Source organism: Flavobacterium sp. UBA2787, from assembly GCA_002352205.1.
Classification (GTDB): Bacteria; Bacteroidota; Bacteroidia; order Flavobacteriales; family Flavobacteriaceae; genus Flavobacterium.
Map to the genome: position 1 here is coordinate 1 of DEHZ01000008.1, position 115,343 is coordinate 115,343.

Below are 115,343 nucleotides of genomic sequence, written 5' to 3' on the forward strand. Positions count from 1 at the left end.
TTACAAACCGGTCCGTATGATAAATACGTTCCATCTGTATTTCTAACCGCCACTTCAACATTGTAAGTAGTGTTGTATTGAATGTTTGACAAATACGTCATTCTGAATTCTCTAATCGGACGATCAGTAGTTTGAACATCGATAGGATTCAACGTATTGGTTACTCTAAAGCGGTAACCTGTTGCAAACGGAACATTCACTGCAAAAACTGAATTGTTGATATTGGTCACCGTTGAATTACACTGAGAAGCCTGAATTTGTGTGGTTGTATCAGGAGTAAATACATTACATGGTGTTCCGTAGAACGGTTGCCATACGTTGTTAATTCTCACGGATACTTCAACCGAATATTCTGTGTTAAACGCATAGTTTGACAATTGAGTAATTCTGAATTGACGCAAAAATCTATCAATCGATTGTACTTCGTTCGTAGCCACATTGGTTACTCTAAAACGATAACCCTGAGCTCCCGGAACTATATTTGCAAAAACATAACTGTCGATAGCAGCTAACGTTTGTCCACATTGAGATGGTTGAACTACGGTTACAATTGGTGTACAGCCATTGTCTATTGTTCCATCACAATCGTTGTCTAAACCGTCGTAGCAGATTTCTGCAGCTCCGGGATAAACGGTGTTGTTGTTATCGTTGCAGTCGCCACCAACTAATACGTAGGTTCCTACAGGCTGAGTAACAGACTCGATCATCATAGTAGAATCACCATAAGTATCATTATCTGAATCAAGATACCATTTAAGGCTAACTACTAAAGTATAATCTTCAGATTGTCCAAAACCACCACCTGAACAGGCATTATCAATATCAGTGGTTTGAAATAACTTTTTAATTCTCATACGAGTAGTTCCGGCTAAAGCATTTGCTGGTACTTCAATGGTTGAAATTGCTTGAATAGCATCAAGACCTGTAGAGTTATTAATTGAACCGGCATTATATGTTTCTCCATCATCATTAAAATCTCCATCTTGATTCCAATCCACAAATACTCTAAAATTATTAGTAAATGAACCATCAGTATTTCCTTTTAAAGTCATTGAATAGGAATTACCTGCGGTCACATTTCCAGAAATGGAGATGAAATTTTCTAGAGAGTTGATATCCAAAGTACTTGATGAAGGATTGTTTATTCCAGCAAAATTAACTAAAGTAATAGGTTCAACTCCACCATTGTTAGTACCATAATTAACATTAGAGCAATAAGGAGCAAATGGATCAGCTTGAGTGGTAAAACTCCACTCAGCACAGCCAATTGCTTCACCACCTTGTATTGATTTAGGTACAATTCTCCAATAATATGTGGTAGAGAAAGCCGGAGCTGATGCATTATAAGTTAAGGATGTTGTATTTGTAACTAAAGCTAAACTTCCTGAAGTAGTTCCAAAATAAACGTCATAAGAAGTTGGTGCCGGTCCAGATACAGGAGCAGTCCATGACAGAGCAACAGTTCCAACGGTAACATCACTTGAAGCATTAGCCAGTGCACCTAAACCTGCACATTGAGATGGGTTTGGATTAACTGTAAGAACGCCACTAATACTTGAAGTTCCATTCCATTCATTAAATTCATAACCACCATAAACAAATGGACCTCCTGATAGTCTAAAACGAGATGCATAGTAATATGTACCGGGTGCTAAAGTTGATCCAATATTAGCTTGGTATTCATCATTATTAGAAACTTGTCCGGCATTATGAGTTGCAGGAATCCAAGTTGTCCATGTGTTTGGGTTTGTATTTTGACCCTGCGGACTTATACCTATCCAAGCTTCAATACCTGAAGCTTGACCGGAAATACCAGGTTCAACATCAGTTAATCCACCTTCATATACCTGTGCATAAACCGTTACAGAATTACCTGCTTGAATAGTAGCATTACCAGGGAACTGTAGATTAACATAATCCGGTTTTGCAGGCTCAGAAACACATAAAGTAAAAGTTCCTTGTGTCGCAATTGAATTAGACCAAACAACGATGTAATAATCTGTATTAGGAGTTAATCCTGAAACTGAATTTGAATAAGGTGAACTAGAAGAACAAATTTCTAAGTAACCTGTTCCACATCCGCTGTATAAACCAAACTCACAAGTACCTGTTAAACTGGTAAATGCAATGTTTACTGCTGAATTGTTTCCTGTATTGAATTTATAGAAAACATCTAAGTAGGTTCCAAATGCATCACAAGTTGTTTTTACCACACCTGGTGTAGCTGTTGCATCAATAGTAGTTCCTGTTGTAGCATTTGCTGGACAGTTACCAAATGCTTGAAGAGTTAAGGTCTCAACACCTCCACACTCATCATTAGCAGGTGGTTCTGGACAAGCAGTTTCTTCATAAATTCTCAAATTGAAGTTTCCTGTTGCCGTTGAACTCCATGGCCACACCTGTACATAATAGGTTTCTCCGGGAGTATATTGATTCTGACATAATGAAAGTTCAGGCATGAGTCCGTTCACATCATCACTACAACCTAAAGCACCTCCAGTAGCAGGACAAGATGACCATAATTGCATTACGGCATCTGTAATTGAACCTGAAGAAGTTGAAATAACAATTCTATTTCCGTTACTTGGAGCAACAAATTTTATCCAACGGTCCTTTTTGTTAGGATTACCGGTAGCATCACTACACGTTCCGGCGGGTCCGTCAGCAGTTGCTCCTGTTGTTAGTAATGTATTTACTGCAGAACCTACGTTAGGAGCAACTGCAATCGTAGCAGCAGTTGAACATGACTCACCTGCTACCGGCGTCGAAAAGGCGAATGGTCCAGCCCAAGTAGAAGATCCGTCTCCACCTGTACAATTTGTTCTTACGTATAAATTATAAGAAGTTCCAGCAGATAATCCGCTAGCATTGTCAACCGTCACTGTTGGTGCAGTTACGTTACCGGAATTCACAAGGCCAGTAGCTCCAGAACCACCAGCACCTGATGTTCTAATTTCCCAATCATATGAAGCGGCAGTACCAACAATCGGTGCAACCCAAGACAAATCAGCAGTTGAAAGTGTTATATCAGATACACCTAAGGATGTTGGAACACCGCAAGTGGGTGGCAAACTAATACTTAAACTATAAGAAGTAATGAATGCAGGAGCAGGGAAATTATCTACAACTAAATAATAAGTCAATCCCGCTGTTAATGTTGGTGTTAACGTTCTTGTTAAACCTGATGTGGATTGTGCATTTGCTACACATACACTTCCTGTCGTAAAAGGACAGCCTTGATATAGCATTATACCCGAATCATCATCAGTCGCAGTAGTTAGTAATATTGTGTATACTCCTGAAACAGTTGGTGTAAAAATATACGTTTTATCTTCAGCACCATAATAACTTGCACTTCCTGCCACACATGAAACATTAGTTGCTGTAACGTTGTTACCAGCTCCAGAATTTGTTAATCCAGTTGCAGAATATGGTAAAGTCGTAATAGTGATTGAACCGCCTCCTAAACCAGTTGGACATGACTTTCTTGTTGTAAAGGCGATTGGACCCGCCCACGTAGAAGAGCCATCGCCACCAGTACAGTTTGTTCTTACGTAAAAATTATAGGCTGTTCCTTCAGTTAAACCTGAAGTGTCATTTACTGAGACTGTAGGAGCTGTAACATTACCGGATGTTGTTAAGCCGGTTGAACCACTACCACCTGCACCCGAAGTTCTGATTTCCCAATCATATGAAGCAGGTGTACCTGTACTTGGAGCCACCCATGATAAATCAGCTGTTGTTGTTTGAATATCTGTAACGGCTAAAGTAGTAGGAGCACCACAAGAAGGTGGTGCAGGTGGTGTCCAAGTCAAAGTCAAACCACTTGAAGGCAAGACTGTTGTTGTTAATGCACAACTAGCACTGTTTGTTCCCCCAGTAGTAGTACTAGCCCAATTCGTCGTTGTGGTTCTATTATTAAAATCAGATGTCGAACTTCCTCTTAAACCAACTTGAAGAGGACGTGTCGATAAAGTCGTATTAGTTGTTGTACATGATCCATATACAATTTCAATTTTATTAGAACCTTCATAAAGTCTAATTTGAGTATTTAATACATCTCCTCCTCCTGCTGAATATCGAAAAGCACTAGACCACTGGCATACATATATTCTATTAGGTGCTGTTCCTAAAACCTCAGACCTAATGGTGGAATTTAAATCATTTGCCAATGCGGCAATTGCAAAATTTGTTGATCCTGAAGATAACGGAGTATAATTAGTTGTTGATGGTGCATTTGCTCCTAAAACTAAAAATCCATTTGATGTTGGTCTAGCTGTCGTATAACCGGTTCCATTGTAGGTAAATGTAAAAGGTATTACAAAAGAATAATTCGAATCATCAACGCCTGTACCATGTAAGGTCCCTCCAGTGATTGGCGTGTAAGTTCCAGATGTAGTAGCAAAAGTATAATTCGCCACTTGAGCAAAAGTCTCTTGACCAATTAATAAAAACATCGTCAATATAAATGACGATAGCCATGTTAACGAAAGAGAATTGGAAGAAAATGAGCTCTTGCGTTCACTTTGCTCCAATTTCTTACGATCGAACAGCGACCCCAATCCCGTGTTCAAAAAATTGTAGTTTGAATTCATAAATAGTTAATAAAATTAAATTAATACATAAAGTTAAGACGATTCTTAAAATAACCGTTAACAAAATATTACAAATCGATTAAAATCTTAAATCATCGACGAAATGCATTCAAAAAACAACATCCTCAAAAAACAACTATAGAAAATAATAAAAAAATAAAAAACTCCTCAAAAAATTGAGGAGTTCTTATTTTTTTGGTAATTTAAAAATATTTAAAACACTAATTTTTTTGAAATTAAATTATTGTTTTGGTCTTTAATTTTTAGAATCAAAACTTGGTTATTTTTTTCCATTGTATCAATAGTAAATTCAGAAGTATTCACTTGATCTTGGGTGAACAATATTCGTCCTTGAACATCATATACACTCAATGATTGCATTTCGACATTACCTGTATTTATTAGGATAGAATTATCTCTAACAAAAACTGCTACACCATTTGCATTTAATGATTCATCAATACTCATAGTTTCGTTTGTAAAACGCAAAACAAAACGGTTTTTGAAATCACCTGCCTCAGCAGAGAAAGTATAATCCGAAATACTCAGATTATGTATTGTTGATTCAAAAGTATCTTCTAAATAAACTAACTGACCTTCTTCAAATAGGCCATCTATTTTATTTAAAGAAATAGTATATTCTCCGGCTGAAACAATTTTAAAACCAAGCGGAATTGTATCTTCAATAGTAAATGGTAATGCTTTTGCTTGTATTGCATATTCTTCATTGTTAATTAACGAAGTTAACGCCACTTCAGAATCATCAATATAACGACCGTCAAAACGATCATTATCATTTGATGCTTCTTCTGCATATCCAACCAAAATTCTACTGAATACTCCACTATCATTTGTTAAATTTAACCATAAACGGTGCTTTTCAATTTGAGTAGGATTGGAAAATCTAAAAAATTGATTATTAAACTCATTAGACACTTTCATATCGCTGTTAAAAAACAACTCAGTAGATAATGCTTTTACTAAAAAGCCTTGTCCTACTTGAATAAAACCATTTGGATCATCACTAGTTTGTGAACCTGTACCTCCAAATTCTGTATATGTTGCATAAAAAGATCCTAATGGCCCTTCACCTGAAGAATCATTTAATCTTCTCCAAAAATAAAGCGTACCTTCAATATTGTCAATATTCTCACCCATAAAAATTTCGGCACTAACAACTGTTGGATAAGGATTTCCGACCAAGTTAAACCCTTGACCACTAGTATTTAGATCAACATTTACTACACCATTGGTGGGAACCCCTACAAAACTACCTTGCCAAAGTTGTGGTAAATTCGTTCCATTATTAACCACATGATTATTGCGTGATCGAATAAAATAACCTTTTCCAGGTTCAAAAGTTGTTGTTAAAGGGTCAATTGGTGAGTAAATATCGGATGAAGTATTATATTCATAAAAGCGACTGTCCACCGTTTGGGGAGAAAACTGTTTTAACGTTTGAGATCCAGTAAGGGGTGAAGACCACATAGTATAATCCAATCGAAAAATTTCAGAACTGTTACGTTTTACAGTTATTTCACCTTCATTAGGAAGTGCATCATCATTTAATTGGAATAAATTCGCATTATTTTGCACTACAAATGAACCTGAAGTACTATTATTAATTATGTTTTCGTAAACAATAAGATTATAACCTGAAGCCAAAGTATAGGTATATCCTTCATTTAAGGTGATACTTTTAACTTCAAACATGTATTCATTATTTTCGTCAGAAATAAAATGATCATCTAAAATTACATCATGATCTGCAGATGGGAAAATATCATTAAGCCATGCACCCTCTGACCAAATAGCCACGAAAGTTGGTTCAGCGAAAGTAGTAACCATAATTACATTTGAATTGCTACTAGTAACCGGTCCACTCCCACTATTTCCTTCTGCCCTTACTCTATAATAATATTCGGTAGAAGGATTTAATCCGGAAACAACTCTACTTGTTAAACCTCCTGAAACGAATAGATTATCATAACCCGCTAACATCACTGAAAAATCACTATACTCACTTACATCTAGGCGATATCCTGTAGCTCCAGGAACAGCAATCCATCTTGCTGAAAAAAAAGTGTCTGAAAGACCAGCGGGTGCTCCAGCAACTGGTGCAGATAAAACGCTAGTTGAAAAAGTAATTTCAGTTGTCCAATCACTGAATAAAGGAGCAGCCGTACACTGAAAACGCATATAAACTGAATAGTTTGTGTCTGATAGTAATCCGGAAACCGGTGAAGTAAAAAGTCCATCACTCACGGAACCACTATCTACTAAACCAGTAACTCCACTTCCCGGTAAACCTGAAGTTCTTACTTCAAAATTATAGGCTACACCCGGAGCAGAACTTGATTCAGTCCAGTTTAGAACTGCAGATATAGCAGTGATATCATCAACCACTATTCCAGTTGGTTGATTACATTGAGCATAATTGAACATTGTTACGAGTAAACTCAATATCAAAAAAGGTATTTTAGAATTAAATGGAAATTTCATAATAGTTATAATTTAGGAATATATTAGTAGGTTTTTTTTATTTTTTAATAAATTATTTTTTTTGCAATTTTTTGTCCGTTGGACAAAGTCACTTTTATAATGAATAACTGATTTGACGGATGAAATTCTGAAATTGTTAATTCCGTTTCGTTCTGCACTTTTTTATTCATAATTAATCGACCGCTCAAATCGAATATATCAATCTGTTGCATAGCTTCTTCTGTAACTTTGAAATGTATACCAGCTGTATTATTTGCAATTATTAGGATACTATCTAAAGTTGTAACTTCACCAATACTTAAATTTTCTGTTACAATCACAGTATAATCTTCTGCTTCCCCATTCTCAATAGAATCGCAAGGTGTAGGATAATCTGATGTATCAGATTGCTTTGTTCTTACTCTCATTATGGTAGAACCTAATAATGCATCGGCAGGCACTTGAAAACTTGCAACAACACCTGAACTAACATTACTCCCACCTGTTACCGAACCTAAAACAAATGATTCGTTCATTTCAAACTCACCATTTTGATTCCAATCAATCCAAGCCATAGTATAGTTAGTTCCTCCTTCTGTATTTACATTTGCAGAAAGGTTGACTGTGCTTTCTCTTTCTAATTCTGTTTGTACGGCTGTAAAATTTGTGTAGGCAGTAGTACTAGGAGATGAATTATTAATGCTTCCAATTGTCACATTCGTTATTCCAATTGCATTTTCATTTACTACTAAAGAAGTACAATAACAACCTTCGCCTCCAACAAGTAATGGAAAATCAAATACTGTTGAAGAAGCGATATCACACGTTGTTGCTCTACGGTAGTAGGTTGATATAGATTGTGAAGTTACATAAAACGCATCTGTAGCACCAGGAATATCAGACCATGGTCCATTATCGTTTGGTGATGATTGCCATTGGTATGACAAACCAGATTCTATAGAACCATTTTGAACTGAAAGTGTAAACGATTCACCTGAGCAATAAGGGCCAGGTGTAACTATTGTTTGTCCTCCTGATGGAGTAGTTTCACAAGGATTTGTCATTGTAAACTGCATATTAGGTCTTCTTCGTGTAAATAATTCAGGTAATAGATTCTCGTTTGGTAAGCTACACCCATTTAATTCAGAATCGTTAGTATAGTTTGCAGCAGTAACAATCTCTCCCATTGGAAAATTCTTTCCTTGTATAGAAAAACTTGTACCAAAATCTTCATTACTTCTACAAATCTCAACAATGATATTTCTGAAGCCATCCCATGCAAACGGTGTGTCTAGCTCAAATGTATACCAACCTAATTCAGTTATATTTTCAACTGAAGACTCATAATACACTGGTAAATTGTTAACTAGATTTGGTCCCATTTCAAAAGAGGTAGTCATCCCCATTTTTATTTTAATATTTTCAGGCTTCAAACTAGTAGGCAAACCAAGCTCAGTTATATTAATTGCCAATGAAACTACATTTCCGGAAATATTAAACCCGGCATTATATAATTCTTCCGCGTAATACATATATTGAGACCTGTTATTACGGTTTATCGTAGCAAAAGGCGAAACACCTAATGTATTGTAAGACTCCTCTCCATCTCCTAATGTATAAGTCTCTTGAGCTTTTAGGTCATTAAACATAAGCACAAAAAGAACAACAATGTATTTTATTGTATTAAGTTTTTTTATGGATAATAAAACATCTATTTTAGATGATTGATTCAGGATATTGTACTTTTTTATCATAGCAAATTTTTAAAGCATTAATTTTTTTTAATTTAGAATATAATTTTTTGTGTTGATTTTATGCCATCTTCTGTTTCAACTTGAACTAATAGCAATTGGTTATTTTTAGTAACATCAGAAATAATTATTTCAGAAATACCCAATTTATTTTTATCAAATAATAATCGTCCGGAACCGTCAAAAATCATTATAGATTGTATATGAATATCTTTTGATTTAATAACAATATCTGAATCATTGGCATAACAAAGAATACTGTTTTTTGTATTGAAAATTGGATTCAGGCTAAGCGTTTCATTAGTAAATCGCAGTTCAAAACGATCGTCAAAGGTTCCTGATAAACTTGTAAAAGCATACATACCATTTTTAATATCATGAAAAGTATTGGTGTATTTATCCATCAAATAAACTTCTTGATTTACAAAGAAGCTATCAAACTGATATAAGTTCAATAAAAATTCACCTGACAAGTTAGTGGTCAATCCTAATAGGATACTATCGTTAGAATTAAATGGTAAAGCTTTTCCTTGAATCGCTAATTTGTTTTCTCCAACTAAAGTATAAATCTTTACATCTCCAGAAGGTCTAATTTTTGAATCATATCCCCAATCTACATCATTGGTTGCACCTTGAATATAACCCACCATAGCTTGATTAAATTTTCCGCTTTGATGAATTATTTCTAACCATAAGCGATTTTTTTCAACTTCTTCCTGGCTGAGGCTACTTTCACTATTTCTAAAAAATTGAGAATTATCATATCCCGATTCTTTTTTTCTCATTTCATTGTTAAATGTCACGTTGCCTGACGATGCCCCACCTTCAATCATGAAACTTTGACCAGCACCAATAAATCTTCCTGGTTCAGTATTATTTGCACCTATATTATCAGCTGGAAAACCAATCGAGCCTGATAAATTGTAAGTAGCATAATCATCAGAACTATAATTTAATGCTTGTGGTGAGAATCCAGGATATGATGGAATTGCACTTGGAAGTGTGTTATGTGTCCAAAAACGAATAGTTCCATCTAAAATACTACTATTTTCTATCAAAAACTTGTCTGCGTCAATAGCTGCAGGATATGGATTCCCAATTAAATTCCAATTACCTGAACCACCTTGGGCAGGAACAGTTATTAAACCATTATTTGGCACTCCTTCAAAGGTTCCTGAAAATACAGTTCCGGTTCCTGATGCTGGATAACCGTTAGGTGCACGAATTATATATCCTTTTCCTGCCACCATTGGGGTATTTGCTATACCACCAACCCATGATTGCGGATTTGAACCAGTGGTTAAATGATTCCAATGATATATTCTATTTACTGGCGTTCCTGATGAAAACTCACTTGGTGTCATCCCTGATACCGGTGATGACCAATAGGTATAATCCAATAACCGAACAGGTTGTGAGTCTCTTTTGTAAGATATTTTTCCTTCATTTACAGCAGCATCATTTTCTTGGATTAAACTTGCATTATTTTCAAAAATCACAGAGGCATCTTCATGAACAAATAACTTTTCTTTTATAGAAATAACATCACCACTTCTTACGGTAAATGTTCCTGATAAAATTTGTAGACTGCAAGCTTCTAAAACATCGCTTCCGTTTACGGCTGTATCAAAATCTCCATGAATCCGAACAGGACTTGTTGGCAAAGGCTCACTTCCGAAACTCCAGAATGTACCATCCCACGTATTAATTCCTTTAACTTTTACAGGAAAAGATGATCTTGTTCCAACAATAGCATCAAAATCACAACCTACGTCTCTTTTATACCAAATATCAACTTCTGCTCTTTCTACAACTAAGTTGGCATTGGTTTCTCCTGGTATTGGTAAAAAATTATCATCATCAGCATATGAATACAACCATTGATAATTTAACCCAGTTGATTTCTCATCATTAATTACTTGTAAATTGACATTACCACCCAAACAATAATTCTCTGAGAAAATAATTGCTTGACCACTTGCCGGTGCTCCGGCACATTGAAAAGTAAAACGAATGTTAGGTCTGTATTTTCTAATTGACGCAGAAAGAGCACTTGATGTGTTATATGTAGTAGCAGGTCCAGAAACCGTCATTTCACAACCTGAAGTATAGCTAGAACCAGTTCCATTATTATTAACACTATACAAACTTCTAGTTAAAGTATAATCATTACTTCCTAATGGAGTTGTATGTTTAATTCCAGCAAATTGATATCTACCTCCGTTAAAAGCGGGACTTGCTCCAATTTTCGGATCCGCTTTACACAATTCTACAACGATACTATTAATACCATCCCAAACAAATGGTATATCTAGAACTAATTCCACCCAGCCTGTTTCACTAATCACTAAGTTAAATGAATTTTTCACCAACTGAAGAGGCTCTGCGAAAGGATCAGAAGATCCTGCCCATGTACAATAACCCTCTGGTGGCATTTTTATCCCCCATATCTCAGTTCCTCCATAGCCATCATAAGTAGCAATAGTGTGTCCCATGCTAATCTTAATATTTTCCATTTGATAACTTTGCAATGATGAAAGTCCAGAAAAACCAGTAACTTGAAAAGCAAGTGAAGTAATAACATTGTAACCAGAATCGTTCGCTAAGAAAAGTCCAGTTTCAGCAGCTTCATATAAAAATTGCACTCTTGTATCCTTTTTATTAGCTAAAAAAGGTGCCGTATACATGTCAAGTGTATTGGTTCCGATTGTTTGAGGAGCCCCCCCAATACCTTCTAAAACAAACTGACCATCTTGACCGCTTGTAGTATTCGCTGAAAAAAGCACGAGTAGTAGAAGAAAAAGTGCTTTGAAAGTAATGCACTGATTTTGAATCGAATTAAATTTATTTATCATTTTCATATTATAGGGCTTGTATTAAAATTTCATATTTCTTTATTTAAAATTATAACAATCTTGTTAAGCTAAGTTTTTACTTAGCAGTAATACTAAAAAACAATATAACTTTTGTGGTATTTGTTTGGTTAGCTCACATTATTTATTGTATAAATGTAAAATGTAGGTTTATTTAACATTTTTTAATAAATTATTGTTACTAAATTCTTAATAAAAACAAGAATAACACATTTTAGAAGCATTCTAAACTAATGTTAATTAATTGTAAATTAATATTTTACAACTACACCTGTCCTGATTTATTGGAAATCTTAATTTATTTGTCAAAATTACGCCACTTGTATGCACTAATAAATATTTGACGATGATATGTTAAAAAAATCGATGAAATGCACTCTTGTAGTATTAAATCGATATAATTTGCTCTTTAAAGATTTGGGGGAGATAAATCTATTTTGAAAGCAAAATTATACTTTTAAACAGTGCTAAAAAATACCTACAAATAGGTATTTTTTAAAAAGATTTATAAAATCATCTCAACCAAGAGGTATTATTTTGGATAAACCTCAGAGATTAAGAGCAAAAAAAACCTCCGATTTCTCGGAGGTTTAAGTAACTTTTAAAAATTATTATGCTTGACCTGTAGGACCAAAGCTCAAAGGAACTTGTGGTTGGTCGGAGTCTTTTATTTCGCCATGAGCTACTTCAAATCGGTGAATGTTTTCTCCAATTGCCTTCAACAAGCGTTTTGCATGCTGAGGCGTTAAGATAATTCTCGATTTCACTTTTGCTTTGGGAACACCCGGCATTAGTGTTACAAAATCCAATACAAATTCTGATGCAGAATGATTAATGATAGCTAAGTTGGAATAAATTCCTTCTGCTACTTTTTCATCCAATTCAATATTGATTTGCCCTGGTTGTTGATTGTTATCGCTCATGTTTTTAATAATTATATTCTTCTTTTGCAGCCATTAATTCGTTATAATCTTCCTTTGATCCAACGATGTTGTTGTCATATTCTCTCATACCAGTTCCGGCAGGGATTCTGTGTCCAACAATAACGTTCTCTTTCAAGCCTTCTAACGTATCTACTTTTCCTGCTACAGCTGCTTCGTTTAACACTTTTGTTGTTTCCTGGAACGATGCCGCAGAAATAAACGATTTTGTTTGAAGAGAAGCTCTTGTAATACCTTGAAGAACCGGCGTTGCAGTAGCTGTAATAACATCACGAGCTACAACAAGGTTTTTGTCTTCACGTTTTAACAATGAGTTTTCATCACGCAATTCTCTTGGCGTAATCATTTGACCTGGTTTCAAATTCTGAGAATCTCCGGCATCTTCAACAACTTTCATACCGAACAATTTATCATTCTCGATAATAAAATCTTTTGTATGAGCTAATTGTTCTTCTAAGAATAAAGTATCTCCCGGATCTTCAACTCTTACTTTACGCATCATTTGACGGATAACTACCTCAAAGTGTTTATCATTGATTTTTACACCTTGTAAACGATACACCTCTTGAATTTCGTTTACCAAATACTGTTGAACAGCAGATGGACCTTGAATTCTTAAGATATCTTCCGGCGTAATTGCACCATCTGATAACGACATACCCGCTTTTACGAAGTCATTTTCCTGAACCAAAATTTGGTTAGATAATTTTACTAAGTATTTTTTAATCTCACCAAATTTAGATTCGATGATGATTTCACGGTTACCTCTTTTAATTTTACCAAACGAAACAACACCATCAATTTCTGATACTACTGCCGGGTTTGATGGATTACGAGCTTCTAAAAGTTCGGTAATTCTAGGAAGACCTCCGGTGATATCGCCCGCTTTTGACGAACGTCTTGGGATTTTTACTAAAATTTTACCTGCTTTAATTTTCTCTCCATCATCAACCATTAAGTGAGCTCCAACTGGTAAATTGTATGAACGAATTAATTCGCCGTCTTTACCATAAATTAATAAAGTTGGAATTAATTTTTTGTTTCTACCCTCAGAGATTACTTTTTCTTGGAAACCGGTTTGCTCATCAATTTCAACTTGAAACGATTGTCCTTGTTCTAAATCTTCGTAAGCAATTTTTCCAGTGAATTCAGAAATAATAACTCCGTTATATGGATCCCATTTACAGATTGTTGTTCCTTTATCTACAGTTTGACCATCTTTTACAAAAATGGTAGAACCATAAGGAATGTTATGTGTATTTAAAACGATTCCGGTATTTTCGTCAACTAATTTCAATTCTGTTGAACGAGAGATAACGATGTCAATTGCTTTTCCATCAGCATCTTCTCCTTTTACCGTTTTTAAATCGTCTAATTCTAATCTACCTTTGAAACGTGTTACAATGCTTGATTCTTCAGACATACCACCAGCAACCCCTCCAACGTGGAACGTTCTAAGTGTTAACTGTGTACCTGGTTCACCAATTGATTGAGCTGCAATTACACCAACTGCTTCACCTTTTTGGGTCATTCGACCGGTTGCTAAGTTTCTTCCGTAACATTTTGCACAGATTCCTTTAGCGGCTTCACACGTTAATGGTGATCTTACTTCTACTCTTTCTAAAGGAGAAGCTTCGATAGCTTTCATGATTGCTTCGGTGATTTCTTGACCACCTTCAATCAACACTTCTAAATTCAATGGGTTGATCACATCTTGAAGAGCTACACGACCTAAAATTCTTTCGCCTAATGTTTCAACGATTTCTTCATTCTTTTTCAAAGCTGATACTTCAATTCCTCTTAACGTACCACAATCTTCTGTGTTTACGATAACATCTTGAGAAACGTCATGTAATCTTCTTGTCAAGTATCCGGCATCGGCCGTTTTCAAAGCCGTATCGGCAAGACCTTTACGAGCACCGTGAGTAGAAATAAAGTATTCTAAAATTGAAAGACCTTCTTTAAAGTTAGAAAGAATCGGGTTTTCGATAATTTCACCACCACCAGCAGTCGATTTTTTAGGCTTAGCCATCAAACCACGCATACCGGTTAACTGACGAATTTGTTCTTTAGAACCCCTTGCTCCAGAGTCAAGCATCATATAAACCGAGTTGAAACCTTGTTGGTCTTCACGGATATTTTTCATTGCTAATTCTGTTAATAAAGCATTTTTAGAAGTCCAAACGTCAATAACTTGATTGTATCTTTCGTTGTTAGTAATCAATCCCATGTTATAGTTCATGGTAATTGCATCTACTTCTTCTCTTGCATCCGCAATCAATTCTTGTTTTTGGTGAGGAATAATAATATCACCTAAACTGAATGATAACCCTCCACGGAATGCAAATTTGTACCCCATATCTTTCATGTTATCCAAGAAAGCAGCGGTTGTTGGCACATTCGTTACCGATAAAATTCTACCAATAATATCTCTTAAAGATTTTTTGGTTAAAACTTCGTTGATATATCCTGCAGCTTCGGGTACTACTTCGTTAAATAGTACTCTACCGGCAGTTGTTTGAATTAATTTGAATACTAATTCGCCATTTTCATTGAAATCTTTTGCTCTAATTTTTACACGAGCATTCAACTCTAATCTTCCTTCGTTTAAAGCAATATTTACTTCTTCGGCAGAATAAAAAGTTAAACCTTCACCTAAAATTTTATGTTCCGGTGTAGACAAACGTTCTTTGGTCATATAATATAGACCCAAAACCATATCCTGAGAAGGAACAGTAATTGGAGCTCCGTTTGCAGGGTTCAAGATATTGTGAGAAGCCAACATTAATAGTTGGGATTCCAAAATAGCTTCCGGTCCAAGAGGCAAGTGAACTGCCATCTGGTCACCATCAAAATCCGCGTTAAAAGCCGTACACACTAATGGGTGTAATTGAATTGCTTTTCCTTCGATTAATTTTGGTTGGAATGCTTGAATACCTAAACGGTGCAAAGTAGGAGCACGGTTTAATAATACCGGATGACCTTTGATTACATTTTCAAGGATATCCCATACTACAGGCTCTTTTTTGTCGATAATTTTCTTAGCCGACTTAACTGTTTTAACAATTCCTCTTTCGATTAATTTTCGAATAACGAATGGTTTATACAATTCTGCAGCCATATCTTTTGGCAAACCACATTCGAACAATTTCAATTCCGGTCCAACGACAATTACTGAACGAGCAGAATAATCCACACGTTTTCCTAATAAGTTTTGACGGAAACGACCTTGCTTACCTTTCAATGAATCTGAAAGTGATTTTAATGGTCTGTTTGATTCAGTTTTAACAGCAGATGCTTTACGCGTATTATCAAATAATGAATCTACTGCTTCTTGCAACATACGTTTTTCGTTACGTAAGATAACTTCAGGAGCTTTGATCTCCATTAATCTTTTTAAACGATTATTACGAATAATTACACGACGGTATAAATCATTTAAATCTGATGTTGCAAAACGACCACCATCTAGTGGCACCAACGGACGTAATTCTGGTGGAATAACCGGAATTACTTTTAAAATCATCCATTCCGGACGATTTTCTCTGTTTAGATTTGCTTCACGGAAAGATTCAACAACTTGAAGACGTTTTAACGCCTCAGTTTTTCTTTGCTTAGATGTTTCATTATTCGCAGCGTGACGTAAATCATACGACAATTCGTCAAGATTTGTACGAGCTAATAAATCCATAATACATTCAGCACCCATTTTGGCGATGAATTTATTTGGATCATTATCATCTAAATATTGGTTTTCCATCGGAAGTGTATCTAAAATATTCAAATACTCTTCTTCAGTTAAAAAGTCTAATCTTGATAATGATTCTCCTTCTGCATTTTGGGCAATACCTGCTTGAATTACTACGTATCTTTCGTAGTAGATAATCATATCTAATTTCTTAGATGGTAAACCTAAAATGTATCCAATTTTGTTTGGAAGCGAACGGAAATACCAAATGTGAGCGATTGGCACCACTAAATTGATGTGTCCTACTCTATCACGACGTACTTTCTTCTCAGTAACTTCCACACCACAACGGTCACATACGATTCCTTTGTAGCGAATTCTTTTATATTTTCCACAAGCACATTCATAATCTTTTACCGGACCGAAAATTCGTTCGCAGAAAAGACCATCACGTTCTGGTTTGTGGGTTCTATAATTGATTGTTTCAGGTTTAAGAACTTCTCCTCTTGATTCAGCCAAAATAGATTCCGGTGAAGCCAATCCGATTGTAATTTTATTAAACCTTTTAACGGGATTTTTATCTTTATTATTTCTATTATTCATCATAGTCAATAAAATTTTGTTGTTTTTGTTTCAAGTTTTAAGTTTCAGGTTACAATATTTGAAACCTGAAACTTGAAACAATACTATTATTCCTCTAATCGGATGTCTAAACCAAGACCTTTCAATTCGTGCATTAAAACGTTGAATGATTCTGGTAATCCCGGCTCCGGCATTGGCTCACCCTTCACGATTGCTTCGTAAGTTTTTGCTCTACCGATTACGTCATCTGATTTTACCGTCAATATTTCTCTTAAAGTGCTGGAAGCTCCGTATGCTTCAAGAGCCCAAACCTCCATCTCTCCAAAACGCTGACCTCCAAATTGAGCTTTACCACCCAATGGTTGTTGCGTAATAAGCGAGTATGGTCCGATAGAACGTGCGTGCATCTTATCATCAATCATGTGACCTAATTTCAACATATAGATTACTCCAACTGTTGCAGCTTGGTGGAAACGTTCTCCGGTTCCTCCATCATATAAATAGGTATGACCAAATCTTGGAATTCCTGCTTCGTCTGTCAATTCATTAATTTGATCGATTGTAGCACCATCAAAAATTGGCGTTGCATACTTTCTTCCCAAATTCTTTCCAGCCCATCCTAACACAGTTTCATAAATCTGACCGATGTTCATACGAGATGGTACACCTAGAGGATTTAATACGATGTCAACCGGCGTTCCGTCTTCTAAGAATGGCATGTCTTCGTCTCTCACGATACGAGCAACAATACCTTTATTTCCGTGACGACCTGCCATTTTATCACCTACTTTCAACTTACGTTTCTTAGCGATGTAAACTTTAGCTAGTTTTAATATTCCGGCTGGTAATTCATCTCCAACAGTAATTGTAAACTTCTCTCTTCTTAACGCACCTTGTAAATCGTTTAATTTGATTTTGTAATTGTGAATCAAATCGTTAACTAATACATTAGTTTCGTCATCGGCTACCCATTGACCTTTTGTTAAGTGAGCAAAATCTTCAACCGCATTCAACATTTTTTGAGTATATTTTTTACCTTTTGGTAAAACTTCTTCTCCTAAATCGTTCATTACACCTTGCGATGTTTTTCCATTTACGATGTTGAATAATTTATCAACTAATTTATCTTTTAATTCGTTGAATTTCACTTCGAACTCCATTTCTAATGAAGCCAAATCATCTTTATCTTTTGTACGCTTACGCTTATCTTTAACGGCTCTTGCAAATAATTTTTTGTCAAGAACAACACCGTGTAATGATGGAGAAGCTTTTAACGAAGCATCTTTTACATCACCCGCTTTGTCACCAAAGATGGCACGTAATAATTTTTCTTCCGGTGTTGGATCTGATTCTCCTTTTGGAGTAATCTTTCCGATAAGAATGTCGCCAGGTTTAACTTCGGCACCAATTCTAATCATACCGTTTTCATCCAAATCTTTTGTCGCTTCTTCTGAAACGTTTGGAATATCATTGGTTAATTCTTCGTTACCTAATTTGGTATCACGAACTTCCAATGAATAATCATCGATGTGGATAGAAGTAAAAATATCATCACGTACAACTTTTTCAGAGATTACAATTGCATCCTCGAAGTTATATCCTTTCCACGGCATAAATGCTACTTTAAGGTTTCTTCCGATTGCTAATTCTCCGTTTTGCGTTGCATATCCTTCACAAAGTACTTGACCTTTAGTAACTCTATCTCCTTTTCTTACGATTGGTTTTAGGTTAATACACGTACTTTGATTCGTTTTTTGAAACTTAATTAATTGATATGTTTTATCATCAGTATCAAAACTTACCATTCGTTCTGCATCAGTACGATCATATTTAATGGTAATTTTCTCAGAATCAACATATTCTACTACTCCACTTCCTTCAGCATTAATTAATACTCTGGAATCAGAAGCAACTTGTCTTTCTAAACCGGTTCCAACAATTGGAGCTTCAGGGCGTAATAATGGTACGGCCTGACGCATCATATTTGATCCCATCAATGCACGGTTCGCATCATCGTGTTCCAAGAAAGGAATTAACGAAGCTGAAATCGATGCAATTTGGTTTGGAGCAACGTCTGTGTAATGAACAACATTTGGTTCAACTACCGGGAAATCACCTTCTTCACGAGCAATAACTTTATCGGCAGTAATTTTTCCATTAGCATCCATTTCAATGTTTGCCTGAGCAATCATTTTGCCTTCTTCTTCTTCTGCACTTAAGTAAATTGGTTCAGATTTTAAATCAACCACACCATTCGTCACTTTACGATAAGGTGTTTCGATGAATCCCATTCCGTTTACTTTAGCATAAACACCAAGCGATGAAATCAAACCAATGTTTGGTCCCTCAGGTGTTTCAATCGGACATAATCTTCCGTAGTGTGTATAGTGAACGTCACGCACCTCGAATCCGGCTCTCTCTCTCGAAAGACCACCTGGTCCTAGGGCAGACAATCTTCTTTTGTGTGTAATCTCAGCCAATGGATTTGTTTGATCCATAAATTGAGATAACTGGTTTGTTCCGAAGAAAGAGTTGATTACCGATGATAATGTTTTAGCATTAATCAAATCGATAGGTGTAAACACCTCGTTATCTCTAACGTTCATTCTTTCGCGGATAGTTCTCGCCATACGAGCAAGACCTACACCAAATTGTGCAGAAAGTTGTTCTCCAACTGTTCTAACACGACGGTTTGATAAGTGATCAATATCATCAATCTCTGCTTTAGAGTTGATTAATTCAATCAAATATTTCACGATAGTGATGATATCCTCTTTGGTCAACACTTGTTTTTCCATTGGGATATCCAAACCTAACTTTTTGTTCATTCTGTAACGACCAACTTCACCTAAGTTATAACGTTGATCAGAGAAGAATAATTTATCGATAATACCACGAGCGGTTTCTTCATCAGGCGGTTCTGCATTACGCAACTGACGGTAGATGTGCTCAACGGCTTCTTTTTCTGAGTTGGTTGGATCTTTTTGTAACGTGTTATGGATAATTGCATAATCTGCTTGATTATTATCCTCTTTATGTAACAAAATAGATTTCACATTAGAGTCGATGATTTCTTCCACATTATCTTTATCGATAATGGTATCACGATCTAAGATGATTTCGTTTCTTTCGATAGAAACTACTTCTCCAGTATCTTCATCAACGAAATCTTCGTGCCAAGTGTTTAACACACGTGCGGCTAATTTACGTCCGATGTATTTTTTTAGTCCTGTTTTTGATACTTTAATTTCTTCTGCAAGGTCAAAGATTTCAAGAATATCTTTATCTCTTTCAAAACCGATTGCACGGAATAAAGTGGTTACAGGTAATTTTTTCTTTCTATCGATATACGCATACATGACGTTATTGATATCGGTAGCAAACTCTATCCATGAACCTTTGAAAGGAATTACACGGGCAGAATATAATTTGGTTCCATTGGCATGGAATGACTGTCCAAAGAAAACACCAGGTGAACGGTGTAACTGCGATACAACAACTCTTTCAGCACCATTGATTACAAAAGTACCGCTAGGCGTCATATAAGGAATAGTACCTAAATATACATCTTGTACTATAGTTTCAAAGTCTTCATGTTCAGGATCTGTACAATAAAGTTTTAGCCTGGCTTTTAATGGCACGCTGTAGGTTAAACCTCTTTCGATACATTCTGAAATAGAATAACGAGGAGGATCTACAAAATAATCTAAAAATTCAAGTACGAAATTGTTTCTTGTATCGGTGATTGGAAAATTTTCCATGAAGGTGTTGTATAGACCTTCGTTGCCTCTTTCGTCGGATTTCGTTTCCAATTGGAAGAAATCCTTAAAAGATTTTACCTGAATATCCAAAAAATCAGGATATTGTGGTATATTTTTAGTTGAGGCAAAATTCAATCTTTCAGTCTGATTTGTTATCATCAATGGACAAAATTTTGATTAAAAAAAAGTAATTTTTTGTGTAATTACACTGTTTAACTTATACTTTCTTTTTTAAAACCGATACATCTCTAAAAATAAATGGTATAATTCATTTACATTTTTTTCTTCGTATCGATCAAAAATTTTTTCGTATATTAAACTAATATGATAATAAAACTTGTTTTAATTTTATTATACGAAAAAGGGTTTAGGCCGTTGGAGGTTAATCCAAGACCTAAACCTAGTTCTTAAAACCTAAGTTAGCTTATTTAAGCTCTACTACAGCTCCAGCTTCTTCTAAAGATTTTTTAAGACCTTCAGCCTCATCTTTAGTTACACCTTCTTTTACATTTGAAGGAGCAGCATCAACTAAATCTTTAGCTTCTTTAAGACCTAAACCTGTTAATTCTTTAACAGCTTTAACTACAGCTAATTTAGAAGCTCCAGCATCTTTTAATACTACTGTAAATTCAGTTTGCTCTTCAGCAGCAGCAGTTTCACCACCACCAGCAGCAGGACCAGCAACTACAGCAGCAGCTGCAGGCTCGATTCCATACTCATCTTTTAAAATTGTTGCTAATTCGTTAACCTCTTTAACTGTTAAGTTAACTAATTGTTCTGCGAATTGTTTCAAATCTGCCATTTTTTCTATCGATTTAAATAGTTTGTAAAATATAATTTATTAAGTGCGTTCTCGCGGGGTTCTTATCTTTCCGATAAGGTTTTAACAATTCCTGCAATTTTGCCACCACCTGATTTAAGAGCGGATACAACATTTTTAGCAGGAGATTGAAGAAGACCGATAATTTCTCCGATAACTTCTTCTTTTGATTTAAGAGCTACAAGTGCATCTAATTGGTTATCACCAATAAATACTGCTTGATAAATATAAGCTCCTTTTAAAAGAGGTTTATCAGATTTCTTACGGAATTCTTTAATGATTTTTGCAGGAGCGTTTCCGTTCTCAGCAATCATTATTGAAGTATTTCCTTTTAATATTGAAGGTAAATCTCCATAATCATTAGCAGAAGCTTCCATTGCTTTTTCCAACAAAGTGTTTTTTACAACATTTAATTGAATACCGGCTTTGAAACATGCTCTTCTTAGATTTGAAGTAGTTTCAGCATTAAGGTTAGAAATATCTGCAATGTAGACAACATTACTATCAGCCAACTGTGCAGTTAAATCTTCAATAACTCTTGATTTTTCTTCTCTAGTCATAATATAATTGTTTAACTACCAATTAAACTGCTTTAGGATCTAAAGCAATTGCAGGACTCATAGTACTTGACAAGTGAATAGACTTGATATAAGTACCTTTAGCTGCAGTTGGTTTCATTTTGATTAATGTTTGAATAATTTCGTGAGCATTATCTACAATCATGTCTGCATTGAAAGAAATTCTTCCAATTCCGGCATGAACGATTCCGGTTTTGTCAACTTTAAAGTCGATTTTACCAGCTTTCACTTCTTGAACAGCTTTTGCAACATCCATAGTTACTGTACCTGTTTTAGGGTTTGGCATTAAACCTCTAGGTCCTAATATACGACCTAATGGACCTAATTTACCCATAACAGCAGGCATTGTGATGATTACATCAACATCTGTCCAACCGTCTTTGATTTTTTGTAGATATTCATCTAAACCTACATGGTCTGCACCAGCAGCTTTAGCTTCCGCTTCTTTATCTGGGGTAACAAGTGCTAAAACTCTAACATCTTTACCAGTTCCGTGTGGTAATGCAACCACACCTCTTACCATTTGATTCGCTTTTCTAGGATCAACTCCTAATTTTACTGCGATATCAACAGACTCATCAAATTTTGCAGAAGCAACTTCTTTTAATAATGCAGAAGCATCTTTTAAAGAATACAATTTGCTTTTTTCAATTTTTGCTGCAGCCTCTTTTTGCTTTTTTGTCAATTTTGCCATGTCTTTCTTTTAATTAAAAAGGAGCTACTCCTGATACTGTTATACCCATAGAACGAGCTGTTCCTGCTATCATACTCATAGCAGCCTCGATAGTAAATGCATTTAAATCTACCATTTTGTCTTCGGCAATTGTTCTAATTTGATCCCAAGTAACGCTTGCTACTTTTTTACGATTTGGTTGACCTGAACCTGACTTTAGCTTTGTTGCATCCAATAACTGGATAGCAGCGGGTGGAGTTTTTACAACAAAATCAAACGATTTGTCTTTGTACACTGTAATCTGTACTGGTAAAACTTTGCCGGGTTTATCTTGAGTTCTCGCATTAAATTGCTTACAGAACTCCATGATGTTAACTCCAGCAGCTCCCAAAGCAGGTCCGACCGGTGGCGAAGGATTCGCGGCACCTCCCTTTACTTGTAGTTTAACTACTTTACTAACTTCTTTAGCCATTGTGTTTTAAAAAATTTAGCACATCTCAGTTGGAAGCAAGATGCGGTTTATAATAATGTAACAAATTATACTTTTTCTACTTGCATAAAACCTAATTCTAAAGGTGTTTTTCTTCCGAAAATTTTCACCATTACTTCAAGTTTACGCTTGTCTTCATTTATTTTTTCAACTGTTCCGTTGAAACCGTTGAAAGGACCGTCAATAACTTTTATTGTTTCACCAATATTGAACGGTATATTTTGAGTATCGGCAGTAACAGCCAATTCATCTACTTTTCCTAACATTCTGTTTACTTCAGATAAACGCAAAGGCACAGGGTCTCCACCTTTAACTTCACCTAAAAAACCAATTACTCCTGTAATAGATTTAATAATGTGTGGAATTTCACCAATCAAATTAGCTTCAATCATCACATAGCCAGGAAAATAAACTTTATCCTTTGCTATCTTTTTGCCATCTCTTACTTGCACTACTTTTTCGGTAGGAACTAAAACCTGAGCAATATGATCTGCTAATTGAAGACGATTAATTTCGTTTTCGATGTAAGTTTTAACCTTATTCTCTTGGCCACTTACAGCTCTAACTACATACCACTTTTTTAAACTACTATCAGCCATAACAGATATTATCCTTTTATCAAATTAAAAAATCCTGATATTGCTTTTCTGAAAACTTCATCAACACCCCATGTAGCAAGTGAAAATACAATTGTAAATACTGCTACAATAATTGTTAGACGTTGTACTTCAGCCCAAGGTAACCACGTTACATTAGTTTTAAGTTCTTGAAATGCTTCTGTTATATAGTTAACAACTTTTGTCATTATAATTGATTTTTGCACGGATGGAGAGATTCGAACTCCCATCAACGGTTTTGGAGACCGCTATTCTACCCTTGAACTACACCCGTTTGTTAAAAGCCAGTCATACTCCGAAGAACATGAACTGGCTTTATATAATATATGAATTAGTCAACGATTTCAGTAACCTGACCAGCACCAACAGTTCTACCACCTTCACGGATAGCAAAACGTAATCCTAGGTTAAGAGCGATTGGGCTCAACAAAGTTACGTCGATAGTTAAGTTATCACCTGGCATTACCATTTCAACTCCAGCTGGTAAAGAAATAGTACCAGTTACGTCAGTTGTTCTTACGTAGAACTGTGGACGGTAGTTATTGTGGAATGGTGTGTGACGACCACCTTCTTCTTTTTTCAAAATATAAACCTCAGCTTTGAATTTAGCGTGTGGTTTTACTGAACCTGGCTTACAAATTACCATACCTCTACGGATATCAGCTTTGTCAATACCTCTCAATAAAAGACCTACGTTATCTCCAGCTTCTCCTCTATCAAGGATTTTACGGAACATTTCAACTCCAGTTACTGTAGAAGTCAATTTATCTGCACCCATACCGATGATTTCAACTGGATCTCCAGTGTTCGCAACTCCTGTTTCGATACGACCTGTAGCAACAGTTCCACGACCAGTAATTGTAAATACATCTTCAACAGGCATCAAGAATGGTTTTGCATTGTCACGCACTGGCTCTTCGATCCAAGCATCAACTGCATCCATTAATTCCATGATTTTGTCAACCCATGCAGCATCTCCATTTAATCCACCTAAAGCAGATCCTTGGATAACTGGACCATTATCTCCATCATAATCATAGAAAGATAATAAGTCTCTGATTTCCATTTCAACTAGCTCTAAAAGCTCAGCATCATCAACCATATCCACTTTATTCATGAATACTACGATTCTTGGAATACCTACCTGACGACCTAAAAGGATGTGCTCACGTGTTTGTGGCATTGGACCATCAGTAGCAGCAACTACTAAGATAGCACCGTCCATTTGAGCAGCACCAGTAACCATGTTCTTAACGTAATCCGCGTGACCTGGACAGTCAACGTGTGCGTAGTGACGGTTAGCAGTTTCATACTCTACGTGTGAAGTATTAATAGTAATACCTCTTTCTTTTTCTTCAGGAGCGTTGTCAATTTGATCAAACGATTTTGCTTGACAGTAACCTTTATCAGACAATACTTTCGTAATTGCTGCAGTTAAAGTAGTTTTTCCGTGATCCACGTGCCCAATAGTTCCAATATTAAGGTGTGGCTTGTTACGATTAAAATTTTCTTTTGCCATTTTAATTAATTTAAATCTTAGTTATATAATAGTGTTTAATTCTTACAATTTTGAGCCAATGACGGGAATTGAACCCGTGACCTCTTCCTTACCAAGGAAGCACTCTACCCCTGAGCTACACCGGCAAGAAATTAATCTTTTCAATTTAAAATTTGTGGGGAGAGCAGGATTCGAACCTGCGAAGATGTAATCAGCGGATTTACAGTCCGCCCTCGTTGGCCGCTTGAGTATCTCCCCTCAAAATTTTTAAACTTTTAAATGAACGTAAATGCTTTAGAATCTTATTCTTACAAAACATTTTCTTATCAATCTTTCAATTGAGCCGATAGAGGGACTCGAACCCACGACCTGCTGATTACAAATCAGCTGCTCTAGCCAGCTGAGCTACACCGGCGTTACTCAATAAAAAAAGTCCGCTATTTCTAACGGACTGCAAATGTATAGAATTTATTTGTCAATCAAAACATTTTTTAAAAAAAATTATACTATATATGTGTTCTGATTTTTTCTTTCCTTTTTAAAAGCAAACGTTCTAATGCTTCGGTAGAAGAATCAACTGCTTCTTCAAACGTTTTGCATTGTTTTTTTACCATAAAATCGTCTCCCGGAACATGAATTTTAATCTCAACAATTTTATTTTCTTTCTCACTGGTAGATTCTACCTTTAAAAAAACATCGGCTACAACTACTTTGTCATAATATTTTTCCAATTTATCCATTCTTTCTTGAATGAAATCTACTAACTTTCCGTCAATATTAAAGTTTACAGCATTAACATTTACCTTCATAATCTAATTTTTAAGGTTAAACAAACTTAAAGAATTATTTTTGGTTTCGAGGATGAGCATTTCCATATACTTTTTTTAACTCTGCTAAACTACTATGCGTATAAACCTGAGTTGAGGCCAAACTCGAATGTCCTAATAATTCTTTAACCGAATTCAAATCTGCTCCGTTATTTAATAAGTGCGTTGCAAACGTGTGCCGCAAAATATGAGGGCTTTTTTTTACCTTCTCGGAGACATTACTAAAGTACATATTTATTAATCGATACACAAGTGTATCATTCAATTTAACACCTTTTTGTGTTAAAAATAATTTGTCCGAATCTTTAATTTCCTGAAGCTGATTGCGTTGAACAATATAACGCTGCAATTGGTTGGTAATGATCGGCAACAAAGGAATAATTCGTTCTTTATTTCTCTTACCTAACACTTTTAACGTTGCATTTGAAAAATCTATTCCGCTTAAATTCAGATTAATTAATTCGGTTCTTCTTATTCCTGTTGTATAAAACAAATCGATAATGAGTTTGTCGCGAACGCCTTCAAATCCATCCGGATAAACAATTTGATTCAAAACCAAATCTACTTCTTTTTCCGAAAAGGGAATTTGAATTTTTTTTGGTGTTTTTAAAGCTTTGTGTTTTAATAACGGACTTTGTTCAATTTGCTTGATTCGCAACAAAAATTTATAATAACTTTTTAAGGAAGAAATTTTTCGGTTTACAGATGAAGCGGAAATGTTAGCATCGACTAAAGAAACGATCCAACTTCTGATTTGTGGATAAACGACTTTGTCTATAGAATCTTGTTCAAAATGAATTTTATTGAATGATTCAAATTCTGCTATATCATTTAAATAAGCCTTTACAGTATGCAAAGAATAATTCTTTTGCATTTGAAGATAATCGCGAAAAGCTTGTTGATTGGATTGCATAAAAAAACCGTTAGCCTCAAAGTTACAAAACTTCTCAAACTAACGGTTTGTTTTTATAAAAAATGCTATTACATTTCTACACTGTCACGCAATGTTTGAATGTACTGAGCTTTTTGAACTTGTGCTCTTTTGACAATAGATGGTTTAATAAAAGCCTGACGTGCTCTTAACTGACGAACAGTTCCTGTTTTATCAAATTTTCTTTTGTAGCGTTTTAACGCTCTGTCGATATTTTCTCCGTCTTTAATTGGTATAATTAACATAATCTAGACACCTCCTCTCATTTAGGGTGCAAAAGTAACAATTTATTTGAAATAGAAATAAAGTTAATTGATTTATTTTTTTAGAGGTACATAAAATGAATTGCTTACCTATTAATAGACGGGCCATATATAATTCCCAAACAAAAATTACTTCGATTAGAGTTAACCGGACTTTTTTTAGTATTTTTCAGTTTTAAAATTAAAAAAATATGTGGTTTTGTATTTTGTCTTCTATTTTAATTGTTTCCAGTTATCTTCCATTAATTCAAAATCCGCACTGGTTCTTCAGGTTTTTTGAATTTGGAAAATTGCAATTATTATTCTTGTTGACTTTAACTTTAATTGGCGGATTACTTTTTGTCGAAAAATATACAAGCACAACTATACTTTTTATTTGTCTTACGTCATTGACCATAATATACCATATCAAAGATTTATATCCTTATTCTACTTTTCATTCGATACCAAAAAACAGAAAGACGAAATCAAGTTCTAACACAATTAGCATTGTTTCGGCTAATGTTTATCAAGAAAATAATGATTATTCTCAATTTATTAAAATGATTGAAAAACACAATCCCGATTTATTTTTGACGATGGAATCGAATAAAGATTGGGAAAATGCACTTTCACATTTTGACACATCCTATCCTTTTCACGTAAAAGTTGCTTTGGAAAATACGTATGGAATTCATTTGTTTTCACAATTTGAAATTCTTTCGCACAAAGTTCATTATTTTGTAGCTGATGATATTCCGTGTATTGAAGCTCGCATGAAATCTAAAGATGGATACGTTTTTAATTTTTACGGAGTTCATCCTCCACCGCCAAGTCCAACCGAAGAAGACACTGCCAAAGAACGTGATGGAGAACTTTTAAGTTTGGCAAAAGTTGTCAAGACAAAGAAAGAACCTTGTGTGGTTGTTGGTGATTTTAATAATGTTGCTTGGGCAAAATCTTCCTTACTATTTAGAAAAACCAGTGAATTAATTGATGCTCGTGTGGGAAGAGGATTGTTTTCTACTTTTCACGCGAAATATTGGTTTTTCCGCTTTCCGATTGATTTGTTTTTTCATTCTACCGATGTTTTTGTAGATGAATTAAAAACGTTGGACTATTTCGGTTCTGATCATTTTCCGATATTTAGTTCGTTTTACATCAACAAAAAAAATCACGACCAAGAAGAAATGGTTGAAAAACTTGAAAATGGAGAACACAAAGAAATCAATGAAATTATACAAAATGGCAAAAATGAAAAAAGCGATAACCGTGATTGATTTTCGCTTTCCTGAACCAAATAATTTTTAGTTATTCAAAAAAGTAAGTAGTGGTTTCAGTATTTTGACCGGTAAATTCTTCTGTACTAATTTGTGTAGTTTTTACTTTGCTTTGAATGAAGTTTTGATTATTCACAGTTATAGTTCCTTCTAACGACTGACCTACCGACAAATTGAAATTATTGTTTGAACGACCATAACTCTCCGCATTAAAATAAGAAGAATTGTAATTTGGGGTCGAAAATTGTTCGGCACACATTACTAAATAATTTAATTTCCCAAAAGATGAAAGATGCAAAAAACTGCCTGTGTTGATAATTGGTGAATATTCATAAGTAGTGGTCACATCCGGAAATTGTGCCGATATTAAATTATTATTTTGATAAACAAAATTATTTTCATTATCCATCACACCATCAAAATTATTATCTCTTCCTGCTTTTATGATATTTTGATTTTGATCGAAATGAACTATATGCCTAAAAAGTGCTTGGGCGGAAGGATTTAGATGCGATTCGGTTAACTTCTCAAAATAAACAACATTTTGGGATGGATTAACAACTCTATAATTTAAAACTCCTCCTAAGAAATGTTTATCCATAGCTACCACTAAATTATTTTCATAAAAAAAATCATATTTTACATCGATTTCTGGACCACCGTAAATAATATAACTCTTTATTCTACCTGAATTATCATAAATGTATTCGTAAGCCAAATGAACTCCATTACTAGTTCCATTAACAAACGTTTCAGAAGTCACTGTTGTTATTTTGTTATTTACAATAATTCCTGTATTAATCTTTTTGTAGCTTTGGATATCCGGATGATCTTCATAAATTGATTCTGTCACAAATGTGTAACCTGTAATCGTCTGATCAGTAGATTGATTTAAAGTATTTCCATTCTCTTCTGAACAAGAGAAAATCAAAAATACTGAAACAAAAAGATAAATAAAATGTTTAGTCTTCATATAAGTTAAATTTTATAACACAACGACTAAACTTACTAATTTATTACAAAAGCCTTACAAAAAATAGTGTAAGGCTTTAAATTTGCTGTAAACTATTTGAAATTATTCCACTGCGGGTTTATAATTTTGTTTATCAATAATCATTTTTGATAAAATCTCTTTCAAGATTTCAGAAGTTCCACCGCCAATTGGTCCCAAACGACTATCTCTCAATAATCTAGCTAAAGGATATTCTTCCATGTAACCATAACCACCTAACATTTGAAGACAACTATAAATGGTTTCATCAGCTACTTTAGTTGATTTTAATTTAGCCATGGTGGCTTCTTTCACCACATATTCGCCTTTATTCAATCGAGCAACTGCAGCATAATTAAAAATCTTACAGTGTTCAACATCTGTAGCATGTTCAACAATGGTGTGTCGTAAGGCTTGAAACTTATCGATTGTGCGTCCAAAAGCTTCGCGTTGCGACATATATTCTATAGTATATTCGATGGCATATTCAGCTCGTGCATGAGCATTGATCGCCATGATTAATCGTTCTAACGCAAAATGTTGCATGATGTATGGAAAACCTTTTCCTTCTTCTCCCATTAAATTTTCCAAAGGAATTTCAACATTATCAAAAGAGATTTCTGCAGTATCGGATGCTCTCCACCCTAATTTATCTAATTTAGTTGCAGAAATACCTGGTGTTTTGGTATCTACTAAAAAAACACTAATTCCTTTGTTGCCAAGATTTGGATTTGTTTTAGCACATACCACATAATAATCAGCATAAATTCCATTGGTAATGAATGTTTTAGATCCATTAATTACATATTTATCTCCTTTTTTGATAGCTGTTGTTCTCATTCCTGCTACATCACTACCTCCAAAAGGTTCAGAAATACATAAGGCTCCAATTTTATCACCGGAAATACTTGGTGCTAAATAATCTTGTTTAATTTGTTCATCGCCTTCTGCATTCAAATGCGTCATTGCTAAATAGGAATGTGCCCACATGGCAGCAGCAAAACCGGATGACTTAATTTTTTGTAGTTCTTCTAAAAAAATAACTGTGTAAAATAGGTCTAAATTCATTCCACCATACGCTTCAGGATAAGTTAATCCGAAAAAACCCATGTCGCCAAATTTTTTCCAAATAAATCGCTCAATAGTTCCTGTTTTTTCCCATTTTTCAATATGAGGAACAACCTCTTTTTGTAAAAAATCGCGTAAAGTTGCTCTAAATAATTGATGCTCTTCCGTAAAGTATTCTGAATTCATAAAATAAAATTATTTGCTTAAAATGTCTAATTTTTTTAGAATTCCAAATATAAGGCTATAATTTTGATTTTTTCGCTAGGCAAACCTTTAATTTTTGTTAAATCCTCAATATTTTTAATTTCACCATTCATACTTCGATGCGTTACAATCTCTTTTGCAATGGAATAATTAAAGTAGGGGAATTTAGCAAGTTCTTTAACCGAAGCATTGTTAATATCAACCTTACTAATTTTAGGTTCAGCTGTTACTATGAAGTGTTTATTGAGGTTTTCTACAACTTCCGGACTTAATCCCCAAATAAATTGCATTTGTTCCATCGAGACAAAACCACCAAGACTTTCTTTTTGTTTTAAAATTCTTTCAGACAAAGCCGGACCAATTCCATAAACCTTAATTAGATCTTCTTGCGTTGCCAGATTAATATCAACTTTTACAATTGGCTTTTTGTTCTCGAACTTATTATTTGAATAAGAAGTATATTGCTTTTTGGGTTGATTTACCCAATCTGGAAATTTAAAATAAGGCGAAATTGCATTTAGCAAACTATCTGAAACACCGGTTACAGTTTGAAATTCTTTAGCTGAATTAACATATTTATTTTCTTTTCGAAAGGCAAAAAGTTTGTCTAATTCTTCTACTGACATTCCTAATTTATATCCTTTATAATCGGTAATAAAGTTTGGATTGAATGGATAAATAACTGGTTTCGTACTATTGTCTGAATTCTTTAAGCTGTCAATAACGGGTTGCATTGCCAACCATTCTTGATTAACGTCATTCGTTTTTGGATTTGGTTTTGAAATCCAAAAAAAATAACTTAACTGAACTATAATTATGAGGAGAAACAACGAAAAAATCCCATTTCGCTGTTGTTTTGACAAACGGAAATAGGATTTAAGTTTCATAAGATGAAATTAATATTATTCATATTTTTTGATTTCTCCGGACTTTAGCCTTTTGAAATAATCTTTCAAATCATCTTTCACTTCACTGGAAAGGAAATATAAACCTAATATATTTGGAAACGCCATTCCTAAAATCATCATATCTGAAAAATCTATCACAGCTCCTAAACTCGCGGAAGCTCCTAAAACGACAAAAACTAAGAAAAGAGCTTTATATAGATTTTCCATTTTCTTAGTATTTCCGAACAAAAATGTCCATGATTTCATTCCGTAATAAGACCATGAAATCATCGTTGAGAAAGCAAAAAGTACAATTGCAACTAATAAAACATATTTAAACCAAGGCAAAACACTACTAAATGCCGCTGATGTTAATGCAGATCCTGTCATTCCTTGTGTATCTTCAGCATAACCGGTAAAAATTAGCACTAAAGCTGTCATAGTACATACAATTATAGTATCTACAAAAGGCTCTAATAAAGCAACAATACCTTCACTTACAGGTTCATCTGTTTTTACAGCAGAGTGAGCGATGGCGGCTGATCCCACACCAGCTTCATTTGAAAAAGCTGCACGCTGAAATCCTACGACTAAAACACCAACAACACCTCCTGTAATACCATCAGCAGTAAATGCTCCTGAAATTATATCACCAAAAGCATCACCTATATGAGCAAAATTTACGAATATAATTATTAATGAGGTGATGACATATATTCCCACCATGAAGGGAACAATTTTATCGGTAACTTTTGCAATTTTCTTGATACCTCCAATAATTACTATCCCCACAAAAAAGGCCACAACCAAACCATACCAAAATCCTTTTCCTTCAAAAACAGGAAAAACATTGGACAATTGTGCAAAAGATTGATTCGCTTGAAACATGTTTCCTCCTCCAAATGAACCACCTATAGCTAGAATTGCAAAAGCTACTGCTAAAACTTTTCCTAAACCGGCATATCCTTTTCTTCGTAGACCTTCTGAAAGATAGTACATTGGTCCTCCTGAGACTTCGCCTAAATCATTTAACTTTCTGTATTTAACCCCTAAAGTACATTCTACAAATTTGGAAGACATTCCTAAAAATCCAGCCAAAATCATCCAAAATGTTGCACCTGCTCCACCTAATGAAATCGCAACAGCTACTCCGGCAATATTACCAAGACCAACTGTCCCGGAAAGTGCAGTAACTAAAGCTTGAAAGTGCGAAACTTCTCCTTCATCACCCGGTTTATCATAATCGCCTCTAATTAATTGGTATGCATGTTTAATACCTTTCAGGTTAATAAAACCCATATAAATAGTAAAAAAAGTAGCTCCAACAACAAGCCATAAAACTACCAAGGGCATGTCAAATCCAAATGCTTCCATCGGTTTGTAGAAGAAAATTCCTGACATAAAATCTACAACAGGTTTTATAACGTCATTTATCTTTTCATCTAATCCTTTTTCTTGACTAAAAGCAATAATTGGTAATAATAAAGTGAAAATTGAGAGTAACTTTTTCATAAAGTTAATTTTGGTTAAAATTTTAGTTAAGCAAGATGCAAAAAAAATTGCGTTTAAAAAAAGCATCGCACATTTTTTTTTGAAATTTGCTATAAATCAAATACTGAACTTCGCTTTGTATATATCATATCTTTCAATTTTAACCAAAAAGCAAATGTTAAGTAAACTCCAAACCAAAGTCCGACAGTAACAAAGGAAATGTAAATAAAAAACAATCTCACACTTGTTGCTCTCATTCCTAATCTATCGGCTAATCTTGAAGATACATGAAAACCGTGTTTTTCAAAAAAAAGTCTGATGGAAGTGATCCAATTCATCAAAAAAATTATTTTGGATTAACAAAAGGTGATTGTTCTTCTTCAACTGCAGTAACAAAATATCGCGTGTCTCCCCACCATGAAAACGTTTTATATCGTTCAACATAAGTGAGTTTAACATATCTACCTTGCAGATTTTCCATTTTTGTGATTACTTCTTTTTCTTTGGATGGAACAGTAAACTGAAAGATTTGTGCACCGGAAATTCCTTGACTCATTTCTCCTTCCCATGTTTTGAAAGTGACTCCTTTTTTACTGAATTTGATTAATTCGCCAGAACGAACACCTTCTGAATAAGGGACATAATAGATAAATGCAAAGTATCCGAAGAAAGCGACTACGAATAAAACAATAAAGCGAATAAAATATTTTTTCATTTTTTGTCCAAAGGATTTTTTAACAGTATTATTTTCCATAAAGCTATTTTTTTTTTAAGAAGTAAAGTTAATCAACTTTTGTCCAATTGCACAATTCAGACATCTATTTGTGTTGCAATATTCTTTTTTTAGTTGAAGAACTGCTTGTGAATGATAACTATTTGTTGAAACTAAACCAAAATGAGCAAATTTTTCAATGATTGTATTTTTTTCTGATGCAATTTCAGATGCTAAAGCGATGAGTTCTTCCGGATTGATATTTCCGTTTGAGTGACCATACGCGAATTTAATAGGAAGAATGCAATTCAATATAAGTAGGTCTATAAAATTTTTAGACAATTTTTTGTTCTTTTTTAGATGTGGTTTATCAAAAACATAATGTGATTTCCAATATTCAGAAATAGTAGAATTGAAAAAAGGATAAATTTCTTGTGTAGAATTAGCTTTGACAATTAATTGAAAAAAGTGCTGGTGCTGCACTATTAAATGAGCCAACTGAGCTAATCGGATGGATGGAAAATTATCCGGTCGATGTTTAAAAAATTGAACCGGTTGAAAAAAATTACTATCTAATTGATGTTTATGTTTGAGATAATCCCATCTCTTTTTCAAATCATTATAATATGAATCTTCATTATCCTCTTCAAGAAGTCCGGTTGAACCGAAAAAAAGTGCTTCAATATTTTCTACTTTAACTCTTTCCTTTTTAATAACAGAATAAGGCAGAGATTCAGCCATTTTTAAAAAAGCTTCCCCATTGGTATTGAGTCCAAAACTTTTTGCCAACAATTGAAAGAAGGTCGCTTCCCAATCAAATGTATTTTTTTGAAGAAGAATTTCAACTTCATTGGCTTTTTTTTCCAAACGTTCAAAAAACAAACGTTCAATCCAATTGGAAATCGTAAAACCATCAATAGTTGATAATTGATTTTCACAATTTATCCACGCTTTTTGAGTGAACAATTGGCTATATTGCTGTAAAACTTCATTCGAAACATGTTGCTTAAGTTCTAGCACCGGAATAACCGTATTATTTTTTCGAAATACATCGGTGTCATGTTCCCAAACTACATGAAGAATTACGTTATCATAATTTCCATCGGTTTCATGGTGATGCACATACCAATCGGAAGATTTTAAGTGAATTTCAATATTTCCAGCCCATTTCTGATTATCGATGATAATCTGAGCATTAAAAAAATCGGGGCCGGCTTGTTGAATATAATAACCTGAGTGAATAATTGTGAGTTCTTGACCGGAAACGGTTTTGAGATTGGTAAAGGCAAACTTTTTGTATTGCCAAACATAATGGAGAAAATCTTCTTTCATGGCGTGTATTTAAAAATTATGGCGTAAATGGTAATGCTAAAGTAATAAAAAAATCCAACCTGAAAAAGATTGGATTTTGAAATTTATGATTTTAAATAATCTATTTTATAGAACTAATGATATCGTGCTTGGTAATAATATGGTATTTCCCGTTTTCCAATTGAACCAAAACGGCTTGATTGTCTTTGTTGATAAGCTTGGAAACTTCTTCTACCGGTGTGTTTTCTTGCACAATCGGATACGGTTTCCCCATGATTTCGCGAATTGGTTTTTCGGCAATATTCTTATCTGAAAAGTAGCTTTTGAACAAATCTGATTCGTCAATGGAACCCACAAAACCAGTAGTATCAATAACAGGAATTTGCGAAATATTGAATTTTTTTAATCGATCGATTGCATGCGAAACTAATTCTTCTGTGCGAACAATAACTAATGATTTATCTTTGTGTCCTTTGATTAAATCGATGGCTGTTGTAATTTCTTCATCTAAAAATCCGCGTTCACGCATCCAATCGTCGTTGAACATTTTGCCTACGTAACGGCTTCCTGAATCGTGGAACAAAACCACGACAACATCTTCAGGTTTAAAATGTTCTTTTAATTGCAAAACACCTTTTATTGCAGATCCAGCTGAGTTTCCAACAAAAATTCCTTCTTCTAAAGCTAATCTTCTGGTGAAAACAGCGGCATCTTTATCGGTTACTTTGGTGAAACCATCGATGAGCGAAAAGTCAACGTTTTTTGGTAAAATATCTTCTCCGATTCCTTCAGTGATATAGGAATAGATTTCGTTTTCGTCGAAAATTCCTGTTTCATGGTATTTTTTAAAGACTGATCCATACGTATCAACTCCCCAAATTTTCACGTTTGGATTATGTTCCTTTAAGTATTTTGCTACTCCGGAAATGGTTCCGCCTGTTCCTACTCCAACTACAAAGTGTGTTACTTTACCTTCGGTTTGTTCCCAAATTTCGGGACCGGTTTGTTCGTAATGTGCAATTGCATTGGATGGATTGTCGTATTGATTCACGTACCATGAATTTGGAATTTCTGTTCCTAATCGTTTGGAAACGGAATAATACGAACGTGGATCAGTTGGTTCTACATCGGTTGGGCAAACGATTACTTTGGCTCCAACAGCACGAAGAATATCCATTTTTTCTTTGGATTGTTTGTCGGTAATTACACAGATTAGTTTATAGCCTTTAACGATTGCTCCTAATGCCAAGCCCATTCCGGTGTTTCCTGAAGTTCCTTCGATGATGGTTCCGCCCGGTTTTAAACGACCGTCTGCTTCTGCATCTTCGATCATTTTGACTGCCATGCGATCCTTTACGGAGTTTCCGGGGTTGAATGTTTCTACTTTGGCAAGCACTAAACAATCTAATTCTTGGGTAATTTTGTTGATTCTAACAAGCGGTGTGTTTCCGATTGTTTCTAATATATTTTTTGCGAATTTCATTCTATTTGTTTTTCGGGTGTAAAGATAAGGATTTTTGGATTATTCGATTGTTGGATTTTTCGATTGTTGGATGGTTGGACTTTTGAAATGGTATTTTTTGATGGTTGGCTGCTAGCCCCGACAGGAGCGGCATCCTTTTGCAAAGCAAAAGATAGAGCGGATGGCGGGAATATGGAGGGTTGAAAAAGCCCGAGCCTTTCCGCTTCTTATAAAAAGAAATTCCATTCCATTCCGAACCGAACAATAAAGTCGCGGTAGGGATTATTTGGTGCGGAATAGTAGTTGAACCCAGTCATTGCGGCATTGAAATGTTCTGCTTTGAGATAGATTCGAGCAGTTTTTATTTTGGCGTTGATGAAGAAATCGACCATTGGAAAATTGCCAATTTCTTGTGTGTTTTGAACATAAAAATCGGCTATCACCGGATTATAATCATTTGCTTTGTATTTGCTGAAATAGTTGACCGTTACGCCGGTTTGCAGAAATAATGCTTTTTTGAAGAAATGTCCGGTGAAGTATAAAGTACTTCGAAGTGTGAGTTCGGGTACGTTTAAAATATCATTTTGTTGATCAACTTTTTGGTAAAGAACGGTGTTATCGAAACCTAATTTCCAGAATTTCAAGTCTTTTCCTGCTTTAATACTAAGGTAATTTATGGTTTGATCGTATTGTTTTGGAGTAACTAAAAGTTGATCTTGTGGTGCTTCGTCTTGACTAAAATAGAGATAATCGTTGAGTGTCGTGAGTTGAAGTGCAGCATCTATCCATTGGGTTTTTGCGGTTACTTCGATGTTATTAATTTTTTCGTTTTTGAAATTATTTACCCAATTATAATTGACATAACTACTTTGAAACAGCGAAAATGTATGGTTTGGCAATCGGTTTAGGTTTTGATAACGTAAATCGATGCTGTTTTTTTCGTTGTAATTAAAAATTAATTTTCCATCAAGATTTGACAAACTTTGATCTGTGATGGAAGTTGAATAACTGAATTTTCCATTCCATTTGTTTTTTTGATAAGTATATTGGCCGCCAACGGATTGAATTTCGTCGTTCAAATTGCTTGGAATCAATTGATCTCCTTGCACAATTGCTCTGTTGTAATAATAATTGAATCTGAAATCTTCTATAAAAAACTGAAATTCTCCGAGTAATTTGTTCTCATACAACGCTCCAATTTTATTGTACATTCGGTTATAACGTGTTTCATCATTGATGTTGCTCAATACATAAGAGTCGCCGAAACGGTTAAAAACCCTATTTCCTTCATCTGAAATAATAGTAGTTGCAACGGTTGCTTGTTTGTAATTGTAAAACTTATGTTCGTAATTGATTTGGTGGTGCAAGTACAAATTATTTTGCGAATCATTTTTATTTATCCGAAAATAATGATCGTAGAAATAGCGATTGCCCTTTAAAAATGTTTCTGCATTATTAAGATAAACTTGTAAACGAATGCGATCTTTAAAATCTTCTTCTCCACCTTCAAAATCTTCAATGTTAACAATTCCGCCATTTTCTCCATTCAGAATATCCTGAGCGGTGAAATGAGCTTTGAGTTGATACCGTTTATTTTCTGTTTGATAACTGGTAGTGAAACGAAAATTTCCGGTACTCGAAAGTTGGTTTGTATATTTTCCTAATGAACGAAGTCCTTTATAAGCAATTGAAAAATTGAGTCTTTCAGATGTATTTAATGTAATGAATGCATCTAGATTTTGCCCTTGTTCCATTACGGTTTTAAAATACAACTCTGTTAAAGGAGTTGGAACATGATAATAGTTTATTTCACTTGCTTTTAGAAAATTGAAATGTTTACCACTAAAACCGATTTCCGGATAGGGATTAAATTGATTGATTCCAAAATCTAATGTATTGTACGTCTGTCCTTCGTTGGCAAATTGTTGTAATCCGAAATTATCTTTACGAAGGTAGTTGTATTTGTATTCTTTTTGAATGGTTAAGGAAGTGTCATAATGAGTGGTGTCTCGCTCGATAGTTATGATTTTATATTCGGATATTTCAGCAACAGATTTATAAACTTTATCGTTTGGCGAAGTTGTATTGTTTTTTCTTAGCGTATCACTATTAATATTCAACATATTATCAGAAGATAATTTTCTCTTTTTTATAGTAGTGTCAACCTGTGCAAAAGCATGGCTGCATAGAAACATAAAAAGGAGATAATATACTATTTTCATTTTAATTAAATTATGCTCAAATAAACTAAAAAACACTTTCAAAAGAAAGTGCTTTTTAATTTTTATACTATTTTTAATATCAAACGTATTGAATTAGTTAACAATTACCTTTTTAGTTGATGTTTTGGCACCATCAATACATTTAACAAAATACAGTCCTTTAGAATGTGATGACAAATCGAGAATTGATTTAGATTCAACTGGGTTAGTTTGTAAAATTACTCTTCCTTGAATATCATAGACCTGAATTAATCTTTCTGAAGATTCAAAATTGTATTCTACATTGAAAATTCCGTTTGATGGGTTTGGGTAGATGAAAACTGAGTTTTGAGAAAAATCATTAAGCCCTAAACTTTGTTCAGCTCTACAGAAATTTAATGAAAAGCTATTAACCTGTCCTCCATTATTTATAATTCCGTCTCTAACAATTAACTTCCACTCTCCTGTTACAGATTTATTGTTAAGGTAAGATAATTGATCAACAGGACTAAATGTTCCAGAAATTGCAGGAGAGGCAGTACTACATGTAATATCACTACCACCATCATTTACGGTAGCATTAATATCAGGAAAATCGCCACAACTTTGATCGATTAAAAGAATAAGAGGACTTCCAATTGAAGCCGGTCCTTCTAAAAAAACTTTAAGTTCTTGCACGGAAGTGTGAGAAACATTGAAATTAACTGAGACATCACCAATAATAAAACTATCTGATATAGTAATTGGAATAATTGCTTCAGAAAAACTTGTTGCACTTAAAGAACTGTTCGAAAAATTTGTAGCAGTATAACTATTATCACAAATTAAATTAGCAGTTTTGAAGAAACCTGTGTTATTACTTTCTCCTTGTCCACATAAATTTATTGGTAAAACTCTCCAATAATAAGATTGATTAGGAGATAGACTTTCAACTAAATATGACGTTGATTCTACAACTTGATCTATTAATAGAGTTTGAAAATCTGCATTTTGAGAAACTTGTAGTCTATAAGATGTTGCATTTGAGTTTTCATTCCATGAAAATTCAGAATTTGGGGAAACATTATTGGAATTACTTAAAGGATACAACAAATCCATATTTTCAAAATCATCATTAAAAACTTTTAAAGTCAAATTTATAATTTTTTCTTCTTGACCTTTCGTGGCAACAACATTAATATAATATTCACCAGCTGGCACATTTGTAAGATTAGAGACAGTCATAACTACAATTGTTTCAACTACAACTGTTTGTTCACTAAAAGATACTGTCGCCCCCGAAGGTAAATTTGTTGCCTGCAAGCTTACATTAGAAAAATCTACATTTTTAAAATCTAAATTATAAACTGCATTTTCGTTAGAACAAACTTCTTCAACTGAATTCAAAGGCAAAAGTGAAAATGTGGCATCTATACCACTAACAATCAACGAAAAATTTTGCAAATTATTCTGTAATGTTCCTTTATGAGTAATTGTTATAGTATATTCCTCTTGAATAGGAGAATCGATTAAAACACTTTCTACATTATCAACATTATTATCACCATTTCTGACAGCTTGTAATGAAGGATTAGATTGTAATTTCCAAGGAAAAAAAGTCTGAGAATCATTAGTTATTCTTACATCCAAATCGTTAACTAAAGCAGGAATTGTACTATTAAGAACACCATTAATTGCATTTCCTGCAGGATCAGTCCAACAAACAGTAGCTTTAAATGGTTCATTCGCATTTGCTTTGAATGTATAGGTTATAGTTTGACCCTGATTAATATTTCCTTCTATTATTGAAGCACTTAATCCGTTATATAGAATTAACTCGGCAGCTTTCTTAGAGTTCATTAAACCCCATCCAAAAACCGCATCTGGCCCTGGATTACCTGCATCATCAGCTGTATGACAAACAAGCCCCTTTAAAGTAGCTGCTTTCATATATCTATTATTTTCTCTTTCAAAATACTCTTGTAAAAGTATTAAAGAGCCTGAAACATTTGGAGCAGACATTGAAGTTCCTGAAAGAGTTAAATAACTCGAATTTGTTGCGTCACCCGCTGATAAAAGTCCTGAACCTTGACCGGCAATATCTGGCTTAATTCTTCTATCATCTGCCGGACCTTGGCTACTTCCAGAATTAATTGCTACACTCACAAGGTTTCCACTTGCATCAATAGTAGCTTGTTGAGTGTTTGCAATGACTAAATTATTTTTTGAAACTTTATTACCTGTAAGTTTATCAAAACCAGCCGCAAGTGGTGATGGATTATTATCCGAACCATTATTTCCTGCAGATGCAACCATTAAATAATAGGGTAAATTAAAAGCTACTTCATCCCAATCTCTTGCGTCATTTGAATAAGCCCCCATATACCAAGAAGGTGAATTTTGGAGTGGTACCCCATAAGAATGATTTGATACAAGCATTCCTGATTGTGCTTGCGATATGACTTCCGAGATATCATTAAACCAATCAAAACCTTTGATAGTAGCCAAAGGTGCCATACCTTTAGCTGCCGGATTAACACCGGTAGCACCTATTGTTCCAGCAACGTGCGTAGCATGAAAACTATTACTATTTAAAGCAAATGTACCATCTCCTATTGAGGCACGGCTTCCAAATTCAACATGAGTTGTTCTCATTGGCCCGCCATCCCATACACCAACAGTAAGACCTGAACCTAACAAATTATATGTAGTATTTAAATAATTTGTTCTTGTGGTAGCTGCAGCTGTAGTATTATTGTCTATAGAATAATATTTCAATTGATTCTCACCAATTAAACCTACGAGTTGATCTTCAAATCCATTACTATTTAGAATATTCTTTGAAACACCCAAACTATCAGCAAGTCTAATAGCTTTTTGTATTTCGTTTAAATAACTTATTTCATACTGCTGCTTTAATTCATTTAATTTTTTAGTATCATAAGAACTTAAAACTTTAGAACGACTTGATTCCTGAGAAAAAATAGACACAGAAAAAAAGAGGAAAGATAAAAACACGTAAAACTTTTTCATATATTTTATTTTAAAAAACAAAAATAAAAAAAAAGCTGTCTAAAAGACAGCTTTTTAACTTTATTTTTATCTAATTAATTTGGAGTTAAAGTTACATCCACTTGAAAAGGATTTGTAAACAACCCTTGACTTAGTCTGTAAGTAATAACCTTTGTACAAGGATCATATGTCCCTGAACCGCCTGGATATCTGTTTGGAAAAGCTGGATCATTGATTCCAACAACTGTTACCGAGTTATCAGCATTGATGGTTAAAAACCCAGGATATAAAAAAGTATTCAAGGCAGGGTTTCCAGTTAACAAAGGTACCAATCCTGCTCCCCAAAGAGTGCTATATTGGAATGTATTTGTTGAACCCGGAACAGCAGTAATTGTTGGAGACCAATTTTCAAAAGCAGGAGCCCCATCAATTGTAGCTTGCGAAGACCCAGTATAGCTCGTAGAAAATTGATTTGAACAAATTTTGATTCTCTTAACTATAGGTTTTAAAGCAGTACCTTCTTCTGTTAACCCAACAGTAACATTAGATCTTGAAGTAGCTGTTAAAGTTACATCAAATTCAATAGTTTCTGCAAGTGAAGAACCTAGAAGATTCATTACAATATTAGATTCTACGTTACCATCAAATCTAACAACATTATCAGCAGATACAACACCTGTTGTAGAACCAACAATGTTTGTTATCGAATAAGTAACCTCTAAACCATCTGTGTTAACTGGTGCAGAAAGCTTTACAGGTACTGAAATAGTACCACCTTCACTAAACAAAACATTAACAGTACTAGCATTTCTAAATTGAACCCACCCACTTTGAGGATCATTAGCAAACCTTCCATTATCATCTTCAGAACAAGATGTGAATATTCCTGAGGTTAATAGAACAGCAAATATCAGTATTTTTTTCATAATCTCTATTGTTTAGTAAATTTATAAGTTGTTTGCACAGCAGGACCACAATCCCCAGTTACATCATTTGTAAATGTCATAAAAAAGACACTGTCATCTTCTGCATCAAAAGTTTCAGGGGTAGTTGCTGGACCGAAAAACAAACCAGCAGCAGTACATTGACAAGTACTTGGTTGGTTAGCTCTAACGATAACATTACCACACAATAAGTTGAAGAAAAAATTTCTATCAGGATTACAATAATTTGGATAATTCTTTGTACTGAAAACTCTTTCAGTTGTAGGTGAAGCTGGCACTACATGCTTTAACTCAATAACCGTGTTATGACTTAAAGTTGGACCATCTACAAAAGGAGTCATTTCTTCAATTAAATAATTACCAATGAACTTAGTTGGATCAACTGGACAACTTTGAAAAACACTCACTTCATGATTAGCTTCAGAAATAGAAACAGTATCGTCATTCACCGAAACTATTCTAAGAATAATTAATTCCGGTGTTGTTTCTGCTGTTTCATCAACACCATTAATTGTCAACGTCCCTGAATATTCATTTGCAGGAATAACAACAGTTGTTGGCATGGAATAATTTAAAGGATCTGCTGTTGAAGATTCTAAAATTTCAATTGTAACTGTTCTATCAACAGAAGATAAAGAACTACTGTTAATTGAGATGTTAACTTGACCTTCTCCATCCAAAACGATAGGTAAACTTGAACTAGATGTTCCAAAGTATACTAAACCTATTCCATTAGGATTATAGACCGCTGCTTCATTCTTACTACACGAGTAAAAAAGAAACGAAAAAAGCAATAACGCAATAATTTTTTTCATATGAACAATATTTTTTTATTAATAAACAGGATTTTGAATCATTGAAGTATTTGTATCAACCTCTTGTTGAGGTATAGGTAACACAAATCTATGATCAGTAATTCCAACTTCACATGGAACAGATCCGCCGCAATCTAGAGGATTTCTAACAATACCAGTATTAGTATCAAAACGAAGTCGTTTTAAATCAACGTAACGGTGACCTTCATAACCCAATTCAAGATTTCTTTCAGCCAAAATTGCTACAGCTGCTTGAGCCATATTTGCATATACATCTAAACCAGGTTCAGTACCAGCAACATAACGATTATCTCTCAATACTTTTATAGTTTGAGCTGCATCTCCAAAATTCCCAAGACGAGCTTGAGCTTCAGCTTTGATAAGATACATTTCTGATATTCTCATGTTTTTCTCTTGATTAAAAAACAAAAGACCACTACTTCCTGGATATTTATTAATCAAATGGAAATCATTGGCAGGATCACTATTTGCCTGATCAAATAAAACATTAGTTCTTACATCATTAGGATCTAAAGCATTGTACATCTTATTAGACATTTCCATAAAAGCTCCACCGGTTCCTGTAAAATACCAAGTTCCACCCATGAAAACCTCTGCATTAGTACGTAATCTTGAAAAAATGATTTCAGCAGTACTAGTATCATCAAAAATACTAGCATATTCTGAAGCTGTTGCTAGAGGAACTTCATCTATTAATAGTTGAGCACTTGCTAAAGCTTGTGAATAGCTACCAGTAAATAAATACAATTTTGCTCTAACAAACTCTAAGAAATTATCAGTGGCAAAGTTAAGACTTGTATTAGAAATTTTAGTACCTGCAACATCCAAATCAGCTAAAATTCCATCACGTACTTCTTGAACAGTATTTCTAGGTAAACCCTGATCAGTAACAATATCTACGTAAGGCACTGCTAAAGAAGTTAAATCAGTAGGATCAACTGTGTAATGATTTAATAAATCTAAATGACACAAAGCTCTGATCGCATAACACTGTCCAACAATGTTATTGTATCTAACCAACTCACTAGCATCAGGTGTAATACCTTCTGCTGCTGCAATAATTCTGTTTGCACGTGCAATAACTGCATAATGACCATTCCAAACGGCATTAGCATTAGCTTCTCCAGATTCTAAAACTTGGTTATACAAATTAACTTGCTGACCTCCGTTATCACGACCAATTTTAGATTCATCAGTAAAAATAGAACTAAATGTTATAATGTTTCTTTGTGTATAAAAAGAAAACACACCATTTAAACCAAGATTTAAATCATCAACCGTTCTATAAGCAGTATCAGATACCAATGAGTCATTAGGTAATCTATCAAGACTATCTTCACAAGAGTAAAAAGTAATTACTAAAGTGAGTAATAAGATTATTTTTTTCATTTTCATTTTTTTTTTATAAATTAATATCTACACCAAAAGTAAACTGACGAGGAGTAGGATAATCAAAGAAGTTTGTTGACTGATTTGATTCAGGATCGAAACCTCTGTATTTTGTCCAAGTAAACATATTCTGTGCTTGAACATATAAACGCACAGAACTAAAGTATTTAGAATCTTGGAATTTGTTTCCATCTAATATATACGCCAACGTTATATTTCTAAGTCTTAAATAAGAAGCATCTTCTAAGTATCTGTCTGTATTTTGAAGTCTTATACTTGGGAAATTAACACTTGGAATACTAGTGATATCGCCTGGTTGTTGCCATGCATCTAACATCGTAGTTGATTGATTAGCAAAACCTGCCAAACTAACGTCTTCAATAATTGCTAATGAACTATTTAAACGGTATTGTTCCGCAGCAAATGAGAATAATGTAGACAATTGGAATCCTTTGTAAGAAGCATTCAAACCAAATCCACCTGTATACTTAGGAATAAATGATTTTCCTGAACTTACTCTATCATCTAAACTATAAACATTGGTAACATTTCCATCAATATCTAGATACAATGGTTGACCATTTGACGGATCTGCTCCTAAATAACGTACAGTATTATAGGTTCCAAATGCCTCACCAACTTGTAAACGAGTTGCTCCAGTTCCTTGAAAATCAGAAAGACCATCCAACTGTAAAATTTCGTTTTTATTATAAGATCCATTAAAAAACACATCAACAGTTAAATCTGATTTTTTAATTAAACCATAATTAAGCTGCAACTCTATACCTTTGTTAGACATTTCACCAATGTTTTTATTCACGGCTCCAAATCCGGTAGAAGTTGGTAATTGTGTTAAGAAAAATAAATCTTCTGTTTGTTTGTCATACACATCCACAGAACCTGTTAAACGGTTAAACAAACCAAAATCTAAACCAATGTTAGCTTGCTTTGTAGTTTCCCACTTCAAGTTACTATCAGCAATACCAGGGAAATAAGCTTGGTTTGCACCATATCCGTCACCGCCGGCAATAGTTTCATAACCAACATAGAAACCTCCTACACCTTGATTACCTGTTGTACCATAACTAGCTCTCAATTTCAAATCTGAAAAAACTTTAGAATTCTCCATGAATTTTTCACTAGAAATGTTCCATCTCGCAGAAGCTGACCAAAATGTTCCCCATCTGTTTTCTTCTAAGAATCTAGATGAAGCATCTCTTCTTGCTGATAATTGAATTCCATATTTATCTGTATAATTATAGTTTAATACTCCGAAGTAACTAAAAATAGCTAACTCATTGTTTGAACTAAAAGCATTTGGTGCATATATTGCTTGACCACCTTCTAAAAGATTTCCTGCTGTAAAACCAGAACCAGAACCAACTAAGGCAGGATTTAAACCATAAGCTTGATAACCAGCAGTTCTTATGCTATTGTAATAATATTCTGAAAATATAGAAGCTTCTAAATTATGCTTCTCTTTAAACGTTTTTTGGTAAGTCAAGAATGTATTGATATTGAAACCTGCATCTCTAGCAAAACTTTCAAATTGTGTACCTTTATTTACTGAAGTTTGAGCAGGAGTCAAATCTCCTCTAATACTCAAAGGATGTGTAATAAAAAGTGACTCAATATTTGTATAATCAACCCCAAGAGATCCTCCAAACTTTACATCTGGTAAAATTTTATAATCAGCGTTAATTTGTCCAACTGCTTTTAATTCATTTTCATCATCTGTATTAAATCGTGCAGTATTCAAAGCTAGATAAGGCGTATTTTGAAATCCATTAGCATTAGAAATATTGTATGCACCTTGTGAGCCATCTGGATTTGTATTATAAGCTCCTGATAACTGAGTACCAATGATATTTATACTTCCGTCAGGATTGTAAGGAGACTGATAAGGCATACCTAAATAAGGAACAATAAATGGATTATCTAACTCTCCACCTGTATTACCCCCACCAACTCTGTTACGGTCAACAACAAAACTATTTTTACTGTAGTTAAACGTTAAGTTATAAGCAAAACGAAATTTATCATTCGGCTTTAACTCAAGGTTAGTTCTAAAAGTAAATCTTTTTAAATCACTATTCAAAGTAATACCTTCTTGTTCAAAATAACCAATAGACGTAAACGATCTCGAAACATCATTTCCAGATGAGATATTTAACTCATGCGAGGTAGTTGTTCCTTGTCTGAAGAAAATATCAGACCAGTTAGTATTAGTTTGTCTAGATATAGCAGCAATCTCAGTATCTGTTAATGGACCGGTACCTATAATTGAACCAGAACTACCCGTAGCACCATATCCCGCACCTAAAACATCTCTTTGCCAAGTTAAGTATTGTGAAGCATTCATCACCTCAAACTGAGGATCCGGCTCTAACGAAATACCAAACATAGATCTATATTGAACTTTAAGCCCAGAATTATATTTACCTTTCTTAGTAGTAATTACAATAACACCAGCAGCACCTCTACTTCCATAAAGAACGGTAGCGGAAGCATCTTTTAAAACACTCATTGTTTCGATGTCATTTGCATTAATACTTCTAAAGTTATTTGCATCAATAGGCACACCATCCAAAACATATAATGGATCTCTAGTTCCACTCAAAGAAGAAGTTCCACGAATCCTTACCGAAGCACTTTGACCTGGCTGACCTGAACCTGTAGATACTGTCATACCCGCAACATTACCTTGTAAGATTTGATCTAAAGATGCAATTGGCACCTGCTCAATCGATTTGGCACTTACAACAGAAACAGCAGATGCAAGTTCACTCTTTTTAGAAGAACCATAAGCAACCACTACTACTTCGTCAAGTGCTGTATCGTTCACTAAAGCAATATTAACTGTATTTGAAGTCGCAACAGTTACATTTTGAGTTTTCATACCTACATATGAAAATTCCAAAACCTCACCTGCTTTTGCTTGGATAGAATACTTTCCATCAAAATCAGTTGAAGTACCCCTTGAAGTTCCTTTCACAAGAACTGTTGCACCAGGAAGAGGTAAGCCACTTTCTGTTACTACACCTGTGATAGTTTTCTCTTGAGCATAAGAAAACTGAATAAAAAACGCCACTAAAAGCGTAAAAATCCATTTAAATTTCGATCTCATATTAAATTTATTTGAGTTAGTTATTCCGCAAACTTCTTAATAATTTCTTAAATAAACAAATATTACTTCGGAATAATATTTTTATTTTTGTTAAAAATTCTGCAGAAACTGTTAACCTACTCTGTAAGCTACACTTTAGATACTTAATAAATGAAATGGTTGCGTTCATTTCAATATTAAATTTAAATTATTTTTATGTTAAATTTTAGACTTTCTCAATTCGTCATAGAATCAGGCACAGATGAAGCCGGACGTGGATGCCTTGCCGGCCCAGTAACAGCAGCCGCAGTTATACTACCCGAAGGCTTTTCTCTTCCATTACTCAACGACTCTAAGCAACTTTCAGAAAAAATTAGAGAAAAACTCAGACCTATTATAGAAGAAAAGGCAATTTCTTTCAGTTACACTCACCTTGAACCAATCATAATTGACAAAATAAATATACTCAATGCATCTATTCAAGCTATGCAGGAAAGTATTATGAAGTTAAATCCTACACCACAGTATATAATTGTAGACGGAAATCGGTTTAAACCACTCAACGACATTCCATACACTTGCATTGTTAAAGGTGACAGCAAATTCATGAGTATTGCAGCTGCATCTATTTTAGCCAAAACCTACCGAGATGATTATATGAATAAAATTCATGAAGAATTTCCAATGTATAACTGGAAAAAAAATAAAGGCTACCCAACTAAAGAACATCGGGAAGCTATTGCAAAATACGGTACAACAAAATACCACCGACTGAGTTTTCGCTTATTACCCGAACAATTGAAATTGGATTTTTAGATTGTTGGATTTTTAGATTGTTAGATAGAAAATAAATTTCCTAAATTTTTTATATTATTTAAATCTGTGTTCAAAAAAAAATTAAAAAAGCTTCATCCGCTTTAATCCATTTTAAGCAAAGCGAATCCAAACTAAAGAATCCGCGAGAATCTATTACATCTATAAAATCCGTGTTCCATTCAAAGAACTACTCAAAACAGCAGATTTAAACTCACACTCAAAAAGCTCCTCAAAATGTTTCAAAATTTTCGCTTTCACTTCTTCCTCATCCACTTTTTCCAAACCTAATTCCACTTGCAAAGAAGTTACTGCTTTCCCCCGAATACCGCACGGAATAATATTATCAAAATAACCCAAATCTGCATTCACATTCAAAGCAAAACCGTGCATAGTTACCCAACGGGAAGCACGAACACCCATTGCACAAATTTTTCTGGCAAATGGTGTTCCCACATCCAACCAAACTCCGGTTTCACCCGGACTACGTTCTGTCTTCAAACCATATTCTGCCAAAGTCAAAATAATCGTTTCTTCCAATAAACGCAAATACTTATGAATATCTGTAAAAAAATTTTCTAAATCCAAAATCGGATAACCCACAATCTGTCCCGGCCCGTGATACGTAATATCACCGCCGCGATTTATTTTATAAAAAGTCGCTCCTTTATCCGCCAACTGTTTTTCGCTTAAAAGCAAATTACTAAAATCGCCACTCTTCCCCAATGTATAAACGTGCGGATGCTCCACAAACAAAAAATAATTTGGCGTTTCCAAATTTGCTTCCTCTCTCCTATTCCGAATTTTCAAATCAACCACATCCTTAAATAATTCCTCCTGAAAATCCCACGTTTCCTTATAATCTTTCGACCCCAAATCCTCCACCAAAACAACTTTATTCATAATCGTAAAATAAAATACAAAAATACAATTTATACCTTAATATATATACTTCATTTTTTCAGAAGCGAATGGCTCGGGCTTTTTCAGCCATCCTTGTTCCCGCTTTCGCCTTTAGTCCCGCTAAAAAAGCGGGAGCTACCGGCTCAATCGGGGCTAAAGAGTTATTCATATAAAAATCCCATTTCAAAAATCATTCATTCTAAAAATCGAAAAATCCAACAATCCAAAAATCCACCAATCAAACAATCCAAAAATTCCCTATATTTGCACGCTTAAAAAATCGATGCTATGCAACTTTCGGAACAAGAAATTATCAGAAGAGAAAAACTCAACGGACTTCGTCAGTTAGGAATAAATCCCTATCCTGCCGATTTATTTCCTGTAGACCACACTTCCAAACAAGTAAAAGAAAATTTTGAAGAAGGAAAAAAGGTTATCATTTCCGGAAGAATCATGAGCGTTCGCGACCAAGGAAAAGCGTGTTTCGCCGAATTGCAAGACAGTGACGGACGAATTCAACTTTATTTGAATCGTGACGTACTTTGTCCTGACGAAGACAAAACCCTATACAACCAAGTTTTCAAAAAACTAACCGATTTAGGCGATTTTGTTGGAATCGAAGGCGAATTATTCACCACAAAAGTTGGTGCACAATGTGTTCGCGTAGATAAATTTACTTTTCTAAGCAAAACATTACGACCATTACCCTTACCAAAAACAGACGAAGACGGAATCGTTCACGACGCATTTAACGATGCCGAACTTCGCTACCGTATGCGTTATGTTGATTTAGTCGTAAATCCGCACGTAAAAGAGGTTTTCGTAAAACGAACAAAACTTTTCAATGCGATGCGAACGTTTTTTAACGACAAAGGCTACTTTGAAGTGGAAACCCCAATTTTACAATCCATTCCCGGCGGAGCAGCTGCTCGTCCGTTTATGACGCACCACAATAGTTTAGACATTCCATTATATATGCGAATTGCCAACGAATTATACCTCAAAAGGCTTATCGTTGGTGGATTTGACGGTGTTTATGAATTCTCCAAAAACTTCCGAAACGAAGGAATGGACAGAACCCACAATCCGGAATTCACCGCCATGGAAATTTACGTAGCCTACAAAGACTACAATTGGATGATGGAATTCACCGAAAATCTATTAGAATATTGTGCTACTCACGTCAACGGAACAACTAATGCAACGTTTGGCGAACATACTATCAATTTCAAAGCTCCCTACGCACGAGTGACGATGACCGATGCCATCATTCAATTTACCGGATTTGATATTTCCGGAAAATCAGAAGAAGAAATCAGAACCGCTGCTTTACAAATGGGAATTCCTGTAGATGAAACAATGGGCAAAGGAAAACTAATTGATGAAATTTTCGGAGCAAAATGTGAAGGAAATTTTATTCAACCCACTTTCATCACCGATTATCCGAAAGAAATGAGTCCGCTTTGCAAAGAACACCGAACAAATCCCGAACTTACAGAGCGTTTTGAATTAATGGTTTGTGGTAAAGAAGTTGCCAATGCTTACTCTGAATTAAATGATCCAATTGATCAACGCGAACGCTTTGAGGCTCAATTAAAATTAGCCGATCGTGGCGATGATGAGGCGATGTTCATCGACAACGACTTCTTGAGAGCTTTAGAATACGGAATGCCCCCAACATCCGGTTTAGGAATCGGAATGGATCGATTAATTATGTTTTTAACCAATAATCAATCGATTCAAGAAGTACTTTTCTTCCCGCAAATGCGACCTGAGAAAAAACAAGTGGAACTAACCGACGATGAAAAAGTAATTATCGAAATATTAAAAGCATCTAATAATTTGCCGCTTTCAGAATTAAAAGACAAAACGGCCTTGAGTGGAAAAAAATGGGATGCTGCTATGAAAGGTTTAGCTAAACACAATTTAGTAAAAGTAAATGTTGACGGAGATTCTAAAACAGTTGAATTTAAAGGCTAAATCAATCTAAAATACAAAATTTAATCCCGACCAATGTGTCGGGATTTTTGTTATATTAAAGTTTTAATACGTTAAAAATATCCTATTCATTAAACCTTTTGAAAATGAGCATGTCTTACTACAATAATCATTAAAAAATAAATAAAATGAAAAATGTAATTGTAACGTTTGTAATGTTATTTGGATTGATAACATTCGCACAAGAAAAACAAGTTCAAAAAGCAGACAGAAAAGCTAAAATGGAGAACAGAGAAAGCCTTTCTCCCGACCAACAAGCTGAACTGCAAGTTAAAAAAATGACACTTAATTTGGATTTAAACGCAAATCAGCAAGCTGAAGTTAAAAAGATTCTTTTAAATCAAGCAAAAAAAAGAGAAGCAAAAAAAGCGGAATGGAAAGCAAACAAAGAAGCTGGAAAATCACTAAGTAAGGACGAAAAATTTGCTATGAAAAATCAAATGTTAGATGAGCAAATTGCCATGAAAGCTGAGATGAAAAAAATTCTTACAGCAGATCAATTTGCAAAATGGGAAGCTAAGCAAGCTGAAAGAAAAGATAAAATGCAAGATAGAAGAGAATCAAAAGGAAAAAAACTAAAAGAACGCAAATAAATTTCAAGATAATATTTTGTTAATTAGGCATTTTGATTTATATTCGCCTATTAACTAATCAAATAATTAACTTTATCATGAAAAAAATTGTTTCTATAGTAGTACTAATGGTTGCTTTTAGCTTTTCTGCAAATGCTCAATCAAATTTGAAAATGGAATCTGATTCGAATTCGAAAGATCAAAACGTTAAAGAAATGGCTTACGCTGAGTTGAGAGAACTTTCGTCCGTTGTTGAATTAACACCTGAATTAAAAAATGATTTTCTTACCTTGTTCATAATGAGAAATGAAGCCATAAATAATGCAAAATCTCATGAAGAAAAAGCAGCAGTTTATGAGCGATTTGGTCAAAAACTTCTAAGCGGTTTAAGCGAACAACAAGCAATGAAATTAAAAGAAAATAAAGAGTTATATAATAAGTTAACGAATATAAAATACGCTAAACAATAAAAAAATCCCGGTTTAAAAACCGGGATTTTTTTTATAATAACTTTTTGGAAACCTTATCAATGGTATTTATTGTAAAATCTAAGTCGTGATAAGATAACGCATCAGTGATAAACCAAGTTTCATAGGCTGACGGAGCAATATAAATTCCCTCATTTAAGAGTCCGTGAAAGAACTGCTTAAACAATTCATTATCTCCTCCCTTAGCAGTTTCAAAATCAATTACAGGAGTTTCATTAAAATGTACAGAAATCATTGAACCTACCCTATTTACTGTATAAACAACACTGTTTTGAGATAAAACCCTTCGAATTCCATTTTCCAAATAGGCCGTCTTTTGATCTAATCGTTGAAAAATTTCGACATCTGTATTGAGTTCTGTTAACATAGCTAAACCCGCAGCCATAGCCAAAGGATTTCCGGATAGAGTCCCAGCCTGATAAACCGGTCCTAATGGAGCCAAAAAATTCATTATTTCATTTCTTGCCGCAAATGCACCCACAGGTAATCCGCCGCCAATTACTTTTCCAAAACAAACAATATCGGCTCTAATTCCATATAGTTCTTGGGCTCCACCTCTTGCAAGTCTGAATCCGGTCATTACTTCATCAAAAATGAGTAATGTTCCGTTTTCATCACACAAGTTTCTCAAACCTTCTAAAAAGCCGCTTTGTGGTGGAATACAACCCATATTACCGGCAACGGGTTCAATAATTATAGCAGCAATCTCATTTTTATTGTTTTCAAATAATTCTCTAACATTCTCAAGATTATTATATTTCGCTAACAATGTATCTTTTGCAGTTCCTTGCGTAACACCAGGGCTGTTTGGAATACCGAATGTACTGGCTCCACTTCCTGCCTGAATTAGAAAAGAATCGGAATGACCATGGTAACAACCGGCAAATTTGATGATCTTATCTTTTTTGGTATATCCGCGTGCGAGACGAATAGCACTCATACATGCTTCTGTTCCTGAATTTACGAAACGGATTTTATCAATGTTAGGCACCATAGAAACGGCTAGTTCTGCTATTTGAGTTTCCAATTCGGTTGGCATTCCAAAGGAAGTTCCTAGTTTTGCTCTTTCCGTGATGGCTTTTATTACCGGTTCATGAGCGTGACCAAGAATCATTGGTCCCCAAGAATTTATGTAATCGATGAGCTTATTATTATCTTCATCAAATAAATAGGCTCCTTTGGCACTTTTTACAAAAATTGGTGTTCCTCCAACTCCTTTGAATGCTCTTACTGGAGAATTTACTCCACCGGGAATTACTTTTTCAGCCTCAGCAAACAACTTGCTGCTTCTTTGATATTGCATTGGTAAATTTTTTGAATTATTTTAGATAAATAACTTGACCAACAGAAAGTGAGTCTGATTTCATGTTATTATTTCGTTTTATCTCGTCGATAGAAATATTGAATTTTTTGGAAAGAGAATATAACGTATCACCTTTAGTTACTACATATTCTCTTTCTGTTTGTTTTCCTGAGTAAACAACTTGTTTTGAAGATTTTGGCGACTTTCCTAAAACTTCCGTATCATATTGATTTAATTGATAACGTTCTATCAAACTGATTAATTTATCAGGATACTTTGTATCTGTTGCATAGCCTGCTGCTCGAAGCCCTTTTGCCCAGGCTTTATAATCATCACTAGGTAAATCAAAAAGTGATGAATAACGGCTTCTTGTTGTGAGAAATAAAGAGTGGTCTCGGTAAGAATCTGCCGGGTCATCATATTTTCTGAAACATTCTTGAGCAGAATCATCATCATGGCGAACGCTTGGTCCTGTCCATTCTTTATGACATTTTATTCCGAAATGATTATTAGCTCGTTTGCTTAAAGAACCTTGGCCAACTCCAGATTCTAGTATCCCTTGAGCTAAGGTTATACTTGCCGGAATTCCATGCTGACGCATATTATCTTTAGCAATATCTTTAAAATCATCGATATATTTTAGCACCATTTCTGTGGTTACCTTTACATTGGACGTAGCTTCCAAAACCTCTGTACTGGGTTTAGCTGAATCTTGTGAAGATTTTTGATTCGATTTGTTGGTTGTAGTCGTTTTTGCAACCGGTTTCTTAGTCGTTCGGGTAACGGGAGTACTCTTTTTGGTGGTTCGCACAACCGGCTTTGAACTTGAACAAGAGACCAATAACAATAAACCGAAAATGAATAGCATTTTTTTAACCATCGAACTTTATTTTTTGTAATTTTCTATTTTCTAATTTGACATTCATTCCACTAATTCCTTGCAGTCCACCAGTATGAATAGCTAGGATTTTTGAGCCATTTGGAAAATAATTTTTTTTGATTAAATCATCAATTCCAAACATCATTTTACCTGTATAAACGGGATCCAGTGGTACTTTAGTGCTATCATAAAATGAATTCATAAAATCAATCAATTCATTTGTGGTTTTAGCATAACCTCCAAAGGTATAGTCCTCTATCAATTCCCAATTTATATTTTGGGTAAATTTACGAATATCATCGTTTAAAAAACCTCCTTCTAAAGCCGGAAAACCAATTACTTTTTGATGCTTCGAACTAGCATTTATCAAACCCGAAATTGTTCCGCCGGTTCCAACTGAGCAACAAATATAGTCAAATGCATTATCTTCTTCTGTTAAAATCTCTTTGCAACCTTGAATAGCTAGTGCATTTGTTCCTCCTTCCGGAATGAGGTAAAAGTTGTCAAACAAAGATTTTAAAGTATTTTTATAAGCATCTGAATCTTTATTTCTGTAATTTTCCCTTGTCTCAAAATAGAATTGCATTCCGTTTTGTTGTGCAAATAAAAGTGTTGGATTTTCATTTACTTTTAAAGAAAGTTCTTCACCTCGAATTACGCCAATTGTTTTAAAACCGTATTCTTTTCCTGCAAAAGCAACTGCGGCAATGTGATTTGAAAAAGCTCCTCCAAAGGTTAATAAAGCTGTTTGATCTTCTTCTTTTGCTCGAATCAAATTATACTTAAGTTTACGATATTTATTTCCTGAAATAAACGGATGAATCATATCTTCTCTTTTGATGAAAAGTGAAATCTCATTATCGAACTCTTTTATCTTCTGATTAAAAACCTCTAAAAACATAATGCTGCAAAGGTATTGAAAAGCAATTAAATAAAAAAAGACAGTCCAAACGAACTGCCTTTTGCTATGATTTAGAATTACTTTTAATTCACTCTATAAATAGAAACCTTTTTACTGATTTCCTGATTGTCTGCTGTAATTAATTTCACTATGTAAATGCTATCACTTAATCCAATTGTTGGGAAAGAATAGATTTCTTCGGCTCCTAACTTTTCTTTTGTGAAGATTAATTTACCTGTTATATCAAACAATGTAGCTGATTTTAAATCAACTAAATTTGGATTTTTGATTGAAAGCAATTCATTTTCATTGTTTTGAACAATCATAAACTGTTCGCTTTTGATGGTTTCATTTCCTAATGTTTCATCTAAGAAAGTAACTTCAAAGCGATCTGTTGTAGTTCCTCCCGCTGGTAAAGTTATATCTACAAAACTATTTTTGATATCATGATAGATATTCGTTTCACTATCAAAAAGGAAAATATTTTCTGCAGCATCAAAATTGATAATATCACCCACATAAACTCTAAACGTAGATTGATTATTAGCTTTTAATGCAAATGGTATTCTTTTATTAATATCAAATGGCAATGTTGAAATCACAAACTGATTATCTTCTGTTAGAGGAAAATAAACGTCTGTTGGCAAATTCACGCCTTGACTTGGTGCGTCATAAGCATTGTCAAGACCATCATTTGCATTTGGATTGAATGCCAAAACTACTTCTCTTGTAAATTGATTATTCAAAATGGTTTGAATTCTAATTTGAGGAACTTGCAATTTAGAAAATTGAGTATAATCTGTTCCTGTTAAGTTTGGAATTTCCGGCCAATTTGTATCTGAGTCAGAACTTGTTTCAAAATTTTCTGCATTTCTTTCAAATTGAGAATTGTTTGGAATACCTTCTTTCATAAAAACGCGGTAACGGTTTCTCATTACTGCAGTACCGACAGCTACTGACCCTTTTATTATGAATCCCTGTCCAATAGGAGAAAACATTCTGCGATAGTTTATTCCTGAATTTCCTGATGTATTATTAAATGAACCATCACCATTGTACGTATTCCAAGGAGCACTAGTATATGTTCCGGGAGAAAATGCATCAACATTATTGGGGACATAAACTCCATATCCTCCAACATAATCAGATAAAGTATGAGAAGTAGCAGGTTTCTGATGTTCCCAGAAATAAGCATTTCCATTAATAATTGGTGAAACTGAAGCAGACACAGCTCCCGTGACATAATCAACTGTACGACCATTGTTTTCTAACAAAAACAAATTCAAATTAATCGCTGATGGATATGGATTTCCGGTTAACGTACTTTCTGTATATCCAGTTCCCCCATCAACTGAGTTTCCAACGGGGATATTGATTGTTCCATCGTTTGGTTTTCCTCTAAAATCATAACGTTGGTTGTTTCCTGGGTTATTTTGAACTCCTAAAACGGTGGTATTATCTGAACCGCTAACGCCTTTCATGGTGAAACCTTGACCTGCTTCAATTGAAGTAGCTGCTGCAATATAATTCCAATTTGAATATTGATTAGTTGTTGTTAATGTATAAATCCATCGGCTAGAAATGTTTAAGGCAGTATTAGTGCTTGAACCATTTAATCCTGTTATAATTGTTTCGCCTCCAAAAGTTGTTAATCCGGTTGGTCTTTTCAATAAAGAAATACCAAAATTAGAATTGCCAAGACTTGCAGAGGGCACTCCTACCGGCGAACACCAATAATTATAACCAAAATTGTTTGAAGTACCTTCTTGAAATGCAGATAACGTTCCTAATCCAGTATTGTTAGAACCTACTGTCGTTTTTTGCAACAATTGGCTTTCATTACGCAAATAAATATTTCCGGTGCTAGCCAAATTTACATCTTGAGTAACCGTGACATATTGGTCATTTACATATAAAAAGCTACCGGAGCTTACAAACAACTGAGCTTGGGATTGAAATCCGAAAAAAACAATTCCAATAACGATAAAAAACTTTAGTAATCTTCTCATAACTAAAAACTTAAAAAACCAAATTTAATTAAATAATTAATAAAATCATTTTTTGTCTTCGTTTTTTTTTAACAATTTAAAAAAAAGTAACTCTAAACAATCGACAAAGTGTAAGTAAATTTAACATTTGAGTATTATTTTTCTTATAAATATTTAAATATTATGCTTTTCATCGATTTTTTTGTACACTTTATCGGATTTAAAATATATTTGTGGTGTCAAAAATTAATAAATAAAAAACTCAATTAAATTAGTAAGTCATGAAAAAACATTCAGCACTAATTAATAGTATAAAAAAAGAAGATTTAAGTACTAATCTTTTAACTAAGTTAATATTGGTACTATTCATAACAATAAACTACAATTCCGTATCACAAACGGTAATTATTAATCCTGCAACAAACGGTGGATTTGAAAGTGGTACTACATTTGGAGCAAATGGATGGACTGCAACAACCGGAACATCATCTCAAAACCAATGGGTTTGTCATACTGGTGCGACTGCCGGATTTTCTGGAACAAGATGTGCTTACATTACCAACAACACATCTGCTGCTACACCTCCACACAATTATACACTCACAACAAACCGCAGAACACATTTGTATAGAGATGTTACTTTGCCTTCAGGCGAAAGTAATATTGAGTTAAGTTTTAGTTGGATAGGTAGAGGGCAAAACTTTACAGATTATTTGAGAATATGGTTGACACCTACTTCTTATACACCAACCTATGGAACAATAATATCTGCAATAGGTTCAGCTCCAGGAGGTAGAATTTTATTAGCTTCTTATCAAAATCAAGCATCATGGACAAATACATCTATTAATTTACCAACTGCATATGCGGGTCAGACTTTTCGTTTAGTTTTTGAATGGGTAAATAATAACAGTAGCGGTACACAACCACCTGCTGCAATAGATAACATCTCATTAACTACTCAAACATACAACGATGAATGCTCAACTGCTTTTGCATTAAGCGTTAATCCAACTTCAGTTTGTACAACGTCAACAAATGGTACAACAGTTGTAGCAACACAATCACAAAGTGGGTGTGCAGGAGTGGCCGATGATGATGTTTGGTTTAGTTTTGTAGCTACTTCAGCATTGCATTCAGTAACGGTAACACCCGATACATTAAATGATGCCGTTTTGCAAATATTTAATGGGTCATGCGGTTCTTTGTCAAGCATTGTTTGTCAAGATTTAACCGCATCAAACTCCCAAGAAGTTGCAACAGTTAGCGGATTAACAATTGGAGCAACTTATTATTTAAGAGTTTACAGTTATGGCAGTAATTCCAGCAATCGCGGAACATTTTCAGTTTGTGTAACTACCCCTGTAGACCCTTGTGATTCTATAACAAGTATTAGTGGTTGTGGGGCACTTACAAACGTAACAATGTCATCTGGAACAGGTCTATATCCAAATTCCACATGTGGAAATTCAACTCCTGGTTTAGAGAATATTTACTCATTTACTCCAACTGTTTCGGGAACTTTTGCTATTCAACAGTTGAATTCTTATACTACAATAAACTATCAATATAAAGCTGCGTCAGGGGGATGTAATAATACCGGATGGACATGTATTCAAGCATTAAATGGTGCTCAAACTAGTTATACTTTTTATATGTCGGCTGGAACAACTTACTATATTATCGTTGACCCTCAAAATAGTACTGGAGGTAATTTTAGTTTTCAAATTAACTGTTTAACCGCTGCATGTTCAGCTGGTGAAGGAATAGGAACGTCTGCTTTAGGCTGTCCTTCCGTAACATCAGGTGGATTGGGGTTAAGTGGTGCAAATCCGGACCCAATAGCATGCGATGCTACAACTACGTGTACTACTTTAGAAGCAAACTATTTAAAATTAGGGCAAACGACCAATTATACTGTTGAATCTATCGCTTATGCACCTCCTTATCAGTATGAATGTTTGGCAAATCCTGTGAGTGTAAATATTGATGACGTTTGGTCTGAAGAAATCTATTTGCCTTTTTCATTCTGTTTTTATGGCAATACATACAATTCATGTTTAATTGGCTCTAACGGAACATTAACATTTGACACTTCAAATGCCAGTGGCTATGCTGGATGGCAATTTGCAAATAACTTGCCAAGTACTGTTGGTGCATTATTTAACAATACTATCTATGGTGTTTATCATGATATTGACCCGAGTAAAGGTGGCACAGTTGGATGGGAGTTAATTTTCTTAGATAGTGGTTGTAGAGCATTAGTTGCCTCATGGCACGATATCCCAATGTATTCAAATACTTGTAATTCAATTCTTTACACAGGCATGATGGTGCTTTATGAAGATTCAAACGTAATTGAAGTGTACATTGAAGAAAAAAATGTATGTCCAACTTGGAATGGCGGAAATGCTGTTGTAGGTATTCAAAATAGCAATGGTACACAAGCTGTGGTTGCTCCTAACAGAAACTCTTTAAGTACAGATTGGACTGTTACAAATGAAGCATGGCGATTTGTTCCGTCTGGAACTCCAATAACAACTTTAGAATGGTTTGAAGGATCAGGAACTAGTGGTCCACTGATTGGCACAACTGATACAATTGAAGTGTGTCCTTCTACAACAACAACTTATACAGCTAGAGTAACCTATGAACTTTGCAATGGATCAACAGTAGTTGAAACAGATGAAACTGAAGTAGCTGTAATTGAAGATAAAATTTGGAATGGCTCTGTTGATATAGATTGGGACAAACCAAATAACTGGACACCAGCAGGAATTCCAACCAGTTTAGATTGTGTAACTATACCTGTAACCGCAAATGATCCGGTTATAGCCGGAACAGAATATGAAGGATTAGCTAAAAATCTACGAGTATTAAACGGAGCATCATTAACTGTAAAATCAGATAATGCAATTACTGTAACAGACTGGGTTGAAGTTGAACCAACTGCTCTTTTTGAAATTGAAAATGATGCAAGTCTAGTTCAAATAAATAATGTAACGAATACAGGAAACATTTTATATAGAAGAAATGCATTCATCAGAAAATTAGATTATGTGTATTGGTCTTCTCCTGTATCGCCTTTCCATGTTAGTGCAGTATCTCCCGGAACTTCCGCATCACTTAGATTTTTCTGGAACACAACTATTGCAAACACAAATGGAGGATTAGGAACATGGTCTGGTGCCAATGAGAATATGATTCCAGGAAAAGGTTATATTATTCGTGGTCCAAATAATTTTGATACGACTATACAACAATTTACAGCCAATTTTACGGGTGTACCAAATAATGGAAACATTAGTGTACCAATTGCTCGCGGAAGCTATACCGGACCAGATTATCCGGGAACTAATGGTGTAATTATAACAAATTTAGATGATAACTTTAACCTTATCGGAAATCCTTATCCGTCTGCTATACGTTATACTGATTTTATGGCTGCAAACCCAAATTTAGAAGGTTCTATAAGAGTATGGACACATGGAACACTTCCAAATAACTCCACTCCAAATCCTTTTTACAGTAGTTTTGCATATAATTATACCTCAGCGGATTATATCATACATAACGGTACTGGAACAATCAGCGGACCTGAAACGTATGACGGATATATTCCTGCCGGACAAAGCTTCTTCGTTATTATGTTAGACGGAGCAGCAACAACATCCAATGCGAATTTCACAAACTCAATGAGGGTTAGAAATAACAATGGTCAATTTTATAGAAATTCAAATACAGATGAAACGCAATCTGAAAATGCAAACAATAGAATTTGGTTAGATTTAGTAGCTCAAAGCGGAACAATGAGCAGAACATTAATTGGTTATGTAGAAGGTGCAACTTATGAAAAAGACCGCATGTTTGATGCTTATACCAAAACTGCCAACGCTATGATTTTATATTCTTTAATTGACACCGAAAAAGCATGTATTCAAGGTAGACCATTGCCATTTGATAACAATGATGTTGTACCGCTTGGTTTTAAAGTTAGTACGGATGGAATTTATACTATAGCCATTGCTGCTGTTGATGGAATATTTTCTAATGACCAGACTGTTTATTTAAGAGATAAAACATTAAATACAGTACATAATTTATCTGTAGACCCATATTCGTTCACCACAAATTCAGGAATTTATAACGAACGATTTGAATTGCTTTATCAAGACGAAACATTGGGGATTGATCAGATAGAAAATTTTGGTATAAAAGTTATCACAAATGACAGAATTGTTGTTCGTTCTGGAAATGAACAAATTAAAGAAATTCAAGTTTTTGATATGTTGGGAAGAAAAGTAAATCACTACTATTCTGTTAATGTGAATGAATTCGCCCTGAACGAGCAAAAAAGTAATCAAACCTTACTACTCAAAATTACTACTGAAAATGATAATATAACAATCAAAAAAATCTTGTTTTAAAATTAAACACTCTTTTTTAAGAATAATAAAAGATAAAATTAAAATAACCTTAACCGTCTGAAAAATCAGGCGGTTTTTTTTTGATACACTGACAAATTTAACATTTTTAACTTTTCATCGAGTTTTACTAATCATTCAACGATTATTTATTGTAAACAACTCACTATCAACTAAATTTACTCAACAATTTCCAAAAATACCTCCCAAAAATCATTTTAGTTGAATATATCCATTTAACTAAAATCTGATATGAAATTGTTATTCCAAATTCCATTTTCATATAAAAATCATTAAAACAATGTGATCCCCAATTCATATTGCATAATGACAATTCCGCTTTTCTAATCATAATTGATTTGAAAAGTTCCAAATTCAACTATTTACTTTTTATATCTAAACCGTATAGATTATGAAAAACAATTACAATATATCATTTAAGATAATTGATAAAAACTTTAAAACTTCAATAAAATTTATATCCTTTTTATTCCTTTTTGGAATTTTTTCCGGCTACTCACAAGTAGTGGAAACGTTTACAAACACAGGAAATGGCTCTTGGACATGTCCATCAGGCGTTACAACAATAACTGTTGAATGCTGGGGTGGCGGTGGCGGAGGTCAAAGAGCAAACGGTAATCCTTCTGCCGGTGGAGGAGGCTCCGGAGGCGGGTATGTTAGAACAACTTACAATGTAACCGCAGGAAACACCTATTCGTTTAATATTGGAAATGGCGGAACAGGAAATTCCGGCGGAAACGGACTACCTACTTGGTTTATAAATAACTCAACTATTTTAGCCATTGGAGGAAGAGGTGCCGGAAATGCAATAGCCACAAACAATAGTTGGGGAATAGGTGCTACAGCATTTACAACCGGAAATATCGGAGGAACTATTACTAGCACTTACGGTGGAAATGGTGGAAATGCAGGTAATAATTTTAGCGGTGGCGGAGGATCTAGTGCCGGAACAACCGTTTCTAACAATGCCAACGGAATTAATGGTGGTAACGCTCCTACAAACGGTTATGCCGGTGCAAATGGACGAAACAACAATGGTGCCGGTGCAGTTGGCGGAATTGGTGCAGGAGGTGCAGGAGGAAGAACATCAAACGGAACGGATCAAAATGGAGGTGGCGGAGGAAGAGGTCAAGTAAGAATTTCATATACAAACCCAAATGCAACTTGTGATACTGCAATATCTTTACCTTGTGGCACAATAAATATGGCAGGATTTACAAACGGCTCTACTAATATTAATCACGGAACAGGATGTTTCATGAGTAATTACGGAGTTTGGTACACTTTTGTTGGTGATGGTCAGCATACAACCATTACTTCAACAGCTTCGGGAGGATTTGACCACGAGATGTCTATATCGAGCGGCACTTGTGCTTCAAAAATCAATATTGCTTGTAGGAACGATGACGACGATAATGGAACAGAGAGCTATTCTTTTCAAACCACTACTGGAACAACTTACTTTGTTTACATTGCTCATCATAACAATGGAAGTTCAACTACAGGTAATTTTACAATATCCAGAACTTGTGCTCCTTATTGTACTCCTACCGCTTCAAATGGTGTTCACAACAATGGTATTACCAATGTTACTTTTAGTACAGTAAATAATACAACAAATAATAATTTAGTTTATAATGATTATTCAAATTTAGTAGGTAGTGCTTATCAAGGTGCTGCAATGCCAATCAGTGTAACAACCAATACCGGCAATAATACGTATAATATTAAAATTTGGGTTGATTGGAATAATGATTTAGATTTAACTGATGCCGGCGAAGAAGTTTTCTCAGGAATTGTTACTTCAAATACAATTAATGGTGTAATTACCATTCCAATAAATGCGTCGGTTGGAAACCATCGTTTACGAGTTGGAATTGCCAGAAGAGGAAATGGCAACAACAATGAAAATCCAACACCCTGTTTTGATGGAAATCGAGGTGCGTACGAAGATTACACACTTGAAGTTTTGGAAGCAATTCCTTGTTTTAATCCTCCTGTAATTATTACTGATCCGGTTGACACCACAATGGCTAGTAATGGAACGGCCACACTCACATCTTCTTTTGGAGGTTTTCCTACCAGTTATTTGTGGGAAGTTAGTTCCGATGGTGGAGTCAACTTTACTTCAATTACTAATGGAGGAGTTTATTCAAATGCAAATACAGCAAATTTAACGATTACAAATCCAACGGGAGCTTTAAATGGCTTTGTATATCGAGTTTTTGCTACAAATGGTTGTGGTACATCGTTGGCATCTGCGAATGCTGTTTTAACCGTAACGGTTAGTTATTGCACACCTGCTTCAACTTCTTCCACAGTTTATATTTCAGGGATTACTTCCGAAGGAAATTTAAATGATGTTTCCAATGCTCCAACAGGATATTCTGCAGGAGGCTATGGAAATTATTCCTCAACAATCATTGCTACTCAGGTTGCTGGAGGTGGAATTAATATTGACATTAATCTTGTAGGTTCACAGTTCATCCGAGGATATGTTGATTGGAATGGCGACGGCGATTTTACTGATGCGGGAGAAGAAATTTATACTACTGGAAACATTGCAACCGGCGACACTTCGTTTGGCTTTGTGATTCCCATTTCAGCAAGTCCGGGGAATTATCGATTTAGAATCAGAACGTTAGGATATCCTTCAGGCTCAACAATAACTTCCTGTAATTCTTTACCAAGCGGCGAAACAGAAGATTACACCATAACAGTAGTTTCAGACTGTGCCGCTAAAATTGATTCCGTTACAAATGGGTCGGTTTGCGGTGCAAATAATCCCGTAACAATTGAAGCTGTCGGATTAGGAAATACAACAGAATACAGATGGTACACGACTTATACAGGAGGAACACCAATAGCTGTTACTCCAACGGGAAGTTATACAACATCTGCTTTAGCCAATACAACTATATTTTATGTAACTGCTTTTAATGGTAGTTGTGAATCATTGGAAAGAACTAGAGTTATTGCTACAATTCTACCTACAACTATCATCAATTTTACTCCAACAGCACCCATTGCATGCGGAGATGAAGAAGTAATAACCATCAACGCTTCCGGAGATTTTATTATTGAAGAAATATTATTTGAAGATTTTGAAAATGGGTTAGGTCAATTTTCAGTAACAACACCAACCAATACAAACGGTGGAGTGGATAGCCCATGGAGTGTTAAAACAAGCACCTATCAACCGACCACTACTTCGGTTTGGCGACCAGCCATAAGCTCTGGAAATATTGACAATAACTTCGCTTTTACTACATCTGATTATACAAACAACAACTTGGTTACACGATTAACAACCAATGTTCCGCTAAATTCAACAGATTTTGTTGATTTAACACTTTCATTCAAGCATTATTATTCCTATTTTTCAGGAGATAATGGTAGAGTTCAGATTTCTACAAATGGAGGAGCTAATTGGACGGATTTAAGAGTTTATAATTCTGATTTAGGTACAGCCTCACGATTTATTGATGATTCGATAGATTTAACTGGTTATATCAACATTCCAAATCTACAAATTCGATTCCAATATACCGGTTTTTGGGATGATGGTTGGGCCATTGACAACATTAGATTGTTCGGAACAAAACTTTTAAACACTACATTTTCTTGGAACGGTTCAGAACCGGTTGATGCATTTACTGATTTAGCATGCACAATTCCTTATACAAACCAAACTATTTCTACCATTTACATCAAACCCAATTTAACGCAATTGCAAGTTGAAAGTTATCCGTTTGAAGTAAGTGCTACGCTTGGAAATGGCTGTACAATTTCGGAAACAATTACAATAACCAACAAATCAAAAGTTTGGCAGGGAAACAATTCACAATGGGAAAATGCTAATAACTGGCTTCCAATAGGTATTCCTTCAGATGATAATTGTGTTGTTATTCCACCTTCTGCAAATAACCCTATTATTTCAGGAAGTAATTATGATGCTTTTGCTTATTTATTAACCATCAAATCCGGTGGAAATTTAACGATTGAATCAAATAACAATATAACTGTTACAAATTCGGTAAATGTAAATACCGGCGGAAATTTTCTCTTGGAAAATAATTCGAGTTTAATTCAAATTGACGATGTTACAAATAGTGGAAACATAACTTATATTAGAGAAGCGACAGATATAGATGGACTAGATTATGTTTATTGGTCATCTCCTGTTTCAAATCAATTGTTGAATTCAATTTACACCAGTCCGCCACAAGGTCCAAAATACAAATGGAACCCCATTCAAGTGAATGGAAACGGGAACTTAGGAAATATTAGTCAAGGAACTTGGGTGAATGCAAACGGAAACACAATGGAAACTGGTCGAGGTTACATCGTTCGAGGTTCATCTAATTCGGCAATGGCTCCAACTACTATTTCGAGCACTTTTTCCGGTGTACCGAACAATGGTTCAATTAATTATACTGTTGAAAGAGGAATGTATACCGGAGTTACTTATCCAGGTTTAAATGGTTCACCAATTTCAAACTTAGATGACAACTGGAACTTATTAGGAAATCCTTATCCCTCAGCAATCAATGCGTTACAATTTTTATCAGACAACAGCAGTGTTATTTTAGGAAGTGCAAGACTTTGGACGCACGGAACAGATATAACTTTTGGTGGAACAAACCCATTTTATGGTAGTTTTGGATATAACTATTCATCATCCGATTATTTATTCATCAATTTTACAGGAACAACCATTCCAACTGCCTCCGATTTTATAAAAACCGGACAAGCATTTTTTGTTCAGATGGTGGATGGCCCCGGAAATGCATCAGCACAAGTAAACTTTACTAATTCACAAAGAAGTAATGCTTTCCCTAATAATAATTTCTTTAGAAATGCTGAAAATTCATCGAATGAAAATTCAATTTTAAATTTAGAAAGACATCGAATTTGGCTAGATATTGTTAATGCAAATAATCAATCTACAACGACTTTAATTGGTTATGTGGAAGGAGCTTCCAATGAAAAAGATTCGTTTTTTGATGCTCACGAAAAAGCTTCCGGTTCGTTAGGAATTTATTCAAACATAAACGAAGAAACTTTTGCCATTCAAGGTCGTTCGTTGCCTTTTTCTATTGCCGATGAAGTTCCGATAACTTTTAAAACAGCAAATTCAGGAATACATCATCTTGCCATTTTGGCTGTTGACGGACTATTTGAAAATCAATCAATTTACGTTAAAGATGAATTAGTAAATGTGATTCATGATTTAAAATTGAGTCCATATCCATTTTCAACAGAAGCCGGAATATATCAAAATAGATTTAAAATTATTTACCAAAATGAAACCCTTGGAATTCCTGATGTAATAGGAAATCAAGTTATTGTTTATAAAGACAAAACAAAATTCATTCAAATTTCTACTGGAAACATAACAATGGACCAAGTGAAAATTTATGATATTCAAGGTAGATTGATTAAAACTATTCAAGACATCAACAACAATACATTGTCAATTGATACACAAATAATGGCAGATCAGGTTTTAATGGTTACTATTATTACAGCTGATAATATTAAAGTTACCAAAAAGGTGTTCTAACAAAATTTACATTTTATTATTAAAAACGGCTTCCTAAATGAAGTCGTTTTTTTATAAGTAAAAACTTATTCAATTATAACCTTTTAACGATTAAATTAAACATTACAACAATTTATTAACAAATATTTGTGATTTTGTTACAATTTAATCTAAAATAATTATTTCATTAGAAAATAAATTTAATACACACCATGAAAAAAAAATTCTTGGGAATCTTTTCTCCATCAAACAAATACGGTATTCTTTTATTAATCATTGCGTTTGTATACACTAATGACAACTACGCTCAATGCACAAATTCAGTTCAATATGGATCTGCAGTAGCTCCAACAAACACACTTCCTGTTACAATAAGCACTTGTAATTATCAAACCGAATATAGTCCAATTACAGCTATAGTTAGCGGAACAACTTATCAAATAAGTAACAGCTGTGGCGGATATATAACCGTAAGAAGCAATACATATAATGGAACAGTAATAAGCCATGGAAATTCACCACATACATTTACCGCAACTTCTTCCGGTACTTATTATGTGCACTATAACACAAATGCAGCATGCGGAACAGCTTCAAATTGTTGCACAACAACCATAACGTGTACTTCTTGCTCAGCTCCTGTTGCTCCATCTAATGATTTATGTTCTAATGCAACACCGCTTCCTTGCGGAACAACGAATCTTGCCGGAACAACCGTTGGCACCACAAATATTGCCAATGTTTCAGGCTGTTCAATGTCTAACTACGGAGTATGGTATAGTTTTGTTGGAGATGGTCAAAACACAACCATTACAACAAATCCTTCTTTTGACATAAAACTTTCCGTTTCCACGGGAACTTGTGGTTCAATGACCAATATTGTATGTACAGATTTTTCTCCTGAGTCGGCTTCATTTAGCACTATAAATGGCACAACCTATTATGTTTATGTTGCACATTGGTTGGCCGGAAGTACAACTACCGGAACCTTCACAATTTCCAGAAGTTGTTCCGCCCCAATTGGTAACGACAATTGTTCTAACGCCATTAATTTAACTGTTAACCCAACAACAACTTGTACTTCCACAACTGCAGGTTCAACCATTGGAGCAAGTCAGTCCATGGCTGGTTGTTTAGGTAATGCGGATGATGATGTTTGGTTCAGCTTTGTAGCCACTTCAACCATTCACAATGTAACAGTAACACCCGGAACGCTAAGCGATGCTGTGCTGCAAGTTTTCAGCGGAACATGCGGTTCTTTAACCAGTTTAGCTTGCGTTGACAATACAATAACCGGAAACGAATCTGCCACGGTTACTGGCTTAACAATCGGAAATACTTACTATGTTAGAGTATACAGTTATTCAAACGGCAGCGGACAAGGAACTTTTACAATGTGTGTCTCTACACCTGTTAATCCTTGCTCATCTATAACAAATATTGCTTCTTGTGGTTCAACAATTAATGTAAATGTGCCTTCCGGTAGTGGAAGCTATCCTAGTTCTCCTTGCGGATGGACTACTCCGGGAGTGGAAACAATATATACTTTTACACCCACACAATCAGGAACTTATACCATTCAACAAACAAATTCTTTTGCCACAATAGATTATCATTATAAAGCGGTATCAGATGGTTGTAATAATATTGGTTGGAGTTGTGTTGACGATTTGTTTGGTGCCTCAACCAGTTCTACTTTTTTCCTTTCAGCAGGTATTCAATATTATTTTCTCTTAGATCCTGAAAGTACAGCTGGAGGGAATGTAAGCTTTATAATAAACTGTACTACAAATCCTTGTACTAATGGTTCCGGAACTGGTACTTCAGCATTGGCTTGTCCTTCAGTTCAATCCGGGGGTTTAGGATTAAACGGTGCCGATCCCATTCCGTTAGATTGTAATTCTGTTTCAACTTGTGTTGATTTAGAGGCTACTTACCTTCAATTAGGCGATACATCTTCTTATACAGTTGAATCAATTACTTATGCTCCACCCTATCAATTTAATTGTCTACAAAATCCTGTGAGTGTTAATATTGATGACATTTGGTCTCCGGTAATTAACATTCCTTTTGATTTCTGTTTTTATGGAAATACGTATAATTCATGTATCATGGGTTCAAATGGTATGATTTCTTTTGACACTACTAATGCAAGTAGTGGTTCTGGATATGCTTTCAGCAATAATCTTCCAAGTTTGGTAGGTGCTTTGTTTCCAAATACGATTTACGGTGTTTACCACGATATTGACCCGAGTGTTGGTGGAACTGTGGGATGGGAATTAATTACATTAAACACCGGCTGTAGAGCTCTTGTAGCTTCATGGAACGACATACCCATGTTTTCATCCGCTTGTAATTCTATACTCTACACCGGAATGATTGTTTTATATGAAGACACGAACGTAATTGAAGTTTATATCAAGGAAAAAAACGTTTGTGGTACTTGGAATGGCGGAAATGCAATCGTAGGTATCCAAGATGTAACAGGAACACAAGCCGTTGTGGCTCCGGGAAGAAATGGTCTTGATGCTGATTGGACTGTTACAAATGAAGCTTGGCGATTTGTTCCTTCAGGTCCATCCATTACCTCAATACAATGGTTTGAAGGTTCTGGAACTTCAGGCCCTGTTGTTGGTAATACTGACGTGATTAATGTTTGTCCAACTGTGACAACTACCTACACCGCACAAGTTACGTATGCTCTTTGCAATGGCTCAACAATTGTAGAAAATGACGAAACTATTGTTACTGTTTTTGGTGATAAAACATGGAATGGTTCAATTGATACAGATTGGAATAAAGATAACAATTGGACGCCTATTGGTATTCCAAACAATACCGATTGTGTCTTAATTCCGATTACACCAAATGACCCAATAATTTCAGGAACAAATTACAATGGTTTAGCAGGAACTTTACGTATTTTGAATGATGCAACCTTAACTGTAAATTCAAACAATAGCATAACTGTAACGGATTGGGTAAATGTTCAACCGAGTGGAACTTTCGATATTCATGACAATTCCAGTTTAGTTCAAATAAATAATACAACTAACATCGGAAATATCATTTACCGAAGAGACACTGACATTAGAAGATTAGACTATGTCTATTGGTCTTCCCCTGTTGCCGGATTCAATGTAAGTAATATTCCGGCACCAATTACTCCCGGTCCAATATTTACATGGAATACTACTTATGCAAACCCTAATGGTGGACAAGGTTATTGGATTGGAGCGGCAGGAAGCACTATGCAACCTGCTATTGGATATATCATGCGAGGTCCAAATAGTTTTGGAAATACACCTGCAACTCTAAACGGTAGTTTTATTGGAGTTCCAAATAATGGCCCAATTACAACCCCAATTACTAGAGGAAGCGACACAAACACGGCCACACATTACGGAACAAACGGAACAGAAATAACCAATCTTAGTGATAATTATAATTTAATTGGAAATCCCTATCCTTCTGCAATTAGAGCAAGTCAATTCTTGTTTAATAATAACACTAAAATTGAAGGAAATGTGCGACTTTGGACGCACGGCAATTTACCTGCTGCGATAACAAGCCCGTTTTATGATACGTATGCCTATAATTACACACCAGGAGATTACTATATATACAATTTTACAGGTGTTACTTGTTGTCCGGCTGCTAGCTCCGATTTGTTCATTGGTGCAGGACAAGGCTTTTTTGTTCAAATGATTGATGGTCCTCCAGCTTCAGATGTTGTGTCGTTTAATAACGGTTTACGAAATCCTAGCTATGACAATAGTATGTTCTACAGGAATGCAAATCAAATTGAAACACAAACCAATTTAACCGATTTAGAAAGACACAGAATGTGGTTTGACATCATCAATTCAGATGGACTAAATGATCGAACTTTAGTTGGCTATGTTGAAAATGCAACGATGGGCAGAGACAGTTTCTTCGATTGTAATACGGCTGTCGCAGGAAATATGATAATTTATTCCCTTCTAGAGGAAGAAAAACTAACCATACAAGGAAGAAGTTTACCTTTTGATGTGAATGATGTCGTTCCGATGGGCGTACATATTCCAACTAGTGGTCAATACACGATTGCTCTTGCGGCCATTGATGGTTTATTTGAAAACCAAGCCGTTTATTTAAAAGATAATTTGACGAATACCATTCACGACATCAAAGAAAATCCATATTCATTTACATCGGAACAAGGAACATTCAACAATCGTTTTGAAGTGATTTATCAAAATGAAACGCTCAGTAATCCTGATTTTACTTTTGAAAATATTGTCAGAGTAACTTCTAATGAAAATGTCACCGTTCATTCCACCATCGAATTAATGGAATCAATCTTGGTTTATAATGTGTTGGGACAAAAATTAGCTGAATACAATAATGTCAACGCAAATCAATTGGTTTTAACTACTTTACAGAAAAATAATTCAACTTTATTGTTGAAAATAAAATTGCAAAACGGAACAACTTCCATCGAAAAAGTAATTTATTAAAGGTAATTAATGAAATTCCAAAAAGACCTTTGCTTTAAGTAGTGATGGTCTTTTTCGTTTTGATAAGCTTCTTGTTCAAACGAAATATTTCGGTAAGCTAAATTTCTATCCCTAAATTGAATTAATCGAATTAAATACTCCAAGATATACCAAACCAAAAAAGGAATAACTAACAGTTCAATTTGTTGCCGAATATGAATGCGTTCATGGTTTAATAAAACTACATTTTCTTTGTCCGATTTGTATTTTAAAAACACAAACGGATACAAAGTAAGTCCTCGAAAACCTTTTGGGGTTAAATATTTAAAAACTAATACAAACATTTGTTGCAAAGTTGCTAATTTTGTAGTTATGAATACACCAAATTCTGAAAATAAATTAATCGAAGGCGAAGATTTCTATTACACGCCCGAAGGTTATAAATGTTTTACTGAAAAATATCATTTAAAAAGAGGCTATTGCTGCAAAAGCGGATGCCGACATTGTCCATATGGATTTGATAAAAAAACGAATACAATCAAAAAAAAATAATTCGAAAAATCAAAAAATCCAACAATCTAAAAATCGAATAATCTAATTATCCAAAATGGAAGCAATTCAAACCAAATCATTTAAAGATCAAATCACAGAAGGAATTCCAACCGAGTTACCTTCTCCAAAACAATATGAAATTGACATAAATCACGCTCCAAAACGAAAAGAAATTCTTTCGGATGAAGAAAAAAAGTTAGCTCTTCGCAATGCATTACGTTATTTTGAACCAAAACAACACGCTACTCTCCTACCCGAATTCAAAGAAGAATTAGAAAAATACGGTCGAATTTATATGTATCGTCTTCGTCCGGATTATAGAATGTATGCACGACCAATTTCAGAATATCCCGGAAAAAGCGAACAGGCAAAAGCCATAATGTTAATGATTCAAAATAATTTGGATTATGCGGTGGCTCAACATCCACACGAATTGATTACGTATGGCGGAAACGGTGCTGTTTTTCAAAACTGGGCACAATATCGACTAACGATGAAATACCTTTCTGAAATGACCGATGAGCAAACGTTAGTAATGTATTCGGGTCATCCGATGGGATTATTTCCTTCCCACAAAGATGCTCCAAGAGTTGTCGTAACGAATGGAATGGTGATTCCAAATTATTCCAAACCCGATGATTGGGAAAAAATGAATGCATTAGGCGTTTCGCAATACGGTCAAATGACGGCCGGAAGTTATATGTACATTGGTCCGCAAGGAATCGTTCACGGCACAACTATTACGGTTTTGAACGGTTTTAGAAAAATTAAAAAAAATCCGGAAGGCTCAATTTTTGTCACTTCAGGTTTGGGCGGAATGAGTGGTGCTCAGCCAAAAGCTGGAAACATTGCCGGTTGCATCACCATTTGTGCCGAAGTTAATCCGAAAATTACACACATTCGTCACTCGCAAGGTTGGATTAATGAAGTGATTGAAAATGTAGATGATTTAGTAAATCGTGTTCGAAAAGCTCAAGCTGAAAAAGAAGTGGTTTCCATCGCTTATCTCGGAAATATAGTTGATGTTTGGGAACGATTTGATTCAGAAAATATTCATATTGATTTAGGATCAGACCAAACTTCGTTGCACAATCCGTGGGCGGGAGGTTATTATCCTGTTGGAATTTCTTTTGAAGAATCGAATGAGTTAATCGCAAATAATCCCGAACTTTTTAAAACGAAAGTGAAAGATACATTGGTTCGTCACGCGGCAGCAATCAACAAACACACAGCTAAAGGAACGTATTTCTTTGATTACGGAAATGCCTTTTTATTAGAGGCTTCTCGTGCCGGTGCTGATGTGATGGCAGAAGACGGCATTCGTTTTAAATACCCGAGTTATGTGCAAGACATTATGGGGCCAATGTGTTTTGATTATGGATTTGGTCCGTTCCGATGGGTTTGTGCCAGCGGAAAACAGGAAGATTTAGCCAAAACCGATCAAATTGCTTGTGATGTTTTGGAAGAAATGGCTAAAACCGCTCCAATCGAAATCCAACAGCAAATGCAGGATAATATTAAGTGGATTAAAGAAGCTCAGAAAAATAAATTAGTCGTGGGTTCCCAAGCCCGAATTTTATATGCCGATGCAGAAGGCAGAATGAAAATTGCCGAAGCATTCAACAAAGCCATTGCTAAAAACGAAATTGGTTTTGTCATTTTAGGAAGAGATCACCACGATGTTTCCGGAACCGATTCACCTTATCGAGAAACGTCCAATATTTATGATGGTTCGAGTTTTACAGCAGATATGGCGATTCACAACGTGATTGGCGACAGTTTCCGTGGAGCAACTTGGGTATCAATACATAACGGCGGCGGAGTTGGCTGGGGCGAAGTAATTAACGGCGGATTTGGTATGGTTCTTGATGGTACAGAGGATAGCGACAGACGATTAAAATCGATGTTGTTTTGGGATGTAAATAATGGAATCGCCCGAAGAAATTGGGCCCGCAACGAAGGTGCTATTTTCGCAATTAAAAGAGCGATGGAGACGCAACCTTTATTGAAAGTTACCATCCCTAATTTAGTAGATGATGAATTGTTTAAAATGGTTTAAGATTGTTTGATTTTGTTTAAGGTTGTTAACCTCTGCACAATTTAAACCCCTTTTAAACCCTAAACAATTAAACTTTTAAACAAAAAATACACTATGAAAACACTCAAATTTTTACCCCTACTTCTACTCTTTACACTCGCTTCGTGCAGCTCCGTAAGAGTATATTCTGATTACGACAAAAATGCCGATTTTAATCAGTACAAAACCTATGCTTTTCAAAAAAGCGGCATTGACAAAGTCGAAATTTCCGATTTAGACAAAAAAAGAATCCTTCGTGCCATTGACGAACAAATGACTGCGAAAGGTTTTACCAAAAGTGAATCGCCTGATTTGTTGGTGAATATTTTTACCAAAGAACGTGAACAAGTGGACGTAAACCAATTCAACGCCGGATGGGGTTGGGGATGGGGATGGGGTTGGAATCCATGGATGTGGGGAGGCACCAACACCAGCGTTTCAAGACATACCGAAGGCACTTTGTTCATCGATTTGATTGACAACAAGAAAAAAGAATTAATCTGGCAAGGTGAAGGCGTTGGTGTGCTCACCAAAAACGTAGATAAAAAAGACGAACGCGTAAATGAATTTGTGGCTAAGATTTTAGCTCAATATCCACCGAAGAAGAAGTAGGGAGTTTTCAGTCGCAGATTTCAGTCACGCTGAATAGATAGAACCGGAGTAGAGATGCTTCGGTTTTTTTTATGCTGTAAGGTTTCTGATTTATTTTTTAAAAACTTCCTCAAATTACGGATTTCCGTAAAAATTTTGCATTTTTAGTTTATAGTTTTACAGAAAAGTGTTAATAAGTAAAATTGACAATAACTTTTGGAAATGTTAAATTAGCAAATTATTGAAAATCAAAAACAAATGTACATATCAGAACTTAAACTTTGGAATTTTAGAAAGTACGGATCAAATAATCCTTTCGATTTAAATAATCCCGATTTAACTGTACCTTTTAGTAAAGGTTTGAATGTATTAATTGGTGAAAACGATTCTGGTAAAAGTGCCATTTTAGATGCTATTAAGTTAGTTCTCAAAACTCATGCTTACGAATGGATTAAAGTTGAAAAAGAGGATTTTTATAGTGAAACTGATAAATTAAGAATAGAATTAGAATTTTCAGGTATGTCTGATGATGAAGCCAAACATTTTATTGAATGGTTGGGTTGGGAAGATGAAGAGATTGAAGAAGGAAAATTTGAGAAACGTCCAAAACTTATTTTGATTTATCAAGCAGAATACAGAAATAATAGAGTTATTCCATCTGATGTGAAAGCTGGAATGGATGGAACTGGTCACTTATTAAATGCAGACGCAAGAGATTATTTAAAATGCACCTATCTAAAAGCTTTGAGAGATGCAGATAGCGAATTAACAGCGAAGAAAAACTCTAGGCTTTCACAAGTCCTAAAAGAACATTCGCTTTTTAAAAAGACTGAAGGTATAAAACATGACTTTGAAAATCAATTCAAAATAATAAATGATGAAATCACAAATGATTTCAAAATAGACCCTAAAAAGAAAGGATATAAAGAAAAAATAAAAGATGTTATCGATGATTTTCTAGAAGGTTTTATTGACAGCAAACATAAAGGAGAATTTTCTTTTGGAAATCCTGACATAAAAAACATTTTAGAAAAATTATCTTTAGGAATTGAAGAACAAAATGGTTTAGGGCTTGGCACAATGAATCGTTTGTATATGGCAGCCGAATTGTTACACTTAAGAAAAGAAAATTGGAATGGCTTAAAACTCTGCATGATTGAAGAACTTGAGGCTCATTTACATCCACAAGCACAAATGAAAATTATTGACAAATTAAGCAAAGAAGTTAACATTCAATTTATCTTAACAACTCACAGCCCAAATATTGCATCAAAAATTGATTTAAAATCTTTAATAATCTGCAAAAATAAAGATGTTTTTCCAATGGGCGAAGGAAATACAAAACTTGAAAACAAGGATTATATTTATCTAAAACGCTTTTTGGATGTTACAAAATCAAATTTATTTTTCGCAAAAGGAATAATTATAGTTGAAGGTTGGTCAGAAGAAATTTTAATTCCTGAAATAGCAAAAAATCTAGGTCTTGATTTAACTAAAAAAGAAGTTTCAGTAGTTAATGTGGCATCAGTTGCATATTTACATTTTGCAAAAATATTTTTAAGAAATGACAGCACTAAAGATATGAAAGTTCCTGTTGCAATTGTAACCGATTTAGACAATAAACCTGATGAAAATGGAGATTTTAACGACGGAGATGAAAAAACTAAAACAAAAAGAACGAATTTAAATTTACTTGAATCAGAACTAAAAAATACAAGTGTTACTCTAGGACTTGCTAAACAATGGACTCTAGAATGGTGTCTCCATAAATCTACAAGTTTATCAAAACTATTTCAAGAATCTGTTTCCGAAGTTCATCCGCAAATATTCAATGCTGAAAAGGTAAATTTTGAAAGTGAATTAATTTTACGATTAAAGAATAAAGGAATTGACAAAGTAAAGATTGCTTCAACATTAGCAGGAAAAATAGAGAATTCAAAAGATTTAACAATTGATGAAAATGATGAATATATAGATTATTTAATCAAAGCAATAAAACATGCTTGCAATGAAAATTGAGATAGATGATAAACACATAAAAGAAGCTGAAAACATTTTTATTGGAGGAAAACCTTTTGATGAAGAACGTATTAATTTTATAAAAAAACTTGATACTTGTGATTTACTTGCAGTTCCTGGAAGCGGAAAAACAACTGCCTTGATTGCAAAGCTATATTGTTTGTCTCAAAAATTGCCTTTTACTGATGGTTCGGGTATTTTAGTTTTAGCACACACTAATCATGTTATTGATGAAATAGAAAATAAATTAAAGATACATTGTCCACACCTTTTTGAATATCCAAACTTTATTGGGACTGTACAAAGTTTTGTAAATAATTTTTTGGCTATACCATTTTATGAAAATAAAAACAAAAAAAGAATAAATAGGATTGACGATGATTTTCATGATTACTGTCTTAACGAAGTTATTCTTGAGACTTTTAGTGCAAATAAAAATCTTAAACATATCTATAGAACACCAAATATTCCTTGGAAGTATAATTTTGAATTATCTAACACCCCAAATCAAATTATTAATTTGGAAACTAAAGAGAGAATACAAATTTCTAAACCTAGAGGTAGGTCTAAAAATTATATAGATTGGGATGATTTAACAAAGACTAAAGTTGAAGAAAATTTATATAAAATTAAATTGAATTTATTGAAGAATGGTATTTTGAATTATAATGATAGCTTCTTTTTCTCTAGAATATATGTTAATAAATATCCGCAAATAAAAATAATACTTCAAAAACGTTTCAAATATGTTTTTATAGATGAAATGCAAGATTTGGATGAATCTCAAATTAAAATTATTGATGATATTTTCTTTAGTGAAAATTCAAAAACTATAATTCAAAGAATTGGTGATATCAATCAATCTATTTATAGTTCCGGCAAAAAAATAAAAGTAGAATGTGATTGGAAACCTAGAAAAATAGAGTATTTAAAAAGCTCATACCGTTTAACAGAAGAAATTGCATGTTTAGTAAATGGCTTTACATTAGATCCACAAAAAGATGAAAATAAAAATCCACGTTTTGTTGTAAAAGGAATGAATAAACTTGAAAAAAACATAAAACCGAATCTGATTTTATTTAATAAAGACACAACGGGAGAACAATTACAGCAAAAATTTAAAGATTTAATAAACGCAAATAATTTGCTAGAATGTGAAGAGAACATTAAAAATGGTTTTAAAATAATTGGCTGGAGTACGGTTTGGGATAAGGATGAACAAAAGCAAAGTAAAGATGGCATAAATAAAATTCGTCTTAAAGATTTGTTTACAGGATATTCCAAAGAAAGTAAAGCTAAAAAAGAAGATTTTGATTGTCTAAAAAAGCACCTACAATTATTTGACCAAGAAAAACATACTTTAGAAGCAGTTAGAAAGTCTATTTTAAATTCTTTCATCAGAATTTTAAGGTTTGAAGATATTTATTTTGATTTAGAAACAAAAAAGCACTTTAGAAAAAGTACATTAATTGTATTTATAAAAAATCAAGGAGAGGAAGTCTATAATAATTTTAAAGCAAATCTATTTCATTGGTGCTTTTACCTTGTAACAAAGAATGATTATGAAAATATTTACAAAAAGGTAAAAGAATACATTTCAAATATTTTTATTAAATGGAATTGGTATAATGAAGAAAATTATATTCCGAAAATCATAAACAAATCAACTGACTTTATTAATAGTGTGAATTATCAATTTATCGAAATTAATAAAAAAGAAACAATTGAAAAAAAAGAAGTGAAGTGCGAAATTAATATTGAAGTAAGTTCTGTGCACTCTGTAAAAGGGCAAACTCATTGTGCAACAATGTATATCGAATCAGCATACAAAAAACCTGTTTATGAGACAAATAAATTAAATAAGCAAACTAAAAAGAATCCTCTTTTCTTTCAAAATCACGATTGTAATAAACCAACTGGTAAAGAAGCAATTAAAATGATGTATGTTGGTTTTTCTCGTCCAACACATTTACTATGCTTTGCTGTATTGGAAGATAATATAAATGCAGAAGAGTTATTAAAATTTGAAAATGATGATAGATGGAATGTTGATAAAAAATTAATCGAACTAAATTAACTAAAAGGCTCTAAAAACCTTGCAGGATATAAATCTGATGATCTTTTTAAACCCAACCCCTAGCACTGATTGCAATGGAAAGCTTTTTAAAAAAATTAGTTTTGTTGGCTTTACAAGGCGACAAATCTCGATAGGGGAAGACCTAGAAAAAACAAACCTTCAATTATTTATTAAGTAACTTTTCTAAATACGTCACCTTGTCTTTTTCAGCTTGAAGCAATCGTTCAAATAATTTTTCCTTTTCATCATAAAGTGCAATTACTTTATCTAAAGGGTTAAAAGTGCATTGATTGTTTAAAAAATTAGTCCCATGACTACTATCATTAAAAGTATTAAAGAAATTAATTGCCGCTTCTTCAGAAAAGCTTTTTATAGCTTCAGCAGTAACTCCTAATTCTTTAGCAATTAACTGTAATTTTTCTTCATCTACAGTCTCACTACCCTCAATGTTTGAAATGGTCTGTTGGCTCACGCCAATAGCCATAGCCAACGCTTCTTGTTTCATTCCACGTAATTCTCTAATACGGCTAATGTTTCGGCCAATATGTTTTGGTTTTGTCGTCGTGTTCATAATTCAAAAATATAAAAATTAGTAGTAAAGTCCGGTTAGTAAAATACAAATCGCTCTTGTATCAAACAAATAGCCATCAGGATTCAGCTGTTAGCCAGTTAAGGTTGTCTACACAAAAATAAACTTTTTTCATTCAACACAAACCTTTACCCCCACCAAAATTTCAAAATCTAACAAGTAATCCCAATTTCACAATGCTTTTCTCCTACCTACCATCTTCCATCCCACTTCACATTTTCAAATTGTCAATTTGACACATTCTCAAATTGTCACATTGCCTTTTCCTCTATACCATCGCCCTATCCGAAGTATGGATAGTGTATGAGTAGTGTATGAAAAACATTATGTCAAATAGCAGTAAAATCCGCTTAACGAAACAATATCTTGCATCCTGGTCAAAGGGTGAATTACCTTTTTTGTCATACCAACACGAATTATAGTTAAATTAATAAAAGTCATACAGTATGAGATTCCTCCTTCGTCGGAATGACAAGATTGTGGGGACACTGCCACTGAAAACTGTGACTGAGACTGCGACTGAAAACTGTGACTGTGACTGAGAACTAAAAAGAGATTCCTACGGAATGACAAGATTGTGGAAAACTGCGACTGAACACTAATAATTCAACAACTCTTCTATCTTAGCACGAACCTTATCCACATTTGGAATCATCGTAAATTCTAACGTGCTATTCAACGGAATTGCAGGCATATTTTCGGACCCGATGACCATCACGGGTGCATCGAGGTGTTTGAAACATTTTTCCTGAATGAGTCCGGCTAGGCTGCGTGCAAACGAATTATTGGTGGGTTCTTCGGTGACAACCAAACACTTTTTGGCTTTTTTAACGGATTTGAAAATGGCTTCTTCATCCAACGGATACAACGTTCGCAAATCGATGATTTCGACTTGATTTTTGATGTCAGATGAAGCATTTAACGCCCAATGTACGCCCATTCCGTATGTAATAACAGTCATTGTTTCAGCCGTTTCTTGTTCCCAGATTTCTTGAACAATATTGGCCTTTCCGAACGGTAAAATATAATCTTCGCTTGGCTCGTTTACGCGGGCAAAATCGGTTCCTTTGACTTTGCTCCAATACAAACCTTTGTGCTCCAAAATCACCACCGGATTCGGGTCGTAATAAGCTGCTTTCATCAAACCTTTTAAATCTGCACCGTTGCTTGGGTAGGCGATTTTGATTCCGCGAATGTTGGTTAACACACTTTCTACCGAGGACGAATGATAAGGGCCGCCACTTCCGTAGGCACCAATAGGCACTCGCAAAATCATACTTACAGGCCATTTTCCGTTGGATAAATAACACGAACGACTGACTTCAGTGAACAATTGATTTAATCCCGGCCAAATGTAATCGGCAAATTGCACCTCAACAATTGGTTTTAAACCAACGGCTGACATTCCAACCGTTGAACCGACGATAAAGGCTTCTTGAATTGGGGTGTTAAAAACGCGTTCGTCGCCAAATTTCTGTGCTAAAGTTGCTGCTTCACGGAAAACGCCGCCTAAACGTCCGCCCACATCTTGTCCGTATAACAAACATTCAGCGTGTTTTTTCATTAATTCTTCTACGGCAAATAAGGCACAATCGACCATCACGACTTTTTCCTCACGGGATGGATTTCGCTCGCCTCCTTCTTCAGTGATGGGCGTTGGTGCAAAATCGTGTGTGAATAAATCTTCGGGTTTTGGGTCTTCTGCTTGTTGTGCTTTGATAAAATCCTCTTGGACAGTGGCTGAAGCCACCGCCAATTGATTTTCAATTTCTTGTTGTGTGATTCCCGCTTCCACCATTTGCTGAATCAAAACCGGATAAGGATCACGGGATTTTGCTTCTTCCAAATCGTCTCGGTACCATTCCATCCGAACGCCGGAAGTATGGTGATTTAACAACGGAACTTTGGCGTGAACCAAAAACGGACGACGTTCTTCACGAATGGTTTTGACCACTTTTTCAAGAGCTAAATAACTTTCGGTGAAGTTTGCTCCGTCTATCGATATGGCTTCGATTCCGTGAAAACCTTTGGCATATTCAAAGGCATTTTGAGCTCGGGTTTCTGCCGCATTGGCAGAAATATCCCAGCCGTTATCTTGTACTAAATATAAAATAGGTAATTGCTTTAAAGCTGCCATTTGAAAGGCTTCGGCAATTTCGCCTTCAGTTACGGAAGCATCGCCTAGCGAGCAAACGACAATTGGTTTTAGCTTATTGTTCTCTTGAATTCCTGTATTTTCTTTATACCAGAAACCCATCGCAGCTCCGGTGGCAGGAATGGCTTGCATTCCGGTTGCAGAAGATTGGTGTGGAATTTTCGGTTTGTCAACATCTTTTAAACTTGGGTGGCAATAATAGGTCCGACCTCCTGAAAACGGGTCGTCTTTTTTGGCCATTAATTGCAACATTAAATCATACGGACGCATTCCGATTCCGAGTAACATTGCATCGTCACGGTAATAGGGAAATGCATAATCTTGTGGCAATAAATGCATCGCCATCGCAATTTGAATGGCTTCGTGACCGCGTGACGTGGCGTGAACGTATTTGGAAACAATTTTGAAATTATCTTCATACAATTCAGCCATCGTTTTGGCGGTTGCCATTGTTGAAAAGGCTTTTTTCAGGATATTTTTTTCTAACATTTTAATCTTTTTTAAACCTGAAAGGTTTAGGTTTATTACTTCGCTTCAACAATCCAACCGAATCGGTCTTCTTCTTTTTGAAGTTTTATAGCGTTTAGTGTATCATTTACCATTACAGAAACCGGATTGCTTTCAGGGAATTTGATAGTGAAATCGTTGTTGCCAATTTCTTCAATCATCGCAATTCCAACGGCTGTTCCTGTTCCGAAAGCTTCTTCTAATGTTCCGTTTTTTGAGGCTTCAATGATTTCGGAAATTTTAATTGGTTTTTCGATTACTTCAAAGCCTTTGGAACGCAACAAATCAATTACACTCATTCGAGTAATTCCTGATAAAATAGAACCACTCAAATCCGGGGTGATGAATTTACCGTCAATTTTAAAGAAAATATTCATTGTTCCAACTTCTTGGATGTATTCAAAATCGTGAGCATCTAGCCACAATACTTGATCATAAGCTTTTGCTTTAGCATATTCGGTTGGACGAATAGCGGCTGCATAATTTCCGGCTGCTTTGGCTTCTCCTGTTCCGCCATTCACGGCACGAACATATTTTTTCTCTGCATATAATTTAATTTTTCGACTAAAAAATGGTCCGGCTGGTGAAGCAATTACCATAAATTTAAAACTAGTTGCGGCACGCATTCCAATGAACGGTTCATCGGCATACATAAACGGACGTAGATATAAAGCACTTCCTTCTTTGGTTGGAATCCATTGTTTTTCTAATGCGGTGAATTGTTTCAAAGCTTCTACGAACATTTCCTCCGGAAAAGACGGCATTCCCATTCGGTTGGCACTAAAATTTAACCGTTTTGCATTTTCATAAGGACGGAATAACAAAGGAGTTCCATCTTTTCCCAACGTGGCTTTCATTCCTTCAAAAATAGCCTGACCATAGTGCAAAGCCATTGCGGCAGGGTGAGTTGGAATGAGCTGTAACGGTTCAATTCGCGGATTTTTCCACTCGCCGTCTTGATAATCGCAAACAAACATATGATCGGTGAATTTTTTTCCCATCACGATGTTGTTTAAATCAACTTCTCCAACGGTTGAATGTGCTGCTTTTGTTACTTTAATTTCTGTCATTACTTCTTGCATTGTGTTTATGTTTGCTCTCGATTCAAATTATGAAAAGAGAAATTATATTTTTGTATTACTATCAAACTGCTCTAAATAATCGCCAACTCTTTTTAAGAATGATCCTCCTAAAAATCCATCCACTACTCTATGGTCGAAGGATAAAGATAAAAACATCATACTTCTGATGGCAATTTCATCTCCTTTTTCTGTTGTAATTACTTCCGGTCTTTTTTTGATGATTCCCAACGCTAAAATGGCGACTTCCGGTTGATTAATGATAGGTGTTCCCATTAGACTTCCAAATGTTCCGACGTTGGAAATAGTGAATGTACTTCCTTGAATATCTTCGGGTTTCAGTTTATTATTTCGAGCGTTCTCTGCCAACTGATTCACTTCTTTGGCAATGGAAATGATGTCTTTTTCATTTGCATTTTTTACAACAGAAACAATTAAATTTCCGGTTGGTAAAGCTGTTGCCATTCCGATATTGATGTCTTTATGTACAATGATTTTATTTTCATCAACTGAAACATTGATTAATGGAAAATCCTGAATCGCTTTTGCCACCGCATCAATAAAAATGGGTGTAAATGTTAGTTTTTCGTCGTATTTCTCTTGAAATTTGTCTTTATTTTCATTTCGCCAATTCACCAAATTTGTCACATCAGCTTCCAAATAGGAGGTTACGTGTGGCGAAGTTTGCTTGGAATATACCATATGATCAGCAATCATTTTTCGCATACGATCCATTTCTACTATGTAATCTTTGCCTTCAGTGAAATTAATTTTGGGTTTGGGGAAAGTTGATTGCGGGTTGCGGGTTGCGGGTTGCGGGTTGCTTTGAATCGGGTATTTTCTGTTTTTTAGGTAGTTGAAAACATCGCTTTTTTGCAAACGACCTTCTGCTCCGGAACCGGGAATCAATTGTAATTCTTCGATGGAAAGGTTTTCTTTTTGGGCGATACTTATTATTAAAGGTGAAAGAAAGGCATCAATGTTGCGGATTGCGGGTTGCGGGTTGCGGGTTGTCGTTTGCACCATTTTTTCTGCAACTTTCTTCTCTTCATTCTTAACCACCGAATTCTGAGTTTTGACTTCTGCATTCTGATTTGAATCAATTAATGCCAAAACAGTTCCTACATCTACTACATCATCTTTTTGAAAACGAATTTCTGTAATCACACCAGAAACAGGAGAAGGCACTTCGCTATCTACTTTGTCGGTGGCGACTTCCAAGAGGGTTTCTTCGGCTTCAATATAATCACCAACATTTTTTGTCCAATTGATGATGGTGGCTTCTGATATGCTTTCGCCCATTTTGGGCATTTTGAATTCAAACATATTTATTTGTTTCAGGTTTCAAGTTTTAAGTTTCAGGTTGCGGTAACTTGAAACTTTAAACTTGAAACAAAATTATTTCTTCTTAAATTCTTCTAATGTCTTATAAAATACTTCCTGCGTCGGACGATTTTCCGGTATTTCTCGCAATGGCTCAACTTCTTTCAATGAATCGTAACATTCTAATGGCAATTGCTGATACAATGCGGTTCCTTTAGTTTTCCAATCAATCATTTCATCGGAAACATCTTTGATAATGACTGCCGGATTTCCAACAACCATTTTGCGATTTGGAATTTGCGTTCCTGATTTTACAAATGCTAATGCTCCAATGATGCATTCGTCACCCACATTGGCATCATCCATGATGACCGCATTCATTCCTACCAAACAATTTCTACCAATATTGGCTCCGTGAATGATGGCTCCGTGACCGATATGTGCTCCTTCTTTCAAAATCATTGACTTACCCGGAAACATATGAATGGTACAATTTTCCTGGACATTACAGCCGTCTTCTATGATGATTTCACCCCAATCGCCACGAATTGCTGCTCCGGGACCGACATACACATTTTTACCGATAATCACATTGCCGGTAACCGCTGCTAGCGGATGAATAAAACTGCTTTCGTGTATGACGGGGATGAACCCTTTGAATTCGTAGATCATAATTTTTTGTTTCAAGTTTCAGGTTTCAAGTTTCAAGTTCTACAACGTGAAACTTGAAACCTGAAACTAATTTTTAAACTTCTTCAATGTTTCTTTTGTGAAATCTGACAAAACTAAACGTCCGCTGATGGCGGCTCTTTCGGCTAATAGATTATCCCAATCGTCGGTGCCTCGCCAGAAAATCTTTTTCATTTCCAACATTGCTTCCGGATTATAGGTACAAAGATGTTCTGCAAATATTTGAACGGCTTCGTCTAATTCTTCGATGGTTTCAAAAACGGAAGCGTACAATCCTTTTTCTCTTGCCCAATTGGCTTCGTAAAAGGTGTTGGCATCAATGGCGATTTGTGACATCGCTGAAACACCCATTTTACGTTCAATTGCCGGAGAAACTACAAATGGTCCGATTCCGACATTGAGTTCGCTTAGTTTGATTGAAGCAAATTTGGTGGCCATACAATAATCGGTTGCGGAAGCGATTCCGACTCCGCCGCCAACTGTCTTTCCTTGAATTCTTCCGATGATGAATTTTGGACATTTACGCATAGCGTTGATGACATTGGCAAATCCGGAGAAGAATTTTTTTCCGGTTTCGGCGTCGTTTATGGCGATTAGTTCTTTAAAACTGGCTCCGGCACAAAAAGTTCGGTCGCCACCACTTTTGAGGATGATGACTTTTACTTCGTCGTTGTTTCCGGCTTCGGTGATGGTGTTGGCTAAATCTTTTAATACATCACTTGGTAATGAGTTTTGTTCGGGATGAAAAAACTCGATGGTGGCGATGTTGTTATTTATATTTTGTTGTACGTATGCGTCCATATTTTTTTAAAAATTAAGGCTTAAAATTTTTAAACCATTAAGTGATTAAGATTCATTAAGTTCTCGTTCTAGCCCCGATAGCAGTGGAAAGCCTTTTGAAGGATTGTTGCATTTTTTCTTGGTAAAAAAAAGCGACCGGAGGAAGCTCTTTTTTTGCCTTAGAAAAAAGCAACAAGACAAAAAAGCTTGGAACGGATAGCGGGATTAGCTTCTAAAAAAATCATATATTATAAAATTCCAAATTGTTCAAAATGATGGTTCAAATGTTTTCGTTCCAGTAAATAGGATTCATATTTATTTAAATTTCCGAAAACCATATTTTTTTGAACGGCTTCTGGGTTTTCTTTGAAAAATGTTTTGTAGGCTTCTCTGGCTTCGATGAATTTTTGTTTGGCGGTGGCAAAATCGGGGTGGATTAAGTCTTCCAATTCTCCTTTTTTCATCGTTGGAAAAGCGGTTCCTTTTGGGAATTTATCGTAATTGTACAATGAATTGTGCACTTTATCCAAAATCTTTTCTGGCGTTGCAATTTCGAAATCTTGAATTTCACCCGACATAATTCTGTAACCGTGTTCCAAATGTTCCAAAAGGTGTTGCGGCGTTAAAATTCCCCATTGTGGTTTGGTGTTTTCGGTTAATTTATTCAGGCATTCAGCAATTCTATCATCGGTCATTTCGACAAAAACTTCTTGCTTTTTCTGAACCATTGTTAAAATAGTGGCGATGGCGACCAATTCGTTTTCAGCATCAAAAACCTCAACAAACCATTTTACAATTCCGCTAGGATGCTCGGCTGAAGCGACATCGCGTTCTATTTTTTGTTTACACGTTAAACGAACATAAACGGTGTCGTTGTGGTAGATGGGTCGTAAAAATCGGCATTCTTCGAGCCCGTAATTGGCAGCAACCGGTCCTTTGTTTGGATAAACGAATAATCCGGCGGCGGCGGCTAAAATGAAATAACCGTGAGCGGTTCGTTTTTCAAAAATGCTTCCGTCTAACGAAGTGATATCGGTGTGAGCATAAAAATGATCCCACGTTAAATTGGCAAAATTGATGATGTCGGTATCGGTGACTGTGCGTTTATGTGTTTTGAGCGACATTCCGGGTTGAATATCTTCCCAATGGTATTGAAACGGGTGTTGCGAAATTTCTTTGTAAGCCGAATTCGGTTGATAAATTCCGGTGATTTCCGTTAATGTGGTTGGAGAACCTTGAATGGCACAACGTTGCATATAATGTTTGATTCCACGAACGCCACCCATCTCTTCTCCGCCTCCGGCACGACCGGGTCCACCGTGAATCAAAAGTGGCAGTGGCGAACCATGACCAGTACTTTGTTTAGCATTTTCACGATTTAAGACCAAAATTCTTCCGTGGTGAGAAGCGGCATTTACTACATATTCTTTGGCGATTTCGTCTGAATTGGTTACGATGGAGGAAACCAATGAACCTTTACCCATTTGGGCTAATTCGATTGCTTCTTCTAATGTTTTGTATGGCATTATCGTTGAAACGGGGCCGAAAGCTTCTGTTTCGTGAACCGATAAGTTTTGAAAAGGTTTGTCTTCTCTCAATACAATCGGACTAACAAAAGCTCCTTTTTCATTGGCACCTATGATGTTTATTTTATCGAAATCTCCATACACGACCGAAGCCGTTTGAGACAATTCGTTTACTCTGTTTTTCAATACATCCGCTTGGGCTTTGCTTACTAAAGCTCCCATTCGAACTTCTTTCAATCTTGGGTCACCAATGGTTACTTTATCTAATGATTTTCCTAGAGCGATTTGAACGTCATCAATTAATTTTTCTGGGACAATCATTCGACGGATTGCGGTACATTTTTGTCCGCATTTCACGGTAATTTCGCTTCTGGCTTGGTTGATGAATAAGTCAAATTCCGGTGTTCCGGGAACTGCATCTTCACCTAAGATAGAGGCATTTAATGAATCTGCTTCCATTGTGAACGGAACGGATTCTTGAATAATTCTCGGATGAGCTTTTAATAATCTTCCTGTTGCGGCTGAACCGGTGAAGGTAATTACATCCTGACTTTCAACGGTATCAAATATATTTTTAGTTGTTCCGCTGATGAGTTGTAAAGCTCCTTCGGGAAGTATGTTTGAAGCGATGATTTCTTGTACGACTGCTTCGGTTAAATAGGCGGTTACCGGAGCAGGCAAAACTACTGCGGGCATTCCGGCCATCCAGTTGACGGCACATTTTTCTAACATTCCCCAAATTGGGAAATTGAAAGCATTAATGTGAATAGCAACACCTTTTTTTGGTACTAATATATGATGAGCCATAAATCGGCCGCCTTTTGACAAATCGATAGGGTCACCTTCTACGTGATAGGGTTGGTTGGGAAATAATTTTCGTAAGGATGCGTTGGCGAATAAATTTCCAAAACCACCTTCGATGTCAATCCACGAATCTACGCGGGTTGCTCCGGTGCGGTAACTGATTTCGTAGAATTGTTCTTTACGTTTGGTTAAATACATTGCCAAACTTTTTATCATATTTCCACGTTCTTGAAAAGTCATTTTGCGGAGTTTTTCTCCTCCTTTGGTTCTTCCGTAATGCAAAATGGCATGAATATCTAATCCTTCTACGGTTGTGGAAGCGATAAATTCTCCTGTAACGGCATCGAATGAAGGAATTCCTTCGCCGGTTCCGGTGGTCCATTTTCCGAGGACGTAATGTTGTGTTTTGTTCATATTTTCAACATTTATTTTTTTTTTGAACCATTAAGTAATTAAGGTTCATTAAGTTTTAAGCTCTTTCTATGATGGCTGCATAACCTTGTCCGACGCCAATACACATTGTTATTAAGGCATATCGTTTTCCGGTTAGTTGCAATTCTAAAGCGGCGGAATAAGCAATTCTCGCACCTGTCACACCCAGCGGATGTCCGATAGCAATCGAACCTCCGTTAGGATTTAATCGAGGGTCGTTGTCGGCAATTCCCCAAGCTCTGGTGCAGGCTAAAACTTGTGCAGCAAAGGCTTCATTTAGTTCGATAATATCCATGTCTGCTAAAGTTAAACCGGCTTTTGCTAATGCTTTGTTGGTGGCTTCAACAGGACCGATTCCCATTATTCTAGGCTCTACTCCTACCACTGCTGAGCTGACAATTCGGGCTAATGGTTTGAGGTTATATTTTTTTACTGCTTCTTCGGATGCGATGATGGTTGCGGCTGCTCCGTCGTTTAAACCTGATGCGTTTCCGGCTGTTACGCTTCCTTCTTTTCTGAATGCAGGACGAAGTTTTGATAATCCTTCTAACGTTGAGTTAGGTTTTACAAACTCATCTTTTGAAAATAGGATTGGATCGCCTTTTCGTTGCGGAATTTCAACAGCAACAATTTCTTTAGCCAAACGACCTGATTGTTGAGCGGCAGCGGCTTTCATTTGACTATTGTAGGCAAATGCATCTTGATCTTCTCTTGAAATGTTATATTTTTCAACTAGGTTTTCTGCGGTTTCTCCCATCGCATCTGTTCCATATTGTTGATGCATTTTAGGGTTGATGAAACGCCAGCCAAAACTGGAATCATACATTTTACTATCAGTTCCAAAAGCGGCAGATGGTTTGGAGACAACTAATGGTCCGCGAGTCATATTTTCGATTCCGCCTGCAATAAAAATGTGACCGTCTCCTGCTTTTATCGCTCTGTTGGCGTGAATTATAGCTGATAATCCTGAACTGCACAAACGGTTTACGGTTTCACCCGGAACTGAATGCGGTAATCCGGCTAATAATAACGACATTCTGGCCACATTTCGGTTATCTTCTCCTGCTTGGTTTGCACAACCCATAATGACATCGTCATAAGCTTCTTTTGGAATGTTTGGATTTTTTTCTACTACGGTTTTGATGACCAAAGCACCTAAATCGTCCGGTCGAACGGCTGATAAGGTTCCTTGATAACTTCCGATTGGAGTGCGGACTCCGTCTATGATGTATGCTTCCATATTGTTGTCGGTTGTCGGTTGTCGGTTGTCACTTTTTTGCTGACTGGTGAAAACTGACTTTTGTTTTATAATTTACTCTTTTATGGTTGGCTCTTTAGCCCCGATTGAGCCGGTAGCTCCCGTTTTTTAAACGGGACTAAAGGCGAAAGCGGGAAAACGGTTTACTGAAAAAGCCCGAGCCATTCGCTTCTAATTATTTTTATATTATTCCCACTCTTTTTCACTTCGGAATACTGTTCCTTTGAAAAGTGCGACTGTTTTTTCTTCTTTTTTTATTTCGATGGTATAAAACCCAAATTTATTTTTTAGAGCATTTTCGGTGGCGATGGCGATGATTTTATCGCCTTCTTTCAATGCTTCAATGTGATTGATGGACGTGTCGATGCTCACCGATTGACGACCGTGGGAATTGGCGGCAAAAGCTAAAGCACTGTCGGCCAAGGAATACGTGATTCCACCGTGAGCGATGCCGAAACCGTTGGTCATTTCTTTACGGATTGTCATTGATAAGATGCATTTTCCTTCGGAAACTTCTTCTACGGCGATGCCAAGCCATTGACTGAAGGCATCGTTTTGAAACATTTTATTTACAATTTCATTCGGTTTCATTATTTGAAAAAAGTTGTGTTTTCACGCTTCATTTTTCTTAAAATCGGACTGCAACGGTAGCGGTCTTCGTGGTATTCTTGATAGAGTTCGTCTATTTTATCGACACACCAATTGATTCCTTTTTCGTCTGCCCAAGCGAGTAATCCTTTTGGGTAATTGACTCCTTTGGTCATTGCATTGTCGATGTCTTTGGCGGAAGCGATGTTTAAAAAGAAAGCTTCGGCAGCTTCGTTAATGAGCATCACTAAAATTCTGTCAACGATATATTGCCCTAATTGGTTGTCCTCAGTTGGTTCTGGTAATTCTGAATTGTAATTATAGAAACCTCTTCCTGATTTTCTGCCTAAAAAACCGGCTTCAGAAAGTCGCTTTTGTGTGAAAGAAGGTTTGTATCTTGGGTCGAAATAAAAAGCCGTAAAAACAGTTTCGGTTACGGTGTAATTGACATCGTTTCCGATGAAATCCATTAATTCAAATGGCCCCATTCGGAAGCCGCCGATGGTTTTCATTGCCCAGTCGATGGTGGCGAAATCGGCTTTCCCTTCTTCATAAATTCGGAGGGCTTCGCTGTAAAAAGGTCGAGCTACACGGTTGACAATAAAACCGGGTGTATCTTTGGCAATGGCAACGATTTTTTTCCAGTCGGTGATGGTTTGAACGGTTTGTTCTAACACTTCTTGACTGGTTTGAATGGCGGGAATGACTTCAACCAATTGCATTAACGGAGCCGGATTGAAAAAATGAATTCCGATTACACGTTCCGGTTTTTGACAAGATGCGGCAATGGAAGCGATTGATAATGAGGATGTATTGGATGATAGAATTGTTTCGGGTGAAACATAATTTTCTAATTCGGAAAAGAGTTTTCGCTTGATGTCTAAATTTTCAACAATGGCTTCGATGACTAAATCGGAATGAGATAATTCGGCAAATGTGGTTGCGTACGAAATATTATTGATGATTCTGTTTTTTTCAGTTTCATCAATTTTTGCTTTTTCAACTAATTTGGTTAAGGTGTTTTCAAGGTTGATTTTACTCTTTTCCAATACGGTGTGATTGGTATCATAAAGATGAACTTCGCAACCGGCTGTAGCGGCTACTTGTGCGATACCGCTACCCATGGTGCCTGAACCGATAACTGCTATTTTCAAATTAGTTTCCATTGAATTCGGGTTTTCTTTTTTCAACAAAAGCGGTTACGCCTTCTCTGTAATCGTTGGATGAACTGGCTTCTATTTGCAAATCAGATTCTAATGCCAATTGATTTTCTAAATTATTTGTCATCGACTGATTTAATAATCTTTTGGTTAAACCGATGGCTTTGGTTGGCATTTCAGCTAATGTTTCGGCTATTTTTGTTACTTCTTCTAAAAATGATTCAGGAGAAATTACTTTGTAAACCATTCCTAATTTCTCTGCTTCAACAGCGGAAACTTTGTCGCCTAACATCATTAAAGCGGAAGCTTTTTGAAATCCGATTAATCGTGGTAGGAAAAATGTTCCGGCACTATCGGGAATTAATCCGATTTTGCTAAAAGCTTGTATGAATGAAGCGTTTTCTGAAGCTAAAACAATATCACAAGCCAAAGCAATGTTAGCACCAGCACCGGCTGCAACGCCATTAACCGCAGCAATAATTGGTTTTTCAATTGTTCTGATTTTTTGAATAATTGGATTGTAATGTTCTTCCAGAATTTTTCTGAAACCGGGATTTAAATCCGGATCGGTGACTTCTTTTAAATCTTGTCCGGCACAAAAGGCTTTTCCGTTTCCGGTAATGACGATGGCTCGAATGGAATTATCAGTTGAACAATCCGTTACTATTTTTTGTAAAGACAAAGCCATTTCACGGTTGAAACTATTGAATACGTCTGGTCTGTTCAAGGAGATGAAGGCTACTTTGTTGTTTATTTTTAATTCGATTGAATTGGTCATATTTTAATTTTCTTTTTTCGCAATCCCGATAGCTATCGGGAGCAGAGTCGCAAAACTTTGATGGGTTTCTATTTTAAACATTTGAAATAGTCAAATGGTTCTAAACAATCTTCGCATTGAAAAAATGCTTTGCAGGCTGTTGAACCGAATTGACTTACTAATTTTGTGTTGAATGAACCACATTGTGGACATTTTACTAATTTTTTATTTCCTAATAATGCTTCTTTGTCTGCTGTTTCGTTTAATGGTGAAGCGATTCCGTATTTTTCTAAAGCTAATCTTCCTTTTGGGGTAATCCAATCGGTTGTCCAAGCCGGAGAAAGTACTAGTTCTACTTTGGCTTCTAATCCTTTTTCTTGAAAGGCTTTGATGATATCATCTCCAATTACATCCATTGCCGGACAACCGCTGTAGGTTGGCGTAATTTGAACATTGACGATTCCATCTTGTAATTTGGCAGAACGAACGACGCCCATTTCCATTATCGATAGAACCGGAATTTCCGGATCGGAAACTGCTTCGAGGATTTCGAAAAGTTTTTGGTCGATATGTTGGATTTGTTCTGTCATTTTATTTAACCGCAAAGAATACAAAGGTTTTTCGATAAAGTCGTTATGTTTTTACCAAGTCATATTTGGATATGTGCGTTGCATATATTGTAATTCGGTTAGAATATAGCCCATATGTTCGCTGTGAATTCCTTGTTTTCCTCCTTTTTGGAAGTATTCAATGTTTGGTGTTTGTAATGTTGATTCTTCTAAAATGGTGTTTACTTTTTTATAAAAAGCTTCTTTTAACTGACTTACATCGACTCCGATTCCTTCTGAAACCATTGCTTTTTCAGCATTGGTTTGATGAAATAACTCTTCTGTAAAAACCCACAAATCATTGAGGGCAGTTTGGATTCTGTTGTGACTTTCTTCGGTTCCGTCGCCTAATCTTCTGATCCAGTCCGATGAAAAACGAGTGTGATAGGAAACTTCTTTAATGCTTTTTTTTGCTATTGCCGATAATGTTGCATCAGAACTATTCTGCAATTCTTGCAGCAACAATAAATGATACACATCAAATAAAAATTGTCGGCCGATGGAATAAGCAAAATCACGATTGGGTTGTTCTACCAAAAGGACGTTTTTGTAATCTCGTTCTTTTCGAAGAAAAGCGATTGTGTCTTCGGTGGCATCATCTCCAATTAGTTTGGCGGCATACTGATAGTAACTTCGCACTTGACCGAATAAGTCAAGGGAAATGTTGGTCATCGCAATGTCGGTTTCCAGACTTGGTCCGTGACCGCAAAGTTCGCCTAGACGTTGACCTAAAATCAATGAATTGTCGGCTATGCTGAAAATATATTGAACTAAATTGTTATTCATATTTTTTTATTTTACAATCTAAAACATAAAAAATTTAAACCATATAAGTCAATTAAGCTCATATAAGTTTAAAAGCTTTGATTTTACATGTGTTTTAATTCGTCGGGAAGTTCATAAAAAGTTGGATGACGATAGGCTTTGTCTTTTGCCGGTTCAAAAAGCTCTGCACTGTCTTCCGGATTGGAAGCGGTGATTTGTGCTGATGGAACGACCCAAATGCTTACGCCTTCCATTCTGCGTGTGTAGACATCGCGAGCATTTTCAAGTGCCATTGTTGCATCACTTGCGTGAAGGCTTCCGCAATGACGGTGTTCTAATCCGTTTTTACTTCGTATAAATACTTCCCAAAGAGGCCAGTTTTTCATTTTCTTTAAGTTTACGGTCGCAGTCGCAGTTTGCAGTCTGAATACTGAAAACTGTGACTGTTAACTATTTATATTGCTTCTTTAACTACTTTATTTTCTTGTTTTTCGGCGTAAGCCATGGCGGCGTCACGTACCCATTTTCCGTTTTCCCATGCATTTTTTCGGGCGGCGATTCGTTCTTTGTTACAGGGTCCGTGACCTTTTACCACTTGCCAAAATTCATCCCAATCGAGTTCGCCGAATTCGTAATGTTTGGTTTCTTCGTTGTATTTTAAGGTTGGATCAGGAATGGTTAAACCAATCATATCAGCTTGCGGAACGGTTTGATCAACAAATTGTTGACGTAATTCGTCATTTGTTTTGCGTTTTAACTTCCATTTCATTGATTGTTCAGTGTGAACGGAAGCATCGTCAGTTGGTCCTAACATCATTAGCGATGGAAACCACCAGCGATTAAGTGCATCTTGAGCCATTTCTTTTTGTTCCGGCGTTCCGTTTGCCAATGTCATCATAATTTGAAAACCTTGTCGTTGATGGAAACTTTCTTCTTTACACACTCGTACCATGGCACGTGCGTAAGGCCCGAAAGAAGTGGTAGTTAATGGCACTTGGTTAATAATTGCTGCACCATCTACCAACCAACCAATGGCTCCCATATCTGCCCACGTTAGTGTTGGATAGTTGAAGATACTGGAATATTTTGCTTTTCCGGAATGAAGTTGTTCGTATAATTCTTCGCGAGAAATTCCGAGGGTTTCGCAAGCGGAATATAAGTACAAACCGTGTCCGGCTTCGTCTTGGATTTTGGCTAACAAAGCTACTTTTCTTTTAAGCGAAGGTGCTCTGGTTATCCAATTTCCTTCGGGCAACATACCTACTATTTCGGAGTGAGCGTGTTGCGAAATTTGACGAATGTGTGTTTGACGGTATTTTTCGGGCATCCAATCTTTGGGCTCGATTTTTTCGTCGCGGGCAATTTTTGCGTCAAAGATTGCTTCTAGGTTTTTTACTTCGTGTTCTGACATAGCTTTTAATTTTTTAGTGGTTAGTTTTTGGCTAACAATTAAAATTTATTTTTTTACTTTTTGAACCATATAAGTCATATAAGTTCAAGTAAGTTTTTCTTTTTTTAACCATTAAGAAATTAAGGGACATTAAGGTTTTAATTTCTTGGGTTTTGGTTTACATTATTTTGTTTTTGGCACTTTCGTTTTTATGGTTTCCTTTTTAGCCCCGATTGAAGCAAGTAGCTCCGCCTTGGCGGACTACTGCGGAAAGCGGGAATATGGTTTACTGAAAAAGCCCGAGCCATTCCGCTTCTAAAAACTTTAAACGCCAAAATCGATTACGACTTTTTTGGAAGTGGGAACGGCTTGGCAACTGAGTACCAAACCTTTATCGACTTCGTTTTGATCGAGTGCGTAATTGACTTTCATTTCGACAGTTCCCTCGATGACTTTGCACTTGCAGGTGCTGCAAACGCCGCCTTTGCAGGCAAACGGTAGATCGGCACCGGCTGCTAAAGCTCCGTCGAGAATGTTGTCGAAATCATCGTCCATATCAAAGTGAAATTCCTTTCCTCCATCGATGATGGTGACTTCGGTTCCTTCAACTTTTTTCTCTATAATTTTATTGATTCGCTGTTTATCTTCTTCGGTTATTCCGCTGGTAAACAGTTCGAAATGTATTTTTTCTTTAGGCAAACCGGCTTCAATCAACTCGTCTTTTAGCAGATGAATCATATCTTCGGGTCCGCAAATGAAACATTCGTCGATGGACGGAACGTGGATGAGTTTGCTGGTGATGATTTTCATTTTTTCTGAAGAAAATCGGCCGTTGAACAGTTCTGCCGGACGGTGCTCTTTGGTTAAAAAATGGAAAATTTCAAAACGGTTGAAATAGGTGTTTTTTAATTGCTCGATTTCTTCTTTAAACACGATGGATTTTACGGTTCGGTTTAAATAAAAAAGTTTGAAAGTAGCGTTGGGTTCGAGTGCCAAATGTGTTTTGATGATGGACAAAATAGGCGTGATGCCGCTTCCTGCCGCAAAAGCAATGTAATTTTTGGTTTGGGTTGGATTGATTTGGGTGAAAAATGTTCCGCTGGGCGACATCACATCCAAACTATCTCCTTTTTTCAATTTTTCGTTGATATAGCTTGAGAATAAACCGTGGCTAATTTTTTTGACAGCAACTCTCCATTTTTTCTCCGTTGGACTGGAACACAATGAATAGGAACGACGCACATCTTGACCGTCAATCAAGGCTCGCAACGTTAAATGTTGACCTTGTGTGAATTGAAAATCGGTTTGTAATTCTTGTGGAATATCTAACGTGATGACGGAACAATCTTTTGTTTCCTTGTAGATATCGGCCACTTTGATGCTATGAAATTTTGCCATAAATCGAATTAATTAAAACTAACAACTGTTAGTTTACTATGCAAATTTAATGATTATTTTTTAAAGTTACGAAAACGTTTGAAAAAAAGATAAAGATTTGAAAATGATTAACAAAGTTAACGGTAAATGACTTACACAATGCCGTTCAGAAGCACTTGCGACATATTTTTTCGGAGGGTTGCTTCGTTTAGATTTTTGGATTTGTTGTACCAAAGGTAAAGTGTGCGAAGCGTTGAAAGTGTTGAAAAAACAATAACTTCGGGATTGATGTTTTGTAGTTCTTTGTCTTGAATTCCTTTTTTGATGATTTGGCGAAAATTTTGTTCATATTCTTCCCGCATTTTGATGAAATAATGTAATTCGTTGTCGGTTAAATGCATCCAATCGTTGTTTAGGCAAGCTAGTGCATCGGAATTTCGTAACGTAATATCGATGTGTAATTGAATTACTTTTTCGATTTTTTGGATGGAAGAAATGTCGGCTGACACAATTTCGTTCATCACATTCGTGAATTCTTCCGCGATTTCAATGACGATTAAAACCAGAATTTCTTGCTTAGATTTGATGTGATTATACAAGCTTGCCGCTTTGATATTCATCGCTTGAGCAATGTCTCGCATCGTCACGGCACTGTATCCTTTTTCTTTGAAAAGTTGTGCAGAAACGGAAATGATTTCGGTTTTTCGGTCAGTAATCTTCATAGAATTTCAAATATAAAGATTTTTTTGGATTGGGTAACTTTTGTTACGGAATGGTTTTTAGATTGTTGTTATTTTTGTTGAAGATTTAGAGCTAAAAAATTAAAAAAATCTAAATAATCAAAAAAAAACATTTTGCGTCTTTTTGAACCATTAAGGTATTAAGGTGCATTAAGTTTATATAACGCAGATTTGAAAACAAGAAAAATTTTAAATAAAAAAAATATGGGATTATTGAGTATGTTGGGTTTGGGTGGAAAACAGGAAAGTGTGAGCGATTTTATGGAAAAAGGTGCTGTGATTATTGATGTGCGAACGGTTGGTGAATTTCAACAAGGAAATATTAAGGGTTCGAAAAATATTCCGTTGAACACGATTTCATCAAAAATTGAAGAAATTAAAAAACTGAACAAACCGGTAATTGTTTGTTGCCAGAGTGGAATGCGAAGTTCTCAAGCCAATTCAATTTTAAAAAATAACGGCATTGAATCGATGAATGGTGGCGGATGGCAAAGTTTGGAACGAAAATTATAAATTTAGGTTTTAATTTTTTTGGATAAACCGGTTTGTGTCAAAACTGTTTCGCCATTGTACTCCAATTTCCAACCCATTGTGTTGGTTAGAATTAGTATTTTGGAAAGTTCGCTGATTAATCGGTTTTCGGCATTGGTTTTAAGTTTTGATTTTTCCATTTTTTTGGCGATTTCAGCTTTTACTTTCTTGTTAATTTTATTGTAATCGGCTGTACCAAAAGGATTAAATGTACTTTCGTCGATGCTGTAAAAATGAATATCGGGATTAATTTTCATTTCGGCTTCGGGAATATTTGTGATGGAAATGGTTTTCGTGGTTTCGTTGATATCGTATTTTATTTTACTTAAATCGTACGAAATTGTTATTTCTGCATTCACAACCATCAAGGCTTTCTTTTCAAAAGAAACCATATCCATAACATAGTTCTTTTGATCTTTGTATGTCATTACTTGCGAATACGTTCCTTCGGTAACGACTAATTTGGAGACATTTCGCAGTTGCTTTTCGATTAAAGCGGAATTGTATTCGATGGTAGAAGAATCTTTTTCTTTGGTAAAATACTGATAACCGAGATAAAGCAAAACACCAATAATGATGATGTAAATCAATTTTCCTGATCGTCCAATGGCTTGAATAATTGGAACTAACACATTTTTAAGTTGGGTTTCTGTGGATTGATTTCTTCTTGTAGCCATCGCATATAAATTTATACGAAGATAAAAATTTAAATCAACTTATTCGATTTGGCTTTTTGAATGGCTTCCAATTTATTGTGAACTTGAAGTTTCGTATAAATATTTTCGATGTGTTTTCGGACGGTCGAAGGCGAAAGTATCAAATTATCTGCAATTTGATTGTAATTTAATCCTTTTGAAAGTTGTTCCAATACTTCAATTTCACGCGGAGAAAGTTTGATTTCTTCTTCTTCGGTTTTGGCATCAAAATCGATTGGATTTCGTAATAATTTTAAAGTTTTTAAGGCAATTGACGGATTCATCGCCGCTCCGCCATTTAACGTTTCAATGATTCCTTGGTGCAAATCGGTTGGGTTGACTTCTTTGAGCAAATAGCCATCGGCACCGGCTTTGATAGCGTTAAAAATATTTTCATCATTATCAAAAGCAGTCAGCATAATGACTTTAATTTGAGGGTATTTTTGTTTGATGATTGCAGTGGCTTCGATTCCGTTGAGAACAGGCATTTCGATATCCATCAATAAAACATCAAGGTTGTGATTCTCGCCTAATTTGGTTAATAATTCAGCTCCGTTTAGTGCAGAAAATTTGATTTGAATATCTTCGAAAAAAGATAATTTTTCCCGAATGGCTTTGATTAAAAAACTATTATCATCAATTATGGCGAGTTTGATATTCATTTTGTTATAAATTAGTTTTACTAAACAAATGTAAAAATTCCAGTTTCAATTGAATAGCGTTTAATTTTCGTTGCGTAGTTTCTTCCAATTCGGCTAAATTATTGATGGAATCATTCATTTGATTTTTTCTGTTTTTTTCTGAAATCAATTGATCTTGAATGCAAAAAACACGGTAAAGATGTTCTTTCTCTTTTTCATTATTCTTCCGTTTGAAAAATAAAATCAAAAACAGATTGATAAAAATAAAAAGAACAAAAAGTGAATGATTCATAGCAATTTTATTTTTTGATTGAACTCAAATTTAGCAAAAAACAAAACTGAATTCCATACGGCAATTGCCTTATTCTACGAAATTTGTTTTTCGATTAAAATGCTGGTTCCTTTATCTTTTTCGGAGATGATTTTTAAATCGGCATTTAATTCTAATGCTCTCTTTTTCATATTATTCAAACCATTTCCGAGTTCAATTTCTGATTCTGAAAAACCAATTCCGTTATCATTAATTGAAAAAATCATTTTGTTATTTTCTTGTTTCAGTAAAATTTTAATTTGAGATGCGTTGGCATATTTTATGGCGTTATTCACCGCTTCTTGGATAATTCTATAAATATTCATTCCTTCGATAGATGAAAATTCGTGTGACGCATTTACGCTGTCTTCGATTGAAAAATCAAATGAAATTCCGTGTGTAGCCAACTGAGCATTATCAATAAAATTGGTGATTCTGATTTGTAAATCTTCCACAGAAATAGCATTTTTGTTCATTGCCCAAATGGTATCACGCAATTCGGTAATCGTGTTTTTGGTGAAGCCACTGATGTTATCAAACTTAGAAACTAATTTTTCTTTCGCTATATCAAAATACTTTAAATTATCGATGGAAGAAATGATGAATGTGAGCTGCGAACCAATGTTGTCGTGCAAATCTCTGGAAATCTGCAATCGTTGTTCTTGTAGTTTATTTTGAGTTTCAATTTTAACGAGAGCTTCTTTGAGTTCGACTTCCTTAATAAGTTGATTATTCTTAATTTTTTGTTGATTGTATAAAAGATAACCCAGCAATCCCAGTACGAAAGCAAATCCTAATGAACCAAAAATGATGGTGTTTTTTTGTTTTATCTTTAATTCATTTTCGGCTAATTCTGCTCTGTTTTGAGCTATTTCTGTATCTTTTTTGGCGGTTTGGTATTTCGTTTCAAGTTCTTGCAACTGTTTTATGTTGGATAATTTCTGAATACTATCACGAAATTGGTTTTTCAGATTATGGTATTCATTTGCTTTTTTATAATCATTTTTGGCTTCATAAAGTAGAGCATAATAATTATAGGTGTTTTCAATATCAAATGCTGATTTTGATTTTTTTGCATAAACGAAAGCACTATCGAAATTCTTTTTAGCTTCAAGATAATTTTCTTTGTACAAATATACATCACCAATATTATTGTAGGAAGAAGCCAAACCCGCATAATTTTTAATAGAATGTTCTAATTTTATCGCTTGTTTAAAGTAAATTAAGGCAGAATCAATTTTCTCCATATAATAGTAAACTCCACCTACATTATTGAGTGACTCTGCAATTCCTCTAAAGTCTTTTAACTCCTCTTCAATCTTTAGAGAATATTTGAAATAACGAAGAGCATTCGCTAAACTATCTTCGTAAGCATATACTATTGCCATGTTGTTATATGCTTCAGAAAGGCCTTTTTTCTTTTTCAACTTTTCAAAATCAACGATCGCTTTCTGATGATACGATTTAGCTTTCTCATTCATTTCCAATGACCTGTAAACCAATCCAATGTTATTGTTAATAATGGCCTGATTATTTAAATCCTTCTTTTTGTCGTAAATTTTTATTGATTTTAGATAGGCTTTCAAGGATTCTTCATACAAACCGAGATTTCTTTTGCAGGAACCAATATTATTATAAGCTGAAGCAACTATTAGTGAATCTTTAGTTAAAGTCAGTGCCTTTTCAGAATAATCAATTGCTTTTTCATAATTACCTTTAACCCGGGTTACGATTCCCATGTTGTCTAATGTGTAAGCCAATGATAAATTGAGTTTTTCTGCTTTAGCAATTTTTTCAGCTTTGCTGAGTAGTTCCATCGCTTTGTTTGTGTTGGAAGCATATATTTTCAATGCTTTTACATTCAAACTATCAATTACTTTATGCTCTTTTACTTGAGCAAAAATTTGCATAAAAAATAAGCCGAAAAAAATAACTGCTTTTAGTTTTTTTGTCATTATGTTTGAATTTTGGAACTATTCAAATTTAATCTTTTGTTTTTAAGTCAACAAAAAATGTTTACTTATTATTGATTTTAAGTAGTATAACTACTTTAAAACAACAATTAAATTGAGTAATAAAACTAGAAATATCATAAAATAAATCAGTAGCACGATTCGTAATGTTTTGATTGTTTTCATCTTTTTGAATGTTGGGATAGGACAAAATTCGGGTAATTAACATTGTGAAACAATACGACAAATGCCGTATAAAAAAAATTCCCAATCGAGCAGATTACGATTGGGAAATTATAACTTGACTTTACTCTTATTTTTTGCTCTTTGCATATTCTGCTAACTGAAAAGCATAAGCATCAAGTGTTTTTTTCATGGCATCTAGAAATAAATCTCTGTCAACTGTAACGGTATAAAGCATGAGTCCTTGCTGCTCTTTATAAGTTATTTCGCCACTCGGAGAACCTTTTTTTATTTCCTTTACATAATCATTTGCCGATTGATACTTTATTTTGCTTTTAGCAATGTAAGCCATAGGATCAAAAGACAAAGCTCCCCAATTTGGCGATACTATATTCATAGGTAAATCATAAGTAAATAGGTTTGAAAAATGACTTACTTGGGCAACAGGGTCAAATGAGAAAGTATGCTTATACTCTTCTGAATCATAAAATTTCGAAACAAATTTTTTATCCCAGTTTACTAAAAATGGCTCTAACAAAACGGAAAGATTAACCATAATAGCATCGTTTTTCGACGCTAATTTAGTATGTGCTCCCATAGCCATTTTTGGATATTTAAAAATAGGTTTTTTCCCCGCTGCAAATGTTACAGCAGCACCCCATTCCTGACCGGCTTCCATTTAACTAAAAAATTCACCTGCATTTACACTAGTCTCTTTTGTGAGTAACTTTTTATATTCATCTTGATTTTCGACTGTTGATGGATCAATAATTGTATAGCCAATCTTTGAAAAATGGTTTTCTAAAGTTGATTTAAAATAATCTGCCAACTCTTGAACGTTATCAGACGTAATTCCGTCAATAATGGATGCAAAACGGTCAATATGGTCTCTACTGTTTTTATTAAGTGAACCCTTACGTTGGTATTCCATTGTTTTTAACGTCACATTTGCACCAATAAAACAAATTTTGTTAGACTTTCCAAAAGGATTTTTACTATCCATTTGAATATAATTTTTAGAAAAGTCTTTGGTTGCGAACTCTTGTCCTTTTACTATTAAAGAGAACACCAAACAGATTATGATACTTACTACTACTTTCATATACATATAAAATTAATTATAAATTACAAGAATTAAAACTTCCCAAACAAAGCATATTTCGATTGGGAAGTATAAAAAACCACTAAAAAAATTTATTCAAATTCTACATTAAAAGAACCTTCTGTTACTTCTTTCATACTTCCATCATCCGTGTTTTTTGCCGAATAACTAAAAGTACCTTTGATGTGCGTATCGGTAATTTCAGAAATTTTTATTTCACCCACTTTGTCGCCACCTTCATAAGGAGCAGACCAAATTTTTGATTCAAAAGCAGTTGGGTTAGAGATATCAACTGTAATTTCAGTGTAACTTGCATTTGCTTGTCCTAAACCTAAAGTTCCTCCAATATCATAGGTTCCTACACCGTCAAAAGTTGTAATATTAAAAACAAACGCTTTGCTAGAAGTACCTCCTGTATTTCCTTGAATTGAAAGCATAGATCCTACTTGATAAGCAAACGTTGTCATTTCCATACTTGTTACCCAAGACCCATCAACTTTTGCAGTAATTGTTCCTGCCGCTGCACTACCTCCACCTCCGCCATCATCATCACTACTACATGACGTTAAAAAAATAGATGTTGTTACTAAAAAGCACGCACAGATAAATTTAATTGTTTTCATAATTATTGTATTTAATTGGTTAAATAATTCGAAACAAAATTGCTGCTTTTGAGGAAGGAGTACAATAAGGCAAATGCCGTATTTTGAAAATAGGTCACTAAATTGAGAAGGAAAATTATATTTAAAACAGCTAAAAGTAAAGGAAGTTCAGAAAATTAACTCAGATTTAAAAAAGGATATTTTTCTTGAAGTTGCTCAATTCGTTCATGAAGTTTTTGAACAAAAAGCTGGTGTTGTTCTGTGTTTGGATTAAAAGGTCGATGCGTTAATCCTTTTTGAATGCTTTCAATTTCCGACATAATCGGAAAAACATGGTATGAAATATGTGATTCCACAAAATGCTTCCAAATATAATCCACTGCCGTTTGATTTGGATGCAACATATCTTCGGAATAGAAACGGTAATCTCGTAAATCATCCATCATCATCTCATAACTTGGGAAATAGCTGGAAGTTGGAAGTTGGGAGATGGAAGAATGTATTGCCGAAATTAAATGCGACTTACTTAATTGATTTTCTACAAAACCATCCTTTAAATGACGAACGGGTGAAACAGTGAAAATAAACTTTATTTCCGGATTGAATTCGATTAATTTTGATTGGATATTCTTTAGAGAAGATACAACCTCATCAACTGATAATAATTCTTTTGTAAAATTGCTTTGTGGTATTTTATGACAATTGGCGACTCTTTTTTGTGTATGCGAAAAACGATACGTCCAAGCAGTTCCCAACGTAATGATTAAATGTGTACAGGCTTGAAGTTGTCCGTTTAAATACGTTAGAATGCCATTCAAATTGATGAGCATATCGTCTTTGTCGGGATTGTTCAATTCGGAATGTACTTCAAAACAATGCCACAATTCATTTTCAAAAAACAAATCGGCTTCGGTAAATAATCGCATTTCTACAGCACGTAACAATACATTTTCAATGGCATCCGGCTGAAAAAGTATCCCAAACGGATTGTTATAATATTGAAATTTATACTGCTCGAATTTGGTGCTAATATTTTCTGAAAAACACGAACCCAGGGTAACCACTTTCGAATAATAATCGATGGGATGGTTGCTTTTTGGAATGTTGATTGGGGTTCGGAAATTCATACTAAAACTGAAATACTATTGAGCTTTATAATAATTTAGTTTCTTGTAAAAGTTGATCTATACACAATTATCCCTTCAGGATCATTAACCGTCTGTTTCAATATCAACTCATCATTAGTTAAACTTTCAACAATATAAGTGTATTCATAAAGTATTGGATCAAATGGAGAGCTAGATATAGTTAATATACTACCATTTAAAATCCATGCAGCTGATTCAACCTCGTTTAACTCACAACTTGTATTGTGACCATTAAAAGTAAGTTCTCCGTTTGTAAAAAACTCTTGAAAATCTCTGCTTGTTTCACAATCATGATTATAATTTTGAAATTCTCCACCATTAGAAGTTCCGCCTTTTATATACCATTTTCCTAATATAGTTGGTTCAGAAATTGCTGATCCTTCGTCATCACTGGTATTGCAAGAAATTGTTAATCCTGCAAAAAATAAAAATAATATAAATTTTTTCATTTCTGTAATTCGTAATTTTTTATTTAATAAAATCAATTGCCTTCTCCAAAGCCTCTTTAATTCCATCCACATTTTTACCACCAGCTGTTGCAAAAAATGGTTGTCCACCACCGCCGCCTTGGATATATTTTCCTAATTCACGAACGACTTGTCCGGCATTTAAATTATGTGTAGCAACCAATTCTTTTGAAATATAACACGTTAACATCGGTTTATTATCCTCGGCTGTAGACAAAACTAAAAATAAATTATTGCCTAAATTTCCTAATTCATACGCCAAATCTTTTGCTCCTTCCGGATTCAAATCGACTTGTTTGGCTAAGAATTTTATGCCGTTAATTTCTTGTAGTTCTGATGCTAATTCGCCTTTTAAGTTTTTTGCCTTTTCACGTAATAATTGCTCAATTTGTTTTTTCAATTTGGCATTATCATCTTGTAAGGAAACGACTGATTTTAAAATATCTTGCGGATTTTTTAATGTTTCTTTTAGTTCTGCTAATGTGTTTTCTTGATTTTTGTAAAAGTCTTTCACTGCATCACCTGTAATCGCTTCGATTCTACGAATTCCCGCCGCCACAGCACCTTCTGAAATAATTTTGAAATGCCAAATATCTGCTGTGTTTTTCACGTGAATGCCACCACATAATTCTTTACTGTTGCCAAATTCAATCATACGAACTGAATCGCCGTATTTTTCGCCAAACAAAGCCATTGCACCTTGTTCCATTGCTTGCTGAATCGGAATATTTCTGTGTTCAACTAATTGTAGTTGTTCTTCAATTCGTTCGTTTACGAAATCTTCTACTTGTTTGATTTCGTCATCCGAAACTTTCGAAAAATGCGAAAAGTCAAAACGCAAATAATTCGGATTCACCAACGAACCTTTTTGTTCCACGTGCGTTCCTAAAATCGTTCGCAAAGCCAAATGCATCAAATGCGTAGCCGAGTGATTTTTAGAAGTCGAAGTTCTTAAATCGGTATTCACTTTCGCCACAAAAGCAGCATTAAGATTTTCAGGAAGTTGTTTCGCAAAATGCAAAATCAAATTATTTTCTTTTTTGGTGTCGATAATTTCAATGGATTCATTGGCTGAAATTAAAGTTCCTTTATCGCCAACTTGTCCACCACCTTCCGGATAAAAAGGAGTTGCATCTAAAACAATTTGATATAAAATTCCGTCTTTTTTTGAATCTACTTTACGAATTCGAGTGATTTTTACTTCATTTTCTGTTTGATCATAACCAACAAATGTTTCTACATTTCCGGGAATTAAAACTGACCAATCTTCGGTTGAAACTTCTGAAGCGGCACGAGAACGGGCTTTTTGTTTTTGCAATTCAACTTCAAATTCTTCTTCCTTATAACTGAAACCTTTTTCTTTTAAAATTAAAGCCGTCAAATCTTTTGGAAAACCAAACGTATCATATAATTCGAATACTTTTGCTCCTGAAACTTCATTTCCTTTTGTCTCTGAAACTACATTTTCCAACAATTGTAAACCTTGATCTAACGTTCTCAAAAAGGAAGCTTCTTCTTCTCGAATCACATTCGTAACTAAATTTTGTTGCGATTTAATTTCAGGGAAAAACTCACCCATCTGATTTGCCAAAACTTCAATCAATTTATTGATGAATGGTTCTTTTGTATTCAAAAATGTAAATCCGTAACGAATCGCACGACGTAAAATTCTACGAATCACATAGCCGGCTCCGGTGTTCGAAGGCAATTGTCCATCCGCAATTGCAAAAGCAACAGCTCTGATATGATCAACGATTACTCGAATCGCAATGTTGATTTTATTTTGTTCTTCTGATATGTTTTTAACTTCGTTAGAAGTATATTTCAGACCTGTAATTTGTACCACTTTTTCAATTAGTGGCGTAAAAACATCGGTATCATAATTGGATGTTTTTCCTTGCAAAGCCATACACAAACGTTCAAATCCCATTCCGGTATCTACATGTTGTGCGGGTAATTTTTCTAAACTTCCATCGGCTTTACGGTTAAACTCCATGAATACGTTGTTCCAAATTTCCACTACTTGAGGATGGTCGTTATTCACCAAACTCTTTCCGGAAACGGTTGCTTTTTCCTCTTCAGAACGCAAATCAACGTGAATTTCAGAACAAGGTCCGCACGGTCCCTGATCGCCCACTTCCCAAAAATTATCTTTTTTATTTCCTAAAATAATGCGGTCTTCATCAATCAATTCTTTCCAAATATCCCATGCTTCTTGGTCAAACGGCACATTTTCTTCGGGATTTCCTTCAAAAACTGAAACATATAAATTTTCTTTCGGAATTTTATAGACTTCCGTCAGCAATTCCCAAGCCCAATTGATAGCATCTTTCTTAAAATAATCACCAAATGACCAGTTTCCCAGCATTTCAAACATGGTGTGATGATAGGTGTCAAACCCAACATCTTCCAAATCATTGTGTTTTCCGGAAACACGCAAACATTTTTGAGTATCGGCAATTCGCTTGCTTTTAGGTTCGGCATTTCCTAAAAAATATTCTTTAAATTGAGCCATTCCCGAGTTGTTAAACATCAACGTTGGATCATCTTTTAGAACAATGGGTGCCGAAGGAACGATTAAATGTCCTTTACTTTCAAAAAATTGGAGAAACTGCTTGCGGATATCTTGTGATTTCATTGTAAAAAATTGTTCGGTGTTTAATTTTCAAATGGTTAGACAATAATTACTTTAAAAAAAGGTTTTTATTGTTTAAAATCGAATGCTTTCTTTAAAAAATTAAATTAGCATTAGAATGAAACATTTCTTAAATTTGTTCGTCTAATCCTTTTGAAAGCACAAAAATAGTATAATTTAAGAAATGTCGAAGAAAGTAAAGTATTATTACGACACAGAAAGTTTAGCTTATAAAAAAATTAGTCCAAAAAAAGGACGAAAGTTTGGTTATATGGCGTTATTTCTGCTTTCATCCGCCTTATTTGGATTCATTTGTTTTGTAGTTTTAATCAACACCCCTTATTTTGAAACGCCGAAAGACCGTTTACAAGCCAGAGAAATTGACAATATGAAACTTCGCTACCAAATTTTGAACAAAAAAATGGATCAATTGGATGAAGTAATTGCCAGCATAGAAGAACGTGACAACAATTTATACCGTATTTATTTTAACTCCTCTCCCATTCCAACTGAACAACGAAAAGCAGGATTTGGCGGAGTTAATCGATATAAAGAATTAGAAGGATATGACAATTCGGAATTGGTGATAAATACGACCAAAAGAGTAGATATGATTTCGAAAGAACTAGCCATTCAATCAAAATCGTTGGATGAAATTTTAGTGCTTGCCAAAGGAAAAGAGAAGTTATTAGCTGCCATTCCTGCTATTCAACCCGTTAAAAATGAAGATTTGACCAGAGTTGCCTCAGGTTTTGGATACAGAAATGACCCATTTACCAAAATTAGAAAAATGCACAACGGAATGGATTTTACAGCCAAAACAGGAACTCCGGTTTATGCTTCCGGAGATGGTGTCGTGGAAAGAGCAGATAATTCAATGTCCGGATATGGAAATTTAATCATCATCAAACATGGTTTTGGTTATACTACGTATTATGCTCATTTAAGTAAATACAAAATCAGAGCCGGACAAAAAGTAAAACGTGGTGACATTATTGGCTATGTAGGTAGTACCGGAAGAAGCGAAGCTCCGCATTTACATTATGAAGTTCATAAAGACGGCGAACCGATTAACCCAATTAATTTTTACTACGGAAGCATTTCTGCCGAAGAATATATTGCCATTTCAAAAATTGCTAACCAAGAAAATCAAGCACTCGACTAATGCATTTGAACTTACCAGAAAAAAGATACTACAGCATTGGCGAATTGTCCAAAGCATTTGACGTGAACGCCTCGTTGATTAGATTTTGGGATAAAGAATTCGATATTCTGAAACCAAAAAAGAATGCCAAAGGCAATCGAATGTTTACACCCGAAGATGTGAAAAATTTACAATTGATTTTTCATTTGGTTAAAGAACGTGGATTTACATTGGAAGGAGCCAAAACCCATTTGAAAGAAGGGCAGAAAAAAACGTTGGATAAATTTGAAATTATCAGCAAATTAGAAGGAATAAAAGCACAACTAACTGATTTAAAAAACGCATTATAATACACTAAAAAATAAATACTATGACTGGATTATTAATTGTTATCGGAATTATCGTTTTATTTGCTTTTATGGCCATTGGAATCTACAATGGACTGGTGAGCAACCGCAACAACCGCGAAAATGCATTTGCAGACATTGACGTTCAACTTAAGCAACGGCATGACCTTATTCCTCAGCTGATTGGTTCAGTAAAGGGCTATATGGAACATGAACGTGGAACATTGGAAGCCATCACCAATGCTCGATCCCGAGCAATGAACGCCACCGGCATCAACGACAAAATCGCTGCTGAACAAGAGTTAAGTGGAGCCTTACGCGGACTAAGCATTCAAGTGGAAGCCTATCCGGACTTAAAGGCTAACCAAAACTTCTTGCAGTTGCAAAACGAAATCTCAGACATCGAAAACAAATTGGCTGCAGCCAGAAGATACTTCAACTCGGCCACTCGCGAATTAAATAATGCTGTGCAAAAATTTCCCAACAATATCTTGGCAGGAATGTTTGGTTTTAAAACTGAGCCGATGTTTGATTTAGGTGTAACCGAGAGAGCCAATTTAGACAAAGCACCAGAAGTTAAATTTTAACCGGTGAAATACATAGGTATACAGGAACAAATCCGGAGAAACAACCGTAAATCGGTGTTATTACTCATTGCATTTCCGACCGTTTTACTGCTGTCGGTCTATGCGGTAGTGTTTCTGATGCAATACCAACCCGATTACGGTTATGACCTCGATTATATCAACCAAAGCTTTCTTAATATTGCTCCTATTGTGACGGTAGTGGTTGGTATTTGGTTTGCCATAGCCTATTTTGGACACACCAAAATGATTTCCATGGCAACCGGAGCAAAACCGTTGGAGCGAAAAAGCAATATGAAGATTTACAACTTAGTCGAAAACCTCTGCATTAGCCAAGGAATGCGAATGCCAAAAGTTGAAATCATCGAAAGTTCTGCTCTAAATGCTTATGCCAGCGGTATAGACGAGAAGACCTATACCGTAACCCTCACCCGAGGAATCATCGAGGCGTTAGAAGAAGATGAACTAGAAGGCGTTATTGCCCACGAACTGATGCATATCCAAAATCGCGATGTTAGACTGCTCGTTGTTTCCATCATTTTTGTGGGAATATTTACTTTTATAATGGAAATCTCCTTCCGAAGCATGCTCTACGGGGGTGGCAGAAGAAACAACAAAGACTCCGGCAAATTTATTCTTGTGATTCTTGTGGTATCCGTTGTTGCGTATCTACTCACGATGTTGTTCCGTTTTTCACTCAGCCGCAGTAGAGAATATATGGCTGATAGCGGTGCCGCCGCCATGACCCGAAAACCTTGGGCATTGGCTTCTGCTTTGAAAAAAATATCAGGACATCACCATATTAAAGACATCAAAAGCGAAGAAATTAAACAAATGTTCATCGAAAACACTCCAGATAAAAAAAATGCCAATATCTTTAGTAGTTTGAGCGGACTTTTTGCCACTCATCCTCCCATCGAAAAACGTATTGCCTTTTTGGAAAAAGTATAACATCAAAACAATAAATAAACAAAAACCTTAAAAACAAACAAAATGAAAAAATGGTTATTACCTATCGGGATTATTGTAGGACTAATTGTTATCATCGGATTCTACGTAGTTGGAATTCAAAATACTGCAATTACTAAAAGTCAAGCTGTCAACAAGTCTTGGGGAGATGTTCAAACGTCTTACCAAAGAAGAAGTGATTTAATTGGAAATTTGGTGAACACAGTTAAAGGTGCCGCCGATTTTGAAAAAAGTACTTTAGAAGCGGTTATTTCTGCCCGTGCCAGGGCTACTCAAACTACAATTGATCCAACAAATGTTACGCCGGAACAATTAGCTCAATTTAACCAAGCTCAAAGTGGTGTTTCTTCTGCTTTATCACGACTTTTGGTAACAGTGGAAGCCTATCCTGAATTAAAAGCCAACCAAAACTTCTTGAAATTACAAGACGAATTAGCAAGTACAGAAAACACCATTCAAACTGCTCGCGTTCGATTTAATGAATCAGTTGAAGGCTATAACAACCATGTTTTGAAATTTCCAAATAGAATTTTCTTAGGACAATATAAAGAAAAACCATTTTTTGATGCTGAACCGGGTTCTGATAAAGCTCCTGAAGTAAAATTCTAAATCATGTCTAAAGTAGAAGATTTTCTAACCCCGGCAGAAGAACAAGAAATTGTTCAGGCTATTGCTATGGCAGAAAAAAACACTTCCGGAGAAATTCGTGTGCACATTGAAAATCATTCAGATACACCTCCTATTGCCAGAGCACGGGAGGTGTTTGATTCCTTAAAAATGTATAAAACCCAAGCCAGAAATGGTGTTTTGTTTTATGTTGGCGTAGCCGATCATTCTTTTGCCATCATTGGTGATAGCGGTATTGATGATGTGGTAGAAAGTGATTTTTGGGAATGTACGAAAGACATTGTTATTGAAAACTTCAAAAACAAAAAATTCAAAGATGGTTTGGTCGAAGGAATTAGTAGAGCCGGCGAACGTTTGAAAGAGTTTTTTCCTTATGATTCAGATGACACAAACGAACTTTCTAACGAAATATCCAAAGGATAAATGAAATTTACCACAAAAATATATTGGATTTTAGCGTTGATAATTTTACCTTTTCAGGTAAGCCTTGCTCAATTTAAAATTCCTAACGTTCCCAGTTTTCAAACTAGTGTGTATGATTATGCGAAAGTATTATCCGATGGCGAAAAAAGAGCATTGGAAGAAAAACTCGTGCGTTATTCCGACAGCACTACTACTCAAATTGTTGTGATTACCATCGATGATTTAAAAGGTGAAAACATTGGATTATTAGCCCCAAGATGGGGACAAGAATGGGGAATTGGTGGAAGCAAAGAACAAGACAACGGTGTTGTTATTTTACTTTCTAAAAACGATAGAAGAATTCACATCTCACCGGGTTATGGTGTAGAAGACAGACTTACAGCCGGAATTACAGGAGAATTAGTCAGAAATGTAATTCTACCCGAATTTAAGGCCGGAAGTTATTACCGTGGTTTAGATAAAGGTGTCGATGCTATTTTTGATGTTCTCAAAGGGAAATACAAAGGCAAACGAAAAAATGATAAAGGCGGAATTCCTGTTATTTTTATTCTGCTTTTTATTGTGATTATATTTATAATTATCTCAAAAGGTTCCAAAAATAACCGCAATGGTGGTTCCGGTCGTTTTTCCGGACCCGATTTAGCCGATATTATCATCTTAAGCAGTTTAGGTCGTGGCGGTGGCGGAAGCTTTGGTGGCGGTTCATCCGGCGGTGGATTTGGCGGTGGCGGATTCGGTGGCGGATTCGGCGGTGGCGGATTTAGTGGCGGTGGAGCCGGTGGAAGTTGGTAGAATAAAAAATTTAATTATAAAAAATGCCCCAAAAAGTTAGACAATTTGGGGCATTCTTATTTAATGGTTTCTTTTAATCTAAGAAGAACATTCCGCCTTCTTTTTCCTTCTTACCTCCAAATTTATCTAATTTGTAGGTTAATGAAAACATCACATATTGTTGTAAAACTATATTTTCAGAATCGGTTATTGCGGTTGGCGTAATGGTTCTTCGCACACCAACATTTTGGTTTAGAACGTCATACACTTTTACTTTGGCAAGCAGTCTGTCTTTGTAGAAATTATATCCTAAACTGGTGTTCCATAAATAGAAATCTTTCTGAAAACCATCAGCAATATTGGAATTGTATGTGTAGCCGAAATCATTTCCAAAAACAACTTTCTTAGGCCAATAGCTGGTAAATTCCATTTTGAATCGGTGCACAAAATTATTAGCATTTTCAATTACATAATTTTTAAAATCAGTTGAATTGAATGCATAACTGTAGGTTGGTGCAATGGTGATTAAGTCTTCAATACTCCAATTCAAATTTATTCTAGGTTCTATTCGCCATCCTCTTGCTTCATACAATTCGGCATTGGTTAAGCCTTGATTAATGTTGTAACCGGAATCAAATCCTGTGCTAATACGAAGTGTTCGTTTTTCTTTTTTAAATGATTTACTCCACGAAACACCCATGTAACTGTTCAAACCTTTGTCCACATTTTCATAGGTGGTTTGTGCTCTAAAACTTTCATCAAAAACTGTGGAAGAAACAATTTGATCTTTAGACATTGTCATTCCGCCATAAAAGAAAAAACCGCTTCTTGATTGCCAGTCATAATTATTAAAATTGGAATAAACAGAATGTTGTTGAGTAGGATTTAATTCACCATTTCCAACAATCGTATTCAACGGATTGGAAAGATTTTCTACCGGAAGAAATTGGTTCGCCAAAGGCAATTCCATCTTAAAATTGTAATTTGCATAAATTGATTTTCCTTTGCTGATTGTGTAATATAAATTGGCAGAGCCTCGTGGGAAAACATAATTTTTGTTCAATCGTGTATTGACTGCCAAATAATCGGACTCATTTTTAAATGTAACAAATTCCGGACCGGCTCCAAATCCGGCTCTTAAATTCTTTTTATTCCAACTTAATCTGGCAGAGGGGTGAATCTTAATGACACTCGAATTAATTTCGTTGGATAAGGGAGCGTTAAATTCAGAATAACCACCGGAAACTTCATCAAAATCAAAGGTTGCATCAGAATCTTGCGACGCATAATACGTAAACTCCGACGCAATACTTACTTTTAAAGAATCAGTGATGGGTTCGCTATACCGAAGCTCTGTTTCTACTTTATTAAATTTGCGGTCTCTAAAAACATTTTGATCCCGTATGTCATCCGGTTCTCCCGTTAAATAATAAAACGTAGAAGAATTCAAATTAGAAAAAGTATTTGTTTTTTTATGTTCATTTGTTAACGAAGCAGAAATTCCACGTTCTTTCTTTTTAAATGATTTATAAAAGTAAATACTGTTTTCAAAGGAAGTATCGTCCATATCTGAAAACGTATTAGAATTACTTTCGTTAGACAACTCATTTGCCTGGTTACGTGTTTCTTGATTGGTATTAAAACGGTCTTTATTTAAAGCTCTCACAAACTTTGGTTCTACATAAATAGTAGCAGTTGAATCTAATTTTATTTCAAAATTAAACGTCAAATTATGCGAATTCCCAATACGATTCGAAGTTGAATTTGATTCAGTAAAAGTAGTTTCTGTTGGTAATAAATTCGTGCGGGAAGAACGGCTTACATTTTCTGTTT

General features: G+C 35.1%; 86 protein-coding genes and 4 tRNA genes (1 of these 90 running past the window's edge). 21 read left to right on the forward strand and 69 right to left on the reverse strand.

The window, feature by feature from the left end; translation table 11 throughout:
* From B4N66_RS05900 to rpsU, 21 genes are all read right to left on the reverse strand, one after another.
* On the reverse strand, positions 1-4,595 hold a 4,595-nt coding region (locus B4N66_RS05900; protein WP_291093126.1), incomplete at its 3' end, for a GEVED domain-containing protein.
* 213 nt (positions 4,596-4,808) lie between these two features.
* Positions 4,809-7,097, reverse strand: a complete 2,289-nt coding sequence (locus B4N66_RS05905; protein WP_291093128.1) for a T9SS sorting signal type C domain-containing protein — start codon at positions 7,095-7,097, stop codon at positions 4,809-4,811.
* Positions 7,098-7,141: 44 nt separating this feature from the next.
* Positions 7,142-8,830: a GEVED domain-containing protein gene (locus B4N66_RS05910; protein ID WP_291093129.1), complete on the reverse strand. Its 1,689-nt coding sequence runs from the start codon at positions 8,828-8,830 to the stop codon at positions 7,142-7,144.
* 32 nt (positions 8,831-8,862) lie between these two features.
* Positions 8,863-11,682: a hypothetical protein gene (locus B4N66_RS05915; protein ID WP_291093130.1), complete on the reverse strand. Its 2,820-nt coding sequence runs from the start codon at positions 11,680-11,682 to the stop codon at positions 8,863-8,865.
* A 629-nt stretch (positions 11,683-12,311) separates the two neighbouring features.
* Positions 12,312-12,623: a DUF3467 domain-containing protein gene (locus tag B4N66_RS05920; RefSeq protein WP_291093131.1), complete on the reverse strand. Its 312-nt coding sequence runs from the start codon at positions 12,621-12,623 to the stop codon at positions 12,312-12,314.
* 4 nt (positions 12,624-12,627) lie between these two features.
* Positions 12,628-16,935 carry a DNA-directed RNA polymerase subunit beta' gene (gene rpoC, locus B4N66_RS05925; protein ID WP_291093132.1) on the reverse strand — a complete coding sequence of 1,436 codons (4,308 nt, stop codon included), beginning with the start codon at positions 16,933-16,935 and terminating at the stop codon, positions 12,628-12,630.
* A gap of 83 nt (positions 16,936-17,018) precedes the next feature.
* Positions 17,019-20,831 carry a DNA-directed RNA polymerase subunit beta gene (rpoB, locus tag B4N66_RS05930; RefSeq protein WP_291093134.1) on the reverse strand — a complete coding sequence of 1,271 codons (3,813 nt, stop codon included), beginning with the start codon at positions 20,829-20,831 and terminating at the stop codon, positions 17,019-17,021.
* 265 nt (positions 20,832-21,096) lie between these two features.
* Positions 21,097-21,474, reverse strand: coding sequence for a 50S ribosomal protein L7/L12 (gene rplL / locus B4N66_RS05935; protein WP_291093136.1), 378 nt, complete (start codon positions 21,472-21,474; stop codon positions 21,097-21,099).
* Positions 21,475-21,536: 62 nt separating this feature from the next.
* Positions 21,537-22,052, reverse strand: a complete 516-nt coding sequence (rplJ, locus tag B4N66_RS05940; RefSeq protein WP_248435022.1) for a 50S ribosomal protein L10 — start codon at positions 22,050-22,052, stop codon at positions 21,537-21,539.
* Positions 22,053-22,074: 22 nt separating this feature from the next.
* Positions 22,075-22,764: a 50S ribosomal protein L1 gene (rplA, locus tag B4N66_RS05945; RefSeq protein WP_291093137.1), complete on the reverse strand. Its 690-nt coding sequence runs from the start codon at positions 22,762-22,764 to the stop codon at positions 22,075-22,077.
* Positions 22,765-22,777: 13 nt separating this feature from the next.
* Positions 22,778-23,215 (reverse strand): 50S ribosomal protein L11, encoded by a 438-nt coding sequence (rplK, locus tag B4N66_RS05950; protein ID WP_112086199.1) that lies wholly within the window; start codon positions 23,213-23,215, stop codon positions 22,778-22,780.
* Positions 23,216-23,280: 65 nt separating this feature from the next.
* Complete coding sequence (gene nusG, locus B4N66_RS05955) at positions 23,281-23,832, reverse strand: transcription termination/antitermination protein NusG (protein WP_112086200.1); 552 nt, start codon at positions 23,830-23,832, stop codon at positions 23,281-23,283.
* A gap of 8 nt (positions 23,833-23,840) precedes the next feature.
* A complete protein-coding gene (gene secE, locus B4N66_RS05960) occupies positions 23,841-24,038 on the reverse strand; it encodes a preprotein translocase subunit SecE (RefSeq protein ID WP_129463948.1) in 198 nt (65 codons plus the stop codon).
* Positions 24,039-24,053: 15 nt separating this feature from the next.
* Positions 24,054-24,124, reverse strand: a tRNA-Trp gene (locus B4N66_RS05965).
* Between the two features lie 57 nt (positions 24,125-24,181).
* The gene (gene tuf, locus B4N66_RS05970; RefSeq protein ID WP_291093140.1) at positions 24,182-25,369 is read right to left on the reverse strand and encodes an elongation factor Tu; all 1,188 of its coding nucleotides are present in this window, start codon (positions 25,367-25,369) and stop codon (positions 24,182-24,184) included.
* 53 nt (positions 25,370-25,422) lie between these two features.
* Positions 25,423-25,494: transfer RNA gene (locus tag B4N66_RS05975), tRNA-Thr, on the reverse strand.
* A 30-nt stretch (positions 25,495-25,524) separates the two neighbouring features.
* Positions 25,525-25,606, reverse strand: a tRNA-Tyr gene (locus tag B4N66_RS05980).
* A gap of 83 nt (positions 25,607-25,689) precedes the next feature.
* Positions 25,690-25,763, reverse strand: a tRNA-Thr gene (locus B4N66_RS05985).
* A 91-nt stretch (positions 25,764-25,854) separates the two neighbouring features.
* Positions 25,855-26,157, reverse strand: a complete 303-nt coding sequence (gene hpf / locus B4N66_RS05990; protein WP_291093142.1) for a ribosome hibernation-promoting factor, HPF/YfiA family — start codon at positions 26,155-26,157, stop codon at positions 25,855-25,857.
* Between the two features lie 34 nt (positions 26,158-26,191).
* A complete protein-coding gene (locus tag B4N66_RS05995; RefSeq protein WP_291093144.1) occupies positions 26,192-27,088 on the reverse strand; it encodes a tyrosine-type recombinase/integrase in 897 nt (298 codons plus the stop codon).
* 68 nt (positions 27,089-27,156) lie between these two features.
* Complete coding sequence (gene rpsU, locus B4N66_RS06000; RefSeq protein WP_248435032.1) at positions 27,157-27,351, reverse strand: 30S ribosomal protein S21; 195 nt, start codon at positions 27,349-27,351, stop codon at positions 27,157-27,159.
* 209 nt (positions 27,352-27,560) lie between these two features.
* Between rpsU and B4N66_RS06005 the strand changes: the two genes are divergently transcribed.
* Positions 27,561-28,628 carry an endonuclease/exonuclease/phosphatase family protein gene (locus B4N66_RS06005; RefSeq protein WP_291093146.1) on the forward strand — a complete coding sequence of 356 codons (1,068 nt, stop codon included), beginning with the start codon at positions 27,561-27,563 and terminating at the stop codon, positions 28,626-28,628.
* 31 nt (positions 28,629-28,659) lie between these two features.
* Here the strand turns inward: B4N66_RS06005 and B4N66_RS06010 are convergent, their stop codons facing one another.
* The 14 genes from B4N66_RS06010 to B4N66_RS06075 form a co-directional block, all read right to left on the reverse strand.
* Positions 28,660-29,601 (reverse strand): hypothetical protein, encoded by a 942-nt coding sequence (locus B4N66_RS06010; protein WP_291093148.1) that lies wholly within the window; start codon positions 29,599-29,601, stop codon positions 28,660-28,662.
* 102 nt (positions 29,602-29,703) lie between these two features.
* Entirely contained in the window at positions 29,704-30,873 is a 1,170-nt protein-coding gene (locus B4N66_RS06015; protein WP_291093149.1) for an acyl-CoA dehydrogenase family protein, read from the reverse strand.
* A gap of 35 nt (positions 30,874-30,908) precedes the next feature.
* Positions 30,909-31,778, reverse strand: coding sequence for a ComEA family DNA-binding protein (locus B4N66_RS06020; RefSeq protein WP_291093150.1), 870 nt, complete (start codon positions 31,776-31,778; stop codon positions 30,909-30,911).
* Between the two features lie 15 nt (positions 31,779-31,793).
* Positions 31,794-33,290, reverse strand: a complete 1,497-nt coding sequence (locus B4N66_RS06025) for an alanine/glycine:cation symporter family protein (RefSeq protein WP_291093151.1) — start codon at positions 33,288-33,290, stop codon at positions 31,794-31,796.
* An 89-nt stretch (positions 33,291-33,379) separates the two neighbouring features.
* Complete coding sequence (locus tag B4N66_RS06030; protein WP_291093153.1) at positions 33,380-33,607, reverse strand: PspC domain-containing protein; 228 nt, start codon at positions 33,605-33,607, stop codon at positions 33,380-33,382.
* A gap of 8 nt (positions 33,608-33,615) precedes the next feature.
* On the reverse strand, positions 33,616-33,984 hold the full coding sequence (locus B4N66_RS06035) for a 6-phosphogluconate dehydrogenase (RefSeq protein WP_291093154.1): 369 nt from the start codon (positions 33,982-33,984) through the stop codon (positions 33,616-33,618).
* A gap of 54 nt (positions 33,985-34,038) precedes the next feature.
* A complete protein-coding gene (locus B4N66_RS06040; protein WP_291093155.1) occupies positions 34,039-35,313 on the reverse strand; it encodes a DUF2851 family protein in 1,275 nt (424 codons plus the stop codon).
* A gap of 100 nt (positions 35,314-35,413) precedes the next feature.
* Positions 35,414-36,775, reverse strand: coding sequence for a pyridoxal-phosphate dependent enzyme (locus tag B4N66_RS06045; RefSeq protein ID WP_291093156.1), 1,362 nt, complete (start codon positions 36,773-36,775; stop codon positions 35,414-35,416).
* Positions 36,776-36,981: 206 nt separating this feature from the next.
* Positions 36,982-38,976, reverse strand: a complete 1,995-nt coding sequence (locus tag B4N66_RS06050; RefSeq protein WP_291093157.1) for a putative porin — start codon at positions 38,974-38,976, stop codon at positions 36,982-36,984.
* A gap of 93 nt (positions 38,977-39,069) precedes the next feature.
* Positions 39,070-41,967, reverse strand: coding sequence for a S8 family serine peptidase (locus tag B4N66_RS06055; protein WP_291093158.1), 2,898 nt, complete (start codon positions 41,965-41,967; stop codon positions 39,070-39,072).
* 74 nt (positions 41,968-42,041) lie between these two features.
* Positions 42,042-42,872: a hypothetical protein gene (locus B4N66_RS06060; protein WP_291093160.1), complete on the reverse strand. Its 831-nt coding sequence runs from the start codon at positions 42,870-42,872 to the stop codon at positions 42,042-42,044.
* 5 nt (positions 42,873-42,877) lie between these two features.
* The gene (locus B4N66_RS06065) at positions 42,878-43,705 is read right to left on the reverse strand and encodes a hypothetical protein (protein WP_291093161.1); all 828 of its coding nucleotides are present in this window, start codon (positions 43,703-43,705) and stop codon (positions 42,878-42,880) included.
* Between the two features lie 18 nt (positions 43,706-43,723).
* Positions 43,724-45,115, reverse strand: coding sequence for a RagB/SusD family nutrient uptake outer membrane protein (locus tag B4N66_RS06070; RefSeq protein WP_291093163.1), 1,392 nt, complete (start codon positions 45,113-45,115; stop codon positions 43,724-43,726).
* Between the two features lie 13 nt (positions 45,116-45,128).
* Positions 45,129-48,242, reverse strand: a complete 3,114-nt coding sequence (locus tag B4N66_RS06075) for a SusC/RagA family TonB-linked outer membrane protein (RefSeq protein ID WP_291093165.1) — start codon at positions 48,240-48,242, stop codon at positions 45,129-45,131.
* A gap of 195 nt (positions 48,243-48,437) precedes the next feature.
* Between B4N66_RS06075 and B4N66_RS06080 the strand changes: the two genes are divergently transcribed.
* Positions 48,438-49,037 carry a ribonuclease HII gene (locus tag B4N66_RS06080; protein WP_291093167.1) on the forward strand — a complete coding sequence of 200 codons (600 nt, stop codon included), beginning with the start codon at positions 48,438-48,440 and terminating at the stop codon, positions 49,035-49,037.
* 159 nt (positions 49,038-49,196) lie between these two features.
* Here B4N66_RS06080 and lipB read toward each other — a convergent pair whose 3' ends face one another.
* On the reverse strand, positions 49,197-49,937 hold the full coding sequence (gene lipB, locus B4N66_RS06085) for a lipoyl(octanoyl) transferase LipB (RefSeq protein ID WP_291093169.1): 741 nt from the start codon (positions 49,935-49,937) through the stop codon (positions 49,197-49,199).
* Between the two features lie 288 nt (positions 49,938-50,225).
* On the opposite strand from lipB, the gene lysS reads away from it, so the two are divergent.
* From lysS to B4N66_RS06100, 3 genes are all read left to right on the forward strand, one after another.
* The gene (lysS, locus tag B4N66_RS06090) at positions 50,226-51,917 is read left to right on the forward strand and encodes a lysine--tRNA ligase (RefSeq protein ID WP_291093171.1); all 1,692 of its coding nucleotides are present in this window, start codon (positions 50,226-50,228) and stop codon (positions 51,915-51,917) included.
* Positions 51,918-52,063: 146 nt separating this feature from the next.
* Entirely contained in the window at positions 52,064-52,528 is a 465-nt protein-coding gene (locus B4N66_RS06095) for a DUF4890 domain-containing protein (RefSeq protein WP_291093173.1), read from the forward strand.
* Between the two features lie 77 nt (positions 52,529-52,605).
* Positions 52,606-52,977 (forward strand): hypothetical protein, encoded by a 372-nt coding sequence (locus B4N66_RS06100; RefSeq protein WP_291093174.1) that lies wholly within the window; start codon positions 52,606-52,608, stop codon positions 52,975-52,977.
* A gap of 31 nt (positions 52,978-53,008) precedes the next feature.
* Here B4N66_RS06100 and hemL read toward each other — a convergent pair whose 3' ends face one another.
* The 4 genes from hemL to B4N66_RS06120 form a co-directional block, all read right to left on the reverse strand.
* Complete coding sequence (gene hemL / locus B4N66_RS06105; RefSeq protein WP_291093175.1) at positions 53,009-54,298, reverse strand: glutamate-1-semialdehyde 2,1-aminomutase; 1,290 nt, start codon at positions 54,296-54,298, stop codon at positions 53,009-53,011.
* Between the two features lie 16 nt (positions 54,299-54,314).
* Entirely contained in the window at positions 54,315-55,166 is an 852-nt protein-coding gene (locus B4N66_RS06110) for a glucosaminidase domain-containing protein (RefSeq protein ID WP_291093176.1), read from the reverse strand.
* 4 nt (positions 55,167-55,170) lie between these two features.
* Positions 55,171-56,079: a 1-aminocyclopropane-1-carboxylate deaminase/D-cysteine desulfhydrase gene (locus tag B4N66_RS06115; RefSeq protein ID WP_291093178.1), complete on the reverse strand. Its 909-nt coding sequence runs from the start codon at positions 56,077-56,079 to the stop codon at positions 55,171-55,173.
* An 83-nt stretch (positions 56,080-56,162) separates the two neighbouring features.
* Positions 56,163-58,088: a T9SS sorting signal type C domain-containing protein gene (locus tag B4N66_RS06120; RefSeq protein ID WP_291093180.1), complete on the reverse strand. Its 1,926-nt coding sequence runs from the start codon at positions 58,086-58,088 to the stop codon at positions 56,163-56,165.
* Positions 58,089-58,348: 260 nt separating this feature from the next.
* Here B4N66_RS06120 and B4N66_RS06125 point away from each other — a divergent pair, with 260 nt between their 5' ends.
* The 3 genes from B4N66_RS06125 to B4N66_RS06135 all read left to right on the forward strand — a co-directional run bounded on the left by B4N66_RS06125 (position 58,349) and on the right by B4N66_RS06135 (position 72,556).
* Positions 58,349-62,494, forward strand: a complete 4,146-nt coding sequence (locus tag B4N66_RS06125; protein ID WP_291093182.1) for a T9SS sorting signal type C domain-containing protein — start codon at positions 58,349-58,351, stop codon at positions 62,492-62,494.
* 409 nt (positions 62,495-62,903) lie between these two features.
* Complete coding sequence (locus tag B4N66_RS06130; RefSeq protein WP_291093183.1) at positions 62,904-68,078, forward strand: GEVED domain-containing protein; 5,175 nt, start codon at positions 62,904-62,906, stop codon at positions 68,076-68,078.
* 191 nt (positions 68,079-68,269) lie between these two features.
* Positions 68,270-72,556 carry a hypothetical protein gene (locus tag B4N66_RS06135; RefSeq protein ID WP_291093184.1) on the forward strand — a complete coding sequence of 1,429 codons (4,287 nt, stop codon included), beginning with the start codon at positions 68,270-68,272 and terminating at the stop codon, positions 72,554-72,556.
* Here the strand turns inward: B4N66_RS06135 and B4N66_RS06140 are convergent.
* Positions 72,553-72,879, reverse strand: a complete 327-nt coding sequence (locus B4N66_RS06140) for a hypothetical protein (RefSeq protein WP_291093186.1) — start codon at positions 72,877-72,879, stop codon at positions 72,553-72,555. The genes B4N66_RS06135 and B4N66_RS06140 overlap by 4 nt on opposite strands.
* Before the next feature lie 28 nt (positions 72,880-72,907).
* Between B4N66_RS06140 and B4N66_RS06145 the strand changes: the two genes are divergently transcribed.
* The 5 genes from B4N66_RS06145 (at position 72,908) to B4N66_RS06165 (ending at position 79,851) form a co-directional block, all read left to right on the forward strand.
* Positions 72,908-73,087: a DUF5522 domain-containing protein gene (locus B4N66_RS06145; protein WP_291093188.1), complete on the forward strand. Its 180-nt coding sequence runs from the start codon at positions 72,908-72,910 to the stop codon at positions 73,085-73,087.
* A gap of 55 nt (positions 73,088-73,142) precedes the next feature.
* Positions 73,143-75,146, forward strand: coding sequence for a urocanate hydratase (locus tag B4N66_RS06150; protein WP_291093189.1), 2,004 nt, complete (start codon positions 73,143-73,145; stop codon positions 75,144-75,146).
* A gap of 93 nt (positions 75,147-75,239) precedes the next feature.
* Positions 75,240-75,776: a DUF4136 domain-containing protein gene (locus B4N66_RS06155; protein WP_291093191.1), complete on the forward strand. Its 537-nt coding sequence runs from the start codon at positions 75,240-75,242 to the stop codon at positions 75,774-75,776.
* A 237-nt stretch (positions 75,777-76,013) separates the two neighbouring features.
* A complete protein-coding gene (locus B4N66_RS06160) occupies positions 76,014-77,774 on the forward strand; it encodes an AAA family ATPase (protein WP_291093194.1) in 1,761 nt (586 codons plus the stop codon).
* Positions 77,755-79,851: a UvrD-helicase domain-containing protein gene (locus B4N66_RS06165; protein WP_291093196.1), complete on the forward strand. Its 2,097-nt coding sequence runs from the start codon at positions 77,755-77,757 to the stop codon at positions 79,849-79,851. The genes B4N66_RS06160 and B4N66_RS06165 overlap by 20 nt, the downstream gene beginning before the upstream one ends.
* A gap of 163 nt (positions 79,852-80,014) precedes the next feature.
* Here B4N66_RS06165 and B4N66_RS06170 read toward each other — a convergent pair whose 3' ends face one another.
* From B4N66_RS06170 to B4N66_RS06250, 17 genes are all read right to left on the reverse strand, one after another.
* Complete coding sequence (locus B4N66_RS06170; RefSeq protein ID WP_291093198.1) at positions 80,015-80,422, reverse strand: helix-turn-helix domain-containing protein; 408 nt, start codon at positions 80,420-80,422, stop codon at positions 80,015-80,017.
* Between the two features lie 616 nt (positions 80,423-81,038).
* The gene (locus B4N66_RS06175) at positions 81,039-83,084 is read right to left on the reverse strand and encodes an alpha-ketoacid dehydrogenase subunit alpha/beta (protein ID WP_291093199.1); all 2,046 of its coding nucleotides are present in this window, start codon (positions 83,082-83,084) and stop codon (positions 81,039-81,041) included.
* Positions 83,085-83,119: 35 nt separating this feature from the next.
* Complete coding sequence (locus B4N66_RS06180; RefSeq protein WP_291093201.1) at positions 83,120-84,184, reverse strand: branched-chain amino acid aminotransferase; 1,065 nt, start codon at positions 84,182-84,184, stop codon at positions 83,120-83,122.
* 42 nt (positions 84,185-84,226) lie between these two features.
* Positions 84,227-85,507 carry a dihydrolipoamide acetyltransferase family protein gene (locus tag B4N66_RS06185; RefSeq protein ID WP_291093203.1) on the reverse strand — a complete coding sequence of 427 codons (1,281 nt, stop codon included), beginning with the start codon at positions 85,505-85,507 and terminating at the stop codon, positions 84,227-84,229.
* Positions 85,508-85,579: 72 nt separating this feature from the next.
* Complete coding sequence (locus B4N66_RS06190; protein WP_291093204.1) at positions 85,580-86,176, reverse strand: transferase hexapeptide repeat family protein; 597 nt, start codon at positions 86,174-86,176, stop codon at positions 85,580-85,582.
* Positions 86,177-86,242: 66 nt separating this feature from the next.
* The gene (locus tag B4N66_RS06195) at positions 86,243-86,995 is read right to left on the reverse strand and encodes an enoyl-CoA hydratase/isomerase family protein (protein ID WP_291093206.1); all 753 of its coding nucleotides are present in this window, start codon (positions 86,993-86,995) and stop codon (positions 86,243-86,245) included.
* Between the two features lie 227 nt (positions 86,996-87,222).
* A complete protein-coding gene (paaZ, locus tag B4N66_RS06200) occupies positions 87,223-89,718 on the reverse strand; it encodes a phenylacetic acid degradation bifunctional protein PaaZ (protein WP_291093207.1) in 2,496 nt (831 codons plus the stop codon).
* Positions 89,719-89,773: 55 nt separating this feature from the next.
* Complete coding sequence (pcaF, locus tag B4N66_RS06205) at positions 89,774-90,976, reverse strand: 3-oxoadipyl-CoA thiolase (RefSeq protein ID WP_291093208.1); 1,203 nt, start codon at positions 90,974-90,976, stop codon at positions 89,774-89,776.
* 204 nt (positions 90,977-91,180) lie between these two features.
* Positions 91,181-91,585, reverse strand: coding sequence for a PaaI family thioesterase (locus B4N66_RS06210; protein WP_291093209.1), 405 nt, complete (start codon positions 91,583-91,585; stop codon positions 91,181-91,183).
* A complete protein-coding gene (locus tag B4N66_RS06215) occupies positions 91,585-92,748 on the reverse strand; it encodes a 3-hydroxyacyl-CoA dehydrogenase NAD-binding domain-containing protein (protein WP_291093210.1) in 1,164 nt (387 codons plus the stop codon). The genes B4N66_RS06210 and B4N66_RS06215 overlap by 1 nt, the downstream gene beginning before the upstream one ends.
* The gene (locus tag B4N66_RS06220; protein WP_291093211.1) at positions 92,738-93,520 is read right to left on the reverse strand and encodes an enoyl-CoA hydratase-related protein; all 783 of its coding nucleotides are present in this window, start codon (positions 93,518-93,520) and stop codon (positions 92,738-92,740) included. The genes B4N66_RS06215 and B4N66_RS06220 overlap by 11 nt, the downstream gene beginning before the upstream one ends.
* Before the next feature lie 68 nt (positions 93,521-93,588).
* Positions 93,589-94,089 (reverse strand): 1,2-phenylacetyl-CoA epoxidase subunit PaaD, encoded by a 501-nt coding sequence (gene paaD / locus B4N66_RS06225; protein WP_291093213.1) that lies wholly within the window; start codon positions 94,087-94,089, stop codon positions 93,589-93,591.
* A 51-nt stretch (positions 94,090-94,140) separates the two neighbouring features.
* Entirely contained in the window at positions 94,141-94,893 is a 753-nt protein-coding gene (gene paaC, locus B4N66_RS06230; protein WP_291093214.1) for a 1,2-phenylacetyl-CoA epoxidase subunit PaaC, read from the reverse strand.
* An 83-nt stretch (positions 94,894-94,976) separates the two neighbouring features.
* Entirely contained in the window at positions 94,977-95,258 is a 282-nt protein-coding gene (gene paaB / locus B4N66_RS06235) for a 1,2-phenylacetyl-CoA epoxidase subunit PaaB (RefSeq protein ID WP_112086245.1), read from the reverse strand.
* A 68-nt stretch (positions 95,259-95,326) separates the two neighbouring features.
* Positions 95,327-96,283, reverse strand: coding sequence for a 1,2-phenylacetyl-CoA epoxidase subunit PaaA (gene paaA / locus B4N66_RS06240; RefSeq protein ID WP_299518593.1), 957 nt, complete (start codon positions 96,281-96,283; stop codon positions 95,327-95,329).
* 303 nt (positions 96,284-96,586) lie between these two features.
* Positions 96,587-97,660 carry a 1,2-phenylacetyl-CoA epoxidase subunit PaaE gene (gene paaE, locus B4N66_RS06245; protein ID WP_291093215.1) on the reverse strand — a complete coding sequence of 358 codons (1,074 nt, stop codon included), beginning with the start codon at positions 97,658-97,660 and terminating at the stop codon, positions 96,587-96,589.
* Positions 97,661-97,791: 131 nt separating this feature from the next.
* A complete protein-coding gene (locus B4N66_RS06250; protein ID WP_291093216.1) occupies positions 97,792-98,361 on the reverse strand; it encodes a TetR/AcrR family transcriptional regulator in 570 nt (189 codons plus the stop codon).
* A 222-nt stretch (positions 98,362-98,583) separates the two neighbouring features.
* Here B4N66_RS06250 and B4N66_RS06255 point away from each other — a divergent pair, with 222 nt between their 5' ends.
* Complete coding sequence (locus B4N66_RS06255) at positions 98,584-98,892, forward strand: rhodanese-like domain-containing protein (protein WP_291093217.1); 309 nt, start codon at positions 98,584-98,586, stop codon at positions 98,890-98,892.
* A gap of 2 nt (positions 98,893-98,894) precedes the next feature.
* Here the strand turns inward: B4N66_RS06255 and B4N66_RS06260 are convergent, their stop codons facing one another.
* The 10 genes from B4N66_RS06260 to alaS form a co-directional block, all read right to left on the reverse strand.
* Entirely contained in the window at positions 98,895-99,587 is a 693-nt protein-coding gene (locus tag B4N66_RS06260) for a DUF4230 domain-containing protein (protein WP_291093218.1), read from the reverse strand.
* Between the two features lie 29 nt (positions 99,588-99,616).
* Positions 99,617-100,267, reverse strand: a complete 651-nt coding sequence (locus tag B4N66_RS06265; RefSeq protein WP_291093219.1) for a response regulator transcription factor — start codon at positions 100,265-100,267, stop codon at positions 99,617-99,619.
* Between the two features lie 4 nt (positions 100,268-100,271).
* A complete protein-coding gene (locus tag B4N66_RS06270) occupies positions 100,272-100,538 on the reverse strand; it encodes a hypothetical protein (RefSeq protein ID WP_291093220.1) in 267 nt (88 codons plus the stop codon).
* 74 nt (positions 100,539-100,612) lie between these two features.
* Entirely contained in the window at positions 100,613-102,511 is a 1,899-nt protein-coding gene (locus tag B4N66_RS06275) for a tetratricopeptide repeat-containing sensor histidine kinase (RefSeq protein WP_291093221.1), read from the reverse strand.
* A gap of 310 nt (positions 102,512-102,821) precedes the next feature.
* Entirely contained in the window at positions 102,822-103,370 is a 549-nt protein-coding gene (locus B4N66_RS06280; protein ID WP_291093222.1) for a hypothetical protein, read from the reverse strand.
* Complete coding sequence (locus B4N66_RS06285) at positions 103,371-103,793, reverse strand: hypothetical protein (RefSeq protein WP_291093223.1); 423 nt, start codon at positions 103,791-103,793, stop codon at positions 103,371-103,373.
* A gap of 92 nt (positions 103,794-103,885) precedes the next feature.
* The gene (locus tag B4N66_RS06290; RefSeq protein ID WP_248435144.1) at positions 103,886-104,416 is read right to left on the reverse strand and encodes a DUF6252 family protein; all 531 of its coding nucleotides are present in this window, start codon (positions 104,414-104,416) and stop codon (positions 103,886-103,888) included.
* A 155-nt stretch (positions 104,417-104,571) separates the two neighbouring features.
* Positions 104,572-105,522, reverse strand: a complete 951-nt coding sequence (locus B4N66_RS06295) for a GSCFA domain-containing protein (RefSeq protein ID WP_291093225.1) — start codon at positions 105,520-105,522, stop codon at positions 104,572-104,574.
* A 35-nt stretch (positions 105,523-105,557) separates the two neighbouring features.
* Positions 105,558-105,992, reverse strand: coding sequence for a lipocalin family protein (locus B4N66_RS06300; RefSeq protein WP_291093227.1), 435 nt, complete (start codon positions 105,990-105,992; stop codon positions 105,558-105,560).
* 19 nt (positions 105,993-106,011) lie between these two features.
* Entirely contained in the window at positions 106,012-108,648 is a 2,637-nt protein-coding gene (gene alaS / locus B4N66_RS06305; protein ID WP_291093229.1) for an alanine--tRNA ligase, read from the reverse strand.
* Between the two features lie 181 nt (positions 108,649-108,829).
* Here alaS and B4N66_RS06310 point away from each other — a divergent pair, with 181 nt between their 5' ends.
* The 7 genes from B4N66_RS06310 to B4N66_RS06340 are packed head-to-tail and all read left to right on the forward strand — an operon-like array spanning position 108,830 to position 113,531.
* Positions 108,830-109,810: a M23 family metallopeptidase gene (locus B4N66_RS06310; RefSeq protein ID WP_291093231.1), complete on the forward strand. Its 981-nt coding sequence runs from the start codon at positions 108,830-108,832 to the stop codon at positions 109,808-109,810.
* Positions 109,810-110,139 carry a MerR family transcriptional regulator gene (locus B4N66_RS06315; protein WP_291093232.1) on the forward strand — a complete coding sequence of 110 codons (330 nt, stop codon included), beginning with the start codon at positions 109,810-109,812 and terminating at the stop codon, positions 110,137-110,139. Before B4N66_RS06310 ends, B4N66_RS06315 begins: the two co-directional genes overlap by 1 nt.
* Positions 110,140-110,159: 20 nt before the next feature.
* On the forward strand, positions 110,160-110,723 hold the full coding sequence (locus tag B4N66_RS06320; RefSeq protein WP_291093233.1) for a LemA family protein: 564 nt from the start codon (positions 110,160-110,162) through the stop codon (positions 110,721-110,723).
* A 3-nt stretch (positions 110,724-110,726) separates the two neighbouring features.
* Positions 110,727-111,671 (forward strand): M48 family metallopeptidase, encoded by a 945-nt coding sequence (locus tag B4N66_RS06325; protein WP_291093234.1) that lies wholly within the window; start codon positions 110,727-110,729, stop codon positions 111,669-111,671.
* A 42-nt stretch (positions 111,672-111,713) separates the two neighbouring features.
* Positions 111,714-112,298 (forward strand): LemA family protein, encoded by a 585-nt coding sequence (locus B4N66_RS06330; protein WP_291093235.1) that lies wholly within the window; start codon positions 111,714-111,716, stop codon positions 112,296-112,298.
* A gap of 3 nt (positions 112,299-112,301) precedes the next feature.
* Positions 112,302-112,739, forward strand: a complete 438-nt coding sequence (locus B4N66_RS06335; RefSeq protein ID WP_291093237.1) for a TPM domain-containing protein — start codon at positions 112,302-112,304, stop codon at positions 112,737-112,739.
* Positions 112,740-113,531: a TPM domain-containing protein gene (locus B4N66_RS06340; protein WP_291093239.1), complete on the forward strand. Its 792-nt coding sequence runs from the start codon at positions 112,740-112,742 to the stop codon at positions 113,529-113,531.
* 73 nt (positions 113,532-113,604) lie between these two features.
* Here the strand turns inward: B4N66_RS06340 and B4N66_RS06345 are convergent, their stop codons facing one another.
* On the reverse strand, positions 113,605-115,343 hold the 3' portion of the coding sequence (locus B4N66_RS06345; protein ID WP_291093240.1) for a TonB-dependent receptor. 1,045 nt of this gene lie beyond the right edge of the window; the window shows 1,739 of its 2,784 coding nt (coding positions 1,046-2,784); its start codon lies off the right edge, out of view — the gene reads right to left on this strand; the stop codon is at positions 113,605-113,607.

Excerpts from the sequence above, each read along its gene's own strand:
- B4N66_RS05905 (WP_291093128.1), bottom strand. The coding sequence starts at position 7,097 with ATGAAATTTCCATTTAATTCTAAAATACCTTTTTTGATATTGAGTTTA.
- B4N66_RS05910 (WP_291093129.1), bottom strand. The coding sequence starts at position 8,830 with ATGATAAAAAAGTACAATATCCTGAATCAATCATCTAAAATAGATGTT.
- B4N66_RS05915 (WP_291093130.1), bottom strand. The coding sequence starts at position 11,682 with ATGATAAATAAATTTAATTCGATTCAAAATCAGTGCATTACTTTCAAA.
- B4N66_RS05920 (WP_291093131.1), bottom strand. The coding sequence starts at position 12,623 with ATGAGCGATAACAATCAACAACCAGGGCAAATCAATATTGAATTGGAT.
- rpoC (WP_291093132.1), bottom strand. The coding sequence starts at position 16,935 with ATGATGAATAATAGAAATAATAAAGATAAAAATCCCGTTAAAAGGTTT.
- rpoB (WP_291093134.1), bottom strand. The coding sequence starts at position 20,831 with ATGATAACAAATCAGACTGAAAGATTGAATTTTGCCTCAACTAAAAAT.
- rplL (WP_291093136.1), bottom strand. The coding sequence starts at position 21,474 with ATGGCAGATTTGAAACAATTCGCAGAACAATTAGTTAACTTAACAGTT.
- rplJ (WP_248435022.1), bottom strand. The coding sequence starts at position 22,052 with ATGACTAGAGAAGAAAAATCAAGAGTTATTGAAGATTTAACTGCACAG.
- rplA (WP_291093137.1), bottom strand. The coding sequence starts at position 22,764 with ATGGCAAAATTGACAAAAAAGCAAAAAGAGGCTGCAGCAAAAATTGAA.
- rplK (WP_112086199.1), bottom strand. The coding sequence starts at position 23,215 with ATGGCTAAAGAAGTTAGTAAAGTAGTTAAACTACAAGTAAAGGGAGGT.
- nusG (WP_112086200.1), bottom strand. The coding sequence starts at position 23,832 with ATGGCTGATAGTAGTTTAAAAAAGTGGTATGTAGTTAGAGCTGTAAGT.
- secE (WP_129463948.1), bottom strand. The coding sequence starts at position 24,038 with ATGACAAAAGTTGTTAACTATATAACAGAAGCATTTCAAGAACTTAAA.
- tuf (WP_291093140.1), bottom strand. The coding sequence starts at position 25,369 with ATGGCAAAAGAAAATTTTAATCGTAACAAGCCACACCTTAATATTGGA.
- hpf (WP_291093142.1), bottom strand. The coding sequence starts at position 26,157 with ATGAAGGTAAATGTTAATGCTGTAAACTTTAATATTGACGGAAAGTTA.
- B4N66_RS05995 (WP_291093144.1), bottom strand. The coding sequence starts at position 27,088 with ATGCAATCCAATCAACAAGCTTTTCGCGATTATCTTCAAATGCAAAAG.
- rpsU (WP_248435032.1), bottom strand. The coding sequence starts at position 27,351 with ATGTTAATTATACCAATTAAAGACGGAGAAAATATCGACAGAGCGTTA.
- B4N66_RS06005 (WP_291093146.1), top strand. The coding sequence starts at position 27,561 with ATGTGGTTTTGTATTTTGTCTTCTATTTTAATTGTTTCCAGTTATCTT.
- B4N66_RS06010 (WP_291093148.1), bottom strand. The coding sequence starts at position 29,601 with ATGAAGACTAAACATTTTATTTATCTTTTTGTTTCAGTATTTTTGATT.
- B4N66_RS06015 (WP_291093149.1), bottom strand. The coding sequence starts at position 30,873 with ATGAATTCAGAATACTTTACGGAAGAGCATCAATTATTTAGAGCAACT.
- B4N66_RS06020 (WP_291093150.1), bottom strand. The coding sequence starts at position 31,778 with ATGAAACTTAAATCCTATTTCCGTTTGTCAAAACAACAGCGAAATGGG.
- B4N66_RS06025 (WP_291093151.1), bottom strand. The coding sequence starts at position 33,290 with ATGAAAAAGTTACTCTCAATTTTCACTTTATTATTACCAATTATTGCT.
- B4N66_RS06030 (WP_291093153.1), bottom strand. The coding sequence starts at position 33,607 with ATGAATTGGATCACTTCCATCAGACTTTTTTTTGAAAAACACGGTTTT.
- B4N66_RS06035 (WP_291093154.1), bottom strand. The coding sequence starts at position 33,984 with ATGAAAAAATATTTTATTCGCTTTATTGTTTTATTCGTAGTCGCTTTC.
- B4N66_RS06040 (WP_291093155.1), bottom strand. The coding sequence starts at position 35,313 with ATGAAAGAAGATTTTCTCCATTATGTTTGGCAATACAAAAAGTTTGCC.
- B4N66_RS06045 (WP_291093156.1), bottom strand. The coding sequence starts at position 36,775 with ATGAAATTCGCAAAAAATATATTAGAAACAATCGGAAACACACCGCTT.
- B4N66_RS06050 (WP_291093157.1), bottom strand. The coding sequence starts at position 38,976 with ATGAAAATAGTATATTATCTCCTTTTTATGTTTCTATGCAGCCATGCT.
- B4N66_RS06055 (WP_291093158.1), bottom strand. The coding sequence starts at position 41,967 with ATGAAAAAGTTTTACGTGTTTTTATCTTTCCTCTTTTTTTCTGTGTCT.
- B4N66_RS06060 (WP_291093160.1), bottom strand. The coding sequence starts at position 42,872 with ATGAAAAAAATACTGATATTTGCTGTTCTATTAACCTCAGGAATATTC.
- B4N66_RS06065 (WP_291093161.1), bottom strand. The coding sequence starts at position 43,705 with ATGAAAAAAATTATTGCGTTATTGCTTTTTTCGTTTCTTTTTTACTCG.
- B4N66_RS06070 (WP_291093163.1), bottom strand. The coding sequence starts at position 45,115 with ATGAAAAAAATAATCTTATTACTCACTTTAGTAATTACTTTTTACTCT.
- B4N66_RS06075 (WP_291093165.1), bottom strand. The coding sequence starts at position 48,242 with ATGAGATCGAAATTTAAATGGATTTTTACGCTTTTAGTGGCGTTTTTT.
- B4N66_RS06080 (WP_291093167.1), top strand. The coding sequence starts at position 48,438 with ATGTTAAATTTTAGACTTTCTCAATTCGTCATAGAATCAGGCACAGAT.
- lipB (WP_291093169.1), bottom strand. The coding sequence starts at position 49,937 with ATGAATAAAGTTGTTTTGGTGGAGGATTTGGGGTCGAAAGATTATAAG.
- lysS (WP_291093171.1), top strand. The coding sequence starts at position 50,226 with ATGCAACTTTCGGAACAAGAAATTATCAGAAGAGAAAAACTCAACGGA.
- B4N66_RS06095 (WP_291093173.1), top strand. The coding sequence starts at position 52,064 with ATGAAAAATGTAATTGTAACGTTTGTAATGTTATTTGGATTGATAACA.
- B4N66_RS06100 (WP_291093174.1), top strand. The coding sequence starts at position 52,606 with ATGAAAAAAATTGTTTCTATAGTAGTACTAATGGTTGCTTTTAGCTTT.
- hemL (WP_291093175.1), bottom strand. The coding sequence starts at position 54,298 with ATGCAATATCAAAGAAGCAGCAAGTTGTTTGCTGAGGCTGAAAAAGTA.
- B4N66_RS06110 (WP_291093176.1), bottom strand. The coding sequence starts at position 55,166 with ATGCTATTCATTTTCGGTTTATTGTTATTGGTCTCTTGTTCAAGTTCA.
- B4N66_RS06115 (WP_291093178.1), bottom strand. The coding sequence starts at position 56,079 with ATGTTTTTAGAGGTTTTTAATCAGAAGATAAAAGAGTTCGATAATGAG.
- B4N66_RS06120 (WP_291093180.1), bottom strand. The coding sequence starts at position 58,088 with ATGAGAAGATTACTAAAGTTTTTTATCGTTATTGGAATTGTTTTTTTC.
- B4N66_RS06125 (WP_291093182.1), top strand. The coding sequence starts at position 58,349 with ATGAAAAAACATTCAGCACTAATTAATAGTATAAAAAAAGAAGATTTA.
- B4N66_RS06130 (WP_291093183.1), top strand. The coding sequence starts at position 62,904 with ATGAAAAACAATTACAATATATCATTTAAGATAATTGATAAAAACTTT.
- B4N66_RS06135 (WP_291093184.1), top strand. The coding sequence starts at position 68,270 with ATGAAAAAAAAATTCTTGGGAATCTTTTCTCCATCAAACAAATACGGT.
- B4N66_RS06140 (WP_291093186.1), bottom strand. The coding sequence starts at position 72,879 with ATGTTTGTATTAGTTTTTAAATATTTAACCCCAAAAGGTTTTCGAGGA.
- B4N66_RS06145 (WP_291093188.1), top strand. The coding sequence starts at position 72,908 with ATGAATACACCAAATTCTGAAAATAAATTAATCGAAGGCGAAGATTTC.
- B4N66_RS06150 (WP_291093189.1), top strand. The coding sequence starts at position 73,143 with ATGGAAGCAATTCAAACCAAATCATTTAAAGATCAAATCACAGAAGGA.
- B4N66_RS06155 (WP_291093191.1), top strand. The coding sequence starts at position 75,240 with ATGAAAACACTCAAATTTTTACCCCTACTTCTACTCTTTACACTCGCT.
- B4N66_RS06160 (WP_291093194.1), top strand. The coding sequence starts at position 76,014 with ATGTACATATCAGAACTTAAACTTTGGAATTTTAGAAAGTACGGATCA.
- B4N66_RS06165 (WP_291093196.1), top strand. The coding sequence starts at position 77,755 with ATGCTTGCAATGAAAATTGAGATAGATGATAAACACATAAAAGAAGCT.
- B4N66_RS06170 (WP_291093198.1), bottom strand. The coding sequence starts at position 80,422 with ATGAACACGACGACAAAACCAAAACATATTGGCCGAAACATTAGCCGT.
- B4N66_RS06175 (WP_291093199.1), bottom strand. The coding sequence starts at position 83,084 with ATGTTAGAAAAAAATATCCTGAAAAAAGCCTTTTCAACAATGGCAACC.
- B4N66_RS06180 (WP_291093201.1), bottom strand. The coding sequence starts at position 84,184 with ATGCAAGAAGTAATGACAGAAATTAAAGTAACAAAAGCAGCACATTCA.
- B4N66_RS06185 (WP_291093203.1), bottom strand. The coding sequence starts at position 85,507 with ATGTTTGAATTCAAAATGCCCAAAATGGGCGAAAGCATATCAGAAGCC.
- B4N66_RS06190 (WP_291093204.1), bottom strand. The coding sequence starts at position 86,176 with ATGATCTACGAATTCAAAGGGTTCATCCCCGTCATACACGAAAGCAGT.
- B4N66_RS06195 (WP_291093206.1), bottom strand. The coding sequence starts at position 86,995 with ATGGACGCATACGTACAACAAAATATAAATAACAACATCGCCACCATC.
- paaZ (WP_291093207.1), bottom strand. The coding sequence starts at position 89,718 with ATGAACAAAACACAACATTACGTCCTCGGAAAATGGACCACCGGAACC.
- pcaF (WP_291093208.1), bottom strand. The coding sequence starts at position 90,976 with ATGGAAGCATACATCATAGACGGAGTCCGCACTCCAATCGGAAGTTAT.
- B4N66_RS06210 (WP_291093209.1), bottom strand. The coding sequence starts at position 91,585 with ATGAAACCGAATGAAATTGTAAATAAAATGTTTCAAAACGATGCCTTC.
- B4N66_RS06215 (WP_291093210.1), bottom strand. The coding sequence starts at position 92,748 with ATGGAAACTAATTTGAAAATAGCAGTTATCGGTTCAGGCACCATGGGT.
- B4N66_RS06220 (WP_291093211.1), bottom strand. The coding sequence starts at position 93,520 with ATGACCAATTCAATCGAATTAAAAATAAACAACAAAGTAGCCTTCATC.
- paaD (WP_291093213.1), bottom strand. The coding sequence starts at position 94,089 with ATGACAGAACAAATCCAACATATCGACCAAAAACTTTTCGAAATCCTC.
- paaC (WP_291093214.1), bottom strand. The coding sequence starts at position 94,893 with ATGAATAACAATTTAGTTCAATATATTTTCAGCATAGCCGACAATTCA.
- paaB (WP_112086245.1), bottom strand. The coding sequence starts at position 95,258 with ATGAAAAACTGGCCTCTTTGGGAAGTATTTATACGAAGTAAAAACGGA.
- paaA (WP_299518593.1), bottom strand. The coding sequence starts at position 96,283 with ATGTCAGAACACGAAGTAAAAAACCTAGAAGCAATCTTTGACGCAAAA.
- paaE (WP_291093215.1), bottom strand. The coding sequence starts at position 97,660 with ATGGCAAAATTTCATAGCATCAAAGTGGCCGATATCTACAAGGAAACA.
- B4N66_RS06250 (WP_291093216.1), bottom strand. The coding sequence starts at position 98,361 with ATGAAGATTACTGACCGAAAAACCGAAATCATTTCCGTTTCTGCACAA.
- B4N66_RS06255 (WP_291093217.1), top strand. The coding sequence starts at position 98,584 with ATGGGATTATTGAGTATGTTGGGTTTGGGTGGAAAACAGGAAAGTGTG.
- B4N66_RS06260 (WP_291093218.1), bottom strand. The coding sequence starts at position 99,587 with ATGGCTACAAGAAGAAATCAATCCACAGAAACCCAACTTAAAAATGTG.
- B4N66_RS06265 (WP_291093219.1), bottom strand. The coding sequence starts at position 100,267 with ATGAATATCAAACTCGCCATAATTGATGATAATAGTTTTTTAATCAAA.
- B4N66_RS06270 (WP_291093220.1), bottom strand. The coding sequence starts at position 100,538 with ATGAATCATTCACTTTTTGTTCTTTTTATTTTTATCAATCTGTTTTTG.
- B4N66_RS06275 (WP_291093221.1), bottom strand. The coding sequence starts at position 102,511 with ATGACAAAAAAACTAAAAGCAGTTATTTTTTTCGGCTTATTTTTTATG.
- B4N66_RS06280 (WP_291093222.1), bottom strand. The coding sequence starts at position 103,370 with ATGGAAGCCGGTCAGGAATGGGGTGCTGCTGTAACATTTGCAGCGGGG.
- B4N66_RS06285 (WP_291093223.1), bottom strand. The coding sequence starts at position 103,793 with ATGAAAGTAGTAGTAAGTATCATAATCTGTTTGGTGTTCTCTTTAATA.
- B4N66_RS06290 (WP_248435144.1), bottom strand. The coding sequence starts at position 104,416 with ATGAAAACAATTAAATTTATCTGTGCGTGCTTTTTAGTAACAACATCT.
- B4N66_RS06295 (WP_291093225.1), bottom strand. The coding sequence starts at position 105,522 with ATGAATTTCCGAACCCCAATCAACATTCCAAAAAGCAACCATCCCATC.
- B4N66_RS06300 (WP_291093227.1), bottom strand. The coding sequence starts at position 105,992 with ATGAAAAAATTTATATTATTTTTATTTTTTGCAGGATTAACAATTTCT.
- alaS (WP_291093229.1), bottom strand. The coding sequence starts at position 108,648 with ATGAAATCACAAGATATCCGCAAGCAGTTTCTCCAATTTTTTGAAAGT.
- B4N66_RS06310 (WP_291093231.1), top strand. The coding sequence starts at position 108,830 with ATGTCGAAGAAAGTAAAGTATTATTACGACACAGAAAGTTTAGCTTAT.
- B4N66_RS06315 (WP_291093232.1), top strand. The coding sequence starts at position 109,810 with ATGCATTTGAACTTACCAGAAAAAAGATACTACAGCATTGGCGAATTG.
- B4N66_RS06320 (WP_291093233.1), top strand. The coding sequence starts at position 110,160 with ATGACTGGATTATTAATTGTTATCGGAATTATCGTTTTATTTGCTTTT.
- B4N66_RS06330 (WP_291093235.1), top strand. The coding sequence starts at position 111,714 with ATGAAAAAATGGTTATTACCTATCGGGATTATTGTAGGACTAATTGTT.
- B4N66_RS06335 (WP_291093237.1), top strand. The coding sequence starts at position 112,302 with ATGTCTAAAGTAGAAGATTTTCTAACCCCGGCAGAAGAACAAGAAATT.
- B4N66_RS06340 (WP_291093239.1), top strand. The coding sequence starts at position 112,740 with ATGAAATTTACCACAAAAATATATTGGATTTTAGCGTTGATAATTTTA.